Annotated in this window: 97 protein-coding genes, 2 rRNA genes, 4 pseudogenes and 6 riboswitches (1 of these 109 running past the window's edge); of the genes and pseudogenes, 30 read left to right on the top strand and 73 right to left on the bottom strand. The window is 35.8% G+C overall.

Annotated features, from left to right (window positions below; genetic code table 11):
* Both ACYFX0_RS22235 and ACYFX0_RS22230 read right to left on the bottom strand, forming a co-directional pair.
* Nucleotides 1-2,944, bottom strand: partial view of a non-ribosomal peptide synthetase family protein gene (locus tag ACYFX0_RS22235; protein ID WP_460271957.1) — the 5' portion only. 638 nt of this gene lie to the left of the window's left edge; 2,944 of the gene's 3,582 nt are visible here — the first part of the coding sequence; the start codon lies at nt 2,942-2,944; the stop codon falls past the left edge of the window.
* Between the two features lie 135 nt (nt 2,945-3,079).
* Nucleotides 3,080-4,822, bottom strand: coding sequence for a methyl-accepting chemotaxis protein (locus ACYFX0_RS22230; RefSeq protein WP_000761081.1), 1,743 nt, complete (start codon nt 4,820-4,822; stop codon nt 3,080-3,082).
* A gap of 134 nt (nt 4,823-4,956) precedes the next feature.
* A riboswitch (cyclic di-GMP riboswitch) is annotated at nt 4,957-5,041 on the bottom strand.
* Between the two features lie 281 nt (nt 5,042-5,322).
* Here ACYFX0_RS22230 and ACYFX0_RS22225 point away from each other — a divergent pair.
* The gene (locus tag ACYFX0_RS22225; protein ID WP_000498704.1) at nt 5,323-6,636 is read left to right on the top strand and encodes an anaerobic C4-dicarboxylate transporter family protein; all 1,314 of its coding nucleotides are present in this window, start codon (nt 5,323-5,325) and stop codon (nt 6,634-6,636) included.
* A 116-nt stretch (nt 6,637-6,752) separates the two neighbouring features.
* Here ACYFX0_RS22225 and thiE read toward each other — a convergent pair whose 3' ends face one another.
* Both thiE and thiM read right to left on the bottom strand, forming a co-directional pair.
* Nucleotides 6,753-7,412 (bottom strand): thiamine phosphate synthase, encoded by a 660-nt coding sequence (gene thiE / locus ACYFX0_RS22220; RefSeq protein ID WP_139213321.1) that lies wholly within the window; start codon nt 7,410-7,412, stop codon nt 6,753-6,755.
* Between the two features lie 14 nt (nt 7,413-7,426).
* Nucleotides 7,427-8,236: a hydroxyethylthiazole kinase gene (thiM, locus tag ACYFX0_RS22215; RefSeq protein WP_106082264.1), complete on the bottom strand. Its 810-nt coding sequence runs from the start codon at nt 8,234-8,236 to the stop codon at nt 7,427-7,429.
* A gap of 72 nt (nt 8,237-8,308) precedes the next feature.
* Nucleotides 8,309-8,421: riboswitch (TPP riboswitch) on the bottom strand.
* Nucleotides 8,422-8,630: 209 nt separating this feature from the next.
* Here thiM and topB point away from each other — a divergent pair.
* A complete protein-coding gene (gene topB, locus ACYFX0_RS22210; RefSeq protein WP_106082265.1) occupies nt 8,631-10,820 on the top strand; it encodes a DNA topoisomerase III in 2,190 nt (729 codons plus the stop codon).
* 38 nt (nt 10,821-10,858) lie between these two features.
* Here the strand turns inward: topB and ACYFX0_RS22205 are convergent, their stop codons facing one another.
* The 4 genes from ACYFX0_RS22205 to ACYFX0_RS22190 all read right to left on the bottom strand — a co-directional run bounded on the left by ACYFX0_RS22205 (nt 10,859) and on the right by ACYFX0_RS22190 (nt 18,328).
* Entirely contained in the window at nt 10,859-13,720 is a 2,862-nt protein-coding gene (locus ACYFX0_RS22205; RefSeq protein WP_106082266.1) for a YhgE/Pip domain-containing protein, read from the bottom strand.
* A gap of 304 nt (nt 13,721-14,024) precedes the next feature.
* Nucleotides 14,025-14,816, bottom strand: coding sequence for an endonuclease/exonuclease/phosphatase family protein (locus tag ACYFX0_RS22200; protein ID WP_000771989.1), 792 nt, complete (start codon nt 14,814-14,816; stop codon nt 14,025-14,027).
* Between the two features lie 4 nt (nt 14,817-14,820).
* On the bottom strand, nt 14,821-16,458 hold the full coding sequence (locus tag ACYFX0_RS22195; protein ID WP_000705560.1) for a PTS transporter subunit IIBC: 1,638 nt from the start codon (nt 16,456-16,458) through the stop codon (nt 14,821-14,823).
* Nucleotides 16,459-16,663: 205 nt separating this feature from the next.
* Nucleotides 16,664-18,328 carry a glycoside hydrolase family 13 protein gene (locus ACYFX0_RS22190; protein WP_001044700.1) on the bottom strand — a complete coding sequence of 555 codons (1,665 nt, stop codon included), beginning with the start codon at nt 18,326-18,328 and terminating at the stop codon, nt 16,664-16,666.
* A 243-nt stretch (nt 18,329-18,571) separates the two neighbouring features.
* Between ACYFX0_RS22190 and ACYFX0_RS22185 the strand changes: the two genes are divergently transcribed.
* On the top strand, nt 18,572-19,906 hold the full coding sequence (locus tag ACYFX0_RS22185; protein WP_000814907.1) for an FAD-dependent oxidoreductase: 1,335 nt from the start codon (nt 18,572-18,574) through the stop codon (nt 19,904-19,906).
* A 123-nt stretch (nt 19,907-20,029) separates the two neighbouring features.
* Here ACYFX0_RS22185 and ACYFX0_RS22180 read toward each other — a convergent pair whose 3' ends face one another.
* From ACYFX0_RS22180 to ACYFX0_RS22140, 9 genes and pseudogenes are all read right to left on the bottom strand, one after another.
* The gene (locus ACYFX0_RS22180; protein ID WP_000619192.1) at nt 20,030-20,713 is read right to left on the bottom strand and encodes a hypothetical protein; all 684 of its coding nucleotides are present in this window, start codon (nt 20,711-20,713) and stop codon (nt 20,030-20,032) included.
* Between the two features lie 156 nt (nt 20,714-20,869).
* Nucleotides 20,870-21,559 carry a Crp/Fnr family transcriptional regulator gene (locus ACYFX0_RS22175; protein ID WP_001081906.1) on the bottom strand — a complete coding sequence of 230 codons (690 nt, stop codon included), beginning with the start codon at nt 21,557-21,559 and terminating at the stop codon, nt 20,870-20,872.
* Nucleotides 21,560-21,761: 202 nt separating this feature from the next.
* Nucleotides 21,762-22,724, bottom strand: a complete 963-nt coding sequence (gene arcC, locus ACYFX0_RS22170) for a carbamate kinase (protein ID WP_000113953.1) — start codon at nt 22,722-22,724, stop codon at nt 21,762-21,764.
* Between the two features lie 37 nt (nt 22,725-22,761).
* Nucleotides 22,762-24,177 carry an arginine-ornithine antiporter gene (arcD, locus tag ACYFX0_RS22165; RefSeq protein ID WP_000503413.1) on the bottom strand — a complete coding sequence of 472 codons (1,416 nt, stop codon included), beginning with the start codon at nt 24,175-24,177 and terminating at the stop codon, nt 22,762-22,764.
* Between the two features lie 99 nt (nt 24,178-24,276).
* Complete coding sequence (gene argF / locus ACYFX0_RS22160) at nt 24,277-25,275, bottom strand: ornithine carbamoyltransferase (RefSeq protein WP_000930283.1); 999 nt, start codon at nt 25,273-25,275, stop codon at nt 24,277-24,279.
* Nucleotides 25,276-25,305: 30 nt separating this feature from the next.
* Nucleotides 25,306-26,538, bottom strand: coding sequence for an arginine deiminase (arcA, locus tag ACYFX0_RS22155; protein ID WP_000682331.1), 1,233 nt, complete (start codon nt 26,536-26,538; stop codon nt 25,306-25,308).
* 268 nt (nt 26,539-26,806) lie between these two features.
* Nucleotides 26,807-27,256: an arginine repressor gene (argR, locus tag ACYFX0_RS22150; RefSeq protein WP_000711826.1), complete on the bottom strand. Its 450-nt coding sequence runs from the start codon at nt 27,254-27,256 to the stop codon at nt 26,807-26,809.
* Between the two features lie 146 nt (nt 27,257-27,402).
* A pseudogene (locus ACYFX0_RS22145) lies at nt 27,403-27,975 on the bottom strand (methyl-accepting chemotaxis protein); the annotation flags it as partial.
* 369 nt (nt 27,976-28,344) lie between these two features.
* A pseudogene (locus ACYFX0_RS22140) lies at nt 28,345-28,530 on the bottom strand (HAMP domain-containing protein); the annotation flags it as partial.
* Nucleotides 28,531-28,905: 375 nt separating this feature from the next.
* On the opposite strand from ACYFX0_RS22140, the gene ACYFX0_RS22135 reads away from it, so the two are divergent.
* The 3 genes from ACYFX0_RS22135 (at nt 28,906) to ACYFX0_RS22125 (ending at nt 31,347) form a co-directional block, all read left to right on the top strand.
* Nucleotides 28,906-29,628 (top strand): amino acid ABC transporter ATP-binding protein, encoded by a 723-nt coding sequence (locus ACYFX0_RS22135; protein WP_000616926.1) that lies wholly within the window; start codon nt 28,906-28,908, stop codon nt 29,626-29,628.
* Nucleotides 29,629-29,749: 121 nt separating this feature from the next.
* On the top strand, nt 29,750-30,544 hold the full coding sequence (locus ACYFX0_RS22130) for an ABC transporter substrate-binding protein (RefSeq protein WP_000823756.1): 795 nt from the start codon (nt 29,750-29,752) through the stop codon (nt 30,542-30,544).
* Nucleotides 30,545-30,591: 47 nt separating this feature from the next.
* Entirely contained in the window at nt 30,592-31,347 is a 756-nt protein-coding gene (locus ACYFX0_RS22125) for an amino acid ABC transporter permease (RefSeq protein WP_003255986.1), read from the top strand.
* A 53-nt stretch (nt 31,348-31,400) separates the two neighbouring features.
* Here the strand turns inward: ACYFX0_RS22125 and desB are convergent, their stop codons facing one another.
* Complete coding sequence (gene desB, locus ACYFX0_RS22120; RefSeq protein WP_000661228.1) at nt 31,401-32,486, bottom strand: Delta(10) desaturase DesB; 1,086 nt, start codon at nt 32,484-32,486, stop codon at nt 31,401-31,403.
* 581 nt (nt 32,487-33,067) lie between these two features.
* On the opposite strand from desB, the gene ACYFX0_RS22115 reads away from it, so the two are divergent.
* Together ACYFX0_RS22115 and ACYFX0_RS22110 are read left to right on the top strand one after the other, a co-directional pair.
* Nucleotides 33,068-34,594 (top strand): FAD-dependent oxidoreductase, encoded by a 1,527-nt coding sequence (locus tag ACYFX0_RS22115; RefSeq protein WP_106082267.1) that lies wholly within the window; start codon nt 33,068-33,070, stop codon nt 34,592-34,594.
* A 145-nt stretch (nt 34,595-34,739) separates the two neighbouring features.
* A complete protein-coding gene (locus ACYFX0_RS22110; protein ID WP_106082268.1) occupies nt 34,740-36,041 on the top strand; it encodes an MFS transporter in 1,302 nt (433 codons plus the stop codon).
* A 13-nt stretch (nt 36,042-36,054) separates the two neighbouring features.
* On the opposite strand, the gene ACYFX0_RS22105 is transcribed toward ACYFX0_RS22110, so the two are convergent.
* Together ACYFX0_RS22105 and ACYFX0_RS22100 are read right to left on the bottom strand one after the other, a co-directional pair.
* Nucleotides 36,055-36,837, bottom strand: coding sequence for a nucleotidyltransferase domain-containing protein (locus ACYFX0_RS22105; protein ID WP_001208228.1), 783 nt, complete (start codon nt 36,835-36,837; stop codon nt 36,055-36,057).
* 111 nt (nt 36,838-36,948) lie between these two features.
* On the bottom strand, nt 36,949-38,058 hold the full coding sequence (locus ACYFX0_RS22100) for a PRK06851 family protein (RefSeq protein ID WP_106082269.1): 1,110 nt from the start codon (nt 38,056-38,058) through the stop codon (nt 36,949-36,951).
* Nucleotides 38,059-38,206: 148 nt separating this feature from the next.
* Nucleotides 38,207-38,319, top strand: a riboswitch (SAM riboswitch).
* An 85-nt stretch (nt 38,320-38,404) separates the two neighbouring features.
* On the opposite strand from ACYFX0_RS22100, the gene ACYFX0_RS22095 reads away from it, so the two are divergent.
* On the top strand, nt 38,405-39,037 hold the full coding sequence (locus ACYFX0_RS22095) for a cyclase family protein (RefSeq protein ID WP_000862979.1): 633 nt from the start codon (nt 38,405-38,407) through the stop codon (nt 39,035-39,037).
* A 134-nt stretch (nt 39,038-39,171) separates the two neighbouring features.
* Here the strand turns inward: ACYFX0_RS22095 and ACYFX0_RS22090 are convergent, their stop codons facing one another.
* The 7 genes from ACYFX0_RS22090 to ACYFX0_RS22060 all read right to left on the bottom strand — a co-directional run bounded on the left by ACYFX0_RS22090 (nt 39,172) and on the right by ACYFX0_RS22060 (nt 44,951).
* Nucleotides 39,172-39,552, bottom strand: a complete 381-nt coding sequence (locus tag ACYFX0_RS22090; RefSeq protein ID WP_000424116.1) for a hypothetical protein — start codon at nt 39,550-39,552, stop codon at nt 39,172-39,174.
* A gap of 229 nt (nt 39,553-39,781) precedes the next feature.
* Entirely contained in the window at nt 39,782-41,008 is a 1,227-nt protein-coding gene (locus ACYFX0_RS22085; protein ID WP_001046099.1) for an ATP-binding protein, read from the bottom strand.
* A gap of 137 nt (nt 41,009-41,145) precedes the next feature.
* Complete coding sequence (locus ACYFX0_RS22080; RefSeq protein WP_000434726.1) at nt 41,146-42,411, bottom strand: hypothetical protein; 1,266 nt, start codon at nt 42,409-42,411, stop codon at nt 41,146-41,148.
* 239 nt (nt 42,412-42,650) lie between these two features.
* A complete protein-coding gene (locus ACYFX0_RS22075; protein ID WP_001004281.1) occupies nt 42,651-43,319 on the bottom strand; it encodes an LSm family protein in 669 nt (222 codons plus the stop codon).
* Between the two features lie 162 nt (nt 43,320-43,481).
* Nucleotides 43,482-43,931 (bottom strand): hypothetical protein, encoded by a 450-nt coding sequence (locus ACYFX0_RS22070; RefSeq protein WP_000443833.1) that lies wholly within the window; start codon nt 43,929-43,931, stop codon nt 43,482-43,484.
* Nucleotides 43,932-43,951: 20 nt separating this feature from the next.
* On the bottom strand, nt 43,952-44,476 hold the full coding sequence (locus ACYFX0_RS22065; RefSeq protein WP_000051518.1) for a hypothetical protein: 525 nt from the start codon (nt 44,474-44,476) through the stop codon (nt 43,952-43,954).
* Nucleotides 44,477-44,711: 235 nt separating this feature from the next.
* Nucleotides 44,712-44,951 (bottom strand): helix-turn-helix domain-containing protein, encoded by a 240-nt coding sequence (locus ACYFX0_RS22060; protein ID WP_460271956.1) that lies wholly within the window; start codon nt 44,949-44,951, stop codon nt 44,712-44,714.
* Between the two features lie 186 nt (nt 44,952-45,137).
* Here ACYFX0_RS22060 and ACYFX0_RS22055 point away from each other — a divergent pair, with 186 nt between their 5' ends.
* Nucleotides 45,138-45,506 carry a hypothetical protein gene (locus tag ACYFX0_RS22055; protein WP_000235474.1) on the top strand — a complete coding sequence of 123 codons (369 nt, stop codon included), beginning with the start codon at nt 45,138-45,140 and terminating at the stop codon, nt 45,504-45,506.
* 195 nt (nt 45,507-45,701) lie between these two features.
* Here the strand turns inward: ACYFX0_RS22055 and ACYFX0_RS22050 are convergent, their stop codons facing one another.
* A complete protein-coding gene (locus ACYFX0_RS22050; RefSeq protein WP_001070938.1) occupies nt 45,702-46,751 on the bottom strand; it encodes an NAD(P)/FAD-dependent oxidoreductase in 1,050 nt (349 codons plus the stop codon).
* Nucleotides 46,752-47,082: 331 nt separating this feature from the next.
* Between ACYFX0_RS22050 and ACYFX0_RS22045 the strand changes: the two genes are divergently transcribed.
* From ACYFX0_RS22045 to ACYFX0_RS22035, 3 genes are read left to right on the top strand one after another with little or no spacing between them, the layout of a single operon-like run.
* Nucleotides 47,083-48,000 (top strand): iron-hydroxamate ABC transporter substrate-binding protein, encoded by a 918-nt coding sequence (locus ACYFX0_RS22045; RefSeq protein ID WP_106082270.1) that lies wholly within the window; start codon nt 47,083-47,085, stop codon nt 47,998-48,000.
* Between the two features lie 48 nt (nt 48,001-48,048).
* Nucleotides 48,049-49,089 carry a FecCD family ABC transporter permease gene (locus tag ACYFX0_RS22040; RefSeq protein ID WP_002153558.1) on the top strand — a complete coding sequence of 347 codons (1,041 nt, stop codon included), beginning with the start codon at nt 48,049-48,051 and terminating at the stop codon, nt 49,087-49,089.
* Nucleotides 49,086-50,093, top strand: coding sequence for a FecCD family ABC transporter permease (locus tag ACYFX0_RS22035; protein ID WP_106082271.1), 1,008 nt, complete (start codon nt 49,086-49,088; stop codon nt 50,091-50,093). Before ACYFX0_RS22040 ends, ACYFX0_RS22035 begins: the two co-directional genes overlap by 4 nt.
* Before the next feature lie 44 nt (nt 50,094-50,137).
* Here the strand turns inward: ACYFX0_RS22035 and ACYFX0_RS22030 are convergent, their stop codons facing one another.
* The 3 genes from ACYFX0_RS22030 to mtnK are packed head-to-tail and all read right to left on the bottom strand — an operon-like array spanning nt 50,138 to nt 53,119.
* Nucleotides 50,138-50,779, bottom strand: a complete 642-nt coding sequence (locus ACYFX0_RS22030) for an L-fuculose-phosphate aldolase (RefSeq protein WP_000926560.1) — start codon at nt 50,777-50,779, stop codon at nt 50,138-50,140.
* A gap of 54 nt (nt 50,780-50,833) precedes the next feature.
* Nucleotides 50,834-51,877 (bottom strand): S-methyl-5-thioribose-1-phosphate isomerase, encoded by a 1,044-nt coding sequence (gene mtnA, locus ACYFX0_RS22025; RefSeq protein WP_000392488.1) that lies wholly within the window; start codon nt 51,875-51,877, stop codon nt 50,834-50,836.
* A gap of 12 nt (nt 51,878-51,889) precedes the next feature.
* The gene (gene mtnK / locus ACYFX0_RS22020; protein WP_000033215.1) at nt 51,890-53,119 is read right to left on the bottom strand and encodes an S-methyl-5-thioribose kinase; all 1,230 of its coding nucleotides are present in this window, start codon (nt 53,117-53,119) and stop codon (nt 51,890-51,892) included.
* 591 nt (nt 53,120-53,710) lie between these two features.
* Between mtnK and ahpC the strand changes: the two genes are divergently transcribed.
* Both ahpC and ahpF read left to right on the top strand, forming a co-directional pair.
* Nucleotides 53,711-54,274: an alkyl hydroperoxide reductase subunit C gene (gene ahpC / locus ACYFX0_RS22015; RefSeq protein ID WP_000924420.1), complete on the top strand. Its 564-nt coding sequence runs from the start codon at nt 53,711-53,713 to the stop codon at nt 54,272-54,274.
* A 14-nt stretch (nt 54,275-54,288) separates the two neighbouring features.
* Nucleotides 54,289-55,815 (top strand): alkyl hydroperoxide reductase subunit F, encoded by a 1,527-nt coding sequence (gene ahpF / locus ACYFX0_RS22010; RefSeq protein WP_247727720.1) that lies wholly within the window; start codon nt 54,289-54,291, stop codon nt 55,813-55,815.
* Nucleotides 55,816-55,847: 32 nt separating this feature from the next.
* Here the strand turns inward: ahpF and ACYFX0_RS22005 are convergent, their stop codons facing one another.
* Both ACYFX0_RS22005 and ACYFX0_RS22000 read right to left on the bottom strand, forming a co-directional pair.
* The gene (locus tag ACYFX0_RS22005; protein ID WP_001005634.1) at nt 55,848-56,453 is read right to left on the bottom strand and encodes an SAM-dependent methyltransferase; all 606 of its coding nucleotides are present in this window, start codon (nt 56,451-56,453) and stop codon (nt 55,848-55,850) included.
* 193 nt (nt 56,454-56,646) lie between these two features.
* Nucleotides 56,647-57,762, bottom strand: coding sequence for a M20 peptidase aminoacylase family protein (locus ACYFX0_RS22000; RefSeq protein WP_000853510.1), 1,116 nt, complete (start codon nt 57,760-57,762; stop codon nt 56,647-56,649).
* A 270-nt stretch (nt 57,763-58,032) separates the two neighbouring features.
* Between ACYFX0_RS22000 and nhaC the strand changes: the two genes are divergently transcribed.
* A complete protein-coding gene (gene nhaC, locus ACYFX0_RS21995) occupies nt 58,033-59,454 on the top strand; it encodes a Na+/H+ antiporter NhaC (protein WP_000711513.1) in 1,422 nt (473 codons plus the stop codon).
* Here the strand turns inward: nhaC and ACYFX0_RS21990 are convergent.
* Nucleotides 59,443-60,714, bottom strand: a complete 1,272-nt coding sequence (locus ACYFX0_RS21990) for a transcriptional regulator (RefSeq protein ID WP_074790378.1) — start codon at nt 60,712-60,714, stop codon at nt 59,443-59,445. The two genes, nhaC and ACYFX0_RS21990, sit on opposite strands and share 12 nt — an antisense overlap.
* A gap of 93 nt (nt 60,715-60,807) precedes the next feature.
* Between ACYFX0_RS21990 and ACYFX0_RS21985 the strand changes: the two genes are divergently transcribed.
* Together ACYFX0_RS21985 and ACYFX0_RS21980 are read left to right on the top strand one after the other, a co-directional pair.
* Entirely contained in the window at nt 60,808-61,917 is a 1,110-nt protein-coding gene (locus ACYFX0_RS21985) for a mandelate racemase/muconate lactonizing enzyme family protein (RefSeq protein WP_106082274.1), read from the top strand.
* A gap of 14 nt (nt 61,918-61,931) precedes the next feature.
* Complete coding sequence (locus ACYFX0_RS21980; protein ID WP_106082275.1) at nt 61,932-62,627, top strand: N-acetyltransferase; 696 nt, start codon at nt 61,932-61,934, stop codon at nt 62,625-62,627.
* A 281-nt stretch (nt 62,628-62,908) separates the two neighbouring features.
* Here the strand turns inward: ACYFX0_RS21980 and ACYFX0_RS21975 are convergent, their stop codons facing one another.
* The 4 genes from ACYFX0_RS21975 to rlmD all read right to left on the bottom strand — a co-directional run bounded on the left by ACYFX0_RS21975 (nt 62,909) and on the right by rlmD (nt 67,108).
* The gene (locus ACYFX0_RS21975) at nt 62,909-63,616 is read right to left on the bottom strand and encodes a M48 family metallopeptidase (protein ID WP_000233770.1); all 708 of its coding nucleotides are present in this window, start codon (nt 63,614-63,616) and stop codon (nt 62,909-62,911) included.
* Between the two features lie 95 nt (nt 63,617-63,711).
* On the bottom strand, nt 63,712-64,230 hold the full coding sequence (locus ACYFX0_RS21970; RefSeq protein WP_001251723.1) for a YehS family protein: 519 nt from the start codon (nt 64,228-64,230) through the stop codon (nt 63,712-63,714).
* A gap of 351 nt (nt 64,231-64,581) precedes the next feature.
* Nucleotides 64,582-65,571, bottom strand: coding sequence for a tRNA dihydrouridine synthase (locus ACYFX0_RS21965; protein ID WP_000566714.1), 990 nt, complete (start codon nt 65,569-65,571; stop codon nt 64,582-64,584).
* A 160-nt stretch (nt 65,572-65,731) separates the two neighbouring features.
* Nucleotides 65,732-67,108 (bottom strand): 23S rRNA (uracil(1939)-C(5))-methyltransferase RlmD, encoded by a 1,377-nt coding sequence (gene rlmD / locus ACYFX0_RS21960; protein ID WP_106082276.1) that lies wholly within the window; start codon nt 67,106-67,108, stop codon nt 65,732-65,734.
* Nucleotides 67,109-67,229: 121 nt separating this feature from the next.
* Nucleotides 67,230-67,331: riboswitch (purine riboswitch) on the top strand.
* Between the two features lie 202 nt (nt 67,332-67,533).
* Here rlmD and ACYFX0_RS21955 point away from each other — a divergent pair.
* Nucleotides 67,534-68,730, top strand: coding sequence for a NupC/NupG family nucleoside CNT transporter (locus ACYFX0_RS21955; RefSeq protein WP_001200491.1), 1,197 nt, complete (start codon nt 67,534-67,536; stop codon nt 68,728-68,730).
* Nucleotides 68,731-68,776: 46 nt separating this feature from the next.
* Here the strand turns inward: ACYFX0_RS21955 and ACYFX0_RS21950 are convergent, their stop codons facing one another.
* Nucleotides 68,777-69,484 (bottom strand): hypothetical protein, encoded by a 708-nt coding sequence (locus tag ACYFX0_RS21950; protein ID WP_074790382.1) that lies wholly within the window; start codon nt 69,482-69,484, stop codon nt 68,777-68,779.
* Between the two features lie 537 nt (nt 69,485-70,021).
* Between ACYFX0_RS21950 and ACYFX0_RS21945 the strand changes: the two genes are divergently transcribed.
* A complete protein-coding gene (locus tag ACYFX0_RS21945; protein ID WP_106082277.1) occupies nt 70,022-71,104 on the top strand; it encodes a polysaccharide deacetylase family protein in 1,083 nt (360 codons plus the stop codon).
* A gap of 116 nt (nt 71,105-71,220) precedes the next feature.
* Nucleotides 71,221-72,450, top strand: a complete 1,230-nt coding sequence (locus ACYFX0_RS21940) for an aminopeptidase (RefSeq protein WP_016078573.1) — start codon at nt 71,221-71,223, stop codon at nt 72,448-72,450.
* Nucleotides 72,451-72,493: 43 nt separating this feature from the next.
* Here the strand turns inward: ACYFX0_RS21940 and ACYFX0_RS21935 are convergent, their stop codons facing one another.
* The 11 genes from ACYFX0_RS21935 to ACYFX0_RS21885 all read right to left on the bottom strand — a co-directional run bounded on the left by ACYFX0_RS21935 (nt 72,494) and on the right by ACYFX0_RS21885 (nt 83,871).
* Nucleotides 72,494-72,985, bottom strand: a complete 492-nt coding sequence (locus ACYFX0_RS21935; RefSeq protein ID WP_000915104.1) for a DUF4352 domain-containing protein — start codon at nt 72,983-72,985, stop codon at nt 72,494-72,496.
* 132 nt (nt 72,986-73,117) lie between these two features.
* On the bottom strand, nt 73,118-73,441 hold the full coding sequence (locus tag ACYFX0_RS21930; protein WP_000263262.1) for a DMT family transporter: 324 nt from the start codon (nt 73,439-73,441) through the stop codon (nt 73,118-73,120).
* Between the two features lie 47 nt (nt 73,442-73,488).
* Complete coding sequence (gabD, locus tag ACYFX0_RS21925; RefSeq protein ID WP_000358123.1) at nt 73,489-74,940, bottom strand: NADP-dependent succinate-semialdehyde dehydrogenase; 1,452 nt, start codon at nt 74,938-74,940, stop codon at nt 73,489-73,491.
* The gene (locus ACYFX0_RS21920) at nt 74,933-76,300 is read right to left on the bottom strand and encodes a sigma-54 interaction domain-containing protein (protein ID WP_000225139.1); all 1,368 of its coding nucleotides are present in this window, start codon (nt 76,298-76,300) and stop codon (nt 74,933-74,935) included. The genes gabD and ACYFX0_RS21920 overlap by 8 nt, the downstream gene beginning before the upstream one ends.
* Nucleotides 76,301-76,415: 115 nt before the next feature.
* A complete protein-coding gene (gene gabT / locus ACYFX0_RS21915) occupies nt 76,416-77,780 on the bottom strand; it encodes a 4-aminobutyrate--2-oxoglutarate transaminase (RefSeq protein ID WP_187299011.1) in 1,365 nt (454 codons plus the stop codon).
* Between the two features lie 154 nt (nt 77,781-77,934).
* Nucleotides 77,935-78,681, bottom strand: coding sequence for an HAD family hydrolase (locus tag ACYFX0_RS21910; protein ID WP_000416657.1), 747 nt, complete (start codon nt 78,679-78,681; stop codon nt 77,935-77,937).
* A 140-nt stretch (nt 78,682-78,821) separates the two neighbouring features.
* On the bottom strand, nt 78,822-79,727 hold the full coding sequence (locus ACYFX0_RS21905) for a diacylglycerol kinase (RefSeq protein WP_000977679.1): 906 nt from the start codon (nt 79,725-79,727) through the stop codon (nt 78,822-78,824).
* Nucleotides 79,728-80,287: 560 nt separating this feature from the next.
* Nucleotides 80,288-81,715: an Asp-tRNA(Asn)/Glu-tRNA(Gln) amidotransferase subunit GatB gene (gene gatB / locus ACYFX0_RS21900; protein ID WP_001047684.1), complete on the bottom strand. Its 1,428-nt coding sequence runs from the start codon at nt 81,713-81,715 to the stop codon at nt 80,288-80,290.
* Between the two features lie 14 nt (nt 81,716-81,729).
* Nucleotides 81,730-83,187, bottom strand: a complete 1,458-nt coding sequence (gene gatA / locus ACYFX0_RS21895; protein ID WP_000051441.1) for an Asp-tRNA(Asn)/Glu-tRNA(Gln) amidotransferase subunit GatA — start codon at nt 83,185-83,187, stop codon at nt 81,730-81,732.
* 15 nt (nt 83,188-83,202) lie between these two features.
* Nucleotides 83,203-83,493: an Asp-tRNA(Asn)/Glu-tRNA(Gln) amidotransferase subunit GatC gene (gene gatC, locus ACYFX0_RS21890; RefSeq protein WP_000086999.1), complete on the bottom strand. Its 291-nt coding sequence runs from the start codon at nt 83,491-83,493 to the stop codon at nt 83,203-83,205.
* 141 nt (nt 83,494-83,634) lie between these two features.
* The gene (locus ACYFX0_RS21885) at nt 83,635-83,871 is read right to left on the bottom strand and encodes a YiaA/YiaB family inner membrane protein (protein WP_001254393.1); all 237 of its coding nucleotides are present in this window, start codon (nt 83,869-83,871) and stop codon (nt 83,635-83,637) included.
* 231 nt (nt 83,872-84,102) lie between these two features.
* Between ACYFX0_RS21885 and ACYFX0_RS21880 the strand changes: the two genes are divergently transcribed.
* From ACYFX0_RS21880 to ACYFX0_RS21865, 4 genes are all read left to right on the top strand, one after another.
* Nucleotides 84,103-84,585, top strand: a complete 483-nt coding sequence (locus ACYFX0_RS21880) for a MarR family winged helix-turn-helix transcriptional regulator (RefSeq protein ID WP_000942477.1) — start codon at nt 84,103-84,105, stop codon at nt 84,583-84,585.
* 75 nt (nt 84,586-84,660) lie between these two features.
* Entirely contained in the window at nt 84,661-85,842 is a 1,182-nt protein-coding gene (locus ACYFX0_RS21875; protein ID WP_079997070.1) for an ArsA family ATPase, read from the top strand.
* Nucleotides 85,835-86,026, top strand: coding sequence for a DUF3926 domain-containing protein (locus ACYFX0_RS21870; protein ID WP_000544107.1), 192 nt, complete (start codon nt 85,835-85,837; stop codon nt 86,024-86,026). Before ACYFX0_RS21875 ends, ACYFX0_RS21870 begins: the two co-directional genes overlap by 8 nt.
* A gap of 61 nt (nt 86,027-86,087) precedes the next feature.
* Nucleotides 86,088-86,555, top strand: coding sequence for an HXXEE domain-containing protein (locus ACYFX0_RS21865; protein WP_002083648.1), 468 nt, complete (start codon nt 86,088-86,090; stop codon nt 86,553-86,555).
* A 167-nt stretch (nt 86,556-86,722) separates the two neighbouring features.
* On the opposite strand, the gene ACYFX0_RS21860 is transcribed toward ACYFX0_RS21865, so the two are convergent.
* The 3 genes from ACYFX0_RS21860 to ACYFX0_RS21850 are packed head-to-tail and all read right to left on the bottom strand — an operon-like array spanning nt 86,723 to nt 89,273.
* Nucleotides 86,723-87,577, bottom strand: coding sequence for a MetQ/NlpA family ABC transporter substrate-binding protein (locus ACYFX0_RS21860; protein WP_000721600.1), 855 nt, complete (start codon nt 87,575-87,577; stop codon nt 86,723-86,725).
* Between the two features lie 21 nt (nt 87,578-87,598).
* The gene (locus ACYFX0_RS21855; RefSeq protein ID WP_001261865.1) at nt 87,599-88,264 is read right to left on the bottom strand and encodes a methionine ABC transporter permease; all 666 of its coding nucleotides are present in this window, start codon (nt 88,262-88,264) and stop codon (nt 87,599-87,601) included.
* Nucleotides 88,254-89,273 carry a methionine ABC transporter ATP-binding protein gene (locus ACYFX0_RS21850; protein ID WP_000622967.1) on the bottom strand — a complete coding sequence of 340 codons (1,020 nt, stop codon included), beginning with the start codon at nt 89,271-89,273 and terminating at the stop codon, nt 88,254-88,256. Before ACYFX0_RS21850 ends, ACYFX0_RS21855 begins: the two co-directional genes overlap by 11 nt.
* A gap of 123 nt (nt 89,274-89,396) precedes the next feature.
* Nucleotides 89,397-89,502: riboswitch (SAM riboswitch) on the bottom strand.
* Between the two features lie 243 nt (nt 89,503-89,745).
* On the opposite strand from ACYFX0_RS21850, the pseudogene ACYFX0_RS21845 reads away from it, so the two are divergent.
* A pseudogene (locus ACYFX0_RS21845) lies at nt 89,746-90,311 on the top strand (cysteine hydrolase family protein).
* A 250-nt stretch (nt 90,312-90,561) separates the two neighbouring features.
* On the opposite strand, the gene pruA reads toward ACYFX0_RS21845, so the two are convergent.
* The 6 genes from pruA to pcrB form a co-directional block, all read right to left on the bottom strand.
* Entirely contained in the window at nt 90,562-92,109 is a 1,548-nt protein-coding gene (gene pruA, locus ACYFX0_RS21840; RefSeq protein WP_000259555.1) for an L-glutamate gamma-semialdehyde dehydrogenase, read from the bottom strand.
* 153 nt (nt 92,110-92,262) lie between these two features.
* The gene (locus tag ACYFX0_RS21835) at nt 92,263-93,033 is read right to left on the bottom strand and encodes a TSUP family transporter (RefSeq protein WP_106082279.1); all 771 of its coding nucleotides are present in this window, start codon (nt 93,031-93,033) and stop codon (nt 92,263-92,265) included.
* A 96-nt stretch (nt 93,034-93,129) separates the two neighbouring features.
* The gene (locus tag ACYFX0_RS21830) at nt 93,130-94,323 is read right to left on the bottom strand and encodes a CamS family sex pheromone protein (RefSeq protein ID WP_000717037.1); all 1,194 of its coding nucleotides are present in this window, start codon (nt 94,321-94,323) and stop codon (nt 93,130-93,132) included.
* 16 nt (nt 94,324-94,339) lie between these two features.
* Nucleotides 94,340-96,349 carry an NAD-dependent DNA ligase LigA gene (gene ligA, locus ACYFX0_RS21825; RefSeq protein ID WP_000031434.1) on the bottom strand — a complete coding sequence of 670 codons (2,010 nt, stop codon included), beginning with the start codon at nt 96,347-96,349 and terminating at the stop codon, nt 94,340-94,342.
* 14 nt (nt 96,350-96,363) lie between these two features.
* Complete coding sequence (pcrA, locus tag ACYFX0_RS21820; RefSeq protein ID WP_003309016.1) at nt 96,364-98,613, bottom strand: DNA helicase PcrA; 2,250 nt, start codon at nt 98,611-98,613, stop codon at nt 96,364-96,366.
* 12 nt (nt 98,614-98,625) lie between these two features.
* Nucleotides 98,626-99,315, bottom strand: a complete 690-nt coding sequence (pcrB, locus tag ACYFX0_RS21815) for a heptaprenylglyceryl phosphate synthase (RefSeq protein ID WP_000272085.1) — start codon at nt 99,313-99,315, stop codon at nt 98,626-98,628.
* A gap of 281 nt (nt 99,316-99,596) precedes the next feature.
* Between pcrB and ACYFX0_RS21810 the strand changes: the two genes are divergently transcribed.
* From ACYFX0_RS21810 to ACYFX0_RS21800, 3 genes are all read left to right on the top strand, one after another.
* Entirely contained in the window at nt 99,597-99,974 is a 378-nt protein-coding gene (locus ACYFX0_RS21810) for a YgaP family membrane protein (RefSeq protein WP_000812342.1), read from the top strand.
* A 219-nt stretch (nt 99,975-100,193) separates the two neighbouring features.
* Nucleotides 100,194-101,039, top strand: a complete 846-nt coding sequence (locus ACYFX0_RS21805; RefSeq protein ID WP_000660674.1) for an SPFH domain-containing protein — start codon at nt 100,194-100,196, stop codon at nt 101,037-101,039.
* 15 nt (nt 101,040-101,054) lie between these two features.
* Nucleotides 101,055-101,219 (top strand): type II toxin-antitoxin system antitoxin, encoded by a 165-nt coding sequence (locus ACYFX0_RS21800; protein WP_001085171.1) that lies wholly within the window; start codon nt 101,055-101,057, stop codon nt 101,217-101,219.
* 36 nt (nt 101,220-101,255) lie between these two features.
* Here ACYFX0_RS21800 and purD read toward each other — a convergent pair whose 3' ends face one another.
* From purD to purE, 12 genes are all read right to left on the bottom strand, one after another.
* On the bottom strand, nt 101,256-102,527 hold the full coding sequence (gene purD / locus ACYFX0_RS21795; RefSeq protein ID WP_017762731.1) for a phosphoribosylamine--glycine ligase: 1,272 nt from the start codon (nt 102,525-102,527) through the stop codon (nt 101,256-101,258).
* A gap of 222 nt (nt 102,528-102,749) precedes the next feature.
* A complete protein-coding gene (purH, locus tag ACYFX0_RS21790) occupies nt 102,750-104,285 on the bottom strand; it encodes a bifunctional phosphoribosylaminoimidazolecarboxamide formyltransferase/IMP cyclohydrolase (RefSeq protein ID WP_000745400.1) in 1,536 nt (511 codons plus the stop codon).
* Nucleotides 104,286-104,309: 24 nt separating this feature from the next.
* Nucleotides 104,310-104,897 (bottom strand): phosphoribosylglycinamide formyltransferase, encoded by a 588-nt coding sequence (gene purN, locus ACYFX0_RS21785; RefSeq protein ID WP_106082280.1) that lies wholly within the window; start codon nt 104,895-104,897, stop codon nt 104,310-104,312.
* Nucleotides 104,894-105,934: a phosphoribosylformylglycinamidine cyclo-ligase gene (gene purM, locus ACYFX0_RS21780; RefSeq protein WP_001262424.1), complete on the bottom strand. Its 1,041-nt coding sequence runs from the start codon at nt 105,932-105,934 to the stop codon at nt 104,894-104,896. Before purM ends, purN begins: the two co-directional genes overlap by 4 nt.
* Before the next feature lie 105 nt (nt 105,935-106,039).
* Entirely contained in the window at nt 106,040-107,455 is a 1,416-nt protein-coding gene (gene purF, locus ACYFX0_RS21775) for an amidophosphoribosyltransferase (RefSeq protein WP_000879026.1), read from the bottom strand.
* Nucleotides 107,440-109,659, bottom strand: a complete 2,220-nt coding sequence (gene purL / locus ACYFX0_RS21770) for a phosphoribosylformylglycinamidine synthase II (protein ID WP_000055594.1) — start codon at nt 109,657-109,659, stop codon at nt 107,440-107,442. Before purL ends, purF begins: the two co-directional genes overlap by 16 nt.
* Nucleotides 109,643-110,326: a phosphoribosylformylglycinamidine synthase subunit PurQ gene (gene purQ, locus ACYFX0_RS21765; protein ID WP_000666782.1), complete on the bottom strand. Its 684-nt coding sequence runs from the start codon at nt 110,324-110,326 to the stop codon at nt 109,643-109,645. The genes purL and purQ overlap by 17 nt, the downstream gene beginning before the upstream one ends.
* The gene (purS, locus tag ACYFX0_RS21760) at nt 110,323-110,577 is read right to left on the bottom strand and encodes a phosphoribosylformylglycinamidine synthase subunit PurS (protein WP_000278823.1); all 255 of its coding nucleotides are present in this window, start codon (nt 110,575-110,577) and stop codon (nt 110,323-110,325) included. The genes purQ and purS overlap by 4 nt, the downstream gene beginning before the upstream one ends.
* Nucleotides 110,570-111,289: a phosphoribosylaminoimidazolesuccinocarboxamide synthase gene (gene purC / locus ACYFX0_RS21755; RefSeq protein WP_001170545.1), complete on the bottom strand. Its 720-nt coding sequence runs from the start codon at nt 111,287-111,289 to the stop codon at nt 110,570-110,572. Before purC ends, purS begins: the two co-directional genes overlap by 8 nt.
* A gap of 88 nt (nt 111,290-111,377) precedes the next feature.
* Nucleotides 111,378-112,685 (bottom strand): adenylosuccinate lyase, encoded by a 1,308-nt coding sequence (gene purB / locus ACYFX0_RS21750; protein WP_000625682.1) that lies wholly within the window; start codon nt 112,683-112,685, stop codon nt 111,378-111,380.
* Nucleotides 112,682-113,833: a 5-(carboxyamino)imidazole ribonucleotide synthase gene (gene purK, locus ACYFX0_RS21745; RefSeq protein WP_097980831.1), complete on the bottom strand. Its 1,152-nt coding sequence runs from the start codon at nt 113,831-113,833 to the stop codon at nt 112,682-112,684. The genes purB and purK overlap by 4 nt, the downstream gene beginning before the upstream one ends.
* Entirely contained in the window at nt 113,830-114,315 is a 486-nt protein-coding gene (purE, locus tag ACYFX0_RS21740; RefSeq protein ID WP_000839367.1) for a 5-(carboxyamino)imidazole ribonucleotide mutase, read from the bottom strand. Before purE ends, purK begins: the two co-directional genes overlap by 4 nt.
* Nucleotides 114,316-114,425: 110 nt before the next feature.
* A riboswitch (purine riboswitch) is annotated at nt 114,426-114,527 on the bottom strand.
* 279 nt (nt 114,528-114,806) lie between these two features.
* Between purE and ACYFX0_RS21735 the strand changes: the two are divergent.
* Nucleotides 114,807-114,996 (top strand): annotated as a pseudogene (locus ACYFX0_RS21735) (hypothetical protein).
* A 64-nt stretch (nt 114,997-115,060) separates the two neighbouring features.
* On the opposite strand, the gene rrf reads toward ACYFX0_RS21735, so the two are convergent.
* Nucleotides 115,061-115,176: ribosomal RNA gene (rrf, locus tag ACYFX0_RS21730) — 5S ribosomal RNA — on the bottom strand.
* A gap of 48 nt (nt 115,177-115,224) precedes the next feature.
* A 23S ribosomal RNA gene (locus ACYFX0_RS21725) occupies nt 115,225-115,343 on the bottom strand; the annotation flags it as partial.

The raw sequence follows: 115,343 nt of genomic DNA, 5'->3' as shown, positions 1-115,343 counted from the left end.
AATCACCAGTTTTCATGTATGTATCCCATTGATCTACTGCTAATTCTAACGGGATACCAATCGTAGAAATAAAATGGAATGTAGCATCTTTTTCCACTAATGCTAGCATACGGCTAGTTCCTTGGACATTTATATTTTCAAATTGTTTTACATCTCCAAAATGTCTTACATCTGCACCGCAATGAATTATCGTATCCATCTTAGAACTGATGAACATAAATTCTTCTTCGCTCATCCCAAGATACTCTTCTCCCAGATCACCAGCTACGGCCTGTATACGCTGTAACCATTCTTCACATATATCATTAAAGTAAGCTGTTAATGTATCTATAATTCTTTGCTGCACATCTTTGGTTGGTCTTACTAAACAATAAATAGTAGCAGATGTATCTCTCAGCAATTCATATAATATGTGTGATCCTAAATAACCAGTAGCTCCTGTTAAAAAGACATTTGAAATCTGGGTTTCTTCCAAAACGTTTGCATACGTAATAGTATCCGGTTCGTGAATCACTTTATATTCACGAAATACTTCTTCTTTCTCTACTTTTACTTCTCGCTCAATTCGAGCTAATCCATATATCGTTCTTTCTTTAAAGAAATCTTGAATTGTTAAATGTGAGAAATCTTCTTTTAACAATGTTAAGACTCGTAATACTTTCAATGAATGTCCACCAATTGTAAAGAAATCATCATGCACTCCAACTTTTGAAATTCCTAATACTTCCGCCCAAGCGTTCGCTATTTGTTTTTCTGCTTTATTAGAAGGTGCAACATATTCTTGTAGACGAACCGGTTCATACTTTTCTTCTAACTGAGCTAACTTCTTAACATCAATCTTTTTATTAGGTGTAAGTGGTAATTCATTAATATAAATTAGTTTAGATGGCACCATATAATCTGGTAATTGCTCTTGTAACTGATAAACTAATTCTGGTATTTCTTTTTTATTTAAAGTTGTATAGAACGCGATTAAATATTGGCTACCTTCCTTACTCTTCTTAGCAAAAACAGCATTTTCTTTTATATTATGATTTTGAGAAATTTTACTTTGGATTTCTCCTAGTTCAATACGATGTCCTCTAATTTTTACTTGATCATCTTTCCGATGTAAAAACTCTATATTTCCATCCTCTAGCAACTTAACGATATCACCTGTTTTATATATATTAACTATAGGATTAAAAGGGTTCGGAATAAAAGCTTCAATTGTTTTATTAGGTTTATTAAAATACCCTTTTGCTAATCCTACTGAATCTATATATAATTCACCAGGTACACCAATTGGACAAAGATTCATATTCTCATCCAAAATCATAACTTGATAATTAGAACATGGTTTACCAATGGGAATACTCGCAACATCCTCATTTAACTGACTAGGTATTTTATAAGTTGTCGTCACTACTGTACATTCTGTCGGTCCGTATACATTATGAATTTCAACATCTGTACGTATTCTTTCTCTCCACAATTTAATAACCTCTACAGGCAACATTTCACCGCCAATCGCAATTCTTTTTAGGGAAGCTAGCTTATATATATCTTCTTCTGCTAAATAAGTTGCTATTTGTCGAACAAAAATTGTTGCTAATGCCAAGATCGAAGTTGCTTTCACTTTATAGATTGCATGTGCAAATGCTTCTACAGACAATCGCTCTTCCTCTAATAATACATACAAGTTTCCTCCGCAGAATAAAGAAGCAAATGACTCCCATACAGAAGCATCGAAACTAAAGGAAGGAAATTGGGCAAATACATCCTCTTCTGTCAATTCATATTGCTTTTGCATCCAAGTGTACAGATTAACAACGCCTCTATGTGCTAACATCGTTCCCTTTGGATTCCCTGTTGAACCAGATGTATAAATCATATAAGCTACATCATCACAATGAATAGACAACTTTACATCTATATCTTCACAAGTTTCACTATCATACATTGAAACTGTTTGAACCCCATCACATGTTATAGGCGTCTCTTTCATCAATATAACTTTCGCTTGGCTATCTTGAATAATGTACTGTATTCTACTTTCCGGATAATCTGGATCAATCGGAACATACGCTGCACCAGCTTTTAATATAGCTACCATACTTACTACTGTGTCTATGCTACGTTTCATAAATATTCCAACATAGTCTCCTAATTGGACGCCGTTTTTAATTAACATATGAGCTATTTGATTACTTTTTTTATTTAGCTCCTCATAAGTTAAAGTACCTTCCCTTGAAGATAAAGCTATACGATTTGGAAATTGAGTAACAGTATTATAGAACATATCGACGATGCTTTTCTCAGGATATACTGCTGTCGTATCATTCACTTGACTATAAAGTGCCATCTCGGCCTCTGTAATAACATTAAAATCATTTATATAATTATTATTATTTTGTAATGTATTGATTAAAACACCTTGTATTTGTTGTGCATAACGAGTAATCGTTGTCTCTTTCCAATTAACACTATTAAATATTATTTCTACGCTTTGCATATTTTTACTAAATACAAATTGTAATGTATTCGTGTCTTGTAGCTCATAATATGTTTCACCAATAATAATAGGTGACATTTCATATAATGTATTACCGTTTTGAAACTCTTCTATTTCTTCCTCATTCATTTCTTTAATTTGTTCCAGTTGCTCTTCAATCTGTAAATTCAAACTTTCATAGGAGAGAAAATTAGAAATTTCAATAGTAATCGGAAATAAACTTCCTCTTACATGATAAAGCACGACAATATGTTTTTCTTTAGAAATATGATATAACCACGTTGCAGTCGCTCCTATTAAATCTACAATGTGAGTCAAATTTGGAAATAGTTCAGTTTTTCTTTTTACCCCAAATTCTGTTCCTTGAACATCTTTAGGTATTTTAATACTTCCTTCTACTTTTCCTAAAAATTCTTTTACCATCTCATTATAAGAAATTGCTAATTTCATATTTATGTAAATTCCTCTCTCAAATATAATAAAGGTGTGAAAATTCACACCTTTTTCATCCCTTATTAACGGGCAAATTAGTTCAATTCATAATCAAAGGGGGGATCCCCCTTCGATTAGAATTGATCTTTCTTCTTATTCACTTTTAAACTCACCAATTAGCTCTTGTAATTCCTGAGAAAGCCAACTTAAAGAAGTCGCTAATTCTGCAATATCTTGTACTGATATTTCTTGCTCTTTCATGCTTTCTTCAACATTACTACTGCTGTTGGCATAAGTATTTGCAATATGTGATAATTCATTTACGACTTGAACAATATTCTGGCTATTTTGTAAAATGTCACTCGAATTACCAGAGACAGCTTTTACTTGATCTGTAACAGATTGCGCTGATTTTGAAATTTTTTCAAAGAAATCTCCACTACTTTGAACAAGTGAAATTCCAGTTTCTACTTCTTTTGAACCTTTTTGCATTGAAACTACAGCATCTTCTGTCTCAGCTTGTGTTTCACCAATTAATTTCGCTATATCTTTTGCAGACGCTTCAGTTTGTTCTGCTAATTTTCGTACTTCATCAGCAACAACTGCAAACCCTCTTCCAGCTGCTCCAGCACGTGAAGCCTCAATAGAAGCATTTAAAGCTAATAAATTTGTTTGATTTGAAATACCTGTAATTACAGTTACGATATCACTAATTTCTTTTGACCTTGTTTCTAACGAATAAATGATGGAAGATAAATCCTGTACTGCATTTTGGATTAAACTCATTTGATTAATAATTTGTCCAATCACTTCATTACCTTCAATTGAATGTTGCTCCATACCTTCAGAAGCAACCGCAACTTGTTTTGCAGCCCCAGTTATCTCTTCTACCTTATCTTCCATTCCATGTACAATTCCTAAACATTGTTGTACTGAAGTTTTTTGAGACTGTGCCCCTACTCTTAAACCTTCAATAGAACTTGCAATCTCTTGAACTGCCATACTGTTTTCCTCTGTACTCGCCGACAATTCTTGTGAAGAAGAAGAAACTTGCTCAGCAGTTTGCCTTACTTTATCTATAATCCCTTTAAATTTTTCAATCGTGTTATTGAAATAAACATTAATAATTCCAATATCATCTGGTCTTTCTTTTAATTTAATACTTAAATCACCTTCACCAATTTTACGTAATCCTTCTCGTAAATCTTTTAATGGAGCTAGCGAGTGACGCACGATAAAGAATTGAGTAATAGTCGCAATTGCTAATGAAATAATGATAAAGAGTAAGCCCTGTATCATAAACTTCTCTTTTGTAATAGGAACAATGGAAGCATCTAAGTCAGCCGCAATAATTGCAACAATATTGTTTTCTCCATCTGTAATTGGTTCTAATATTGTCACCCACGAACCTATTTCATCTTCATATACTTCTGTCATTTGGGCCTTTTTCGTATCAATGACCTTATCGTATGCCTTCATCCAATGAGCGGGTTGTTCATAATAATCTCCCGGCTTTATAGGGAATGCATTTGTTAACTCTGTAGTCAAACCAACGAGTTGTAATTCCCGCTTTTCATTCGGTTTTGCTCCTGTAACATACGTTTGTCCAACACTTTTCAATTCTTTTGACACTTCATCTAATTTCTCTGTTAACTTTTCTTTTTTCACTTTTTCGGCTGTAGGATCTTTCGCCATGTCTCTAACTAATTCTACATCCAATTTTTTCAACACTATTTCTCCTGTTTCAATAGACTGTCTTTCAAATAAAGACATCATACTATTTTGAAACATGTTGAAACTTAACGCGCCCATACTTCCAACAAGTGTCAAAATAACTAATACGGTTAATAAGACGTTCTTTTGAAGGAACGATAACTTATGCCAATATTTTTTCATTAATATCCACCTTCCTTAATGATACTAAATAAAAAAACAAAATATATGAATATTTTGTTTAAAGATGTTTCTCAATATGTTCGAGAATAAAAAAAAGCCAATGTAAAAGCATTGGCCAAGACCAACCCTATCCGTCCGGTAACTGGCTAGCATAGCCTTTCGACCTTAGCTCCTGTAGTTTTGCGTCCTCATGTTTCCATCAGTTTGCCTTTCTCGCTGAACGAGTTGAACGATATGGGAGTTCTATGAGAATCATATATTCTCTATCAAAGGTTACAACATATAAATCAAAATGTCTACTTATTTAGAGATATAAATACAAATTTTTAAAGAATTGCTTTTTCGAAATAATTTCAAAAAGTACGTGAATGTTACTTTTTTTGTGTTATATAATAAAAAATGTATAAATAACAAGGATTTCTTCGGGTATTTATTTAATTTTCATTCAAATTAAACTATTCGAATATATCTTAACTAATGAATTTCGGAGGTAGTTTATCATGTTTTGGCTACAATTTCTTACCTTGTTACTCTGTATTTTTATTGGTGCACGCCTAGGCGGAGTTGGTTTAGGAGTAATGGGTGGAGTTGGTATGGCAATACTCGTTTTTGTCTTCCACTTACAACCGACCGCGCCTCCTATCGATGTAATGCTTATGATTTTGGCAGTAATTACAGCCGCTGGTGCTTTGCAAGCTGCTGGAGGAATGGACTATCTTGTTCACCTAGCTGAAAAAGCATTACGAAAAAATCCAAAGCGTATTACTTTTTTTGCTCCAATTGTTACTTATTTATTCACACTATGTGCAGGTACTGGTCACGTTGCCTATTCTGTACTTCCTGTTATTGCAGAAGTCTCTCGTGAATCAGGGATTAGACCGGAACGCCCAATGTCGATTGCCGTAATCGCTTCTCAACAAGCAATTACAGCTAGCCCAATTTCAGCTGCCACAGTTGCTCTTTTAGCAATGTTAGCTGACTATAAAATCACTTTATTAGATATTTTAAAAGTGAGTATTCCTTCTACTTTCATTGCTTGTATGTTAGCAGCATTCGTTGCTAGTAAGATGGGAAAAGAATTAAATGAAGACCCTGAATACTTAAAACGATTAAAAGAAGGAATGATTCCTAAGCTTGAAGAGAAAAAAGAATTTGTAGGTGTAAAGGGCGCAAAATTATCAGTTATCCTTTTCCTTGTAGGAACCTTCCTTGTTGTACTTCTTGGTTCATTTGAAGCACTTCGTCCAGGATGGATAGTTGATGGGAAGTTAGCCCGTCTTTCCATGCCGAACACAATTGAGATGGTTATGTTAACTATCGCGGCTCTTATTATTATTTTCTGTAAACCAAATGTAGAAAGCATTGTGTCTGGTAACGTCTTTAAAGCAGGAGCAACAGCAGTTGTTGCTATTTTCGGTATCGCTTGGATGGGAGATACTTTCTTTAATGGAAACTTAAATATGATTCAAGGATCCATTCAGCATTTAGTAACAAGTGCACCTTGGCTATTTGCCATCGCACTATTCATTCTATCTATTTTACTGTACAGCCAAGCAGCAACAGTACGTGCCTTAATGCCACTTGGACTATCCCTTGGTATTCCACCAGCACTACTGATTGCGATGTTCCCTGCAGTAAACGGATATTTCTTCATTCCAAACTACGGGACAATCGTTGCTGCCATTAACTTTGACCGTACCGGTACAACAGGTATTGGTAAATACGTATTAAATCATAGCTTTATGATTCCAGGCTTAATTGCAACATTTACTTCTATCGGAATTGGAATGCTCTTAATTTCAATTATGTTTTAAAGAAAAAGCACAAACCTTTATTTAAAAAGGTTTGTGCTTTTTTAATCAAACGTTTGTTTAAATTTTTTGGGCAGTCTACTTCTCGATGTAGCACTTAAAATACTACATGTCCTTTTCTACAAACTTCTCTTTACTTCTTCAGCTAATTTTCTCGTACTTTCATATGCAGATTCAGCTAAACTAATTGCTGAAACAACTGAAATACCATCCGCACCCGCTTCTATAACTGCCGCTGTATTTTCAATTGTAATCCCACCAATACCAACGATTGGCACTGTAATTCCTTGTTCTCTAAAATAAGCTAATCCTTTCGTTCCTTGAACCGCTTTCGTATCTTTTTTCGTACTCGTTGGGAAAATAGGTCCAACGCCTAAATAATCTGCTCCGTTTTCGATTGCAAAGCGTGCTTCTTCAATTGTATGAGCAGATACGCCGATAATTTTATCTCCCATTTTTTCACGAACAGATGTAATTCCTTCATCATCTTGTCCTACATGAACACCATCTGCATCTAATTCAATGGCTAATTCTACATCATCATTTACAATGAAAGGAACACTATATTCCTTACAAAGCGTCTGCAATTCTTTTGCAAAGCGCACTCTATCTCCTCCGATTAAAGAACCTTCCCCCTTCTCGCGAAACTGAAAAAGTGTCACTCCACCATCTAACGCTTCTTTCAATACAGCTAAAGGATCCCTCGTGCAGTTATTACTTCCCATAATAAAATACACTTGCAATAGGTTAGACATTTTCTTTGTTTCAATGCGCATCATGTGTTTCATCCCCCTTACTCTAACTCCTCAATCTTCCCATATTTCTCTATATCAGCTGAAGTTGTATTCGCTAATTGATTTAAAAATTCAATTTGGAAACTACCTGGCCCTTTTTCTACTGTTTTAGCAGCTGCCAGTTCCGAAGCTACACCATAAAACGTTAATGCTGCTACAGTTGCCTTTACATAATCTTTTTCAACTGCTACAAATGCTCCTATTACTGAAGTTAGTAAACAACCTGTTCCCGTAACTTTCGTTAAAATAGGGTGACCGTTTCGAATAACAATAGTTCTCTCTCCATCTGTAACAACATCTTCTTTTCCAGTAATAACCGCAACTGTATTTAATTCGTCTGCTGCCTGCCTTGCAATACCTACAACATTGCCATTTCCAGTACCAGCGTCTACCCCTTTAATTTCCCATTTCTCATTAATAACGTTTGCTATTTCAGCCGCATTGCCGCGGATAATTGCTAAATCTATTTCGGCTGGAATATGTCTCGCAACTTCTGTTCGATACGAAGTTGCTCCTGCACCAACTGGATCAAATAGTACTGGCACATTGTTCACATTTGCTGATTTACCAGCAAGTAACATCGCTTCTACTTCCTCAGGACGAAGTGTTCCCATATTTAATACTAACGCTCCAGCAATGCTAGCCATTTCTGCTACTTCTTCTTTTGCATACGCCATTACAGGCGATGCCCCAAGTGCCAACAAACCGTTAGCAGTAAAATTTGTTACAACAACATTTGTAATATTATGAACAAGCGGATTAGATTCTCTCACCAAATCCACTACTTTACTAATTTCTTTCATATTCATCCTTTTCATCTCCTAACTATAATGATGGGAGATACACAAAAAGACACTTTGCGCGTACGCAAAGTGCCTGAACATGTGCTTTTACACTCTCCCTACGCTGGCATTATCCAACAGGTTCAAATGGTCAATGACGGACTAGTAGCCATACTCTCAGTTTGTATCCACAAACTCCCATGTGTTTCTTATTCATCTACTTCAAAGTCTACTCTTATTCTAGTAAAATAACAAGTTCTTTACTTTTCTATTTAATATAGAAGCAACTGATAAAGTGAAACTTTAATCAGTTGGGATTTTGTTCACTCCATTAAAAACAGCTCAAATATGGAGCGAAACTGAATCTCAAGAAGATGTATGCTATATTTAACTTATGGAAATTTGAAAGGATGTTTTTAATATGTCAAAAAGCGTTGTAATCGCTGAAAAACCTTCCGTTGCACGAGATATTGCTCGTGTACTGAAGTGTGATAAAAAAGGAAACGGCTATCTTGAGGGTAATAAATATATTGTAACTTGGGCTTTAGGTCATCTCGTTACATTAGCAGATCCAGAAAGTTATGATATGAAATATAAAAAGTGGAATTTAGAAGATTTACCGATGCTACCTAAGCGTTTGAAATTAACGGTTATTAAACAAACTGGTAAACAGTTTAATGCTGTAAAGAGTCAGCTACTTAGAAAAGATGTAAATGAAATTATTGTAGCAACAGACGCTGGACGTGAAGGGGAATTAGTCGCACGCTGGATTATCGATAAAGTTAAGCTAAATAAACCAATCAAACGTTTATGGATTTCTTCTGTAACCGATAAAGCAATTAAAGATGGTTTTGCAAATTTAAAACCAGGTAAAGCCTATGACAATTTATACGCTTCAGCAGTTGCACGTTCAGAAGCTGACTGGTATATCGGTCTTAATGCAACTCGCGCTTTAACAACTCGCTTTAATGCCCAGTTAAATTGCGGCCGTGTGCAAACTCCTACTGTTGCAATGATCGCTAGTCGTGAGGATGAAATAAAGAACTTCAAAGCACAAACTTACTACGGCATCGAAGCTCAAACAATGGAGAAACTCAAACTTACTTGGCAAGATACAAATGGCAATAGCCGTAGTTTTAATAAAGAAAAAATTGATGGTATTGTAAGAGGTTTAGATAAACAAAATGCTACCGTTGTGGAAATTGATAAGAAACAGAAGAAGTCATTCTCTCCTGGTCTTTATGATTTAACTGAATTGCAACGTGATGCAAATAAAAAGTTCGGTTACTCTGCTAAAGAAACATTAAATATTATGCAGAAATTGTATGAACAGCATAAAGTGCTAACGTACCCTCGTACAGATTCACGCTACATTTCATCTGATATCGTTGGAACACTTCCAGAACGTCTAAAAGCATGTGGTGTTGGAGAATACCGTCCCTTCGCACATAAAGTATTACAAAAGCCTATCAAACCTAACAAATCATTTGTTGATGATAGTAAAGTAAGCGATCATCATGCGATTATTCCAACAGAAGGATACGTTAACTTCTCAGCATTCACAGATAAAGAACGCAAAATTTATGATTTAGTTGTAAAACGTTTCTTAGCTGTTTTATTCCCAGCATTCGAATACGAGCAACTAACATTACGTACCAAAGTTGGTAGTGAAACGTTCATTGCACGCGGAAAAACGATTTTACATGCTGGTTGGAAGGAAGTATACGAAAATCGATTTGAAGACGATGATGTAACTGATGACGTAAAAGAGCAGCTTCTGCCTCACATTGAAAAGGGCGATACATTAACTGTAAAGTTACTTATGCAAACATCAGGCCAAACGAAAGCACCTGCACGCTTTAATGAAGCAACTTTACTTTCAGCAATGGAGAATCCTACAAAATATATGGATACGCAAAATAAACAACTCGCTGATACATTAAAATCGACTGGTGGATTAGGTACTGTAGCAACGCGTGCTGATATTATCGACAAGCTATTCAATTCGTTCTTAATTGAAAAACGTGGCAAAGATATTCATATTACTTCAAAAGGCCGTCAGTTACTTGATTTAGTACCAGAAGAGTTAAAATCCCCTACACTAACTGGTGAATGGGAACAAAAACTTGAGGCTATCGCAAAAGGTAAGCTGAAAAAAGAAGTATTCATTTCTGAAATGAAGAACTATACGAAAGAAATTGTTTCTGAAATTAAATCGAGTGATAAAAAATATAAACATGACAACATTTCAACGAAGTCTTGTCCAGACTGCGGTAAACCAATGCTAGAAGTAAACGGCAAAAAGGGAAAAATGCTCGTATGCCAAGATCGTGAATGTGGTCATCGTAAAAATGTATCTCGTACAACAAACGCTCGCTGTCCGCAATGTAAGAAGAAACTAGAATTACGTGGTGAAGGCGCTGGCCAAATTTTCGCATGTAAATGTGGCTATCGCGAAAAACTTTCTACATTCCAAGAAAGACGTAAAAAAGAATCTGGAAACAAAGCTGATAAGCGCGACGTTCAAAAATATATGAAACAACAGAACAAAGAGGAAGAACCATTAAACAACCCATTTGCGGAAGCATTAAAAAAATTAAAGTTCGATTAAACAAAAAGGTTCCTACCGCTCTCGGTAGGAACCTTTTCTTAATGAATGATTTTACTTCCTTTTGCATTCTCAACAAATTTTTCACTTGATTTGTTAATTGGTGTTTTCAGTAATAACGCAGCAACAATCATAACTACTACGAAAGCACTTAACACAAGTAAATCGCGCGTTACGATATCCCAAAGCATTCCGCCAACTGTTTCACGAATTGCGCTAATTGCGTATGTGAATGGTAAGAACGGATAAATCGCTTGGAAGAACGCTGGTGTCATTTGGATTGGGAATGTTCCGCCCGATCCTGCTACTTGTAGTACAAGTAAAATGATCGCCATCGATTTCCCAACATTTCCGAAAATAGAAACGAGTGAGTATACGATACAAACGAAGACTCCTCCAATAAATAAACTAAATAACACAAACCAGAACTTATCGACTACGTACGTACCGAGTAAGAATATATCTCCCATCGATACGATAAACGCTTGTGAAAGACCTATCGTTAAGAATGTTAATAAACGTCCGAAGTAAATTTCATGGCTCTTATAATTTGCGCCCTCTTCGTGTACTTCTACCGTTAATAATGAAACCATTAATAATGCGCCTACCCATAATGCAAGCACTGTATAGAATGGTGACATCGCTGAACCGTAGTTCGGCATCGCAAATAATTTATTTTCTTTTAAATTTACTGGATTCGCAAAGTAATCACTTTGCTTCTCAACATCGTTTTTCAATAAGCGTATGATGTCTTTTAAATCCTCTTCAGATTCAAAATCACGAATTTTATCTGCTAATTCTTTAATCTTTTTCTCAGTAGCTGGCATTTCAGCTTTAATGTCTGCTAATTTCTTTTTACCATCTACTAAACCTTTTGATGAATCTTCTAGTAATTTTTTAACATCTGGAAGCTTTTTGTCTGCATCGTTTAAAATTTGAGTTGTATTTTTCGACATCTCTTTTGTACGAGCAATTGCTGTATTGAAGTTAGGTACAATCTCTGAATCATACGTCGATAATACATCTGTTAATTGAGCTGATCCGCCCTTCGCAGCATTGTTAATACTTTCAATTACATCTTTTGTAGGTTTCTGTCCATTGTTAAGAAGTGTAATCCCCTTATTCGTTGCATCTACACCTTTTTGCAGACTACTTTTCGCTTTATTTAATTTTGCGATTCCATTATTAAGGTTTTTATCACTATTTACATCCGCTAAAACCTTATTTGTACTTTCTAGAACTGGAATCATATCATCAATTAAACCGATTCCAGATTGGAATTGACCATTTAAGCTTTTCAAGGCTTCCTTCGAACCTTCTAAACCATTAATACCTTTGTTTTGTACATCCTCTAGTGCTTTTTGGACACTAGATTTAGTACTTTCTAGACCATTTTTCGCTTTATCATAATCAGCTTTTGCATTATCGTATATTTCATTCGCATTAGCTTTAGCTTGATCTACTGTGCTAACTGCTTTTTTATAATCTGCTACAAACGTTTCATTATAATCTTTTTCAGCTTGATCAATTAATGCATTTGCTGCATCTAATTTTTGATTTGCTACATCTGTTACATCTTTCTTTACTTCTTGTCCTGTACCGATAACATTTACAATATCTTTAATACCGTTGTTTGCATTTTCCATACCACTTTTCAGCTTAGTTAGGCGATCCACTCGCCCTTGGAAAAAGCTTTTTCCAAAATCAGTCGTCGCTGAGTTTTGAAGTTCAGTAAATACATTAATAAGATACGAAATACCTTCTGTACGAGCTTGCAATTGATTTGATACTGCATTTAAATCTTTCTTTGCTTGTTCTGGATCAAACTGACCATTTTGCAATCCATTTAAAACACTTTTCCCATAAGCTGTTCCTGCACGTGATGAGCTTAAAACATTATTTACTGTTTGATTAATATTTTGCGCTATACTTTTATATCCGTCATTATTCAACTTAGAAAGGTCCGGTCTTGCAGGGAATTCAGGTAATCCATTCATTCCAGAGAAATCAGGAATATTTAAATCCACACCTGGATTCATTAAAAAGTTAGTAAATACAGCTGCACTATCCATAACGCCTTTTGCTACTACTAAATCATTTCTTATCGTTCCTGGAGCGTTTTTTAATGTTTGATCTTGTCTTGCAAAGAACTTATCTAAATTCGCCAATGCTTCCTGCCCATCATTTATTACACTCTCTACAACAGGTAAATCTTTTTGCGCCACTTTCACAATATCTTCTGCTCGAGTCGCATCATCTAACGCCTTATCCATGAGTGTATTCATTTCTGGGAACTGCGCTTCTAACTTAAATACAAGATCTTTTACTTTTTCGATACTTGGTAAGTTTGTTTCTAAATCGATTCCAAGGTCATTGAAAATTTTAAAAATCTCACCGTTTGCTGTTTTAACAAAGTTTTTACTAATTTCTTCTGTAATACCTGATGCACCTTTTGCTGTAATCTTCGGTGCGATCGCGTTTACTTTTTCATTCACATAGTAATCCAGTTCTGGTTTTTTCGGATTTTCATCCAGAACAGTTGCGATTTTTTCAGAGAAGTCTTTTGGAATCGTAATACTTGCATAATAATCCCCACGCTCAACTCCGTAAATTGCTTGTTTTTCATCTACAAATTTCCAGCCAAGATTTTTGTTTTTCTTAAGGGAGTCTACAATCTCTTTCCCGATATTAATATCTTTCCCTCTTAAATTAGAACCTGCATCTTGGTTAGAAACTGCAATGGGAACCTCTTTTGTATTTCCATACGGATCCCAAGAAGCTTTAATGTTAAACCATGCATATAACGATGGTAAAATCATTAATCCTAAAACAATAACAATTGCAGCCCAATGTTTGGCTACATTCCGTAAATCTGTCTTATAAATACGCCAAATCTGTTTCATAGAAGTTATCACCTAATTATATATTTTTCCTTCTTTAGAAAATGATACATGCATTTTGCAATTATATCACTTTCTACATCGTGTATTAACCAAAAACGTACTATTTTTTCCCATTAACTTTCACTTACTTCATTATATAACGAAGTGAGTCAAAGTATGAATACAAAATGACCAAATCGGTTTTACATTCAATAATAACAAATATATATGAAATGTCATAAAAAATACAAGTATTTTCTCTTGGAAATACTTGTATTCCTAAAAAAATCCTCACAGCTTTTATTCTCTGTGAGGATTTCTTCTATTATATATCCAATTGAACCTCTACACCGAAATGATCTGAAATTACATTTCTGTTTGTACCATTAAAAATAACTTTTGAAGAATGAACTTTTTTACTTTGGTTACACAATATTAGATCGATTCGCAAATTATGTTTATTTTCATCCCAACCAGCAATCTCGCCTTGGACAGTCGTTCCTTCATCCTTCTCTATTGCTAATTCATATGTGTCATACAACCCTTTTTGCATCATATACTCATAACCTTCGCCTTCCAAGCGAGCATTGTTATTAAAATCTCCCATTAAGAAGGCGAGCTTATTACTATCTACACGCCCCATCAAACGATCAACTTGACCTTTGAATGACTCTTCTTCATCATTCCACCAACCGAGATGGCAAGAGTAAAACGTTATATCTTTACCATTATAAGCAATTGTTGTACTTACAATTTTACGCGTTTTCCAATACGTTGTATCCTCGTTTTCTGAAATAAAGAACGTATCTTCTTTTATAATATTATGCTTCGTTATAATCGCTAACCCTTCTTCATACACGTCATAACCAATATGAGAGAAATCCCAAGTAATATTGTAATCTTTTACATGTAGCGCTTTTAACTCTTCTAATAGTAAAAGTCCAAAATTATCTTCTTTCTTGTTACCGCATACATTTTCAGCTTGTATGGACTGACTTACTTCTTGCAATGCGATGACATCGTACTCTTCTTCTTGAATTACTTTAGCAAGGTATTGTATCTTTTCTATTTGATTCTCTTCTTGCCAAGAATGACAGTTTAAAGTTAGCAATTTCATATTATTACGCACCTAACATATCTTGAATGTCTGACTTTAATACGTCAGCTTTCGGACCATATACCGCTTGTACACCTTTATCTTTTACAATAAGCCCTAAAGCACCATTTTGTTTCCACTGTGCTTCTGGTGCAACAACATCTAAGTCTTTTACTGTTACACGTAAGCGTGTCATACAAGCATCTACGTCAGCAATATTTTCTTTTCCACCTAATAAATCGATAACTTTTGTTGCTAATGAACCATCTTGTACATTTCCTGTTCCTTCTGATGCCTCATCTTCATTATCAATATAGTTACCTGCACGCCCTGGTGTTGGTAAGTTGAATTTTTTAATTAAGAAATTAAATAGTGTAAAGTTAAGACCGAAGAACACTAATGAAACAATAACAAAGTTGATTAAGTCTCTTGTTAAACCTGCGTTAACCATCATTGGTGTACGAGTAATTAACTCAATAAATCCAAATGCATGAACACGTAAGTTAATTAAATCAGCTAACGCGAATGCAAGTCCTGTTGTAATAGCATATACAACATATAATACTGGAGCAATAAACATGAACATGAATTCAATTGGTTCTGTTACACCTGTTAAGAATACTGCTAATGCTGCTGATAAAAACATTGGTTTATATTTTGCACGCTTTTCTTTATCAACGTTACGGAACATCGCAAATGCAATCCCCATTAACGCTGCTGTTGAGCCGATAACTTGTCCAGCTTTGAAACGAGCTGGTACAACGTTATTTAATAAATCGTTATATGCCTTCGTATCTCCATTTGCCAATAAATTATTTAAATCTGTAATCCATGCAAGCCATAATGGATCTTGTCCTGCTACAACTTGTCCAACTTTTGAACCAGTTAGCATCGTATATGTTCCGCCTAGCTCTGTATAGTTCATCGGAATCGTTAACATATGGTGTAAACCAAATGGTAATAATAAACGCTCTAACGTTCCATATACAAACGGTGCAACAACTGGTGCACTATCTTTTGAAGCTGCAATCCAGCGACCAAATTCATTTAACCCACTTTGGATGAATGGCCATAGAAGTGATAATACAATCGCAGTAACTGTAGACCAAAGAATTACAACGAATGGTACAAATCGTTTTCCATTAAAGAATGCTAATGCCTGTGGCAGTTTATTATAGTTATAATATTTGTTATATAAAGTAGCTCCTAAGAAACCTGTGATGATCCCTACGAACACTCCCATGTTTAATGCAGGTGCACCAAGTACAGAAGTAAAGTAATCTTTTACAATTAAATCTCCCGCTATTACTGAAGAAACTTTCGCTTTTGAATCCGCTAACATTTCAGCGTTTACCCCAAATATAGCTCCTGTAATTCGGTTTGTTAAGACGAATGCTAATAGCGCTGCAAATGCACCACCCGCGCGATCTTTCGCCCAAGATCCCCCAATTGCTACTGCGAATAGGATGTGTAGATTTGTAATGATTGCCCAACCGATGTCTTCCATTACGCGAGCGATTGTATGAACTGCGTTAACATCCCCAGCAGACATACCAATTAACTTACCGATGGAAATCATTAAACCAGCTGCTGGCATTACAGCTACAACAACTAATAACGCTTTCCCGAACTTTTGCCAAAAATCAAAAGACGTAATTTTCATCTGTTCTTCCTCCCCTTTATTTATAACAACATAATGATTTAAATTATAATTTCTGTTCCCTTTATGAAAACGATTCCTTATATTACTTTATTTTTATCTTTACGCAACCGTTTTCATAAATCTATTTTAATAAAAGCGTTTTCACTTTGCAATAGAAATTTATTTTTTTTCATAAAAAAAGATGCTCAAAGAGCATCCTTTTTTATTATGAAATGCGATAAACCCTTGTTTCATAAGGTTTTAAAGCAATTGTTGTTACTTCTTCATGTTCCGCAACTTCATAGTTATTTAAAAGCAAACGTTTGCGTTCTAGTGCAAATGAACCCTCATTATACACAGCTTCCTCTTTTGAGATATTACTAATTACAATGACTTTTTCATCCTGTAACGTACGTGTATATGCATAAATTTGTGGATCGTCTTCTAAAAGTAAATCGTACGTACCATAGTTCAGTACATCGTGCTCTTTTTTCAGGGCAATCATTTTCTTATAGAAATTGAAAATAGACTTTTCTTCATTTTTTTGCTTTTCAACATTAATTTCTTTGTAATTTGGATTCATGCTAAACCAAGGTGTACTTGTTGTGAAACCAGCATTCATCTCATCATTCCACTGCATAGGTGTACGTGAATTATCGCGGCAAGAAGCCCATATAATCTCCATCATATCTTGATGTGGTACGCCCTCTGCAATTTTCTCGCGATATAAATTTTTAATTGCTACATCATCGTAATCTTCAATATTTGGTAACTGAACATTTGTCATACCAATTTCTTGGCCTTGATAAATAAACGGTGTACCGTGCATAAAGAAATACATCGCCCCTAGAGCTGTTGCACTTTCACGCCAATATTGTTTGTCATCTCCCCATGTTGAAACGATACGTGGTTTATCGTGATTCTCAATATATAAAGCGTTCCATCCTTTATTTTCTAATCCTTTTTGCCATTTCGTTAATACTTTTTTCAATCCTACAACATCAAGGTCTTTCTTCTTCTCTGCATCCCATAAACTTAAATGTTCAAACTGGAATACCATATTGAACTTACCTTGCTCTTCTCCAACCCAAAGCTCAGCATCTTCAATCTTAACGCCATTTGCTTCACCAACAGTCATAATATCGTACTTAGAGAATGTATTTTCTTTTAGCTCTTCTAATAAAGGTTGAATACCTTTCACATTCATATGTTTATCAAAAGATGGCACATATTTTAACTCTTTTGGATTTGGCATATCCTTAAAGCCTTCTTCTTTTTTAATATGACTGATTGCATCAACGCGGAAACCATCAATACCTTTATCAAGCCACCAATTAACCGTATCATATAGTACTTCGCGAACTTCTTTATTCTCCCAGTTCAAATCTGGTTGTTTACGTGAGAATAGATGTAAATAATATTGTTCTGTTTCTTCATCATATTCCCATGCCGAACCATTAAAAATACTTTCCCAGTTGTTTGGCTCCGCACCATCTTTACCATCATGCCAAATATACCAATCACGCTTCGGATTATCTTTAGATGAACGTGATTCAATAAACCATGGATGTTCATCACTCGTATGATTAATAACTAAATCAATAATTAGCTTCATATCACGCTTATGAACTTCATCTAGTAAAGCATCAAAGTCTGCCATTGTACCAAACTCATCCATAATATCTTGATAATCACTAATATCATAACCATTATCATCATTAGGCGATTTATACATTGGACAAATCCAAATTACATCTATACCTAAGTCTTTTAAATAATCCAGTTTTGCAATAATACCTTGTAAATCTCCAATACCATCACCATTTGAATCCATAAAGCTTCGTGGATAAATTTGATAAGCAACCGCTTCTTTCCACCATGTCTTATTCATAGTCATTCTCTCCTTTTGCATCCCATCGGAATTTTATGCAAACGTTTTCGTAACACTATCATAACAAAATATGAACAGTTTGCAACTGTTTTCATTGAACTCTATGTAGATTCTTTATTCTTATGCTTTATTTATTTCTCACAAAGGTAAATCTCATTCTTCACCTCTCCTTGTCCACGCGTATTACAGACATTTTTCATATATTAATAAAAAGCTCTGATTATTTTGGAAAGGAGTAAGAAATTGAAGCAAACAAAATTAACAGGTCGTATCGTTGTTCCCACAGATCCTGACTACAATGTAGCCCGAATGAATTTAAATTTAAGTATTCCAAAACTCCCTTGTATTATTGTTTTTTGTCAAAATAACAAGGATATCTGTAACGCCTTAAAATGGGCACGTGAACGTCATATACCATTTCGGTTAAGAAGTGGACGTCATAGCTATGAAAATTTTTCTCTTTTAAATAGAGGACTTATTATTGATGTGAGTGAAATGCATCGCATTACTGTTAATACAGAGAAATTAACAGCAACAATTGAGGCTGGTGCAAATCTTGGCACTGTTTATAAAGAACTTTGGAATTACGGTGTTACAATTCCTGCTGGTACAAGTGCAAGCGTTGGAATTGTTGGATTAGCACTTGGCGGTGGTATTGGTATGCTTTCACGCTTATTTGGATTAACATGTGATCAATTAATGGAAGTGGAAATGGTACAAGCGTGTGGAAAATTTGGTGCAAAACCCATTCGTGCAAATGAACAAGAAAACTCTAACCTTTTTTGGGCATGCCGTGGTGGCGGTGGTGGAAACTTCGGAATTATCACTTCCTTAACTTTTCGAGTCCACCCCGTAAAAAATGTATCAATTTTCTCAATTACATGGGAATGGGAAGACTTTATTGCTGCATTTCAAGCGTGGCAAAACTGGGCACCTTATATAGATGAACGTCTCACTTCATCGATCGAATTATTCGCCAAGCAACGAAATAAAATCGAAGCACAAGGCGAGTTTGTCGGTTCTCCCTCTGAACTCCATTCCCTATTATCCCCTCTTCTTGAAACTGGCAGCCCCTCTCTCTTTATAGAAGAAGTTCCTTATATAAAGGCTGTCGAATTTTTTAATGGCGGTAACATCCCTGAAAATTTCAAGCGCTCTGGTTCCTATGTCTATAAACCTATTCCCCTTAAAGGCATTCAACTCATGCAATACTTTCTTTCTCATGCCCCAAATAAAGATGCTAGTATTTGGCATCAATCGCTCATAGGTGCTGTTGAAAATATTTCGCCGAATGAAACGGCTTATTTTCATCGTAAAGCAATTATTGCCCAAGAATACATTACCTCTTGGAAATGCGATGATGAAGAAAATCGAAATATACGCTGGGTTAAAGATTTACGAGAAAGCTTAGATCCTTATACACTAGGTGACTATGTGAACTGGCCCGATATCGACATTAAAAATTGGCAAACTAGTTATTATGGCTCTAACTTTCACAGATTGCGTAAAGTAAAAACTATGTATGATCCTTGTGATGTTTTTCATTTCCAACAAAGTATTCCTCCTTTTCATACGTGAAAAAGAGGATAACATAAAAAAATCATCCAATATACCGTTACCTCACAGTATGTTGGATGATTCAAGTTGATTTTCTATATCGTTTCAAATTCTTGCTCCTACTCATAAACTTTTACTTACAGATTAATTGTATTTCGTATCATTTTCATGCAATGAATGTAATTTAATATTTGGTACTTTATCTTTTTCCATACCTCTATTATAAGAAACAGGAACTTGAAATTCGAATTGCTTTGTCTCATGTTTTTGTAAATAGACTGGTTTCGGTACTGGATAGCTTTTTGAATTCTCGTTTGCATTATCATATAAAACAACTTTTAATGCTTGTGAATGATTACGATAATTTTTTAAAGTAACAATGCACTTCGGTTGGATATTATCTCCATTTTTCTCCATTCTACACTGGCTATCTTCTTTTTTATATTCTATTGCTTCTACCCCTGTTTTTCCTGCATAGTACCATGTTTTATTCAATGTCTGGAGGATTGTATTTAAAATAAACGGCATCATTACAATCAAAATACTAATGCCTACTACTTTTATCTTATTCATTTTTCTAAATGTACTAGACTCCTTTTTTCCTAGCCATTTTAAAAATAATATAAATGCAATTACATGTAGTATGAAAGAAACAATCAATATATTTGAGACTTTATAATCCATATAAACATACGTATGTATCGGAACCTTATAGACATTGAATAGTTTTTCCCCAATTAATTCATTATCATTTGGAATTTTTAATAATAACAAAACCCCTATACTGTAACAAATAGCTACTAATCGATCATACTCAATACGAATCATTCTTTCTCCCCTTCACTTTGTTTTTTATTATCGATTTTAGCTATTATTACCATACTATACAATCTTTTTATAGAGGATAACGTAAAAAAGTTCCTTATAAATATATAAAGAACCTTATTAATATACATTATGAATTAAAAAATCAATATACAATTTTCACATTGAGATTTCTTCAAAATATGTTGGATTGTGTATTGTAATTTTTTTATCTAAAATTGTAACAATGCTATCATTTTTTAATTGTTTTAATACGCTGCTAACTGTCTCTCGAGATGTTCCAGATATTTTGGATATTTCAATTGTTGTAAGTGGACATGAAATTACAATCTTTTCCCCACTCTGTTCTCCTAAATCCTGCATTAAATAATTTAACGTTTGGATAACACGATCTTGTGCATTAGGAATTGTAATATTTTGCACTCGATTTTCATTCAATTTTAATATAGATGATAATTGCTGAACAACGTACATCAATTGCGTTCTGCTGGATTTTACCATATCTTCAAAGATTACCGTTGGAATATAATATACCTCCACATCCGTCATTGCTTCTGCTGTATAGTTATATCCTCTGTCTGTAAACATACCACCATAAGGAAAAATAGAATACCGCTTTACATAGTCATCGTATAATAAGTTCCCATTTTGATTAACCCGCTCTAACTTTACAAAACCATCTAACATGAAGTAAATTCTTTCCCTTGAATCCCCTTCTAAAAATAAAAATTGACCTTTTTTATAAGTTCGCCAATAAACAAACTCTGTTAAGCCTTTCAATTTTTTTTCTGTTAAATGAGCAAATAATTCGAACTGCTTTAAGTCTTTCACTACGTTCCGTCTATTCATAAAATTCCCTCTCTCTTGCTGTATGTTGGAGCGAAAAATCAAGAAAGCGTATTCAATTTGAATTTTATCATAATTAACTTATATATTCAGATTTCATCATGAAAACTTTATGAACAATGAGTACAAAAAATATTAATAAATAAAAAGAATGAAGTTATTAACCTCATTCTTTTTTTTACTACTAAGTAGCGTACATAATAATTTAAACATACATGCATACATTCTGTTTTGAAATAATAGTACCAGCTTTTTCTTCTAGTGCTTCATATACTTTTTCTAAAGACGTAATAATTGTTTTTCTTTTTGGATTTGTATTAACAAAATTAATAGCAGCTTCAATTTTTGGAAGCATGCTTCCCGCAGCAAATTGTTGTTCTTCAATATATTCTTCTAATTGATTCACTGTGACATGCTCTAATTTTTTTTGATTCGGTTGATTATAATTTACATACACATGATCAACTGCAGTTAAAATAACGAGCGTATCGGCATCTACTAATTCTGCTAATTTCTGCGCAGCGAAATCTTTATCGATAACCGCTTCAGTTCCTTTTAACCCTTCTTCGGAATCAATTACTGGAATTCCACCCCCGCCAACAGCTATCACTATGTTTCCATCTTCCACCAAAGAATTAATCACTTTATGTTCATGAATACTTACAGGCTTCGGTGATGGAACAACACGTCTCCATCCTCTACCAGCATCTTCTTTAAACACTGCTTTTGTTTCATCCATTAATCTTCTGGCCTCTTCTTCTGTATAAAAAGGACCAATTGGTTTAGTTGGATTTTTAAATGCCTCATCTTTTTTGTCCACAACAACGCGCGTTATAACCGTTGCTACATCTTTTTGTATATTCCGTTTTTTTAATGCCTTTTCAATCGCATTTTCCATCCAATATCCAATCATCCCTTGGCTCATTGCCCCACAAGTATCTAATGGCATTGCAGGTGTCTTTTCCGTTTCTGCAGCTTTTTGCTGTAATAAAATATTCCCCACTTGTGGGCCATTTCCATGCGCAATTACTATATCCACATCATTTTCCATTATTTTCACAAGTTGTTCCGCCGTTTTTTCCAACGCTTCTTGCTGCGCTCCCGCAGTAGCTTCTCCAGACTGTATCGCATTTCCCCCTAGTGCAACTACAATTTTTCTTCGTGCCATATTTCAGCCCTCCAGTTCATTTCGCTTTCACAGCGCTTTATAAAGTAATACTGCCTGTAATTAATCCATAAATCGCAAAGAATGCTAAAGCACCAATTGCTACGGATGATGCTAATTCCACTCGAGTAAATATTTGCTTCGAACTCTTTTGCTTTTGAACATTGTAAAAAATAAAAATACCTGGCGCATATAAAGTCATTGTTAATAATAAATACTCTAAACCAGCTGCATAAACTAACCACACACCATAAATACTTGCTATCAAACCAATTATTATATTTTTATTTCGATCTACTTCTTCAGATTTTAAGCTATGCTTCAGTTGATAAAATGCTGAAAAAGCATATGGAATTAAAATGGCTGAAGATGCTAAAGAGAATGCAAAGTTATACGCCTGATCAGAAACGACGAATGTTAACAAGAATATTTGAATTAAACCATTTGTTATCCATAATGAATTTACTGGAGCCTTATTTTTATTTTCTTTTGCGAACCATTTTGGAAATACTCCATCTTTAGCCGCTAAATATGGAATTTCAGAAGCGAGCAAAGTCCAACCTAACCAAGCACCTAATACAGAGATGACCAAACCTAAATTTATAAAGATAGCACCCCATTTTCCAACAACACTTTCAAATAAATAAGCCATAGCTGGATTTTTCAAACCAGCAATATCTGCTTGCTGCATAAGTCCAAGAGACAATAATGTGATTAAAATGTAAATGATGAGTGTACCAATTAAGCCAATAACCGTTGCTTTCCCTACATCACTTCTATTTTTTGCTCGACTGGATAAAACAACCGCCCCTTCTACCCCAATAAATACCCATAGAGTTACAAGCATTGTACTTTTAACTTGGCTGCCAACTGCTCCCCATGAAAAAGAACCAGTTTGCCCCCAAAATCCATCTAAGAATGTATCAATATGAAACGCGAAGATTCCTATGACAATAAATACAAATACAGGTACTAATTTTGCGATTGTAGTTACTAAATTCACAAGTGCTGCTGATTGAACTCCACGTAAAATTAACATGTGAACACACCACAATAATACGCTTGCACCAATAATGGATTCTACATTTTGACCGCCTTCAAAGATCGGGAAGAAATATCCTAATGAAGAAAATAATAATGTACCGTAAGCTACATTCCCAAGCCAAGCAGATAGCCAGTATCCCCACGCACTATTAAATCCCATAAAATTACCAAATCCTGCTTTTGCATAGCTAAAAATACCACCATCTAAATCTGGCCGTTTTACAGTTAGATTTTGAAAAGATAATCCAAGTGCAATCATCCCAATTCCTGTTATAACCCAACCAATAATAATGGCCCCCGCACCAGCACCTTTTGCCATATCACTCGCTAAATTAAATGCTCCACCGCCAATCATAGACCCAACTACAAGAGCCGTTAGTGTAAACAACCCTAATTTCTTATCTTCACCCATTCCACTCACCTCTCTTTAATTGCAATAACAATACAAAAGCAACAGTGAATGATAGTGTCTAAAGGAGGAGAAAGAAGAAAGGAAGACTCCCTTTCTTCTTTACTCCATGTTTCCTAAAGTAGCTGCCATAACCGCTTTAATTGTATGCATTCTATTTTCAGCTTGATCAAATACTTTTGAATGTTTACTGCGGAATACTTCGTCAGTTACCTCCATTTCTTTCAACCCATATTTCTCGTAAACTTCTTCGCCATACATCGTTTCAACATCATGAAATGCAGGTAAACAATGTAAGAAAATCACGTTTTCATTCCCTGTTTCTTTAATCATTTTCATATTTACTTGATAAGGTCTCAATAACTCGACACGTTCAGCAAATTTTTCTTCTTCCCCCATAGACACCCATACATCTGTATAAATTACATCTGCATTCGCAACAGCTTCTTCCACATTACTTGTTATCATTACCTGTTCATTATATTTTTTTGCTAAATCAATTACTTCTTGTGCAGGCCATAAAGATTCTGGTGTGCAAATACGTACATCCATTCCAACGATTGCTCCACCAACTAGTAAGCTATTAGCAACATTATTTCGTCCATCTCCAACGTAAACGAGCTTCACATTTTTCAACTTCCCTACATGTTCTCTAATTGTTAATAAATCTGCTAGTGTTTGTGTTGGATGCCACATGTCTGTTAATCCATTCCAAACTGGCACACCAGAATTTTGTGCTAAAGATTCTACAGTCTCATGATTAAATCCACGAAACTCAATTCCGTCAAACATACGCCCTAACACTTTTGCTGTATCCTCTACGGATTCTTTTTTCCCAAGCTGAATATCACCTTTCCCTAAATATTCAGGATTCGCCCCTAAGTCTGTACATGCTACTGTAAATGCACAGCGCGTACGAGTGGAGGTTTTTTCAAATAAGAGCGCTACATTCTTATCTTCTAAATAATGATGCGGGATACCATTTTTCTTTTTCTCTTTTAATTCTGCTGCCAAATCTAGAAAATATAACAATTCTTCTTGTGTAAAATCTTTTTCTGCTAGAAAGCTTCTTCCTTTTAAATTTGGTCTAGTCATTAACATACTTCATCCCTACTTTCTCCGTTATTTATACTAAATATCTTTACGAACAATTGGCATACTCATGCAACGTGGACCCCCACGACCACGAGATAATTCCGAACTTAGCACTTCAATTACTTCTATACCGTGCTCCCGTAATAACGTATTGGATACATAGTTGCGATCATATGTAACAACTACACCTGGTGCGATTGCTAATGTGTTCGAGCCATCATTCCATTGTTCACGAGCAGAAGCAATTACATCTCCTCCTCCACATGGAATAAGAACTAATTCACTTAAGCCTAATACCTCTTTTAATGCTTCCATTAAAGAAGTACGATGTGTAATTTTAAGAGTTTCCTCATCTGATCCTTTTTCTAAAATATAAATATTCATATTCCCTTTTGGCCCTTGAATGGCTGGATGAATTGTAAACTTGTCATAATCAACCATTGTAAATACTGTATCTAAATGCATAAATGCCCGGCATTTTGGAATTTCTATTGCTAACACTTTCTTAATTTTATTTTGTCGGCTAAAGAGATTTTTAGCTAAACGTTCAATTGCTTTAGCTGAAGTACGAGCAGACACTCCAATCGCAATTGTTTCTTCATTTAAAATTAGCTCGTCGCCACCTTCAATTGGAAATTTATAATCACGATCTAACCAGATTGGTACATTATGTTTTGCAAATCTTGGGTGATATTTAATGATGTACTCCATGAATAATGATTCACGTCTACGCGCTGGTTCTCTCATCTTATTTATCGTTAAGCCATCGCCCACGCTAGCTGCTGGATCACGAGTAAAATATAAATTAGGCATTGGATCTAAGTAAAACGGATAATGATCTTCCATTAATTCATATAAATGTGTCTTCTTACTTGTTTCAATTTCGTTTTTCCGTACACCGCCCATAATTTTTTGAATTAATTCTTCATTTGAAAAGGAAAGTAAATATTCTTTTAAAGTTTGATGTGCAACATTTACGTCAGCCTGTCCTTCTTTTAAAATACGATCAACAAATTCTTCTCGAAGTTTTTTATCTACTAACGCCTCAGCGGCTAGTTTTTCTAAATAAAGAACTTCAACACCCCGATTGCGTAACGTTTGTGCAAAATAATCATGCTCTTTTTGAATAATTGGTAAGTATGGAATATCATCAAATAATAATTGCTGCAAATAATCTGGCGTCAAGTTTTCCACTTCTTTACCCGGTCGTTTTAATAAAACCGTTTGTAATTCCCCAATTTCTGAAGTAACATGTATCGGATGTTTCATTTGTTGTACCTCCTTTTAAATATGTTTGATGTCTTACAAGTACATAATAAATGCTCTGCACTTTCATCTTTGTGAAAGCATCCACATTATCATTGTGAAATATTAAACAAGTTATTTTTTTAAAATCATACGAATTTGTATTTTTATAACAAACTCTCTCGCTTTTTCAATAAAAAACACATATATTACGCATATATGTTGAATATTCAACTTCCGTATTTAAACAAAAATCCTGTTTTTAATTTTATTAAAAACAGGATTTTTACATCTAAATAATTAAATTTAATCTTTCTTCTATAATCTCCCTATCTGATTTCGACTGTGAAATTATAAGGCATGTATCATTTCCACATATACATCCTATTTTTTCTTTCCAATCTAACTCATCAAATAAAACACCAATAACATGTGCATTACCAGGTAATGTTTTAATAACCATTAATTGATCTACACAATCAATTTTCACAACAACTTCTCGTAATTTTTTCTTTAACTTTATATCAGTTTGTAAATGCTCTTCTGAGAAAACTTTATATATCATTAATCCTTCTTGAGAAGGTACCTTCGTTAAGTTTAACTCACGAATATCGCGAGAAACCGTAGCTTGTGTTACTAATACATCTTTTTTTGCTAACAATTCTACTAATCTTTCTTGCTTATCTATTTCATACTCCTTTACAAATTGTTTAATTAACCGTTGTCTTTTTTCTTTTTTCATAAAAGACACCCCTTTTAATATTATAGCTCGCTATAATTTTCATCCGAAAGGGAGAGAAAAGAATGTTGCGGAAACGTTCATAGTTTAACTGTAAATATTAAATCAAACTAAATAAAAAAGAGAAGAACAGCATTCTGTTCTTCCTTTTACATTGAAAATCGTTCAATTGTTTGTTTCAAATCAGTTGCTTGCTTCTCTAAATCTTTTAATAATTGATCGATTACTACCATATTTTTAGACTGTTGTAGCGTCACACGCGCCACTTCTTGCGAACCAGCTGACGTTTCTTCAGCAATTGCTGCTACAGCTTTTGTTTGTGCTCCTGTTTGATGAATGTGGCTCACTTGTTCATTCATATAACTACTAATTTGCTGAGTTGCATCGGCTACTTCCATAACACTTGATGACATTTCTTTTAAAATTAATTCCGTAGCTTCCCCACGTTTCGCCTCTTCTTTAGCTATTTTCACTTGTTCTGTCATTTTCATTGCAACTTGTTGTACTTCATCTTGCATATTCCGTAATAACTGAGATATGTTTCTTGCAGAATGATCACTTTCATCAGCAAGTTTACGTACTTCTTCCGCAACAACCGCAAAACCTCTTCCATGCTCTCCTGCGCGAGCTGCCTCAATAGAAGCATTTAGTGCTAATAAATTCGTTTGGCTAGCAATCGCACTCACAACAGACACAATATGTTCTACTTGTTTCATTCGTTCTTCTAACTTCTGTACATTTTGCATTGAATCTTCATTTTCTTTTGCCAATGTTTGAATACCTTGAATTAAAGACGTAAAGACACGAGTACTATGCCCTAAAGCTTGAACCATTTCTGAAGACAACGTATCAGACTGCTTCGCTTTTTCTTCTACTTCACTTGCAATAGACGTCGTTGTATCAACAGCAGAAACAATTGCTTGAATTGATGCTGCTGATTGCTCAGCGCCTGAAGAAATCTCTGCAAGAGTCTCAGATACACCTTGCGCTTGTCTCGTTGCTTCTCCTGTTTGTTTTCTAATCTGCTGTACTTGATTGTTTGTATAAGAAAATGTTGTATCAATATTTTTTACCATGCCCCTTAAGTTTCCTAACATCATATTAAATGCAACACTTAAAGATTTAATTTCATCATCTGTCTTCGGTAATGGAACATCTTCACGAATATCACCCTCAGCTGCTTTTCTTGCCGCTTCCTCTAACTTGCGAAGTGGTTTAATTAAAAATACGGCTGCTCCATATGCTAAAATTCCAGACCATACTACCCCTAATAACATAACGATAATATTATATACAGTTTGACTTACATAACTTTGAAAATAATCGTATATCACGTAAATAAAAAATATACTTGTTGAATATGTAATAAAAGCTAAAACTGTAGTGAATAGCATAAGTTGTGTACGTAATCCAAAAGAAAATGTTTTTCTTTCTTTTTCCATCTTCCCTTTCCCCCTTTTTATAAGCAATATAAATACTACCTATATATTATTATCCATATTTTCATTATAGAAGGATATAGAGATTTTAAAAATCATTATTTCTTTGAATATCAAATTGCACGAAAAAAATAAAGGATTCTGACAATTTATGACTAATAACAGAAATACGGGGCAACATTTGTAAAATATATTTTTAACTGGGGGTTTTGTATGATTCAAGTTCGAAATCTAGTAAAATCATTCGGTTCACTTGATGTGTTAAAAGGAATTGATTTAGAAGTAAAAGAAAAAGAAGTTGTTGTTTTAATTGGTGCCAGTGGTTCTGGTAAAAGTACATTACTTCGCTGTCTTAACTTTTTAGAAATGTACGATGAAGGCGAAATTCACTTACAAGGTGAGCGAATTGATCCAAAGCATTCAAATTTAAATAAAGTCCGTGAAAATGTCGGTATGGTTTTTCAGCACTTTAACCTCTTTCCTCATATGACCTCACTAGAAAACATCATAGAAGCACCTATTCATGTAAAAAAATTAGAGAAAGCAAATGCACAGGATATTGGAAATCAACTTCTCCAAAAAGTCGGCCTTCAAGATAAAGCGGATGTAACTCCTCATCTTCTTTCAGGTGGTCAAAAACAGCGCATTGCCATTGCACGAGCTCTTGCAATGAGCCCTAAGATTATGCTATTTGATGAGCCTACCTCAGCTTTAGACCCTGAACTTGTTGGAGAAGTATTGCAAGTTATGAAAGAACTTGCTGAAGAAGGGATGACAATGGTTATTGTTACTCATGAAATGAATTTCGCAAAAGATGTAGCTGATCGCGTCATCTTTATGGACGATGGAAAGATTGTAGAAGATGCTCCGCCAGCACAATTCTTTTCAGCTCCATCACATGAACGAGCAAAACAATTTTTACGTAACGTTTTATAATGTAACTTCTGTTTCAAACGAAAAGGAATACATTCATACGGTGCACAACTAATCATCCAAATAAAATATTTCAATAACATACTGAAAAACATCCGTATGATCAATATATAGGAGGGGTTTTATGAAAAGAAAACTATTAACCATTGTTGCGAGCATTACACTATGTACATCTTTCATACTAGGAGCTTGTAGCAAAGAAAGTTCTACTACTTCATCAAATGGTGAAAAAGAATTTCGCTATGCGATGAGTGGATTATACAAACCTTTTAACTATAAAGAAAATGACGGCAAACTTGTCGGTTTTGATGTAGAAATCGGTGAAGCTCTTGCTAAAAAGATGAACATGAAGGCTACGCCAGTTACAAACCCATGGGAAACGCTAATTCAAGGTCTTCAAGCGAAGAAATATGATGTAATACTGGGTAGTATGGCAATTACAGAGGAGCGCTTAAAAGCTGTTAGTTTCTCAAATCCGTACTATCGCTCTGGCGCCCAAATTTTTGTAGCTAAAAAGAATACCGCTATCTCTTCTCCAGAAGATTTAAAAGGTAAGAAAATTGGTGTTGTAAAAGCTAGTACCTTTAAAAATCTTGTTGCAAAATATACAGATCAAATCACAGAATATGACAGTGATATTACTGCTCTTATGGATTTAGAGCCTGGGCGTGTTGACGCAGTAATTACGGATCAAATGGTTGGTCTACGTATGATAAAAGAAGGAAAATCGAATATAAAAGAAGCCGGAAAACCATTAAATCTTGATGAAATGGGAATTGCTATTCGCAAAGATAATAAAGAAATGGTTGAGAAAGTAAATAAAGCGTTAGATGAAATCATTAAAGATGGTACGTATGATAAGATCAGTAAAAAATGGTTCGGACGTAATATTCTTGGTGAAGAGGAAAAAACGAAGTAAGTAAGTTAGCCATTCAAAAGATTCATAAACAGTGCCCCACTGATTAAGTGTTCATTTTATGTGGGGCATTTCATTCTCTACTAAAATCTATACAATATGAGGTGAAACGCATGTTTGAAATTTTTATCTCTTCCTATCCCACACTCTTAAAAGCTACTATTGTCACATTACAATTAACATTAACTTCCCTAGTACTCGGTTCATTAATTGGATTATTATTCGCTTTCTTTCGAATCTCTAACAATAAAGTTTTAAATAGTATCGCTCATGTCTACATTGCTATTATTCGTGGTACACCTTTAATTGTTCAAATTGCCATTCTCTATTTTGGAATTACATCTGTTGTTGTTTTCACCCCTTTTTGGGCAGGAGCAATCGCTTTAGCAATTCATAACGGTGCATATATTACGGAAATTTTCCGTGGATCTATTCAATCCGTTGACCGAGGACAATTAGAAGCAGCTCGCTCTTTAGGCATGCCTTATCCTTTAGCTATGCGACGAATTATATTACCACAAGCATTTCGTCTGTCTCTTCCTCCTCTAGGAAACCAATTTATTATCGGATTAAAAGATTCTTCACTTGTTGCTTATGTAGGAATGTCCGAATTATGGGGATCGGGTTTATCAATTGCAGCAGGTAACTTCCAACAATTAGATACTTACATAATCGTTGGTGCATACTATCTCGTACTTGTTCTTCTATTTACTTATTTTGTTAATCTTTTAGAAAAACGATTACAACGAAAAGAAACTAACTCCTTCCAAGTCAATAAAAAGAACAAAAAGGAAGTTTCTTTATAAGAAAAAGCAAGCCTGAGATGGCTTGCTTTTTCACTGCAAAAATATATTAATTTTTACTGATTTATTTTTTTAATACTCTCTTTTTCTTCTATATGTTCCTCACGATATGAAATATTATGAGGGTCTAAGCCATTTCCTAAAGAACCGTAGAAATGCTCTCTATGCGGATCAACTAATTCACTTCCGTGATAATACACACGTGGTGTATTCCAAAGTGCTGCCAATGCTTTTGTCATCGGCATTTCGTGATAACGTTCCGGCCACATTTCTTTAATCTTCTCTTTTACTAACGGATAGTATTTAGAGCTCATAGCAGGGAACAGATGATGTTCTGTATGATATGAGAAATTGAAATGCAAAACGTCTACCCAGCGCGGCACTGTTACTGATAAGCAGTTTGCTAACGGATCATTTACTGGAACAATTGGATTTAAGCGGTGATTTGTTGCGATATATGCCATTACAATAAAGTTAGCAATTAACAACGGAATGACATATGCAAATAACCATTTTCCAGGTCCCATAATAAACAATAAACTAATCCAAACTGTCCAAGGCAAAAGAAGTTGAAGCCATACAGATTTTTGATTGGATGACTTGAACTCTTTTATAAAATGAAAGAACATTCGAGTCGAATGCAATGTAAATTGAATTGTTAGTGACAGAAAACTAAAGAATGAACGTACATGTAGAGGCATACGATATACCCAACTCAAAAACTTACTCTTCTTAAGTTTCTCAAGTGTCGGCCATGCATCCGGATCATTCTCTTCATGCTGTGTATGAACATGATGCGTTGCATTATGCCACTTTCTCCAAAGCTTTGGCCCTGTTGATAATGGCATAAATGCAATCGCTCCTAAGAAGTCACGAAGCCATGCCTTTCTTACAACAGTTCCATGTAAAATTTCATGCCCTAAAAATCCTAGTGAAGCAAAACATAATCCAAGAACAATCGCAATTCCTAGATTCGCCCACACATTCAATTCAAATACACCAATCGATATTAATCCCGACAATGCCACAAGCAAATAAGCCAATCCACCAAATAAACGAGTAGGCACTGGTTTAAATGCTTTTTTCGGCAAATGTGGTGATACACGTGCTGCATACCACCCAAATGTATGAAGCTCCTTCATCCTTTTGCCCCTTTCTTATGCCGCGCCTTGCGCAACTTACATATATCAATTCTTGCTTCCAGATTGATTTTACTAAATGATCCAAAAAGCATCTATTATAAGGAAAATATACTCACTCTATCGTCACTTATTTTTCGCTTTTATTATCAATGAAAAACATTTCTCTTTTTACTCTCTATCAACCTTTCCACATGATGAATCATAACAATAGAATTTCTATATTGTCAACAACTTTTATGACCTAGTAATAAAAGTTGGTTATATTTTTATAATCATACTTTATTTCACTAAAGAAAATGTATAGATTACATAAGGATTTACCCACTATCTATAGACATTTTCTTAAACGCCATAGACCCTATCTCATTCAATAAATCTCTATGTAATCAACAAACAGAATCACTTGAATTTAGTTTTATATAAATCCTACTTCTTCATAATGCCCCACCTAATTAATTATATTAAAATAATTTATAACCTCTTTTAATAAAAATAGACTTCTTCTAAAACAACACACATGAATTTCATATAATATGGAAATATTAAAAGGAAAATTGTTCTAAAATCAGGAGGTTTCAGCAATGACAAGTGATACATTTCCACAACTGCCGCTATCTTATTGGATTGAATCTACTCAGTTTCCTACTTTCCCTCGTTTATCCGAAAATATAAAGGCGAAAGTTGCTATTATCGGTGCTGGTATTACAGGTATTACTACTGCCTATTTACTTGCAAAAGAAGGCATCGATGTTGTTTTAATTGATTCTGGTCGTATTTTAAACGGGACGACTGGGCATACAACAGCGAAAGTAACAGCACAACATGATCTTATTTATGATGAATTAATAAATCACTTCGGTGTAGAAAAGGCCGGGCTTTACTATGAATCAAATAATCAGGCTCTACAATTCATAAACGAAACTGTTCAAACATATAAAATCGACTGTAATTTCTCAAATGAAGATTCATATTTATATACAACTACTGATAACGGATTAAGAAATTTATCGAAAGAATATGAAGCTTATCAAAAATTAAATATACCTTGTGATTATGTTCAATCTCTATCGATTCCTATTCCAGTACAATCTGCACTTGTCATGAAAAATCAAGCACAATTCCATCCCCTTCTTTATTTAAAAACACTTTTAGAAAAGTTTGTGGAGATGGGTGGAAAGGTCTACGAACAAACAACAGCTATGGATGTGGAAAAGGGAGATTATCCACAAATAATTACAAAAGAGGGCCATCATATCACTTGTGAATATGTTGTCTCTTGTTCACATTTTCCTTTTTATGATGCGAATAGCTTTTTCTTTACGCGAATGTATGCAGAACGCTCTTATGCTCTTGCAATAAAAGCAAAAATGGATTATCCAGGTGGCATGTATTTAAGTATTGATGATCCAAAGCGCTCCTTACGCTATATAACAAAAAATGGAGAGAAATTAATTTTAATTGGCGGAGAAAGTCATAAAACAGGACAAGGAATAAATACGATGCTTCATTATGAAGCACTCTATTCTTTTGCTGAAGCAACTTTTGGAATAGACGAAGTTCCTTATAGATGGTCAGCACAAGATTTAATCACTCTAGATAAGCTTCCTTATATCGGACATATTAACGAAAGAAATCCAAATATATTTGTTGCAACTGGATATCGCAAATGGGGAATGACAACTGGAACTGCTGCCGCTCAGCTACTGAAGGACTCCATCCTAAAAGTCCACAGTCCCTATAAAGAACTGTATGCACCATCACGCTTCCATGCAAATCCAGATATAAAAACGTTCCTCTCCCAGAACATTGATGTTGCGAAACATTTAATTGAAGGAAAGATCGAAACCGCATTACGTAAGCCAGAAGATCTCGAAGTTGGTGAAGGATCTGTCGTACATGTTAACGGTAAACGAGCAGGTGCTTATAAGGACAAAGAAGGAAAATTACATATCGTCGATACAACTTGTACACATCTCGGCTGTGAAGTTGAATGGAATAATGGTGATTGTACCTGGGATTGTCCTTGCCATGGTTCTCGTTTTTCAATTGAAGGAGACGTTCTTGAAGGTCCAGCAGATCAACCGTTAAAACGAGTTGATAATGAGTGAACAAATAAAGAAGTTCAACATAATTACTGTTGAACTTCTTTATTTGTTATAAAACCTTTTCAGATAAATTTCGACACAGGGAGGAAAATATTAACATTAAATAAAATAATATATTCATCTACAAATTAAAAAGGGGGGGAATATTATGCAGCCTTCAGCTCCACCTCATCTAGAATCTACAGAAACTATCTTTTCAAGCTCTATTACAAAACTTGTTGTTTTTATTTGTTGGCTAGCCATTTTAGCTGATGGATATGATTTAGGTATTTACGGTGCCGTTCTACCAAAGCTCCTAGAAGACAAAAGCTGGGCGCTATCACCATCACACGCTGGCACAATTGCAAGCTATGCTTTATTTGGGATGTTTATTGGGGCTATTCTAGTTGGAACGATTACAGATCTAATTGGACGTAAATGGACGCTTATATGCTGTTTAGCACTTTTTTCTATCACAATGGGTTTAGCGGCTATCGCTCCTTCTCCTGAGTTATTTGGATTATCTCGATTTATAGGAGGAATCGGATTAGGCGGTGTTATCCCAACAGCTTCAGCACTTACTGTTGAATATTCACCCAAAAAAAGGCAATCTTTTATTTATGCTCTTATGTTTACTGGCTATCCTTTAGGTATCGTGTTAGGTGCTATTTTGTCCATGCTTATGTTAGAAGATTTCGGATGGAGAATTATGTTTGGTATCGGAATGATTCCACTACTCCTCATTCCTTTCATTATTCGCTATTTACCTGAGTCCATTCAATTTTTATTATCACGTAATCGCCAAGAAGAAGTGAACCAAATTCTTAATCGTTTTCAAATTGAATTTCATGTAAAAGATAAAACTCATCAAGACCCATCTACTATACGAAAGAAAAATGGATTTTTTACTTTATTCTCAAAAGAATACATAAAAGCAACGCTACTTTTTTGGATCACTTATATGATGGGAATGTTTTTAATATATGGTTTAAACACTTGGTTACCACAGATGATGCGCCAGGCAGGATATCCTCTTGGGTCTAGTCTGTCATTTCTACTTATGTTAAATATTACCGCAGCTATCGGCGCATTATTCGCTGGAGCAATTGCTGATCGTATAGGAGCAAAAATTGTTATTAGCATCTCTTATCTTATGGCAGCCATATGTATCGGACTATTAACAATCAAACCATCTGTTACAATCATTTATCTTTTAATTGGCCTTGCTGGTATTGGATCGGTCGGTATTACTCAAATATTAAATGCATATGTAACACAATACTTCCCATCACATATCCGAGCTACCTCCTTAGGCTGGGGATTGGGGCTTGGCCGAGTTGGTGCAATTGCTGGCCCTATTCTCGTCGGTATTATTATGACAATGCAATATGACTTATCATGGAATTTTTACTTATTCTCCTTTGCAGGTCTTATCGCAGCTATATCTGTTTTCTTCATTCCTACAAAATAAAAAGAGCACAAACTTACTTGTGCTCTTTTTCATATGCTTCAAACAGCATGTCTCGAAATAGTGTATTTAAAACCTCAATATCGATCCCTGATCCCTTTTCAATTCCTTTTACATATTGCCCATAGTAATGAATTTGTTCTTCTAAAAATTGATTTAGCACCTTAATTTTCAATCCAACATCTAATTCAGTACCTGCTTTTTTCTTTATTAACAACTTTTCAATTTCATCTAATACACTACGTTCTAATGGTAATTCTGTAATCAATCGATCAAACTCTACAGGAGGTAAAGTTGCTTTCTCTTCTAGCCACTTACAAGCTAAAATGGGACGTAATACGTAAAAGTACTTTTTCAGCTTTACATTCTCACCTTGCAAAAATTCACGATAATTTTTCGACGCCATATGTAAATAGTGATATATCGTTGCTTTTGGATCAAAATTCTTCTCACTCATCTGTTGAAGTAGTTCTGGAAAATTAGAGTTTTTCGAATAAAAAATTGGTGATCGAATCCACTCAAGTAAAGCTGGATTCGACTTCGCGAATAGTTGCAATGCCTTTTTAATATCCCAACCACTTATATCTAAATCATCGCTAATTGGATATTCAATTACATCTCGTTTATCATGAATTGATAAATACCATTCTACTGGATGTATATAAATAAACCTAACATCATAATCGCTATCTTTCGATGGAAACCCCCAAGCACGACTCCCTGATTCCACCGCAAATAAAATTTTCACATCATTCTCTTTTTCAATTCTTTCTAACTCCAACTCGATTTTCTCTCTCATTTCATAACAACTCCATTTTTTGATTATTTCCTTGGAAATTCGACAATACACTATTAATTTTACTACATACTAAAAAAACTGTCAGAAATTACTGACAGCCTAATGAAACGTCTATTGTTGCTTTTCAATTACAGTAGCAGCAATTCGTTCAAACTCTTTTTGAATCTCCTCTTTATATGCATCTACTATTGAAAAATCCATAGCAGCAATATAAATTCGTTCTAATTTATCACGAACCGATTTTGCTTTCGCTAAGAAAGACATCGCCTCATTCATTTTTGCTTTATACTGAATGGAGACATCACGAATTTCCTTCGCATATTTCTCATCCGTCCCTGGCGTAACAATAAGGGCATACATATCAATAATTTCATCACCCTCGCGACTTGGAAAATATTCATGTGGTGCGGTGCTATCAAAAATTGCAAATCCTAATTCTCTTACGATAACCATATCAAGACTATTCGGGTCAAATCCGCAATGATATACTTCAACTTCAAACCCTTTTTCTTCAGCTTCCTTAGCTAACTTTTTGAGCATCGTTGATTTTCCAGAGCCTGGGCGCCCTTTTATAAAATAACGATGTGGTAACCCTTCTGTTAAATTAGGAACAAAATCAACTGCTCCTTTCGGTGTAGCAGCTCCTAAAAAACGATGTTTTACAAGCGATTGTCTCCCGCTTTTATCTGCAAATAATTTCTGGATTAGCTGATCGGTTAGTTCATTTGCTTTATTAAAATCTATATTATCAATATATATCTTCTCCCACTCATCATGTATAACCAATGCCTCTTTAAAATGTGCGTAAGCAGACTGAAAAGCTTTGCTTGCTTCTGAAACAAATCTTTCAATTTCTAACTTCTGCTTTCTTAGTTTATTTGAGTCCCAAGCAATTCCTAAATTTATATATTCTTCAACAACGCCTGGCATTTTTGGCTCAATAACATGCGGCGATGTCCCATCAACAATTCCTACTTTTAATTTTGGGATAATTACACCATCAACCGATTTATTGTCAGAAGAACAATGTAAAAATTCAATATCATATCCTTTTTCAACCCATTCCCGACCTATTGCCTTTATTAAAGAAGATTTTCCCGTTCCTGGGCCACCCTTTAAGATAAATAATCTGTCTAATCCTTTTAAATTCTCTTCGTATAAATTGTGAAATCCCCTAGCTGTATTACCACCAGCATAATAATTCAATACATTTCCTGTCACTGCACTCACTCCTTCGCAGCATTCTATTTACATAAGCTACAATATGCGAGCAGCTTTATTTGGGTGAATACCTATTTTGTATTGCACGAAAAAAGGAAATGAATTACAATTTAACTATCGGAAAATTCCGATTTCAAAATTAAATACTTCTTTATCAAGAGAGGCAGAGGGACCGGCCCTTTGAAGCCCAGCAACCTCAGTTTATACAAACTGAATAGGTGCTAATTCCTGCAAAATGCATTGCATTTTGGAAGATAAAACTCAACTAGCATGTAAAGCTCATCTTTCTTGATACTGAAGGATGAGCTTTTTATTATTTGAAAAATATATATTGGAGGTATGTAAAATGAAAGTAATTGATCTATCGCAAACATTTGAAAATAATATGTCTCAATTTCCTGGAACACCTAAAATACAACTAGAAGCTGTTACAAGTGTTGAAGAATCAGGCTATCAAGTTACAGATTTTCATTCTGTCGTTCACGTTGGCACACATTGTGATGCCCCTGCGCATTTTATTTCAGGCGCAACGACCATCGATCAATTACCGCTGGATCAATTTGTAGGCGAAGCTGTTCTTATAGATGTAACACATATTCAAGAGCGAAAATTACCTAAGGCAGTATTGCATAATACTGACATAAAAGAAGGTGATATTGTTATTTTTCATTCTAATCTATCCACTAAATGGAATACAGAAGCTTATGAGAAAGAAGCATTTTACCTTTCTGAAGAATTAGCTAAAGAACTAGTGCGATTAAAGGTAAAATCTATCGGTTTAGATTTCATTTCTCCTGATGAAGTCACAACAGAAACATCACCGATTCATCACATATTACTAGGGAATAATATTTATTTAATCGAAAACTTAACAAATCTAGATGCTATCGAAACAAAACGTTTCTTTTTCTCAGCCGCACCTTTAAAAATTAAAAATAGTGACGGTGCTTTCGCAAGAGCATTTGCTGTTATATTTTAAACACAACCTATAAAGCGAACCTTTAATCAGTGGGGGGTTTGTTCATCCCACACCTAACTTCTTTGCTTCCGCTGAATTTTGAGGTGGGGGTCTTACTGCCCGGCAAATAGCGGGATTAAAAAAAGCAAAGGCCACTACTGGTCTTTGCTTCTATATTTTCTATTTAAATTAAGAAAGAATTGTTCCACACGGGGACGCACCCAAGCTAAACAATCTATCTCTTTCTTCTTTGTGCAAGCTATCTCTTCTCCATCTACCATTTCAACAAGTTCTAGTTCTAACAGTTGCCTCGTGAATGCTAACATATTCACTTCTTCAGATGGATACTCTTCTTTTAATTTCTCCTCAATTTCTCCCAATAAAAAACCGTCACGCATCATTGCCAATGCATCAATCCAAAGTGGCGGCATTTCATATTTTTCTCCTGTAATTGTATCTTTTACAATATAATTCTTTTGCTCTTTTCGAAATTGAATCGTGTGTAAACATACAGTCGAATTTAATGTTAATTCCATCATACCACCTCTTTCATAATATCTGCATAGAAAAAAGGATGCGCGTGCACCCCTTCTTATCTTTTCATAACACTACTGAACCGTTACATGAGCAATCAATCTCATGTCGATATTTTCCTCCATTATAAACGAAGTATTTTATAAAAAAAACCCTTCTTGAAACATTTTATAAAATGTTTATATTTACACAACAAGAACACTTTTCTGAAAAATCTTTTCTCCCAATACATTAAACGGTCGGCAGAAAAATTTCGACTTTCGTTCCTACTCCTAGACTACTTTGGATCGTGATACTCCCTTGATGTTCCTTAATAATTTTATATGTAATCATTAATCCAAGTCCTGTACCATTCTCCTTTGTTGTGTAAAACGCCTTGCCGATTTTTTCCAACTTTTCATTCTCTATACCAAATCCTTGGTCTTCAACAGAAATACACAAATGTCCTTGCGTTTTTTGATATGCACGGATATGAATTTCTCCACCCTCTGGCATTGATTCTATTCCATTTTTAATGATATTTAATAACACTTGTTTTAATTGCTTATCATCACCGTTTATAGCCGGTAAATTCCCATCTACTTGTAAATGACATTTAACTCTATATTGCGTTGCATAACTTTCCATTAGATGCACAACATATAGAAGGATGTCTCGTATATTACACCTTTCATAATTTGTTGGCTTTGGTTTTCCTAACAACATCAATTCACTAACAAATCCATTAACCCTTTCAATTTCTTGTAACATAATGTCGTAGCTCATCGTATCAGCTGGATTTCTTTCTTTTTGCATTTGCGTAAACCCTTTTAACGCTGTTAACGGATTTCGAATTTCATGGGCAATTGTTGTAGACATAGTTCCAATCACAGCTAAATTTTCCGTCTCTTTCATATTGTTCATCATTTCAACCACTGTTCTTACATAAGATTGAAATCGTTTTAATAAAGAATGTGAAATAATGAAATAGAATACACATAAAACAAGTGGAATTACCACTTTTAAATCTTGTAATAGCAATGTGAAAAATACGTACTTTCCAATTACACTAAAGGAAACTAAATAAAAGTATTTTCTATTCACGAAAACTGGGGCAAATAAAATTAATAACATTTCTACCATACTACCATGTTCAAAAGGTCTATCCGTTCGCAAATAAATCATTAAATTATTAACAAGATTGATAAACATGTACCCAAATAAAAATAAATATTTTACAGAATATACATACCCTCTTTTTTGAAGGTATATAGAAATAGGAAATATTGCTATTACAAATATAGGCACACCTATCCCAAGACTACCTTCTGGCCAACCTACCGCTGTTCCACTAATATTCATAGCAGGATACACAAAATAATATATAGCGTCATATAAAAAGAATATAATATAGAATAATAATATAAATACCTTTAAGGCTCTTCTTTCTTCATAAATCAAGCTCTTGTATTTGTTCATATAAAAACTCCCCTTGATCGATACAAAAAACTTTCATTGTTATCTCCTTAAAGTATAAGTATGAAATTGCTTTCAGGGCAATATTTAACCTTATAATACTAAAAGGAAGGAGATCTCTCCTTCCTTTTGGTAACAAATTACACCCATTTTACCCTGTCATGTAACAATCCATCAGTAAAATTATTATGCCCCATTACAAAATCCTTCATATATAAATTTAAATACTCACCGTACTTACTTTCTGTATTTAATAACAACTCCTCGACGTAATAAGCACCTTGTTCAAATCGATCTAAAAGTAAACTGGACAAGCCCGCATAAATCCCGCACCCTACCTGAAAATACGTTGCATTCGTTTTATATTTACGAAAAACTTGGCTACTATTCATCACATTATACATATATGTCTCACTATTTTCATAAACGAGTAACACACCGACCAAGTCCTCTCCAGCAACCTCTTCTTCCGCTGGATTAAACACTTTACGATTCCAGTTCCATAAATCTTCTACTTGGTCTAAATTCTGTCTAATTATATTTGTTGTATACTCATTAATTCGGTAAAGAAAACCAACTTCCATATTAAAGTTTTTCCCTAAAATTAATACTTCCTCATGTGGCATTAAACAACCATAGAATTCTTTTTCTCCCAACTTCACTTTATACTCTGAAGCATATACATCTTCATAAAAGTAAAGAGGACGATGTTGACTCATATACATCGGATAACTCCAGATTGCTTCATCTAAAAATCGCTCTACTGCCCATGAAGCATAAAGTGTATGTGGCTTTATAAGCGCTGTATCATTCAAAAACGACGTGTCATGTTCTACAATATAACATGCTCTTGGCCTTTCATTTGGTCGTTCCTTCATAAGTTCAACAACCATCCATTGAACAACACCTGGATTCATACCTGAACCTATAATCGCTTTTGTATTTGTAAATTTCTCTTTCTCCTTCTCAAACCTTGTATATCTTTCCGTAAGCTGAAAGCCGATTAAGCTATCGTCCTGATCTACGGCCTCATTTTCCAAGGCTGAATTAATATAACAAATTCCTAGTTCATTACAGCAGCTTAATACTCTAATTGTATCTGCTCCTGAAACATCAATCACAACACTCGTTCTTTTTTCTTTTAAATGTTGTTTAAATTCCACTACATTTTGAAGGTTTATTTCATATAAATATAAGCGACCTTTCAAATTCGAAAACAACTCATCATAATAAGTCCTATCTTTTTGTTTTATATCCACCAAATGAAATTTGGCATTCTTTAATACTTCATAAATTGGATCTTTTTCATTTGCTATCGCTTGATTTAAAATTGCTAAAACTGCTTTTGCTGCTCCACCAGCACTACCAAGCAATGTAATTGATAACGAATTCGGAAACTGCTCCACAAACAAAACCCCTTTAATAAATTAGTTGAGCAGCTCCTCCTCAAAAAATAAATTGAATACATAAAAAGATAGCTCGTACATATTTCTTTATAAAGTAGTGCAAAATTATTTTTAAAAAGATCACACTATAATATATTTATATTCAATTCATTTTTCCCCTCATATCCAAATTAAACTAAATAAATAGGCTCGACCTTTTCTTCTGCATATAAAAGAAAAAGCCAGCCCTTCCAACTAATCTACGGACAATGGACGGATTTTACATGTTGAATATTCACATACATTTTTGCATCACGTGCTTTTGATATTTCAATATGACCTTCATCAATTTTCGCCATTTTTCCAATTTTATTGGACTCCTCACCTAAATCGAACACCATAATTTTCCCTGTCATTTTAATAAGCTGTTCTTCAAACGTTCTAGCTAACGTAATATTTAACGGATTTACGGGGAGTTCATTTTTATTGAGGGCATACGGTACTTGGTTTTCTTTATACGGAATTAACCATTTTAAATGCTTTAAAGATATATATACCGTTTTATAAACCGGACTATAAAAAACAATATAATCGTTCATCACACTTGTAACATAACCATGTATTGGAGCATTTCCTGCTACATAAACTTCTGTAAAAATACCTTTAGAAGTACTTAATACTTTTCTCAAAGAAATTGAAGGGGATTCCCTCTTAATTACAGAATCAACATCTGGTTTTGATATTTCTTCGTCATATGGTCTTAAAAATTTATAGTATTGTACATGATATAAAGATATATATACGTAATCTTGTCCATTGTAAAGAACAACGATATCATTTCCTACATCAATTAATACACCTTTAAATCTTTTTTCACCGATTAATTTAACATATATATTTTCTCCAATACTTTTATTCAACTCATTCATCTATATCCTCCTTCCTATGAATATCAGCTTTCCTATCTTCTGTTTCAAAAAAAATAATCAGGGCAATGTTTTGTCTTAATAGTAAGTAATTCCTTTTCATACTATCGAAATAAGAAATTGTTCTTCTCTTTCCCTCATAATGCCCCTCTTATTTATTAAACATTATTCATCTTCATTCTTTTTACATTTCACTACTTGACTCACACTCTTAATATGATAATTAATGATATAAATGACTTCATCGCAGTTTACTAGTGTAATACATTCTTCATGCACTTCACTTAATAATCCTTCCACACATTCTGGACCGCCACGATTAATCTTTACCCACTTATACTTCAAGTCACGTAATACATCGACAAAAGTATCATCATCAGAGCAGAAACATGAAACATAGGAATCGCCACATTTACTTTCTTTCACTTTCTTAGCTAGACTCTTCACATGTTTCAATTGGTAATATACTAATTCACCAAGAGGAAGTTGTAATGTAAGGTAATCTCTCCCTAACGATACAAGTACCCCCACTCGACTCTCTGGTCCACGAAGATTTACTTTTACAGTCTCACCGACTAAGCATTTAATTTGCTCACAGCATAATATACTTTCCAAATTTGTATCCTCCTTTCTTATTATCTTCCTCTACTTGACTGTCTTTGTGCGCGAGCTCGACCTGAATTATCGCTACTACTTTCCTTACTATTACTATCTTCGCTCTCATCGCTCTCTCCGCATGCTAATGCATTATAGTTAACACTTTTAATATGCTTTATTGCAATTAATATAACTTCTTCTTTTACAATTAATGTAACGAAGTCACAAGAAACATCTTGTAAAATGCCTTCCACTTTCTCTGGACCACCGCGATTAATTTTCACCCAGCAATATTTGAAGCTTAGAAGTAGTGCTTCAAAGTCGTCTGCACATTCGCAATCTTCCCAATCACAATCACTTGATCCACAGTCTTTTGCATTTTTCGTAATACTTTTCAGATGGCTAAGTTGATAGTAATAAAGCTCACCTTTTTCATTCTTCAATACGAAGTAGTCCGGACATACTGATATTATTGTTCCTTTTTGAGATTCTGGACCACCCCTGTTTACTCTCACAAAAGATCCAATTAAGTCTTTCAGAAAATCACAATGAAATAAACTCACGAGAAAACCCCTTCCATTAATTTATAAGCTTTTGCACTGATAGTATATGTATCTGTACAGGTTACGTTCTCTATGTTTGTCCTAGCTAGAAAAAAATATGCTTTTAACATGGTAGACTACTACCTATCAAAAATATAAGAAATTCTGCGTGCCCATTAGGATTTTGATACATTTAAACAAAAAATCCCGTATGAAGATACATTTCTGCATATCTTCATACGGGATTTCCCAAAGTTTAGTCTTCGTCTTTAACATCCATATCTTCTGGAATTGGTTCATTTAATATTTCTTCCACTAACTGCTTATATTTCTCCATTTGTTCTAAATGTGTATTGAATTGTTCTTTATTTACTAAATATTGCTCTCCATCGAATAGCGTACGAATTTTCTTTTGCTGAATTAACTCTTCAATATACGATTTCGGTAAATTCAAATACTCCGCAGTCTCTTCTACTGTTATATACAATGCGTTCATTCCTTTATTATTTTTTCATCTATACTGTATCTTACTTTACTTTATTTTTGTAAACAAATAAAAAAGATTTTGTAAATGCAGTTCAAAAAGCAGGTAGATGCATTCCATATATTGTATAGTATTATATAGTAAGAATTTTTTAAATATAGAATGGTATTACCCATTTACACAAAGGAGAGTTAACATATGGCTACTCGTCACATCATTACAATGTTAGAAAAAACACTACAAGTTGAAACAGAAAACACAATTTCTCATTTGAATGTATCTTTATCTGATCGTTTTCTTTCTCAAAGCACAGCAATACATGAAAACAATTGTTATCATACAATTGGTGAATGGTACAAAAATCATTTCTTATTCCAACAAGATGATTTCCTTTGGGCTAAATATGCTTTCTATGACGCATATTGTGAAGCCATCAAAAAACAAGGCCATCTTACAAAACGCGTCCGTCAAATATTAGAATCATTGGCTCGAAAACATGGAAAACAATATATTGCTTCTATACTAAATATGCCATTTCCTAATGAACGCGCTAAAGGGACAGCGTAATTTAGCCATGTTCTGCGTAAGCAAAACATAGCTAAATTGTTTTCTAGGATGCTTTACCAATAAAATGTTCATATCATATGAACTGATGAAACCGGTGTCATTATAATGATTGAAAATATAGTAAACAGGAAAACCCCCACGTACATCTCTCATCCATTTGAATAGAGAAGTATGTGGGGGTATACTTGTTCCTTATTATTTCATCATCTGTTTAATCAGTTCTCGATTTCTCTTCTTAAATACTTCATTATGAGAAGAAACCATTCCGTACTCACTTGCATCTGGTTGGATAAATTGCTTTGCTTTATTCACAGCATTTCCAGCATCTTGGAATGCACCTGCAATTAAGTGTAGTTTCCCTTCGTGCTTTAAAATATCTCCAGCAGCATATAATCCATCTACTGAAGACTCACTATTTGCATTACCTGCAATATAATAATTATCTATAATCGCAACGTCTAACTCACTATTTTCTAATAATGTAATGTCACGTTCATATCCATGATTAATAATAACTTCATCAATAGGTAAATGAGAAACCTCACCTGTTTCATGATTTGTCAATTCTACATATTCGATCGCTTCATGATTATCACCAGCAATGAGTTTTGTAATCGATGTATTAAAGAAACACTCCGCCGAGCTGTTCAGCAGTTGTTTTACTTGTGCTTCATGACCAGATAATTCTTCTTTTCTATATGTTACATACACTTTTTTCGCAATTGGTTCTAATTCATTTGCCCAATCAACCGCAGAATTTCCTCCGCCGGAAATAATGACCGTCTTACCTTTGAAACGCTTTAAAGATTTCACTGTATAATTTAAATTAGATACTTCAAATCGCTCAGCACCTTCAATTGATAACTTTTGAGGTTTCAATATACCACTTCCAGTTGCGACGATAACTGTTTTTGAAAAATGTTCTTCGCCATTGCTTGCTTTTAACGTAAAAGTGCCATCTTCGTTACGAATAATCGATTCTACTTTTGTATTTAATACCACTTCTGGCTTAAATGTTAGCCCTTGCTGTACAAGTTGTTCAATTAATTTATCACCTGTAACTGGCAGCAGCCCTCCTACATCCCAAATCATCTTCTCTGGATAAACATGTATTTTTCCACCTAACTGTGGTTGAAATTCTATTATTTTCGTTTTCATCTCTCTGAGTCCACTATAAAAAGCTGAATAAAGCCCTGCAGGTCCTCCGCCTATCACAGTTACATCAAACAATTCTTCTTGATTCATTCGTGTCACTCCTCAGCTACTAGTCATTGATTATCATTCTCAATAAAATATAACCTGTTTCCGCAAAATTTACAATCAAAATTACTATTGACAATACACCTATATAAAATTATATTATTTAAAGAATCAATAGTGATAATCATTATCAATTTGTTAATAATTAGCAAATTGAGATTACATCTTCTTTCATTAATATGGTTAATACTATATTATAAAATCTCATATTCAAGATTTTCAATAAATTATTTTGCATTACCACTACTCTTTCAAAAAGATTACAGTTAAACAAATTATTGTATACACATATCATCTATGTTAAAGGAGAAAGACGATGAAAAAGTTATTTATTTCACTAACAGTTCTTTTCGTTCTTGTTATGAGTGCTTGTAGCAATGGCTCTACAGACAAAAAGAACGATGCAAAAGGTAGTAAATCAGAAACAATTACATACCAATCTGAAAATGGTAAAGTAGAAGTTCCTGTAAATCCAAAACGCGTTGTTGTATTATCATCATTCGCTGGTAACGTAATGTCATTAGATGTAAATCTTGTTGGGGTAGATTCATGGTCTAAACAAAACCCACGTTTTGATAGCAAACTTAAAGATGTTGCTGAAGTATCAGATGAAAATGTTGAAAAAATCGCTGAACTAAATCCAGATTTAATCATTGGTTTATCAAATATTAAAAATGTCGATAAGTTAAAGAAAATCGCTCCTACTGTAACATACACTTACGGAAAAGTTGATTACTTAACACAGCATTTAGAAATTGGTAAGTTATTAAACAAAGAAAAAGAAGCAAAAACTTGGGTTGATGACTTCAAGAAACGTGCACAAGAAGCTGGTAAAGAAATTAAAGCAAAAATCGGTGAAGATGCAACAGTTTCTGTTGTAGAAAACTTCAACAAACAGCTTTATGTATACGGCGAGAACTGGGGCCGCGGAACAGAAATCCTGTACCAAGAAATGAAATTAAAAATGCCTGAAAAAGTAAAAGAAAAAGCATTAAAAGAAGGTTACTACGCATTATCTACTGAGGTATTACCGGAATTTGCTGGTGATTACTTAATCGTAAGTAAAAATAAAGAGACTGATAACTCATTCCAAGAGACAGAATCATATAAAAACATCCCAGCAGTAAAAAATAATCGCGTATATGAAGCAAACATGATGGAATTCTATTTCAATGATCCACTTACATTAGATTTCCAACTAGACTTCTTCAAGAAGAACTTTCTTGGTAAATAATACAAACATGAGGAATTCTTAATTTAAGAATTCCTCTTCCTTTATTCTATGAACAGAAAAGATGTGAAACGAATGACAAAAGATCATGAAAATCCACGTTCTATAGCTTTTACATACAAACTAATTTTAAGCTTAATTGCATTCTTTCTTATTTTTATGGTTGCAATGGTATTAGGTGCTGCAGATACTTCGATAAAAGATGTATGGTTAGCACTCACTTCCTCCGCTAAAGGAGACAAAATATCTATTATTCGAGAAATACGTTTACCACGTGAAGTTGCTGCTATTTTTGTAGGAGCTGGATTAGCCGTTTCTGGAGCAATTATGCAAGGATTAACACGAAATCCACTTGCAGATCCTGGTTTATTAGGGCTATCTGGTGGAGCAAATGCTGCGCTTGCACTGACACTTGCTTTCAATCCTTCCATCAGCTATCTTTACTTAACATTAGCTTGCTTTATCGGTGCGGCAATTGGCGCAATCATGGTATTTGGAATTGGTATGGTGAAAAAAGGCGGCCTTTCTCCTCTTCGAATTGTATTAGCGGGCGCTGCAGTTTCCGCATTTCTACTCGCAATTTCAGAAGGAATCGGCATTTATTTTAAAATTTCACAAGATGTATCACTTTGGACTGCTGGGGGTGTAATTGGAACAACTTGGAGCCAATTAAAAATTATTATTCCAGTCATTTCAATTAGTATCTTTATCGCTATCTTACTAGCAAAAAAATTAACAGTTCTTAGTTTCAGTGAGGAAGTGGCTATTGGACTTGGTCAAAAAATTATTGTTATTAAAACTATTTTATTTATCATTATTATCTTACTTGCAGGTGCATCTGTAGCGCTTGTTGGAAATATGGCATTTATCGGTTTAATGGTACCTCACATGGTACGCCCAATTGTCGGTCCAGATTACCGATTTGTTATACCGATGTCAGCAATTGCTGGAGCTTCCTTTATGCTACTTGCAGATACAATCGGACGTACTATTAACGCTCCGTACGAAACACCAGTTGCGGCAATTGTCGCGATTGTAGGGTTACCATTCTTCCTATTCATTGTACGTAAAGGAGGAAAAACATTCTCATGATGCAATCTATTCTAAGAAAACAACGTCTTATTATACTTGCTTTACTAATACTGACCATCACCACCATTGTAGTTGGAATGGGACTTGGTTCAGCATCTTTATCTTATGATCGACTACTCCCAACATTAATGGGACAAGGGACTTTTAAAGAGGAGTTTGTTTTATACTCTTTAAGACTACCTAGAATTGTGATTACATTATTAGCTGGTATGGCTCTCGCTTTATCAGGGGCTATATTCCAAGGAATTACTCGAAATGATTTAGCTGAACCTGGTATTCTCGGGATCAACTCTGGGGCCGGTGTTGCTGTTGCTATTTTCTTTTTATACTTTCCAATAGATGTAGGTTCATTTCTTTACTTACTACCAGTCGTTGGATTTATCGGGGCTTTTCTGACAGCTGTTCTAATTTACGTATTTTCATATAGTAAATCAACTGGGCTTCAGCCAATCCGACTAACATTAACCGGTATTGGTTTTGCATTTGCACTATCTGGAACGATGATTGTCCTTATTTCATCCGCGGATCGTATGAAAGTAGACTTTATTTCAAAATGGATTGCCGGAAATATTTGGGGAGATGACTGGATCTTCGTTTTAGCAATGCTCCCATGGCTAATCGTATTAATTCCGTTCGTTTTCTATAAAGCAAATCGATTAAACATTCTAGCATTAAACGAGCCAGTCGCAATCGGTGTTGGAATTGAAATTGAAAAAGAACGCAGATACTTATTAGTTGCAGCCGTTGCGCTTGCAGCTGCAGCTGTTTCCGTAACAGGAGGAATTAGCTTTATCGGACTAATGGCTCCTCATATCGCGAAATCTTTAGTAGGTCCAAGACATCAAATTTTCATGCCTATTGCCGTTTTAATTGGCGGATGGCTATTGCTATTAGCAGATACAATTGGCCGAAACATCGTTGAACCTAACGGCATCCCAGCAGGTATTGTCGTTGCTTTAATTGGGGCTCCTTACTTTATGTATTTGTTACTTAAAAAAGCGTAAAAAACACCCTCAAGATCTTTTCTTGAGGGTGTTTTTGTTTCATTCTACTGCTGCCCATACCCTTCAAACTTCTTCGCCAAATTCTCCATCTCATCTTCTGGCAAAAGCTTCGGTTCTCCGACGCTTTTCGTTTGATAATAAATTTGAGCACAAAACTCAATCTCTTCTGCAACAGTAAACGCCATTTTTATATTATTTGCACCAGCAATTAAACCGTGATTTGCAAGTAGCACAGCACGACGATCAATCATGCCTTCAAAAGCAGCATCCGCTAATTGCTTCGTACCAAATGTTTCATACGGTGCACAGCGAACATTCGGGCCTGCGAAAGCAATTAAATATGAAACAGCAGGAAGCTCCCATCCTAATGACGCAATCGTCTTCGCATAAGGTGAATGTGTATGCACAAGCGCATTTATATCTTCACGATTTCTATAATAAATAAGATGCATATCTAGTTCGCTTGATGGCTTTCTCTCTCCCTCTACCACTTCACCATCTAAGTTTAATATAACTACATCTTCAGGTTTTGTTTCATAATACTCTAAACCACTTGGGCTAATCGCAACAAGACCTTGTTCGCGATTGAAAATACTAATATTACCCCCAGTCCCCTTTGTTAAACCACTAGAGATCATTTTCTTTCCATACGCTACAATTTCTTCTCTTTCTTTTTGTAATAACATATACATCCCCCTAAGTATGAAGCTTATGATGACTGAATTTTAAAAGCTATTTACTTATTGAAATAGCTTTTTTAAGTTCTCCGTAAACGGTGCTTTTACAATCCCTTTTTCTGTAATAATTGCTGTTACATTCTCATATGGTGTGACATCAAACGCCGGATTATATACTTTACTTTCTTTCGGGGCAGAATATTGTCCGAAGCGATTAATCACTTCAGAAGCATCTCTTTCCTCAATCGGAATTTCTTTTCCTGTCGGTGTTTTTAAGTCGATTGTTGGTGTTGGCGCTGCTACATAAAACGGAATGTTGTAGTATTTAGCTAAAATAGATACGCCTAATGTGCCAATTTTATTTGCTACATCACCGTTTGCTGCCACGCGGTCACATCCAACGATTACAGCATCGATTTTTCCTTGTGACATGACCATAGCTGCCATATTATCTGTAATGACAGTAACATCAATTCCCGCTCGCTGTAGTTCTAATGCTGTTAACGTTGAACCTTGTAACCTAGGACGAGTTTCATCTGAATAGATTTTTAAGTCCCATCCTTTTTCTTTCGCTAAGTACATTGGTGCTGTCGCAGTACCATACTTAGTCGTCGCTAACGCACCAGCATTGCAATGTGTTAATACTCCCATTTCATCATGGAATAATGTTAATGCATGCTCTCCAATTTGACGATTAATTTCTTCATCTTCTCTATGAATCTCTTTTGCCTCTTCTAGTAATCTGTCTTTCAACTGGACGATTGATAAGTGCGCGTTCTCTGTCGCTACCGCTTCCATTCTTTCAAGTGCCCAGAATAAGTTTACTGCTGTTGGCCTTGATGTTGCCAAATATGCACATACCTTTTTGACTTCCTCTATAAAGTCTTCCATCTTACTTTGAATAACTTCCTTTGTTCCTAAATACACACCGTACGCTGCCGAAACACCAATTGCTGGTGCTCCTCGTACTTTCATTACTTGAATGGCATCCCACACACTTTCAGCTGTCTTGAAAGATTCATAGACAACCTCATTCGGTAATAATGTTTGATCTAATAAAACTAAAGCATCATCTTTCCACTGAATGGGTATTAATTGCTCTTCCATCATATTCTCCCCTTACTTCGCGTAGTGCATTGACTGTTCTTTTAACGTTTCTACAAAACGTGTACCCGTTCTATATTGATTCGCTCGTAAAATAAAACTCTTCGCTACTTGAAGACAAATTCGCTCCGCTCTAGCACGTGCTTCCTCATTCTCAATACAAGTAATATCTTTTACTTTAGCTAATCCAACAATACGGCGAATTAATTCCAGACCTGTCACTGCAGCCGTATCCTCTAATACAGATTGTAAATATACTTCGCTAAAGCCTTCTTCCTTCGCCATAATCTCGGTCACATGAATATCCCAAGCATCTAAAAACTTCTTCTTAAATAAATCAATTACCTCTACCATCGTAGTTTGTAACCAATCCATATACGTATCTTTCTCCGCTCCAGGTGGCATCGTTGCATCTGCATTCACCCAAGCAAACATTAAATTCGCCATTACATTCCCAACGTCATATCCCATAGGTCCATAAAAAGCAAACTCAGGATCAATAACCTTTGTAGAATCATCTCTTACAAAAACAGAACCAGTATGTAAATCACCATGAAGTAATGCCTGTGCATTCGTCATAAAAGAGAATTTACGTTTCGCTACTTCCATACGAAGCTCTTTATCACTATAAATATGTTCCCTAATCCATCCCTCATTTAACGGAAATAACTCATTACGCTTATTATGATTGGTAAATGGTTCTGAATATACGAGGTCCTCTGTAATCTCACATAATTCAGGATTTATATAATTCTTCACAAGTTCCTTCTTCTCTTTATGATTCATTACAACATCCGATGTTAATAAAAGTGTATTTACCATAAAAGTAGTTAAATCATCCGCAAGCCTCGGAAATATTTGATGATTTATAAGTGCTGTACGTAATATTGTGTGATCCGATAAATCTTCCATTACGCAACAATTCATCACACTATCAAATAAATACACCTTAGGAACAAGTCCGGGTGCTAACTCATCCTCTAACTGCAAAACATCTGATTCTATACGAATACGGTTTGTCGACAACTTAAACTCATCTGAAATGCGAGCTGTATCCCCAGCTTGCTTTACGATGACTGACATGTTCTCTTTTTCATCCCAAACGCGGAACACATAATTTAAATTGCCATCACCTATTTCTTTACACTGTAACTCCTTTGCATGTTCAAACTTAGACAATTTCTCTTTCACATATGCAATCACATCTTTAGCTTCCATTAAAAAATACTTCGTGAACTTAGACATGGTTTCCCCTCCACACTAATTGTAAGCGTTTTCTAAAAGCTATAAAAAATAATAGGTTGAATTTTTTCATCCTATAAATATGTATTCTTCTTTTTGAAAGATATATCTAGGTTTTATTATATCTTGTTAGCACTTTGAGTCAATGTTTCTAACTATCATCTTAATATACTTCCTAATTATATATTTGAGATGACAAAAATTGTTCAAAAAATTTCCGATTCATTTTATTTTATTTATCACAAAATTCTTTGTAAAATAGAAGTAAGCAGTTCCTTTTCAAAACCAAAACTTCTAAGAAATATTTCCTTCCTAAAAAATTAAACTTACACACTATCTCTAACATACACACTAAACTTTTCAAACACTCATCTAAAATTTATAGACTTAAAATTACCTTTCTATTCCCTGATAGCCTTAATTGAGAATAAATATTAATTAAATTGGAATAAAGTTGGTTTATTCGCTTGACAAAATAACCAATTCTATATGATAATTAATATCGAATTAGAATTATTATAGTTAATTAAAAAATATATTTTATGAGCACACTATTTTTTGATGCTCAAACCAACATTTAGGAGGAATTTTAACATGTTATTAATCGGCACAGAAGTAAAACCGTTTAAAGCTAATGCTTACCATAATGGAGAATTTATCCAAGTTACTGACGAAAGTTTAAAAGGAAAATGGAGTGTAGTTTGTTTCTACCCAGCTGACTTCACATTCGTTTGCCCAACTGAACTTGAAGACTTACAAAACCAATATGCAACTCTAAAAGACTTAGGCGTTGAAGTATACTCTGTATCTACAGACACTCACTTCACTCACAAAGCATGGCATGATAGCTCAGAAACTATCGGCAAAATCGAGTACATCATGATCGGTGACCCAACTCGCACAATCACTACAAACTTCAACGTTTTAATGGAAGAAGAAGGTCTTGCTGCTCGTGGTACATTCATCATCGATCCAGACGGCGTTATCCAATCTATGGAAATCAATGCTGACGGTATCGGCCGTGACGCAAGCATTCTTGTTAACAAAATTAAAGCTGCTCAATACGTACGTAACAACCCAGGTGAAGTTTGCCCAGCTAAATGGCAAGAGGGTTCTGCAACACTTAAACCAAGCCTTGACCTTGTAGGCAAAATCTAAGGAGTTCGATCAAAATGATACTAGATGCAGATATAAAAACACAACTATCCCAATACCTTCAGTTAATGGAGAACGATATTTTACTTAAAGTAAGCGCAGGAGACGATAACGTATCTAAAGATATGTTAGCTCTAGTAGACGATTTAGCTACTATGTCATCTAAGATTACAGTAGAAAAAGTTGAATTAGAGAGAACACCAAGCTTTAGCGTAAACCGCCCTGGTGAAGACACTGGTGTCGTATTCGCTGGTATTCCATTAGGACACGAATTTACATCATTAGTGTTAGCTTTACTACAAGTAAGTGGACGCGCTCCAAAAGTTGAACAAAAATTAATCGATCAAATTAAAAACATTCAAGGCGAATATCATTTTGAATCTTATATCAGCCTAAGTTGTCATAACTGTCCTGATGTTGTACAAGCTCTTAACGTAATGAGCGTTCTTAACTCTAGTATTACACATACTATGATTGATGGCGCTGCATTCAAAGAGGAAGTAGAAAGCAAAGACATCATGGCAGTACCAACTGTTTACCTAAACGGCGAATCTTTCGGAAGCGGTCGTATGACACTTGAAGAAATTTTAGCTAAAATGGGTAACGGTCCAGATGCATCAGAGCTTTCTGATAAAGATCCATACGATGTTCTTGTTGTTGGTGGCGGTCCTGCTGGTGCAAGTGCAGCAATTTACGCAGCACGTAAAGGCATCCGCACTGGTATCGTTGCTGAGCGCTTCGGTGGTCAAGTAATGGATACTATGGGCATTGAGAACTTCATCAGCGTAAAAAAGACTGAAGGTCCTAAGCTAGTAGCAAGTCTTGAAGAGCACGTAAAAGAATACGATATCGATGTAATGAATCTACAACGTGCGAAACGTTTAGAGAAAAAAGAACTTATTGAAGTGGAACTTGAAAACGGCGCTATTCTGAAAAGTAAGAGCGTAATCGTTTCAACAGGTGCTCGCTGGCGTAACGTTGGCGTACCGGGTGAAGCTGAGTTCAAAAATAAAGGTGTAGCATACTGCCCACACTGTGACGGTCCATTATTCACTGGAAAAGACGTAGCAGTTATAGGCGGAGGTAACTCTGGTATTGAAGCAGCTATCGACTTAGCAGGTATTGTTAAGCACGTAACTGTTCTTGAATTCATGCCAGAATTAAAAGCTGATGCTGTATTACAAGAGCGTCTTAACAGCTTACCAAACGTAACTGTTCTGAAAAACGTTCAAACGAAAGAAATTACTGGTACTGATAAAGTAAACGGTATTTCTTACATCGATCGTGAAACTGAAGAAGTTCATCACGTTGAATTACAAGGTGTATTCGTACAAATCGGTCTTGTGCCAAACACAGACTGGTTAGGCGAAACAGTTGAACGCGCTCGCGGTGAAATCGTAACAGACAAGCACGGCGCTACAAACGTACCAGGAGTGTTTGCTGCAGGTGACTGTACAAATAATCCGTACAAACAAATCATCATCTCTATGGGTTCAGGTGCAAACGCAGCTTTAGGTGCATTTGATTACTTAATTCGTAACTAATAAAAAAACAGGTGCCTTAGCACCTGTTTTTTTTACCTTAATGTATAAACTAAAAACCTCTCATTCCCATTCTTCTCATAAGCACCTGGCAATCTAACTTCTTTCTTCAGCTCAAACGCAGTCTGATTTTCTAAGAAGAAAATATAGTCCTCAGAAGGATAATATAAAATAATATCCACTTCTCTCCCCGTTTCTTCTACCGAAAGCAAAATGTTATTTACTACATTCATAAACACTTGTACAGAAAATGGATTAAAAAAATAAAACCTATTATCATGCGGATCAATCTCATATTCCTGCGCTAAACAACATTGGAACTGGATTTTCCCCTTACTGTTTCGTGTCTTTCGTGCATAACGATCTCGATTATCCATCGCTTCTTTATAAAACTCTTCATTCATTTCAATTCCAACTGCTGATGCACCACATTTATGATGCATATAAAAGTTTAATCTTCCTTTTCCGCACCCAAAGTCTACAATTCGGTCGCTACTTCGTATTTCATATTGATTCAGTAACTCATCTAATCCGCTATAGGGCGTCGGTTCATAGCGGTGATAATGCATAGACTTGTTAAACCCCTTTTGCTCACCGACTGTTTTTATATGTAAAACTGCATCGTAATATTGTTCGTTCATTCGTTTTCTCCTATTAAAAAATGGTACTTATTATTATACACCATGTACTGGAGATTCATTTTTAATCAAATTAATAGGTACGTGAAATTATATTAACGATTTTCTTAATATATCTATCGTAACTTCAAATATATCAACGATTTTTCAAATATATCGATTTACCGACAATCCACGACAAAAAAACAGGAGCTCTCTAGCCCCTGTCTTCTAACACTTTCAATACAGTTTGTTTCAATATTTCTACTCCATCCATAATACAACTATGATCAAACCTCATATACGGATGGTGTAATCCAGGTTGTAGGTCTGCTCCTAGTCCAAGCATGACAGCTTTTAAATGTGGTCTTTTCACTGTGTAATAATGGAAATCATCGCTTCCTGTCGTATAGAGAGGTCCCGTACATCTCTCTTCCCCATACACTTCGATAATACCTTTACGCATAAAGCGCTCTGCTTCTTCGGAAACCTCTGCTCCTGGTGCAAGATCCATCCATTCATATGAAGTTTTCGACCCCATCGATGCAGCTGATTCTATTACATGCTCAATCTTTTCCTTTAATTCTTCTAATAGTATATTACTCTCTGCTCTTACATCTAAACTGAAATGACCATTTCCCGGAATGATATTTAAATTATCGCCACCAGCTTGGCATCTCGTCATTTTTACTGAATAGGAACTTTGCGGTGGCAACCAAATATTTTTCAAACCGATATTAATCATGGAAATGACATCAATTGCATTCACACCTTGGTGTGGTCTCGCCCCGTGTGCATCCTCCCCATGAATCATCCCCTCTAAAAATCCAGCTGCTCCATGGCGAATAGATGAGGCTCCTTGTTTCAAAGATAGTTCTTCAATCGGTCTTAGATGGACACCAAATAAGAAATCAGCATCATCTACAGCACCTTTCTCCACCATCTTCAAAGCACCATTACCCTTCTCTTCTGCCGGCTGAAAAATAAACCTAACCGTACCACTTTTCCATCTCATATTTTTCAATTGTAAAATAACTCCCATTACAATGGTCATATGAGCATCATGACCACATGAATGGTTCGCTTTAAATTCTCCATCTACTTCTTGCCAAAGTGCATCCATATCAGCACGAATCGCAATAACTGGATTCCCGCCTCCAATCTCAGCAATTACACCTGGACAATCATCAAATGTTCTATATGAAATTCCTTCTTCTTTTAAAAAGTCAGTAATATACGCTGTCGTTTCATATTCTTTCCAACTTACTTCAGGGTTTTCGTGTAAATGCTGAAAAATCTCCGTTAAGCGCTCTTGTAGTTCTAATGTTTTCAACGTTCCAGTCTCCTTCCCAAATTATAAACCATCAGGTTAATTATACTTATGAAAAACAGATGTTTTTATGAACATATTGAATTTTAAGAAAAAAGTCAATTGTTTATTTTTAAATACGATCGACAACTCACTTCATAACGATAGAACATTCCTTATTTTCTGTTTTTATGTTGACGCTTACATAAACTTTTAGTTATCATAACCTAATAAACGTCTATTTTACGACAATTCTAAAAATACAAACAAACATACGTAACAAGGAGGAACTTTATGAAAAAAGAAATACCTTTTGGAATAGCGATTATCCCTATTATCATTACCGTTGCAGTTATGATGGTTACAATTGTTGTATTAAAACAAAGCCCTCACGTTCCACTTATTATCGGTACAACCGTTGCTTCTATTGTCGCTTGGCGTTACGGTTACAAATGGAATGATCTTGAAGAAGCAATGTATAAAGGGATTCGTCTTGCATTACCCGCTATCGTCATTATTATTCTTGTTGGCTTAACAATTGGTGCTTGGATTGGCGGTGGAATTGTCGCAACGATGATTTATTACGGTTTAAAACTTTTAACTCCATCACTATTTTTAGTTTCCATTACTGTCATTTGTTCTATCGTTGCATTAGCGATTGGTAGCTCTTGGTCTACAATGGGTACAATTGGTGTTGCTGGAATGGGAATTGGCCTAAGTATGGGAATTCCAGCTCCAATGGTTGCTGGTGCCATTATTTCAGGCTCTTATTTTGGCGATAAAATGTCACCGCTTTCAGATACAACTAACTTAGCCGCAGGATTAACAAATACAGATTTATTCGCACACATTCGTCATATGTTATTTACTACAGTTCCCGGTTTAATTATTACTCTTATCGTATACGCGGTCTTAGGAAGAAGCTTCGGCGCTAACAATATTGATGCGAAGAGCATCGATCAAACGTTACAAGTATTGCAACAAAACTTTGTTATCTCACCTTTCCTACTCATTATACCCGTAGCCGTTATGGTATTGGTCGCTAAAAAGGTTCCTGCCATACCAGCCATTCTCGTCGGTATTATTTTAGGATTCTTATCACAAGTCTTTATTCAAGGTGGTTCTGTCTCAGCATCTGTCGGTGCACTCCAAGCTGGATTTGTTATAGACACTGGAAACAAGCTAGTAGACGAACTATTTAACCGCGGTGGCTTAGATTCGATGATGAATACAGTCTCTATGACAATTGTCGCTATGACTTTCGGAGGAGTATTAGAACATACAGGTATTCTTCGCTCAATTGTAAATCAAATTTTAAAGTTAGCGAAATCAGCAAAAGGGCTTATCGCTTCTACTATCGCATCTTGTTTTGCAACAAACCTTACTTGCTCTGAACAATATATTTCAATTGTTGTCCCTTCAAGAATGTACGCAAATGCATACACAGAAAAAGGACTACATTCAAAAAACTTATCCAGAGCATTAGAAGATGGCGGAACATTAACTTCTGTCTTCGTTCCTTGGAATACGTGCGGTGTATTTATTCTCGCTACACTTGGCGTAGGTGCATTTGAATATGCTCCTTATGCTATTTTGAATTTCATCGTACCTATTATCTCAATCATTTATGGTATAACAGGTTTCACAATTGTAAAACTATCAGACATTGAAAAAGCAGAACTGCTAAAGAAACAAAAAGCTCAACTAGAAGCTTAAAAATAGCGGTAAATTCAGTTCATATAGTGCGCGAGGTCGCCCTTGTTGATAGGGCATTTCCTCGCCGCAAATATGAGCATACCCGTAATCAACTAATTTCTTTAACAACCTTTCTGTCGATCTTCGAGTCACTTGTAAGTACTCAGAAAGGTCAGCTGCTGTAAATTTCAATGACGGATGCGATTGACTAAATTGAATAATTTTTGACAAGTTGGCCGGACTAAGCTTCGTTTCCTTCGCTATTTTCATTAGTTCCGGATTATCATTTTTCAAACTTTGTACTCTCTGTTCTTTCGGGAATGGACCAAACAAATCTTTATCACTTGTTAGTATATAAAAACAACGATCTATTGGATTATTCTTTGCAAAACTTTGAGCAATTTTTGCATTTTGCTCCGCTTCTTTCACGGTTTTTCCATAACCAAATCCAATAGCTATCGTTCCTTCTACACTCGCAAACAAGTTATCTATCGCATTTGTTTTAATAATTGATTCGATATCACCACGAGTTGTATACAAAATGCATGTCATTTCATCCACTTGTTTAAATGAACCACGTAGTTCTTTTGAAATGACATCTAGTTTTTCAAGCAAACTCGTTCGTAATTCTAAGGACGAAATAATACAAGTACCAACAGTAGCTGAATAGCTTTTTGCTAACTCAGCTTTTATTTTTGCATCTTTTAGCCCATGTATAATGGATTGTGTTGGATCAATCATACGCTCTGAAGGAACACCCATTTTTTGAAGCTCGTCGTAAACAGCGTGAATACTAGTTAAAGCTAAATGAGCTTCTCCAGATTGATATTTAGCTACATGAAAATCGATAACTCTATTTATTTCATCTTTACTCCACAGCATATTTTCATAATCCAACACTTGCGGACTTTCTCTTATACCGATATCATGGAACACATTTGTAATAAACGAGCGGTCTACTAAATCGATGGAAATGTTATGTGGTTGAATACTTTGATGATACATGATAGAAAGAATGGAAGATGCGACAGTTGTCTCGTCTTGCTGTAAGTATGTACTTGGAATTCGTAATTGTTCTCTTACTTCTTTTGCCATATAATAAGGTAAAGCACCTGAGAAAAAGATGACATCACAAGGCTTTAGACACTTTAATAGTTCAGAAGATTCTGCCGGATGAAGGTAAATATAGGAATCAATTTCTATTCCTTCTAATTTTTGAGCAATAGGAAAAAGGTTCTCCATAAACTCCTTTGAACCGACAACTGCAATTTTTATCATCATTTTCTCTAACTCCTTATCATTAATTAACGACTATTTAACGTCAACTATATCAAATGTATAAAACTATCGTAAACAGGAAGGAGTTTCTATTCAATGAAAATTACAGCTATTCATCTTTACGCAATTCGTTTACCGCTTCGCAGTCCGTTTGTTATTAGTTATGGCTCTTATTCTGATATGCCCTCTATTATCGTCAAAATGGAAACAGATGAAGGTATTATCGGTTACGGTGAAGGCGTTGCTGATGATCACGTCACAGGTGAATCATGGGAAAGTACTTTCCATACTTTAAAACATACGCTAACCCCTGCTCTAATCGGGAAAAATCCAATGAATATCGAAAAAATACACGACATGATGGACAATACAATTTACGGTGTTCCAACAGCGAAAGCCGCAATTGATATTGCTTGTTTTGATATAATGGGCAAAAAACTAAATCAACCTGTATATCAATTAATTGGTGGGCGCTATCATGAAGAATTCCCTGTCACTCACGTTTTAAGTATTGCCGATCCTGAAGATATGGCTGAAGAAGCTGCTTCTATGATTCAAAAAGGTTACCAATCTTTCAAAATGAAAGTTGGTACGAATGTAAAAGAAGATGTGAAACGTATTGAAGCTGTACGAGAACGTGTAGGAAATGACATCGCTATTCGCATTGATGTAAACCAAGGCTGGAAAAATAGCGCGAACACATTAACAGCACTGCGTTCATTAGGACATTTAAACATTGACTGGATTGAACAACCTGTTATCGCGGACGATATTGATGCCATGGCTCATATTCGTTCTAAAACAGATCTCCCGCTTATGATTGATGAAGGACTAAAAAGTTCTCGTGAAATGCGCCAAATTATTAAATTAGAAGCTGCCGATAAAGTGAATATAAAACTAATGAAATGCGGCGGCATATATCCAGCTGTAAAGCTCGCTCATCAAGCTGAAATGGCCGGCATTGAATGCCAAGTGGGATCAATGGTCGAATCCTCTGTTGCCTCTTCCGCAGGATTCCATGTCGCTTTCTCAAAGAAAATCATTACGAGCGTAGAGCTAACAGGACCATTAAAATTCACGAAAGACATTGGAAACTTACATTACGATGTACCATTCATTCGCTTAAACGAAAAGCCGGGACTCGGCATTGAAATAAACGAAGATACACTACAAGAACTAACCGTCTTTCAAGGCGTTGTACGCTAAAGGAGGACTATCATATGACGGTTCTATACGAAGGAACATTAAAACAAAATAACGAATCATTTCACGTTACATTACTATCACTAGAGCACATCGAACAAATTTTATCACTACAAAACATTGTAGTTGAAGCACTAGAAGATAAAAGTCGTTTACAACCACTCTCACAAGAAGAATTTCAATACATTCTAAAAGGAAACGGCATGATGATCGGTGCTTTTATCGAAAACGAACTCATCGCATTTCGCGCTCTACTCGTCCCGCCTATCGATGATGAACATTTAGGGCTTGATATTGGTTTGCCAGAAAATGAACTACACCGCGTCATCTATCAAGAAATCTCAAACGTTCATCCGAACTGCCGAGGAAATGGTATGCAAAAAATATTAGCAAACGTCATCATGGACGAATTGCAAAAAGAAGATAGCAAATATAATTATGTATGCTGCACCGTTGCTCCTTTTAACATCCCGAGTTTGAAGGATAAATTTGCGCAAGGGATGGAGATTGCTGTGTTGAAGGAAAAGTATGGTGGTAGTCTGCGGTATGTTTTTGTGAAGAAATTGCGCGGAGATAATGAAAGAGATTGGACGGATGTTCAAAGTATTCTAATGAGTGATGCTAGTGGACAGCAGGCTTTGCTTTCGGAGGGGTATCGTGGGTATGAGATGGAGAAAACAGCAGATACTTTCATTGTGAAGTTTGGGCGATAATCTATATACTCGAAAAAAGGAGATGTCCCTTGTGGCATCTCCTCTTTTCGATTTGTTGAACAATCCTGTAGTAAATGAAATTATATCAACGATTTTTCGAATATATCTATCATAACTTACAATATATCAACGATTTTTAAAATATATCTATCAAAACTCACAATATATCTATCAAAACTCACAATATATCAACGATTTTTAAAATATATCTATCAAAACTCACAATATATCAACGATTCGACAAGAAATATCGATTTACCGACAAAAATCGATATCCCTTCCTAAACCGTCATCTTCCAACTAGATAAAGCTAACCAGTTCTCCATTTCCTTATAATCAGGCATTATCTTCCCGACAAGACGCCAAAAAGAGCGATCATGATTTAAATGAACCATATGACACATTTCATGAACGACTACATAGTCAATTACTCGCTGTGGTGCCATTGCTAGCTTCCAATTGAATGTTAGTTGTAAATTCGAATCGCAAGTACCCCAAGTACGACTACTATCTGTAATACGAATAGAACGTGGTTTTGTCTTAAAGTTACTTTGATGCACTTTAATGCTCTTCTCTACTAAAGTTTTACACTGCTTATAATAAAATCGTTTTAAAGCTTGCTGTATTTTCTCATCCTTTAGCTCTTTTACATAAATATGTAACTTATCCCCTTCAAAAATCGCATTGTCTTGCTCAATGCTTGCATCTTGGGAAATCTGTATCGAATACGTATTCCCTAAATACAAAAAGCCTTCTCCTTGATCGTAATCCTTTTCCTGTGGTCCACGCGCTCGCTCCGCCATTTCCTTACGAGTTGTCTGAATCCAATTCCACTTTTCCTCTAGCAACTGGACTAAGTATTCAACAGGTGTCCCTTTCGGAGCCTGCACTTCCACATTTCCATACGAATCCACAAAAAGACGCACGGACTTTTTCTTCTTATAAGTTATATGAAAATTAATTGTCTCACCTAAATATGTATGTACCATTTCATCACCTAGCATAGTATTTTTACAAATAAAAAAGAGTAGGATACGAACGTCCTACTCTACCTATTATATCATTTACTGCTTTAACGAACTCATTATCCTCTATACTTTACACCTAATCCCTTAATGAAATTCCTTGCGTATCTATCGCCGCACTCTTTGTAATTTTTATGACCTTTTTTTCTTAATAGAGCGCCTAACTCTCCTTTTGTTACCGTAACGCCTACGCTATCTAATATATCAAGTACATCCTCACTCGTTAAAGATAGTGCGATTTTCATTTTCTTTAGAAGAAGGTTATTGGCACTCTCCTTACTCTGTACAGGTGCAGGCTGCCCTGGTTTCGGATCTTGCTTTCCTCTTTTTAAAGTAATAAATCCATTGAAAAATGCCTCTAACATCATCATATCGCATGTTTTTACGTACTCATCTTCGATTACATCCGCATCTTCAGCTTCATGCTGAGGAGCTCTCTTTATTTTTGTAAGCATATCAACTACGTCTTCTTTCGTTACTTCCATCCCGCCGAGTTTAAAGATTTCCACCATATCTATATCTCTTATATCTAAAGCGTATCGTACTCTTTTTAATATATCGTTGTTGCTCATTGCCATTGGGTTTCCTCCTGAAATGTTGATTATTTATTCAGCAGTTAAAGTTTATCCTATAACGTGCTTTAAATTATCATGTTTAAATCTAACCTTTTAGTTATTGTCCGCTAAATTAATACTTTAACATTTTAAAGATATGTTTTATAGTCTTACCCGAACTTTTCTCTATCATTGTATCTACAGAGCTCTTACGTGTTTTTTATATGCCTTTAAAAAGATTTCTCTCTTAACATTAACTAAAAGAAAAAAACAGTGCTTTGATTTCTCAAATACACTGTTCTTTTCCAGCTCTACGCTTATTTTCAACTCACTCATGTCATACACTACATATGAAATGATTTAACTGCTTAAAAGTTAAACCGTCTCACTATCCTGAGCAACACCAACACTATCCTCAAACTTATCCAACAAAGCACGCACCTCATTGGTCGATTTCGTACTCATCAATTGATTTCTCAATTCCGCAGCTCCTGGGAAGCCCTTCACATAAATTTTGAAGAAGCGGTGAAGTCCTGTGATTGAGCGTGGCAGTACTTCTGCATATTGATCTTGAAGATCAAGTTGTAGTCTTAAAAGATCTAGATGTTCTTTACTGCTATGCTCTCTTGGCTCTTTTTCAAAAGCAAATGGATTTTTGAAGATGCCTCGTCCGATCATTACGCCATCAATGCCGTATTTTTCAGCAAGTTCCAGTCCCATTTTACGATCAAGGATGTCTCCATTGATTGTTATTAACGTATTGGGTGCGATACGGTCACGTAATTTTTTAATTTCCGGAATTAGTTCCCAATGCGCATCTACTTGGCTCATTTCTTCTCTTGTGCGTAAATGAATAGAAAGGTTCGCAATATCTTGTTTGAAAATGTGCGTTAACCAATCTTCCCACTCGCTTAACTCTTTAAAGCCAAGTCTTGTTTTTACGCTGACAGGTAGTCCGCCCGCTTTTGCTGCTTGGATAAGTTCTGCTGCAACGTCTGGACGTAGAATAAGACCACTACCTTTTCCTCTTGATGCTACATTCGGTACAGGGCAGCCCATATTAATATCAATGCCTTTAAATCCTAACTCTGCCATACCAATACTCATTTGACGGAAATATTCAGGATTATCTCCCCAAATATGTGCCACCATTGGCTGTTCATCTTCTGTAAAAATTAAACGACCACGTACACTTTTCATACCTTCTGGATGACAATAGCTATCTGAGTTTGTGAACTCTGTAAAGAATACATCTGGACGACCAGCCTCACTTACTACGTGACGGAAAACAACGTCTGTCACATCTTCCATTGGTGCAAGTACGAAAAATGGTCGTGGTAATTCACGCCAAAAATTATCTATCATTTCAAATTCAAATCCTCTCACTATGAATACAATTTCAAAATCTCAATTTATAATTTGTGAAAATCAGCAATATTTATTTTAACTAAAATCGCTTATGAATGGTATTTTTGTAAACCAAAAAGCAGATGGTATAGATTTTCCTATATCAACTGCTTTCCTATTATACTAACTTAAGCCAAGCCACACACTCCACATGAGTCGTATGCGGGAACATATCAACAGGCTGTACTTCCTGTGTTTTATATCCGCCTTCTTCTAGTACTTTTAAGTCACGTGCTAATGTTGCTGGGTTACACGATACGTATACGACGCGGTTTGGCTTCATGTCGATGATTGTGTTTAGTAATGCTTCGTCACAGCCTTTACGCGGTGGATCTACGACCATTGTGTCGGCAATTACGCCTTCTTTGTACCATTTTGGAATGACTACTTCTGCTTCTCCTACGCCAAATTCAGCGTTTGTCATGTTGTTTAGTGCTGCGTTTCGGTTTGCGTCTTCGATTGCTTCTGGGACGATTTCAACGCCGTACACTTTTTTCGCTTTTTGCGCTAGGAATAACGAGATTGATCCGATTCCGCAATAGGCATCGATTACTGTTTCGTTACCGTTTAATTTTGCGTATTCTAACGTTTTATCGTATAGCACTTTCGTTTGTTCTGGGTTTACTTGATAGAATGAACGTGCTGAAATCGCAAATTTAATGTCACCGATAAAGTCATAAATATATTCTGATCCGTACAGTACTGTCGTTTTATCTCCGAAAATTACATTCGTACGCTTCGTATTTACGTTTTGAACAATCGATTTTACTTCTGGGAATTTCGCTGCAATTTCTTCAATAATTGCTTTTTTGTTTGGTAGTTCTGCTGTACGTGTAATGAAGACAAGCATAATTTCCCCTGTTACTTGTCCGTAACGAGCCATTACGTGACGAAGTGTTCCTTTGTTACGCTCTTCGTTGTACGCAGTGATACCGTGCTTTTCACAAATACGTTTTACTTCTTGAATTAATGTATCGTTTTCTTCTGCCTGAATTAAGCATGATTCCATATTAATGATGTCATGCGTTCCTTGACGATAGAAACCAGCTACAAGCCCACCTTCACGTTCTCCGATTGGTACTTGTGCTTTATTGCGGTATACCCACGGGTTCTTCATACCAAGTACAGGATGAACAGGAACATCGCCTAGTCCTCCGATGCGCTGCATAACGTCACGTACTTGCTTTTCTTTCGCCTGTAATTGTCCTTCATAAGTTAAGTGCTGAAGCTGACAACCGCCGCACTGGTTATATACCGGGCACTCTGCATCTTTACGATATGGACTTTCTGTATGAAGCTTCATTAAACGACCAAATGCAAAGTTTTTCTTCACTTTAATAATTTTAATTTGCGCTTCTTCACCTGGTAATCCGTTTTTAACGAAAATAGGATAGCCCTTTACTTTCGCAACACCGGAACCATCATGTGTTAAATCTTCAAATACTACATCTATAAACTCGTTTTTCTCAACTGGTGGCGTCATTTTAGTACTCATTTTCCGACCTCTCTTTTTCATAACACTGCGTTACATTTTATCATACTTATATGGTCTTTTTCTATTGGAAGAAAAAAAGCTATTGACGATACTTCTCTGTTAATGTTACGCTACTACTAATTTAATACGGACGATGTTACCTCATATATACTTGATAATATGGATCGAGAGTTTCTACCCGGCAACCTTAAATTGCTGGACTATGGGGAAAACTAATGAATATTAGCCTATGCGTAAAAAAGGACTCATATTGATTAGCTTTCTCTCATAGATGAAAGTGAATCCATATGGTTCTTTTTTTATTTTTATTTTTCTAAAAGGTCAGACATCTTACGTATGACATAAAACCTCGTTCTTTTATTTTTAGTAATATAACGAACGTTTTATGTACAAACTTTATACGAACTTCTGAAAGGGGCAACTACATGCAATATGTAATGAGCATTATCGGTATTCTTGCCGTGTTAGGTTTATGTTTTGCTTTGTCAAACAACAAAAGTAAAATCAACTTCCGTGCAATTGCAATTATGATTGGTTTCCAAATTTTAATCGGTTGGTTTATGTTTGCTACAAAGATTGGTCAACAAATCATTATTTTCATTAGTAAAGTTTTCAACAAACTAATTAAACTTGGTACGACAGGTGTCGATTTTCTCTTTAATGGAATTCACAGAGATTTTGTCTTTTTCTTAAACGTATTATTAATTATCGTATTTTTCTCAGCACTACTTTCAATCTTTAGTTATTTAGGTGTTTTACCATTCATCGTTCGTGTTGTCGGCGGTGCAATTTCAAAAATTACTGGTTTGCCACGCGTTGAGTCATTCCACGCAGTAAACTCTGTATTCTTCGGTTCAAGTGAAGCGTTAATCGTCATTAAAAACGATTTACAGCATTTCAATAAAAATCGTATGTTTATCATTTGTTGTTCTGCGATGAGCTCCGTTTCTGCTTCTGTTACAGCATCATACGTAATGATGTTAGATGCAAAATACGTACTAGCAGCTCTTCCGCTAAACTTATTCTCAAGCTTAATCGTTTGTTCGTTATTAACACCAGTTGATACGAAAAAAGAAGATGAAGTGATTCAAAAATTTGATAGAACTCTATTCGGAGACAGCTTTATCGGCGCAATGATTAACGGTGCGCTTGATGGTTTAAAAGTAGCTGGTATCGTTGCCGCATTAATGATCGCCTTTATCGGTGTGATGGAAGTTGTAAACTACGTAATTAGTGCAGCTTCAGGCGCAATGGGACATGCTGTTACTTTACAACAAATCTTCGGTTACGTACTTTCTCCATTCGCATTCTTAATGGGTATTCCAACTCAAGATATTATCCCAGCTGGTGGTATTATGGGTACGAAGATTGTTTTAAACGAGTTTGTAGCAATCCTTGATTTAAAAGACACAGCTACAACATTAGCTCCACGTACAGTTGGAATCGTTACAGTATTCTTAATTAGCTTCGCAAGTATTAGCCAAATTGGTGCAATCGTTGGTACAATCCGTGCCCTTTCTGAAAAACAAGGAAGCGTTGTTTCTAAATTTGGTTGGAAAATGCTATTTGCATCAACACTTGCTTCTATTTTATCTGCAACAATCGCTGGATTGTTTATTTAATAAAAAATCACCTTACTTTAACGAGTAAGGTGATTTTTTTGATTCTTTATGAAATCGAACGGAATTCGACTACTTCCTCGTTACTAATAAGTTTTCCTTCGTGTATGCCTTTTACTGAAATAACCATAACAGATTTATCTTCTCCTTCAAGCTTTCCTAAAGAGAATAAATAGATTAAATTTTCTTTTTGTAACATCCATTGTTTTCCATTTACTCGACCTAATATTCTTTTTTCTGAAGATGGCTTTATTTCTCCAACATACTGACATTCTCCAAAAGAAGTTTTTATTATATTCTTCTCTGTATCAATTACTAGATGCTGGAATAGTTCTAGGTTTCTACTTGAAACAATTTCAATTTCATGGTTACTTTTTTGCTTAAATTGAAGTTTTCCATCACTTGTATTAGATAAACTACTATTCTCAACGGCGTTTCTAAAAAAGTTATATTCTTCTTCTGTAATACCAAAGTTAGGATGATACGGCTTCACCTGTTTATCTATATGCCCTGATATATAGTTTGTGTACCACTCTTTATCATTCTTTACATGATCACTCATCTTTTTAGTAATAATCTCTACTTTTTTACGTGTATCACGATCCATCTCTAGTGTCATAATATCCGCCGTCACTTCCGCATTCATAAGATGCGATGGAATATACTCTTCCACACTATTTGCTTTACTCACTTCACTTTGACAACCAACTATAAATAGCGATATGAAAAAGATATATATTATTTTTTTATATTTCATTTCTATTCTCCACTCCATACATTATCCTTACTTAGTTTTATAGCGGTTTTTATTATAGTATAAAATCTTTATATTTTAATAGAATCCATACCCGTATGCAAAATTGCATATTAATAAGTCTTCTTCTTACTTTAAAATTAGCTTAAATCACTTTCCAAATTATACAAATAACAAGTTTAAAATGTTATAATTTTCAAAAAGCCATTGGAGGATATTATGAAAGCCCACGCAATTTTCGATTTCTTACATTTACTAGTCTTAACCCTAAAAAGCTATTATGTATGGGGAATGCCTATCTATGTCTTTATTATTCCTCTTATCTTTGTAGTCGGTTATATTATTATTAATTCTAATAAGAAACAAAAAAATACATCTATTCAAAGTCACTAATCTATTACCTTAATAGCCTCCTAAAAATCATATTCCCCTCATTTTCTTCAAATGATATGATGAACAAGGGTATATCCCCACCACTCTTATAGCGGTGGGGATTTTAATGTCAATATGCAACATACTACACAATAGAAGGTGATTTTCATGAGAAAATACGCAGCAATTGCTTTATGTACGTCTGCCATTCTAGCAGGCTGCAATACTAGCAATGTAAGCCAAGAACCTAAAAAAGAGAAAAAGGTTCAAGAAGTAGCTAAACAAAAAGAGACTGTACAAGAACAAGGTAAAATTTCTTATACTCCCATCACATACGAATCTACAGACACTACTATTCATATGACAGACATAAAAGATTCTTTAAATGAAGTACAATATAAAATTTGGCGCACAGCTGATGGCAAGGAAAGTGCTAAATCTTTTTCTTCTAAAGAAAAAGAGAAACAATTCACACTTCCTTTTGATATAAAGGAATTTGAAGGAAAACGCGGTGAGTTCCAAATTGAAGCAACAGGAATGAAAGAAGATGGGAAAACAATCTCGCTTACGAAATCTACTATTACTTTCGAACAAAAGGTTCCTGTTCTTATGTATCACGCAATTGATGATTATCATGGTCAAGGTATTAAAGACTTATTCGTATCACCAGCTAACTTTGAAGCACAAATGAAACATTTAAAGGACAATGGTTATACGCTGTTAACGTTTGAACGCTGGGGCGATATAAATAAAGTAAATAAGCCGATTTTTGTTACATTTGATGACGGTATGAAAAATAATATGAATGCATTTCGCGTTTTACAAAAGCTAAAAGATGATACTTTCAAACCGGCAGCAACAGAATATATGATTGTTGATAACGTTGATGTAGAAGGAGCATTGTCTACTTCTGAAATAAAAGAAATGATTGATTCCGGCATTTTCTCCGTGCAATCTCATACTGCAACACATGCAGACTTGCCGAAAATTACAAACTATGAGGAAGAGTTAAAAGGTTCAAAAGAAAAGCTAGAAAAAATAACAGGTAAGCCTGTTATCGCGATTGCTTATCCATTCGGTCATGTAGATGATAAGGTTGTTGCAGAAACGAAGAAGTATTATCAATTTGCGACGACGACAAAGCCTGGGCAATTCATTACGAAGGGTGAACCTGATGAATTGTTAAAGATGAAGCGCGTTCGTATACACCATACAACGACTGTAGAGCAGTTTGCTTCTTCAATTAAGTAAATGTAAGAGCTCAATACATTTTGAGCTCTCTTTTTACTTTATATTTATATATATTTTTAGAATTTTCTTGTATTATATATAGTAAGAAATCTTTCAAATTAAAGGAGATTATACATATGTCATTTGAACAAACGTTAGAGAAATATGCTGCTCTTGCAGTTAATGTTGGTGTTAATATTCAACCTGGACAAACTTTATCAATTAGTGCACCTCTTGAAGCTGTACAATTTGTACGCCTCGTTACAGAGAAAGCATATAAATCTGGTGCAAAACACGTATATGTGGATTGGAATGATGAGACGTTAACACGCTTAAAGTTCGATCTAGCTCCTGAAGAAGCTTTCTCTGAATTCCCTTCTTGGAAAGCACATGCTCGTGAGGAATTAGCAAAAGAAGGCGCTGCATTTATGTCTATCTATGCAGAAAACCCTGATTTATTAAAAGGTGTAGAAGCAACACGTATCGCAACAGCTCATAAAGTAGCTGGAGAAGCGATGAAAGTATACCGTGATTACGTACAAGCCGATAAAGTAAGCTGGTGTGTAATTTCTGTTCCTACGAAAGAATGGGCTGCGAAAGTATTCCCTGACATAGCGCCAGAAGAACAAGAAGCAAAGTTATGGGATGCTATTTTCAAAGCTACTCGTGCTGATTTAGAAAATCCTGTAGAAGCATGGAAAGAACATGATGAAACATTACATACAAAAGTGGATTACTTAAACGAAAAGCATTATAAAGCTCTTCACTATACAGGTCCTGGAACAGATTTAACAATCGAACTTCCAGAAAAACATGTATGGGCTGGTGCTGGTAGCTTAAATGAAAAGAACGTACCATTTATGGCTAATATTCCAACTGAAGAAGTATTTACAATGCCACTTAAAACAGGTGTAAACGGCCAAGTTTCTAGTACAAAACCGTTAGTATTTGCAGGTAATATTATCGATAATTTCACGTTAACATTTGAAAACGGACGTATCGTAGACTATAAAGCTGAAGCTGGTGAAGAAGCTTTAAAACATTTAGTAGAAACAGATGAAGGTTCTCACTTCTTAGGGGAAGTAGCTTTAGTACCTCATGACTCACCAATTTCAAACACAAATGTTTTATTCTACAATACACTATTTGACGAAAATGCATCTTGCCACCTTGCGATTGGAAATGCTTACGCATTTAACTTAGTTGGCGGAAAAACAATGTCTAAAGAAGAACTTGCTGAAAACGGCGCAAACGCTAGTATTACACACAACGACTTCATGATTGGATCAGCTGAGCTTGATATTGACGGTATTACTGCTGATGGCAGACATGAGCCTATCTTCCGTAAAGGTAACTGGGCGTTTTAAATTAATTACCATAAAAAACACATTGGATAATCCAATGTGTTTTTTATTTATTTGGTTTCAATTCAAATTTTATCGTTCTATTTTCACGCGTAAACTCCGGTCTATACGTAGCGATATACGTATTTTCTTTCGCTACGTCAAATAGCATGATATCTTGAATTTTTTCATCTGGTGCTAACTTTTTACTAATAAAGCTATCAGGGTTATTATATTCTTTAAATCTTGTACCTTTCTTATCGGTAATCTCAAATTCATAAAATGCAAAAGGTATTTCCTTTTTACTATTATTTTCTACTTTGAAAATAATCCCCAAAATCTCTTCTTTCTTTTTATCCTCATCATAATCCGGATATCCTAATTTAACTGAATCGATAGTTACTTGCAAACCATCTACGTCTACTGTCTCCCCTATTTTATACACTTTATCTTGAACATCTTCTTGTTTACTTTCATTACTATCTTTAGTCTCAGTGCAAGCACTTAAACTAAAAGCTATGCCAAAAATTAAAACAATTTGACTCACCTTTTTTAACATACTCTTTCCTCCACATAAGACAATATTTCATATGTATCATAACAAAACGCTTTACTCTTTCTTGTCATATTTTGTCGTATTAATTGCTAACTGCACAAATAGAAAAAAGCTATCTTCTACAAAAGATAGCTTTCAGGATGCCGATGAAACCTTAAGACCAATGACACCCAAAACAATAAAAAGAATACAAAATGCTTGGAATAAGCTAATGTGCTCTTTAAAAAAATACACACTAATGATTGTAATAAGTAATGTTCCAACGCCAGACCAAATAGCATAAGCAATACTTAAATGAATCTTCTTCACAACGATGGCGAACACGCTGAAACAAATTCCATAAAATACGAAAATCAATACACTTGGAACGAGCTTTGTTAAACCATTTGATAGTTTCATCGCAATTGTTCCAGCCACTTCAAAAATAATTGTAACAAGTAATAATAGCCAATATACCATACTAGAATCTCCTTCTCTGTTACCTTATAGAGATTCTAGTATACTACTTATAGTCCTAATGAAATATATTTAATTTCTAAATATTCCTCGATGCCGAAATGGCCTCCTTCACGGCCGATACCACTTTCTTTAAAGCCACCGAATGGTGCTTGTGCAACTGATGGAAGACCGTCATTTAGACCAATAATACCGTACTCTAGCGCTTCACTAATTTGGAATGCTTGGCTAATGTCTTTCGTGAAAATATACGCAGCTAAACCGTATGGTGTATTATTTGCACGTTCGATTACTTCATCAACTTTTTTAAATTTCGCAACTGGTGCCACTGGCCCAAATGTTTCTTCGTTCATACAAAGCATCGTATCATTTGCCAACCCAATTACAGTCGGTTGAATGAAATGTCCCTCTAACTCTGCGACCTTTTGACCACCATATAAAACTGTTCCACCTTTTTGAATAGCATCTTCAATATGTTCTTGTACTTTTGAAACTGCATTCTCATCAATAAGTGGTCCGACAGTCGTTCCGTCACCGAAACCGTCTCCTACTTTCAACTGCCCTACTGCCTTTTGGAACTTCTCTACAAATACTTCGTATACTTCTTCTTGAACGAATACTCGGTTTGTACATATACACGTTTGTCCTGCGTTACGGAATTTCGAACCAATCACCGCTTCTACTGCTTTATCTAAATCTGCATCATTCATTACGATAAACGGAGCGTGACCACCTAACTCAAGTGAAACTTTTTTCATCGTTTGCGCCGCACTAGCCATTAACTCTTTTCCGATTTCCGTTGACCCTGTAAAGGACACTTTTCGCACACGACCATCTTCCATCCACGTATCAGCAATTGCTTTTGCACTACCTGTTACGATATTAATTACACCCTTTGGAATATCCGCTTCATGTGCTAATTCAGCTAATTTTAATGCAGTTAGTGGTGTTTGACTTGCAGGTTTTACAACTGCTGTACAGCCTGCTGCAAGCGCTGGGGCTACCTTTCTCGTAATCATAGCAGCTGGAAAGTTCCATGGTGTAATAGCTGCCATAACGCCAACTGGTTGCTTCATAACTAAAATGCGCTTATTCGGATGAGAAGCAGGAATCATTTCACCATATACACGTTTCCCCTCTTCTGCATACCATTCAACAAAGCTATTTGCATAATTTACTTCACCAAGCGCTTCTGCAAACGGCTTTCCTTGTTCCTTCGTCATAATCGCTGCGATCTCTTCCTTATTTTCATCAATAAGTGTGAACCACTTTTTTAACTTCGCTGCACGATCCGCTGCCGTTAACTTAGACCACGTTTTAAAAGCTTCATGTGCAGCATCAACAGCTTGCTTTGCCTCTGTTACTCCGCCTTTTGGTACAGTTGCAAATATTTCCTTCGTCGCAGGATTATTTACTTCAATTTGTTCTTGTAGTGTAATCCACTCACCATTTATATACATCGCCTTTTTATCTATACTTACGAAAGTCGCCTTTTTATCCAATGTTTTCTTCCCCCTCTATGAACTTCTTAATTTTCCTAGTAGCAGCAGATTGACTAATTTGCAAAAACTCAGCCACTTTATAACTTGATCCATACGTTTTATACGCTTTAAGAATAATATTTCTCTCTACCTCTTCCAGCATTTTATAAAGGCTTTGCCCCGATTGTTCAACTGCAGCCTCTTGCATAGAGAGTGGCAAATCCTCTACCGTTACAACATCATCGACAGTAATAACAATTCTCTCAATTACATTCTCTATTTCTCTATTGTTTCCTTCCCACGGATATCCAACAAACATTTGTAATGTACCCGGTGCTAGTTTCACATCACGTCCGTACTTTTTATTAAAGTGCTGCAAGTAATGATAAATAAGCGGTAAAATATCTTCTGTTCTTTCCCTAAGCGGGGGAATTGCAATTGGAATGACATTCAGACGATAGTATAAATCTTTCCGAAATGTTCCTTGTTTCACCATCTCGCTTAAATCTCTATTTGTTGCCGCGACAATTCGAACATCCACTTTTTTTAATTCTCTTCCGCCTATAGGACGAAATGTTTTTTCTTGCAATACTTGCAAAAGCTTCGCTTGAATTTCAATCGGCATTTCACCGATTTCATCTAAAAAAAGAGTTCCTTTATGCGCGGATTCTAATAGTCCCTTTTTCCCTTCACGATTTGCACCTGTAAAAGATCCACCTGAATATCCAAAAAGCTCCGATTCAATTAAATTAGTTGGCAATGCCGCACAATTAATTTCATAGAAACTTTCATTCTTCCGATGACTCACCTCATGTAAATGGCGTACTAATCGACTTTTTCCTACTCCAGTCTCGCCTAAAACGAGAACAGTACTATCCACTACAGATACTTTTTTGATTGTATCGACTATTTTTTGCATAGCTAGACTTTTAAAAATAAGTCCTTCATGCTCATATGTTTCTCTTAATTCTTTTTTATATGTTTTTAGCTGATTATCCATTTCCTCTACCTTTTGACGTAATTGATAGAGTTCAGTAAGGTCGCGAGAATAACTAATCACTCTTCTTAAATTTCCCTCATCATCAAAAACAGGCCTTGTACGAACGTGTAAATACTCTCCTGATTTTGTAGTTTGAACGAGTTCAATTGGCCTCTTTTTTTCAATCACTTCTAATGTCGCTGATGGATAAAAGATTCCATCCTTTTGTAGTTCTTTTACATGCTTACCCACTAACTCTTCGGCAGCTAGTTGGTAGTGCCTTTCACATGTACTATTTACACGCACAACGATCCCTTGCTCATCTGTAACAAAAATTTCGTCAAACGCATATTCAAATACATCTTTTAAATCCATTAACACTCGTTCCTTTTCTGCAACCATCCTAGCCACCCCTAACTTCAAATCCATCGATCCACTTCACTACCTTTATTATAAAGTGAATTTTCTGCATTTAATATAGAGTCAGCTAGAATGTTTGCTATTTATACTTCAGTTTTTAAACGCGAGCGATGTTTGTTTGCTCATAACAAGCTTGCAACGATTCTTCAATTATTGTTAATCCTTCTTCAAGTTGCTCATCTGTAATAATTAAAGGCATTAACACACGTATAACATTTCCATACGTTCCTGCTGATAATAAAAGTAACCCACGCTTATTTGCTTCTGCACATAGATTAGCCGTTAACGTTTTGTCAGGTGCTTTCGTCTTACGATCTTGAACGACCTCAAATGCACACATTGCGCCTAACCCACGCACATCACCGATGCAATGATATTTATTTTTCATCTCTTCGAATCGGTTCATTACGACTTTTCCTAATTCTATCGCTCTATCATTTAGTTTCTCATTTTCTATTACATCGAGAACAGCTAATGCAGCCGCACATCCTAATGGACTTCCTGCATACGTTCCACCAAGTTCACCTGGTGCAGATTCATTCATAATTTCTTTACGTCCAATGACACCACTTATCGGTACACCAGCCCCTAATGATTTAGACACTGTAATTAAATCTGGAACGACATCATAGTGATCAATTGCAAAATATTTTCCTGTACGACTAAAGCCTGTTTGTATTTCATCCGCTACAAATAAGATGCCGTTCTCTGAACAAATGCGGCGTACTTCTTGAACAAATTTCTTACTTGGGACGATAAATCCACCTTCCCCTTGAACAGGTTCCATTACAAAAGCTGCAATTGTTTCTGGTGCTACTTCCGATATGAAGAAGTTCTTAAACTCTTCAATAATAAAATCATCATACTGCTCTTCCGTTAATCCCTCTGGGCGACGGTATTCGTATGGAAATGGCGCTTTATATACTTCTGGAGCAAAGGGACCAAACCCAAATTTATATGGCTTCACTTTACTTGTCATCGTCATTGTCATTAATGTACGCCCGTGGAAACCTTTAGAAAATGCGATAATACCAGGTCTCTTCGTATATTTACGAGCGATTTTCACCGCGTTCTCAACTGCTTCTGCACCACTATTTAAAAATAGGACTTGCTTATCGAAACTTCCTGGTGCCAATGCCGCAAGCTTTTCCGCTAATTCAATATATGGCTCATACATCATGACATTAAATCCAGTATGAATGTATTGATCGACTTGTTTATGGAGCGCTTCTTTAACCGTTGGATGACAATGTCCTACGTTAATTGTCCCGATTGCTCCTGCAAAATCAATGTACTGATTGCCATCAACATCCGTTACAAGAGCACCATTTGCAGATTGTACAAACGTTGGGATGCCGTTACTTACTCCTTTTGGTACTATATTTTGACGGCGTTCCAATAAAGATGCCGCTTTCGGTCCTGGAATTTGTTCATTTACTTTAGCAAATTTTTTTGTGTTCATTGCGTACCCCATCCTTTTCTTTACATTGTTTTCTCTTCTTATTGCAAAATGTATGCCAACTTTCCTTTCTAGCATTTATCCTATATTCTTTGTATCCAGGCATAAAAAATAAGTCTATAAAGACTCATTAAGAGTCTTTATAGACTTATTTTCCTTACACATTAGACTTTTCTTTCTCCCAGAAAAACTCACCCGATTGAGAAATAAACTCTCCAACAGAATCTAACACTAAATCAGCAAGTGGTTCTAATGTTGGACGGTCTCCCGTACCAGATAGCACCCCAATTGCATAGCAATCACCACCATTTTTAGCTAAATGTAAATCAGTTGGCGTATCTCCAACAACCGCAACCTCACATGATTCTAAATTAAATTTCTCACAAAACACTTCTATAATCTTTTTATCTGGTTTTTGCGCAAGGAATGTATCCGAGGCTATAATATAATCAAAAAAGTTCTCCAACTTATATTGTTTTAAAAATAATTCTGTTGGTGCGAAATCATCCGCCGTGACAACCCCTAATATAAATCCTTTATCTTTTAATGCCTGTAACACTTTCGGTAAATCTGCTGTCATTTTCATATGCGAACGATGCTCATACATAAGGGAAAATAACTTCTCACTTACCCAATGATGCATCTCTTCTTCTCTAGCAGACTCAATATAATTACAAAGCCCCTTCGCTACATCAAGGCTTGTTCCAGCAGCTATTGCACTCCTCGGATTAACAAATGCTCCCTCTACACCAATCTCTTCTAATAAGGTCTGCCCTATTGTACTTGGTAAATGATATAAACTTATACATTCAGCTACAAGTTCTTCAGCTACTTTTATCCAAATTGAATGAAAATCCATTAATGTCCCATCTTTATCAAATAGTATTGCTTTTACCTTCTCCATAGCATCCTACCTCTCGTTTCTTATCTCCTCCAGTGTATCAATAAAATATGGATGTAAAATAAAAGAATTGTAAAAATACCATAAAAATCAAACTAACTCCCAATTTACAATTCATTTTAACAAAGTAAAAAAGGATGCCTTTACAAGGCATCCTCTTGATGTTCAGGAACAAATAGTTCTAAACAATGATATATATTTTCGAATTCCATCGGTGCATCTCCACCATACTCACCATCTAAATTAATCATTAGTTTATCTGGTGAATGTACTTTAATTCGGTTCGCTTGTGTATATAACACTTTTGGATTATTAATATGTTCACCACGTTGTGCTTGTGTTGCTGCTTTAATTAAATCAGCGATAGAACCTTTTTTCAGTACTAATAGGTCAAATAACCCATCGTTAATAGATGCATACGGTGCTACCTTTTCAAATCCACCTACTGAACGAGTATTCGTAATTAAAAACATCGTAATTTCTTCTTGTAGTAACTTTCCATCATACTCAATTTCAACATATGTCGGATGCAATGATGGTAACATCTCGATACCTTTTAGGTAATAAGCAAGTTGTCCTAATACTGTCTTTAACTTACTCGGTACTTCGTATGTTAATTCTGTAATACGACCGCCACCAGCGATGTTAATAAAATATGTATCGTTCGCTCTACCGAGGTCTAATGGCACTGTTTTTCCTTCGCAAATAATATCTGCTGCCTCTTCAATAGAACGAGGTACACCAATCGCACGTGCAAAGTCATTTGTCGTTCCAACTGGAATAATTCCAAATTTCGGGCGGAATTCATGTCCAACTAAACCGTTTACTACTTCATTTAATGTACCGTCGCCACCAGCGGCAATAACAACATCAAACTTACGATCCGCAGCTTGCCTCGCCGCCACAGTAGCGTCTCCAGGACCCGTTGTCGCATGACAAGATGTCTCATAGCCAGCTTGTTCTAATTTTTGTAATACTTCTGGTAAGCTCTTCTTAAATAGCTCACGCCCAGAAGTAGGATTATAAATAATTCTTGCTCGCTTCATCATTTATTAGCACAGGAAATTTCTTTATGCATCGAAAAAGAACATACCGAACTTCTATTCAGTATTCCCATGCCTACCTCCTCTCATCTTGCTATCCTTCTTTTATCCCGCTCAAACAGGCAGTAAGAACCCGATTCGTGTAGTCCATCAAAAGTAAATATTCATTTCAATGGTTTTGTTTTATTTGACCAAAAAATTTATCCCGCTATTTGTGGGCAGTAAATGCCCGATTGGTGTGGGCTAATAATCAGCTTTGGATGAACCTCCCACTGATTAAAGTTTCACTTTATTTCTATCCATTCTTCCATAAAAATTTACATATAACGAATAATAACTATCTATTATTTCATGAGATGAAAAAAACCTCTATGTTTAGATTTATCATTATTCCCACCTTTTTGCAACTATCATACCATAGTTGCTATACAAACATTTTTCCACTTTTGACAGTTAATCAAACGTTTGTTTAAACGATTTTGTCTCATTTAAACAAACGTTTGATTAACCTAGAAAAACACCCATGTACGGGTGTTTTTCTGCTTAATCTTTAAAAGTCACTACTATTATCGCTTATTAATCTCTTCAAGTAAGATTTTGTTAACAAGCGGTGGATTTGCTTGTCCTTTTGTAGCTTTCATAATTTGACCAACTAAGAACCCAATTGCACGGTCTTTACCGTTTTTAAAGTCTTCGATAGATTGCCCATTATTATCAAGAATTTCTGTTACAACTTTACGAAGTGTACCCTCGTCAGAAATTTGAACAAGACCTTTCGCTTTAACGATTTCTTCTGGGTCTCCACCTTTTTCGATTAATTCATTAAATACTTTCTTCGCAATTTTAGAAGAAATTGTACCTTTTTCAATTAATTGAACCATTTTAGATAAACCAGCAGGCGTTAATGCAACGTCTTTTAATTCTTTTTGTTGTTTGTTTAAGTATGCAAGTACTTCACCCATTAACCAGTTCGATGTTAATTTCGCATCAGCACCGTCTGCAACAGTCGCTTCAAAGAAATCAGACATTTCTTTCGTTAATGTTAATACGTGTGCATCATAAGCTGGTAAGCCAATTTCTGCAACGTAGCGAGCTTTACGCGCATCTGGAAGTTCTGGAATAGAAGCTCGAACTGCTTCTTTCCACTCATCGTCGATGTAAAGTTCAACTAAGTCTGGCTCAGGGAAGTAACGGTAATCGTCAGATCCTTCTTTCACACGCATTAAGATTGTTTTCTTCGTTGCTTCATCATAACGACGTGTTTCTTGTTGGATGATACCACCAGATAACAGTTCTTTTTCTTGGCGCACTTGCTCGTGCTCAAGACCTTTTTGTACGTAAGTGAATGAGTTTAAGTTTTTCAGTTCCGCTTTTGTACCAAACTTCTCTTGTCCAACTGGACGAAGAGAAATGTTCGCATCACAACGCAGAGAACCTTCTTCCATCTTACAATCAGATACACCAGTATATTGAATGATTGATTTTAACTTCTCTAAGTATGCATATGCTTCTTCTGGCGTACGCATATCTGGCTCAGATACGATCTCGATTAAAGGCATACCTTGACGGTTGTAGTCTACTAATGAACCATCAGCTGTATGCGTTGATTTACCAGCATCTTCTTCTAAATGAAGACGTGTAATACCGATACGTTTCTTTTTACCGTCTACTTCGATTTCAATCCAACCATTTTCACCAATTGGCTTATCAAATTGAGAAATTTGGTAAGCTTTCGGATTATCTGGATAGAAATAGTTTTTACGGTCGAACTTCGTTTCCGTTGCGATCTCACAGTTTAATGCCATTGCAGCTTTCATTGCAAAGTTAACTGCTTCTTTATTTAAAGTAGGAAGTACCCCTGGGTATCCTAAGTCAATTACACTTGTTTGTGTATTTGGCTCCGCTCCGAATTCTGTTGGACTCGCAGAGAAAATTTTCGAATTTGTTTTTAACTCAACGTGAACCTCTAAACCAATAATTGTTTCTAAATTCATCTATGCTCGCCTCCTTACAGACTTGCTTTTTTTGTATGATAGTCTGTTGCTTGCTCAAACGCATGTGCAACGCGGTAAATTGTCGCTTCATCGAAGTGTTTACCAATGATTTGTAGACCAAGTGGCATGTTGTTAGCACCGAATCCACATGGAACTGAAATCGCTGGAACACCCGCTAAGTTTACTGGGATTGTTAAAATGTCATTTGCATACATTGTCATTGGGTCGTCAACTTTTTCTCCAACTTTAAATGCCGGAGTTGGTGTTGTTGGTCCAATAATAACATCATAGTTAGCAAATACATTTTCAAAGTCATTTTTAATTAATGTACGTACTTGTTGTGCTTTTTTGTAATATGCATCATAGTAACCAGAGCTAAGGGCAAATGTACCAAGCATAATACGACGTTTAACTTCATCACCGAAACCTTCACTACGTGTGTTTTTGTAAAGATCTAATAAGTTATTTACATTATCAGAACGAACACCGTAACGCACGCCATCAAAGCGTGAAAGGTTAGCAGATGCTTCAGAAGAAGATAATAAGTAATACGTTGCTAGAGCGTATTTAGAGTGCGGAAGAGATACTTCCTCCCAAGTTGCGCCCATACCTTCTAATACTTTTAAAGCAGCTAGTACTGACTCACGAGCTTCTTCGCCAACACCTTCGCCTAAGTATTCTTTCGGTACAGCAATGCGTAAACCTTTAACATCGCCTGTTAAACCAGCTAAATAGTTTCCAACTTCAACATTTGCAGAAGTTGCATCCATGCGGTCAATACCTGAAATAGCTTGTAATAAGTATGCATTGTCTTCTACTGTACGTGTAATCGGTCCGATTTGGTCAAGTGAAGATGCGAATGCTACTAATCCGTAACGAGATACGCGTCCGTAAGTTGGTTTTAAACCTACAACACCGCAATATGCAGCCGGCTGACGGATAGAACCACCCGTATCAGAACCTAGAGAGAATAGTACTTCTCCCGCTGCTACAGCTGCTGCAGAACCACCACTAGATCCGCCCGGAACGTAATCTAAGTTCCATGGGTTTTTCGTAGCGTAGAATCCTGAGTTTTCATTTGAAGAACCCATTGCAAACTCGTCCATGTTTAATTTACCGATTGTAATCGTGTCAGCAGCTTTTAGCTTTTGCACAACTGTCGCATCATAAATTGGATCGAAGTTTGCTAACATTTTACTCGCACAAGTTGTACGAAGGCCGTTAGTTACAATGTTATCTTTTACACCAATTGGCATACCGAATAATAAACCATTATCTTCAGCGCCGATTTTTGCATCTAATTCTTTCGCTTTTGCGCGTGCATTTTCTTCATCTAATGTAAGAAAAGCTTTTACGTTATCTTCAACATCCGCAATACGTTTGTAAGATTCTTCTACTAAATCCGTAACGGAAATTTCTTTGTTGTTTAATTTCTTATGTAACTCTGATACTGAATGATCAAATAATGACATCGAAATTCCCCTCCTCTATTCTAATACTGCTGGAACACGGATTTGATTATCTTTGTGATCCGGTGCATTTTTTAATACTTCTTCGACTGGTAAACCTTTTTCTGGTACATCTTCACGCATAACATTTTTCATAGTTAATACATGAGTTGTTGGTTTTACATCTGTTGTATCTAATTCATTTAACTGTTCTGCAAATGTAACAATTGCATCTAGTTGTTTTTGAAATTTTTCAGCTTCTTGATCAGTAATTGCAAGACGTGCTAAATGTGCTACGTGCTTTACATTCTCAACGGAAATTCTTGACACGGCTAGGCCACCTCCATAATATATCGTTCAATCTACAATACTATTGATGATACCAAATTTTCAGTACTTCAAGCAAGTCAACACACGGCACTTACGCCATTTTTACATAAAAAAAGAAAGGCAAATGCCTTTCTTTACAATTTACTCTTTATCTAACGGTTTATTTTTCGGAAATCTCTCGTTATCTTCTTCATTATCACGAATTGTTTTTTGTAACACAAAACAAGACATCGTTAAAAATAGTGTTCCAATTAAATAGTATCCTTTTACACTAAGCGTTTCATCTAACGTATAAATCCCAATTAGCATACCTGAAAGCGCGCAAACAAATGAAGTCCATGCTAAAAATGTGAACGCTTGCGTATTACGTCTTCTCATCGTTCTCCCCCTCGTTAGCTGTATACCCATTATAGATAAGTATATTTACCATGATGGATTTTTATGTAAATTCTAGTTTTATATTTATAAATCTATCATAAAAGAATACTATTTTAAAGATAGTTTTCTTTTTAATCTGAAAAATCAATCAAAAACATTGACAATTATTTCTATTCTACATAAAATAAAAATAAATATTACGAACCTCGAAATATATGGGAGTGGAATTAATTGTTGCAATATGAACATTTTTTAGACTTACTGCTAGATAACGCCAAGAAACTTTTCTATCCTGAAGAATGGGTAAGCCTAGATTTAACACTTTCTAAAACAGAAGTATTTTGTTTACTTTGGATGGAGCGAAATACAGATATTACAATGACAAAAATTGCTGACCTTCTTGATATACCGATGAGTACAACGACAGGTGTTGTAAATCGCCTCGTAAAAAAGGGATATATTGAAAGGTACCGTGATGAAAACGACCGACGCATTGTATTAATTCGTTTAACAGAAAACGGCGTAATGCTCGTCCAAGAAGTAAAACAAAATGCAGCCCATTACTTTAACCTAGTGACAGAAGCATTATCAGAAGAAGAAAAAGCATTCTTACTACAAATCTTCCAAAAGATCATGAATCACATCGCTACGTCACAGCAAAAAACAGAAGAAAAGGTTTCTACACCTAAAATGAAAAACATTCCGATTGAATAAAACCCTAGTTGGGTTTTTATTCAATATTTTATTTCGATACTCGTAATATTCGACACTCGAAACAAAGGGGATAGAATAATGAGAATTATTTTGTATACAGGTAAAGGCGGCGTAGGAAAAACTAGCATTTCAGCAGCAACAGCGCTTCAAAGCGCAAAACAAGGATTAAAAACATTAGTAATGAGTACAGATCCTGCTCATAGTTTAGGAGATTCATTTGGTATAAAGCTATCTTCTGAGCCATTAGAAATTCGTGAAAATTTGTGGGCACAAGAAATTAATACGATTTATGAGATGGAAAAAGGCTGGGGGAAATTACAGAAATATATTACGCTACTCTTCACTTCCAAAGCAGCTGATGATATTACAACAGAAGAGTTAACGATGTTTCCTGGTATGGAAGATTTAATTAGCTTACTTCGCGTACTCGATTATTATAAACAAAACACATATGATGTTATTATCATTGATTGTGCTCCAACAGGAGAAACATTAGCAATGCTCAGCTTTCCAGACATGCTCAGCTGGTGGATGGAAAAACTCTTTCCTATTAAAAGAAAAGTTTTAAAAGTTGTTCGCCCTGTAGCTCAACCACTTCTTGGTGTTCCTCTTCCAACCGATGATATTATGGACGAATTAACGAATACACTTGAACAGCTCGGAGAAATGAGAGATATTTTATCAAACCGAGAAATAACAAGTATCCGCATCGTTGTAAATCCCGAAAAAATGGTCATTAAAGAAGCTCAGCGTAGCTTTACTTATTTAAATTTATACGATTATAACGTAGATGCCATTATGATTAACCGCGTCATCCCTAACACTGTCACCGATCCTTATTTTCAAGCATGGAAAGATACTCAAAAAAAATATAAAACATTAATTCAAGATAGTTTTCAGCCGCTTCCTATTTACGAAGCTCCAATGTTTGAACAAGAAGTTGTTGGTTTACCTATGTTAGAGCGTGTAGGAGATGCTTTATTTAAAACTGATCATTGTCCTACTGAAGTGAAATTTAACGGCCGCACACAATATGTAAAAAAAGATGGCGATGATTATATTTTCATTCTTTCTATTCCCTTCTCAAATAAAAGTGAACTTTCATTAAATCAAAAAGGTGATGAACTTATTATTCGAGCCGGTTCTGTTAAACGGAACATCACGTTACCCAAAACATTAACACACCTTTCTATTCAAGGAGCAAAATTTGAAGAAGATGTACTAAATATTCGCTTTGGAGGTGTAGTACATGCATGAGGAATTACTACGAAGGGTAATTCGTACAAAAGTAAAAGTCGGGATGCATATATTAGAAGAGCTACCTAATCCAATCCAGCAATCAGCTAAGCAAATATTAAATATTTTACAAGAGGAACTAGCTGCTTATCCGAAAGAACGAGAGCATCATGATGTTAATTTAAAAAATATCATAATTGAATAACTATCTCTGTATAGAGGGCCTTTTTTAGGCTTTCTATACTTTATTGGAGTGATGTAAGTTGATGAAAAAGCATTCCACTACTATACTCTGGATCATTCCCTTATTATTTTTCATTCATAACCTTGAAGAAGCTTTCCAAATGCCACAATATCTTGCTAATCAATTTTCAATCCGTATTATAACTAGCCAACAATTCTTCATTGCCATTTCCGTATTAACAATCTTTGTATTACTTATCGTCTTTCTATATCAACTTAACTTCTTGTCTTCTATATGCTGGATTATTTTTATACAAGGGGCCATCTTCTTTAACTCTGTTCAACATATTATTTTGTTTTTCATTTATCGCTCCTATAACCCCGGCGTAATATCAGCATTTTTCATTACTCTCTTTTCTATTTTCTTTTTTTTATCAAAAAAACACTTAATTCATCAAAAGCAATTCGTAATTACACTCCTTTTCAGCTTATTTTCTTATCCCATTATAATTTGGATTACCTTACTGTTCGCTATCTACTTTCATTCATAAAAAAAGACCAGGAAAACTCCTGGTCCATTACTCTACTTAACAAACATTGGATTCTACGTTATACAAAATTGGAAGGTACAGAATTAGGGTTCGTTTGTTAAGTAGATTATATGTTGAACGAACTAACAGCGGAGGGGTTCCTTCTGTTAGTCCATTAAACCCAATCATTATTTTACGATTTTTTCAAGCTCCTCAAGTGAAAGGTCAACTGAAATTGAACCATCATTTGTTTCTTTCTTAATTGCATCTGTTACTTCTTTTGAATGATATAATTCAATTACTTTTTTCAGTGTTGGATCATCTTTATCTTTCGTACGAGCTGCGAAAATATTAATATAAGGCTTCGCATTTTCATTCTTTGGATCTTCTAAGAAAATAGGATCCTTCGCTGGATCTAATCCAGCTTGACCAGCAACACCGTTATTAATAACTGAAGCTGCTACATCTTTTAATACACGAGGTGTTTGCTGTGCGATAACCGGCGTGATTTTTAATTTCTTCGGATTTTCAGCAATGCCGCTTGGATCTCCAAATAAGCCAAAATCTTTTTTAAGCTTTAATAATCCAGCTGCATCAAGAAGTTTTAATGCACGTGCTTGGTTCGTTGGATCGTTTGGAATTGCAATTTCTGAACCATCTGGGATTTCATTTGCTTTCTTATATTTTTCAGAGTATAAACCCATTGGTGCAATTTGCGTTGTACCAACAGCTGTAATATCTAACTTATGCTCTTTTTTAAATTGCTCTAAGAAAGCAATATGCTGGAATGAGTTTAATTCAATATCTCCATCAGCTAACGCTTTATTTGGCGTTGTGTAATCAGAGAACTCAATCAGTTTAACTTTAATCCCTTCTTTTTCAGCTTTTTTCTTCAAAATTTCCCAAGCGTCTCCATCCGTTCCAGTTACACCGACGCGAACTACTTTTTCTTTCGCTCCTGCACCCGTGTCTCCACTTGAGCAGCCGCTTAATGCTGAGACTCCTACAATCGCTGATAATGCAAATGCTAAAATTTTCTTCATTTTCTTTTCCTCTCTTCCTTTTTATGATCTGCGTAACAAGACTTTCGCAAAGTAGTTTCCTAAATTTTGAGCTATCTGTACGAGAATGATAAGTAACACGACCGTTACGAACATAACCGATGTATCAAAACGTTGATAACCATATGTCATTGCCAAGTCACCAAGACCGCCACCACCGACAAGCCCAGCAACTGCAGAAAATTCAATTAAACCAACTGTCATAAACGTGACACCTAAGATTAATGGTGCTAACGCTTCTGGTACAAGGATTTCAAAAACGATTCTAATTGGCGAGGCGCCCATTGCTTGCGCTGCTTCAATTACTCCTTTCGGAACGGAAACAAGATTTGTTTCAACCATTCTAGCAATACCAATTGATGCGACTAACGTCATCGGGAAAATTGCCGCTGCTGTTCCAATCGTCGTTCCAATAACGCTTCTTGTTAGTGGGCTTAAAGCTACTAAAAAGATAATGAATGGTACCGGACGAATTGTATTAATTATGATGTTAAGAATAGAAAAGACCCATTTATTTTCTAAAAAGTTTCCTTTTCTCGTTACATATAAAAGTAAACCTAGAGGTATACCCAGAATTGTAGCGAATATAAGTGTTACAATTACCATTAAGAGGGTATCTCCCGTCGCATCTAGTATGCGCGGCCAAAATATACTCCAATCAACTCGCATGAGCTTCTACCTCCTTCAGCTGCACTTGCAGTCTTAGATGTTGTAATGCTTTTTGAATTTCCCTCTGCTCACCTTGCAATTCTACAAGCAGATTTCCAAATAGCACATTTTGAAGTTCAATAATATTTCCGTACAGTACATTTACATCAACGTTATAGTTTTTTGCGATATATGATAGTACCGGCTGTCCTGTCTCCTCACCAGTAAATGTTAGACGATAAATTTGACCACCATTTTGAATTTTCGCTAGAACACTTTCTGGTAAATGATCATTAATAACAGAACGTACAAAGTTTTGAGTCGTCTTTGTTTTTGGTTGCGTGAAAACATCAAACAGTTTTCCTTCTTCAATAACTTTTCCCTTCTCCATTACAGCTACACGGTGACAAATTTCTTTCACAACATGCATTTCATGTGTAATAAGAAGAATTGTTAAATTGTATTCTCGATTTACTTTCTTTAATAAGTTTAGAATTTCTGTCGTCGTTTCTGGATCTAAGGCTGATGTTGCCTCATCACATATAAGAATATCTGGCGATGTCGCAAGTGCTCTAGCAATACCAACACGCTGCTTTTGTCCCCCTGATAGCTGTTCTGGATAATAGTTTGCTTTATCTTCTAACCCTACAAACCTCAGCAGTTCATTCACTCGTTCCTTTATCTCGTTCTTTGGCAATTTCGCTAACTTTAATGGATAAGCAATATTCCCAAACACTGTTCTTGAATTAAATAAATTAAAGCTTTGAAAAATCATTCCGATTCTTTGTCTTAGTTTGCGTAATTCTTTCGTCGATAATGATGTAATATCTTTATCATCTATTGAAATCGTTCCTGCCGTTGGTCTCTCTAACATATTTACTAAGCGTAATAATGTACTCTTTCCAGCTCCACTAAAACCGATAATGCCAAAAATTTCGCCTTTCTCAACTGATAATGTTACATCCTCCACCGCATGAACAGATTGCCCAGCTGATTCATACACTTTACTTACATTGTTAAAAGAAATCATTTTTCCCCCTCCTATATGCTGTAAAAACTTGAAGCAGAGCTTTCGAGGTAAAATAAAAAGTGCCCTCCTTCTTATCAACCATAAAGATAAGAAGGAGAGCACTTATATGTACTCGTTCACATCTTCTCATCTTCCAAGCCTTTATATGGCTTGCTGGAGTTAGCACGGTATTAAAAAACCCGTTGCTGAGGTATCGTAGGGCCAGTCCCTCCACCTCTCTGGATAAGAATGTATCGATTTAATTGTCGTTTAATTAATTCTCATTATAGAACTCAGAATAATAAGAGTCAATACATTTTTTAGAAAAATATTAATTATTCCTTTATTAAAATTTTCAGATGAATATTCATCTGAAAAATAGTAACTTTCAAGGTTATTTAAAATTCCTCTTCCTCATATTTTTAAACAGGAGAATCCTCTCTACAAATTGAATAAATTTATTTGAATATGAAACTCGGAGGAAGATAAATATATGAAAACAGCTCTTTTACTCGTCGATATTCAAAACGATTATTTTCCAAATGGAAAGATGGAATTGCGTAATCCAGTAGAAGCAAGCGAATATACTAATCAGTTATTACAACACTTTAGAAAAAACAGCGAACCTATTTTTCATATCCAACACGTAGCTATAAAAGATGACGCTACTTTTTTCCTACCTAATACAGAAGGTGTACATATTCATGAAAGCGTACGTCCACTTAGAGAAGAAACAGTTATAGTCAAACATTATCCAAATAGCTTCCGAGAAACTAATCTTCTAGAGCAATTAAAACGTTTAAATATTGAACATGTCGTTGTATGCGGGATGATGACTCATATGTGTATCGATGCAACAGTAAGGGCTGCATTCGATTTTGGCTTTCAATGTACCGTTATACATGACGCTTGTGCTACAAAAGACCTTTCTTTTAAGAACGCTACTATACCAGCTGTTTATATTCACAATACAGTTTTAGCTAGTTTAAATGGCGTATATGCAAATGTAATAAGCACGCAAGAATTTTTAGCTACATAAAAAAACACTCCTTTCAGTGAGCAAAACTGAAAGGAGTGTTCCTTGTCGAACCATAGATTTTCTTTCAAATTGTATTATACAGGAAATTCTCAAAATGAATACTAAAAAATATGACTAATAAGTCAACTTTTCTCATCATTTTATTTCTGTTCACATGTTTATCACGCTATTAATAGGTTTTAGCTCATTCCCTTCGAACGATGGTAATATATAGGATTTCAATTTTAAAAGGAGCTCTTCACATTCTGTGAAGAGCTCCTCTACTATTTCTTATAAAGTTTCAGAAGTAGTTTTTGCTTGCATGTGAAGTGCTAAGTAATCAGGTCCACCAGCTTTAGAGTCTGTACCAGACATGTTAAAGCCACCGAATGGTTGGTAACCTACGATTGCACCAGTACATCCACGGTTGAAGTATAAGTTACCAACGTGGAAGTCTTCGCGTGCTTTTTCAATATGGTCACGGTTGTTAGTAATAACAGCACCTGTTAAACCGTATTCCGTATTGTTTGCAATTGCAAGTGCATGATCGAAGTCTTTCGCTTTACAGAATGCTACTACTGGTCCGAAGATTTCTTCTTTCATTAAGCGAGCATCTTCTGCAACGTCAGCAACGATTGTTGGTTGGATGAACCAGCCTTTAGAATCGTCTCCTTCGCCACCTGCTAAGATTCTACCTTCTTCTTTACCAATTGCAACATAGCTCATTACTTTATCAAATGCAGCTTGGTCATTAACAGGACCCATGTTTGTACCTAATACAGCTGGGTTAGCAACTGTTAATTCTTTTGTTAATTCAACAGCACGATTTAATACGTGATCGTATACATCTTCATGGATTACTGCACGAGAACATGCAGAACATTTTTGTCCTGAGAATCCGAATGCTGATGCAACGATAGACTTAGCTGCTAATTCAAGATCTGCTTCTTTATCAACAACGATTGTATCTTTACCGCCCATTTCAGCGATAACACGTTTTAACCAAATTTGTCCTGGGTTTACTTTCGCTGCACGCTCATAGATACGGATACCTACATCACGAGATCCAGTGAAGCTTACGAAACGTGTACGAGGGTGATCTACTAAGTAGTCACCAACTTCAGAACCATTACCTGGAACGAAGTTTACTACACCAGCTGGTAAGCCAGCTTCTTCTAATACTTCCATAAATTTCGCTGCTACTACAGGAGTTGTACTAGCTGGTTTTAGTAATACTGTGTTACCAGAAACTAAAGCAGCTGTTGTCATACCTGCCATAATTGCGAATGGGAAGTTCCAAGGAGAAATGATAACACCTACTCCTAATGGAATGTAAGAGAAACGATTATATTCAATTGGACGGCTTTCTACTGGAATACCGTCTTTTAATTTTAACATTTGACGACCATAATATTCCATAAAGTCGATTGCTTCTGCTGTATCAGCATCTGCCTCATTCCATGGCTTACCTGCTTCTTTTACAAGAATAGCAGAGAATTCATGTTTTCTGCGACGAACGATTGCTGCAGCACGGAATAAAATGTCTGCACGCATTTCTGGCTTTGATTTTCTCCAAGTTTGGAATGTTTCATCCGCTACTTGCATTGCTTTTTCAGCTAACTCACGGCTTGCTTTTGAAACACGACCAACAAGTTCCTCTTTATTTGCAGGGTTTACAGAAACAATTTTGTCTTCTGTAGTGATTTTTTCTCCCCCAATAATTAATGGATAGTCTTGTCCAAGATAAGATTCTACTTTCTTTAAACCTTCTTCAAACGCTAATTTGTTAGCCTCCACTGAAAAATCTGTAAATGGCTCATGTTTGTATGCTACTACCATTTTTTTTAGCCTCCCCTTAGAAAAACGTTTACATTTTACAACATTATTCTACACGATAATTTAGATTTATTCAAATATTCCTAGACTTATATTTTAAAAATTAATAAATTTTTAAAATATAATAAAAAAAGAGATTCATACATGCGTATGAATCTACAAAATATGAGTATATTCCAAAACATTTTTCCCGATCAATAATATAGTAACTAATAAAAATAAAGTTCTTACATATCCAACACCTTTTTGAACCGCAAACTTCGATCCAAAATAAGCACCTAAGATCATTGATAATCCCATGATAATACCGTATTCAAAATGAATTATGTCTAAAAATAAAAAAGTAATTAAAGATACAATATTACTAACAAAGTTCAAAAGTTTTCCAGATGCTGCCGCTTGAATAAAATCCAAGCCAATTAATAAAAATGCAAAAATTAAAAACGACCCTGTCCCTGGTCCAAAAAATCCATCATAAAATCCTATCATTAAAATAGCAAAGAAAAATATTAATGTTTTTCTTTGCGTCATCTTCTTATAGGTAGACACACTTCCCCAATTCTTTTTTGCAATAATATAAATAGCAATAAATACCAACATTACAAGTACTAATGGGCGTAAAATATCCGATGGAATAAATTTTACTACTAAAGCGCCTGCAACAGCTCCAACAATAGTTAACGGGATTAACTTTCCTACAATTTTAAAATCAACTTTTCCTGATCGAATGAAATACATCGCACTCGTAAACGTCCCCATCGTTGCCGCTAATTTATTCGTTGCAATTGCCGAAGCTGGCGATAAGCCAACAAACATAAGCGCCGGAAGCGAAATTAACCCTCCTCCTCCAACAACCGAATCAATAAAAGCTGCAAAAAAACCGAATGCAATTAATAAAATAATGACTTGAAAACTTAATTCTTCCATGAGCTTTACCCCTTACCCCTATTATTTACAACATTTTAAATTATAACAAAATTACATAAGAAAAAAAGCTGTTCCTTAGAGGAACAGCCTTCATATTTAATCTAAAATTTTCACAAGTGGTTCATCTTGTTTTGCTTCACGTATAATAATGGCTTCTGGGCGTTCTACAGATTTAATTGTTACTTGTACTTTCATATAATTCGGGAAGTATTCCATAACAAGCCCTGCCACATATTGTGTAAAACCAACTATTTCAGCTTTTCCATTAAATTGGACAGGAATATCAAGCTTCATTTCTCTTAATTCATCATCTCTATACATACCCGTACCAATAACAGCTGTATAGTCGCCTTGGAAATAATCGCTTAGTTTTGCCTTAAAGTTGGATACTCTTGCAAGATCTTCACGTTTATTATCTGTTTTCGCTTGCTCTGATGGGAACAAATAATATTTTTCATTAATTTGTTTCCAATCTTCAACCGTTTCACTACCTTTTTCAACATTTGCATAAGAAACAAAATTACCTGGCACAAGTGACGCCTTCGGAGCCTGACGATAAATTGCAAATGTTATCGGAAGGTTTTTTGTTTCAGGATCTTTTTGATGCATAAACTTCAAGACTTCTTGCGCCATTTTTTTCCCTTCAGCTAACATTTTTTCATTCGAGATTGTAGCTTCACGCGGGTAACCATGTTCTTCATTATAATAATGCACTGAATTCATTGCTAATCCAACTACAATGCCGCTACGCTCATCTTTGTCGCCGTTTTTCACATAATAATCATGCTCTAAAATATTGGAAATATATATTGGATTTTTTTTGTTTTTTTCTTCTAGTATTTCGGATCCTTCACCTAAAGCTGGATTTAATCCTATGTTTGGAAATTTAACTGCATCTTTTTTTAATGTATCTTCTAGTTCTTTCTGTTCAGCATTTGTACGCTTTCTTTTAACAAGCATTTGTACATATTGAGCCTCTAGAGTATCTCCGCCTTTAAAGAAATGATCTTTCGTACTAAATGATTCCTTCGCAATACGCATTAATCCTGTTTCAAATTCATCTATATCAAGACGATTATTTACTCCTTGCACGACTAAACCACGTGCCTTTCCACCATAAAATGGAATAGTCGTCTTATAATATTCATCCGACATAGCGTATTTTGGGACAACTGATTGTTCTTTTGCTTTCCCCGATTTCTCAGACACTTTTTCATCTTTGTCGGCACCTGCACTACACCCACTTACAAGTAGGCCAAGGCTTAATACCGCTAATGCTATTTTTTTCATGGTAAGTTTGCACCTCTTACTTATTTAGCTCTTGTAAGAACCTCTCTTCATTCCAAACCTCAACATTATGTTTCTCCGCTTGTGCTAATTTCGAACCAGCCGATTCACCTGCAACAACCAAATCTGTACTCTTACTAACACTTCCTGTTACTTTTCCACCTAATGCCTCAATCTTCTTCTTCGCTTCACTTCGTCCCATAACTTCTAGCTTACCTGTTAAAACAACCGTTTTTCCTGCGAAGTAAGATTCAACATTTTGTAAATCTGCAATTTTTATACCTTTGTATGTCATATTCACGCCATACTCTTTAAACTGCTGTAATAACTCTAATACATCTTCATTATCAAAATATGTCACAACAGATTGAGCCATTTTTTCGCCAATTTCATTAATTGCTTTTAGTTCTTCTTCTGTTGCTTTTACAAGCTCATCCATCGTTTCAAAGTGCTCTGCAAATGTACGTGCTGCTTTCGCTCCAACGTGTCGAATTCCAAGACCAAATAATAATCGCTCTAACGAGTTTTCTTTAGAATTTTCAATTGCTTGTATTAAGTTTGTTGCTGATTTTTCACCAAAACGTTCTAACTGTAATAACTGCTCTTTCGTTAATGCATATAAATCAGCAAATGTACGAATATAATCTGCATCAAAAAGTTGTGTAATGACACGTTCTCCAAGCCCATCAATATTCATTGCATTTCTTGAAACGAAATGAATTAATCCTTCGCGAATTTGAGCTGGACAAGTTGGATTTATACATCGAAGTGCTACTTCTTCTTCTAAACGAACAAGTTCACTCTCACATGCTGGGCAATGCGTTGGCATGCGGTATTCTTCTTCTTCACCAGTACGCTTATCAAAAATAACGTTCACAACTTCAGGAATAATATCTCCAGCCTTCTTCACAACAACGTAGTCACCAATTCGAATGTCTTTTTCACGAATTAAATCTTCGTTATGTAAAGAAGCACGACGAACGATCGTACCAGCAACTCTCACTGGCTCTAGCTCTGCAGTCGGTGTTACAACCCCTGTTCGGCCAACACTTAATTCAATGCCTGTTAATCTCGTTACAACTTCTTCAGCCGGGAATTTATAAGCAATCGCCCATCTTGGACTCTTCGCTGTAGTTCCTAGACTTTCTTGAAGAGCAACATCATCTACTTTTATAACGATTCCATCAATCTCATAATCAAGATGCGGACGTTTTTCTTGCCATTCTTCTACATAAGCTATAACCTCTTCGATTGTTTCACATGTACGGCGATTTGGATTTGTCTTAAATCCGAGTTCACCTAGGAAATCAAGCGATTCACTGTGCGATGGAATTGTTTTTTCTTCTACATTCGCAAGACCGTACACAAACATAGATAAGTTACGCTTCGCTGCAATTTTCGGATCAAGTTGACGTATTGAGCCTGCTGCCGCATTACGCGGATTCGCAAATACATCTTCTCCATTTTGCTCTTTTTCTTCATTTAGTTTAACAAATGAACGCTTCGGCATATAAGCTTCGCCTCGTGCTTCTAACGTTACTTCTTCATTTAAACGAAGTGGGATAGCTTTAATCGTTTTTAAATTTTGAGTAATATCTTCACCCGTTACACCATCACCACGTGTCGCCCCTTGAATGAAGCGTCCTTTTTCATAATGAAGCGAAACGGCAAGCCCGTCAATTTTTAATTCACATATATATCTTACATTCGCATCATCAATTCCTTGACGTACTCTTCTGTCGAAATCACGTAAATCTCCTTCGTTAAATGCATTTCCTAAACTTAACATTGGTGACTTATGTGTTACTTTTTCGAATATATCAAGAATAGTTCCCCCAACGCGAACGGAGGGAGAATCCTCACTCATAAACTCTGGGTTCTCTGCTTCTAATTTTATAAGCTCCTGCATATTACGGTCATATTCCGCATCAGAAACAGAAGGATTGTCTAATACGTGATATTGATAATTAAATGTATTTAACAAATCACGCAGTTCTTCTATACGTTTTTTTGCTATCTCTTTTGACATATCCTCATTCCTTTCTATTGTTTCGTCACAGGTGCAAATTTTGCTAACAAACGTTTAACACCAATCGGGCTTGGGAAGGCAATATCTAATTCTTTTGCATCACCTTCACCTTTTACACTTACAACTGTACCGATTCCCCATTTTTGGTGGGAAGCTTTATCGCCTACTGCCCAGCCAATTTGCTCACCGCCTGTCGTCTTAGCTGCAGGACGCGCGAAAGCTGAACGAGAGCGTGTTGTGGTTGTCGTTGTCATTTTACTGCTACTTGCTGTTCTGCCTTTTGCACCAAACGAATTTTCACGCTTCGGCGCTGTTTCATTTAATGATTCCACTAGTTCTGTCGGGATTTCTGTAATGAAGCGAGACGCAGCGTTCATACTTGTTCTACCAAATAAAGTACGCATTTGCGCATTAGATAAATATAGCTCTTCTTCTGCACGAGTAATACCTACATAAGCAAGACGACGCTCTTCTTGCATTTCATCCTCTTCCATAAGAGAACGAGTATGAGGGAATATCCCTTCCTCTAAACCAACAATAAAGACAACCGGGAACTCTAATCCTTTCGCTGAGTGCATCGTCATTAAGATAACTTCTTCACCAGCAGTTGGGTCTTCATCTACACGATCAATATCAGCAACAAGTGCTAAATCTGTTAAGAATGCAACAAGACTCTTATCTTCGCTTTGAGATTCAAATGTTTGCGTAACAGATAAGAACTCGTCTAAGTTTTCTAAACGACCTTCCGCTTCTAAAGAACGCTCATTTTTCAACATATCGCGATAGCCTGTTTTTTCAATAACTTCTTCTACTAATTCTGTAACAGATAAATACTCTTGCATATTTACCCAGTTGTGTAATAAACTTGCGAATTCTTTTACTGCCTTTGTAATTTTTGCACTTACTCCAACATGCTCAATCTCATCAAATACAGCAGTTAATGAAATTCCGTTTTGCACACCATAATTAATAATTTTATCAATAGAAGTCGCACCAATACCACGCTTTGGCATGTTAATAATACGTGCAAAACTAATTTCATCATCTGGATTACCGATTAAACGTAAGTACGCCAAAATATCTTTAATCTCTTTACGGTCGTAGAACTTCGTACCCCCGACAATTTTGTACGGGATGTTAGATTTAAGGAAAATCTCCTCGACCATACGAGACTGAGCATTCGTACGATATAGTACTGCAAAATCAGTGTATTTTCGTTTCCCCATTTGAAGATCGTCACGAATTTTTTTCGCAACAAAATATGCTTCGTCCTTTTCAGTTGCAGCACGATAATACGAAATTTTGCTCCCAACTTGATTGTCCGTCCATAATTTCTTCGGTTTACGATTCGTATTTTTTTCAATAACAGCATTCGCTGCATTTAAAATATTTTGTGACGAACGATAGTTTTGTTCTAACAAAATTACTTGTGCATTCTCATAATCTTTTTCGAATGACAAAATGTTAGAAATATCTGCACCACGCCAGCGATAAATAGACTGGTCAGAGTCACCTACAACGCAAAGATTTTTAAAACGCGCTGCCAAATGTTTAACAAGAAGATATTGCGCTTTATTCGTATCTTGATACTCATCAACGTGAATATATTGGAACTTACGCTGATAAAACTCCAATACTTCTGGAACACGTTCAAATAGCTGAATCGTCGTCATAATTAAATCATCAAAGTCTAATGAATTATTTTTCAAAAGACGTTTTTGATACTCTGTGTATACATCGCTCGTTAATTTTTCATATGGATCAGCCATTGTAATTTTTTTTGCATATTTATCCGCAGATAACAGTTCATTTTTCGCATTACTAATACCCGCTAAAATAGAGCGCGGCTCAAATTTCTTCGGATCAATATTGCGCTCTTTCATAATTTTTTTGACTACCGTTAACTGATCACCTGAATCTAAGATTGTAAAGTTACGATTAATGCCAATACGATCGATATCACGTCGTAAAATACGTACACACATAGAGTGGAACGTCGAAATCCAAATATCTTCTGCTTCTGGTCCCACAAGTGTATCAATACGCTCGCGCATTTCACGAGCTGCTTTATTTGTGAAGGTAATAGCTAATACATTCCATGGTGCTACACCTTTTTCACCAAGCAAATACGCAATACGGTGTGTTAACACACGTGTTTTACCACTACCTGCACCTGCCATTAATAGAAGTGGTCCATTCGTTGTTTGTACCGCTTTTTGTTGCTGTGGATTTAAACCGTTTAATAACTTATCTGTCATACTCATATACGCCTGCACCTACTCTCCTTTTACTGCTTTAACTGTTTTTAACGCCGATTTTATATCATCATAAATAATATTTCCAACAACTACTGTATCAGCATATTGTGCCATTTCTTTCGCCTGTTCTGCATTAGAAATACCGCCGCCATAGTATAACTGAGCTTGTTTCAATTCTGCTTTTACATTTTTAACAAGTTCAACTTCTCCATACGTACCGCTATATTCTAAATAAAATATCGGTAAATGTAATAACTTGTCTGCTAAACGAGCATATGCAATAACGTCATCTTCTGTTAAATCACATTTCGCATCTGTAAGCTGGGCTACTTTCGCTTCTGGATTTAAAACACAATACCCTTCCATAAAAATTTCGTCCCAGTCCATAATATCCCCAAATTCTTTCAATGCCTCATGATGAACACCTGTTACCCATTCTACTTTTCGGCTATTTAACACACTTGGGATGTAATAAAAATCAAATCCTGGTGTAATTGCTTCTACATCAGAGACCTCTAATACACAAGGAACAGCATATCTACGAATGCTAACTAGCATGTGTAATACGTTATCAATTGTAACCCCATCACTTCCGCCTACAATAACCGCATCAGTTCCAGACTCACAAATCATTTCTAAATGTTCATCGCTTAACTCCTTATTTGGATCAAGCTTAAATACATGTTTCCATCCGGAAATATCGTACATGAAAACACCCTTCCTTTTCTCTAGTTATATCTATAGTTCTGTTTAAAATAACAGTTAGTTTTCATCTTGTTTTTTAAATATTTTTCAAAAAGAATGATTTAATTTCATCTTCTTTTTATGCATTCTTTCATTATAACAAAAAAAGCTACTGACACACACGCCCATTCCAACATCTTTTTCAACGTCAAATGTTGGATTACATATCCCCAAAATCACACGGGATACTAATAAGAGAAGTAGTATTCACTATTTCAATTTTCATAAAAAGGAGTGTTTTTCTAATGAAGCAAAACATCGGGACAATAAACGCTCTAATTCGAATTACACTTGGGCTTGTCCTCTTCGGATGTAGTGCAACTAAACTTGTACGCAAGCCATGGTGCACTTGGTCTAACATTTTTCTATGGATTGGTGCAATGAAAGTTGCAGAGGGAATTGTTCGCTTCTGCCCTATTGTTGAAGCGTGGAAGTTTGGAAAATACATGAATATGGGTGCATTTAAAATGCCTAGCATGAATTTTACTGAAAAAGGACATGCTAAAGAAGAAGTGAATCAAACTTCCTCTCATGACAAGCCAAAGTCAAAAGGAAGTTATGACGCTTCTGACAAAGAGATTGAGTCAGCGATTGAAGAAATAATCCTGGCAAAACCGCTTTGAATCATTTGTCACGATGCAAGATGCTCTCAAAGGGACTTAGCTGCTGCAGTGGGCGGTTAAGTCTTCTTTATTTTACCATAAAAACAGAACGTATATTCCCTTTTTAAGCTTAAAATGTATATAAAAGATATCAATCAATAAAATTCAGAAAATTAGGTGCATACCTCTTGCTTAAAATGATATAAAAGTGATATCATTTTTATATCAGGAGGCGATCATATGAAAGAAAAACAAGTATTTTATGTAAATGGTTTTCTCGGTATTATTGGAATTTTGATTTTAGCGGCTATCGGTGTATTTTTCCTTGCACAAGAAATTTTTATAGGAGCAGCACTAACTATTGTATTAGCCGCAATTCTCGCTACGGGTATCGGGATTGTTCAACCAAATCAAGCGAAAGTTATTACGTTCTTTGGTAATTATTTAGGAACAATTCGTCAAAACGGTTTATTTTTAACGATTCCGTTCGCATTCCGTCAAACTGTATCTTTACGTGTTGAAAACTTTAATAGTAAGAAATTAAAAGTAAACGATGTTGAGGGAAATCCGATTGAAATTGCAGCTGTTATCGTATATAAAGTAGTTGATTCTGCAAAAGCAATGTTCGGTGTTGAACATTACGATCGATTTGTAGAAATTCAAAGCGAAACGGCAATCCGCCACGTCGCAACAAAATATCCATATGACAATTTCCAAGATGAAACTTGCATTACGTTACGCGGAAATACTGAAGAAATCTCTGAAGAATTAAAACGTGAGTTAGAGGCACGTCTTGAAATTGCTGGTGTAGAAGTATTGGAAACTCGTTTAACGCATTTAGCTTACGCAACAGAAATTGCCCATGCAATGCTACAACGTCAACAAGCAAAAGCAGTATTAGCTGCTAGAAAAGAAATTGTTGAAGGTGCTGTGAAGATGGCCAAAGATTCAATCCATATGTTAGATGAAGAAGGCGTACTGGAACTCGATGACGAGCGTAAAGCAAATATGGTAAACAACTTATTAGTTGCCATCGTTTCAGATAAAGGTGCGCAACCGGTTATTAATACAGGAAGCCTATACTAAGGGCTATAAGTAATTATGGCTAAAAAGAAAAGCTTTCCATTACGTATTGATCCTGAATTACACGCAGTCATCGAAAAATGGGCAAATGATGAGTTTCGTAGCGTCAATGCACACATCGAGTATTTACTTCGAGAAATGGCAAAGCAAAAAGGGAAATTAAAAAAAGATAAAGATGCATAAAAAATCCCGCTGATTCCTCAGCGGGATTTTTACATATTAACTTCTCGTCATCTTATGCTCAATTGCACGATATCCTATATCACTTCGATAAAATAGACCATCACTCTCAATTTTACCGATTTCTTTATATACTTTATCTTTTGCTTCTTGTAAACTATTCGCCTTGCAAGCAACAAATAGTACACGGCCACCGTTTGTTACAAAATCACCATGCTTCATCGCTGTGCCTGAATGGAAAACAATCGCATCTTGCAGTGCATCTAATCCTTTAATAATGTCACCTTTTTTATATGCTTCTGGATATCCTTTCGAAGCAAGTACAACACCAATTACTGCTTCCTCTGACCATTGTAACGTTAGCTCACTTTCATCTAATACAGCGTTACATACATCAACTAAATCGTTTTCTAAGCGAGGTAATACTACTTCTGTTTCAGGATCACCAAAGCGTGCATTAAATTCAATTACCTTTGGACCATCATTTGTTAAAATAAGACCTGCGTATAAAATGCCTGTAAACGAACGGTTTTCTGTAATCATCGCTTTAGCAGTTGGATGTAATACCGTTTTTATCGCCTCTTGAACTGCTGATTCTGGAATTTGTGGCACTGGAGAATACGCACCCATTCCGCCCGTATTTGGACCTTTATCACCATCAAAAGCTCTTTTATGATCTTGGGCGATTACCATTGGATGTACAGTTGTTCCATTCACGAATGCCATTAATGAAAATTCTTGTCCATCTAAAAACTCTTCAATAACGACCTTCTTACTTGCCGCGCCGAATTTCACATCTTGCAGCATTTCTTTCACAGCTTGTAATGCCTCTTCAAGTGTCATTGCTACTGTCACGCCTTTACCAGCAGCTAGGCCGTCAGCTTTAATAACGATTGGTGCACCAACTTTTTGAATGTACTGTACTGCTTCTTCATAATCTGTAAAAGTTTCATACGCCGCAGTTGGAATATCATATTTTTTCATTAATTCTTTCGTAAAAGCTTTACTACCTTCAATAACAGCAGCCGCTTTATTCGGACCAAATACGCGAAGTCCCTCTTCGTTAAATCGATCAACAATTCCATTCATAAGTGGAATTTCTGGTCCAACGAAAGTTAATTCAACCTTATTCTCTTTAGCAAATAAAACTAATGCATCAAAATCATTTTCATCAATATCAACTGGTGTTGCAACATCGCGCATACCTTCATTACCTGGTGCTACATACACCTTTTCTACTTTTTCAGATTGTGCAAACTTCCAAGCTAAAGCATGCTCACGCCCACCGCGGCCAATTACTAAAACATTCATATTTCATCCCCCAATAACTAAATAAGTACAAACTAGAAGCTATGCTCCTAGTTTGCTTTCTCATATCAATAAAAGTTTAAAAGGAGGATCGAGAGAACCGAGCTGGTCTAGGCGCATTTGCCAGGAGGACACGGAGTGTAGCTTTCCTACATGAGTACCGCACTGGCATTGCAACGACGACTTGCGAAGGTTATCTCGACCGGACCTTTTAAACATCCTCTATTAGTGTTTGAAATGACGTACGCCAGTGAACACCATAGCAATCCCATACGTATCCGCCACTTTAATAGAATCTTCATCACGGATTGATCCGCCCGGTTGAATGATTGCTGTAATTCCTGCTTTTGCTGCTTCTTCTAATGTATCTGGCATTGGGAAGAAAGCATCAGATGCAAGTGCGCTACCTTGTGCTTTTTCACCAGCTTGTGTAATTGCGATTTTTGCAGAACCTACACGGTTCATCTGCCCTGCACCGACACCAATTGTCATATCATCTTTCGCTAAAACAATTGCATTTGATTTCACATGCTTTACAACTTTCCAAGCTAGTTTTAAATCTTTCCATTCTTGCTCTGAAGGTTCACGTTTCGTTGGAATTGAAATTGTACTTTCATCTAATGATAACGTATCTTCCTCTTGAACGAGAAGCCCACCTTGTACAGAAGTTAGTTTTTTGCTTGCACTTGTCGCTTTTTCAATATTTACAGTTAGTAGACGTAAGTTTTTCTTACTTTGCAATACTTCTAAAGCTTCTTTTGAGAAAGAAGGTGCAATAATGATTTCTAAGAAAATTTCGTGTAACTTTTCTGCTGTAGCTTTATCAATTTCACGATTTGCTGCAATAATACCGCCGAAGATTGATACTGGATCTGCTTCATAAGCACGAGTATATGCTTCGTGAATATCAGTTCCTACTCCAACACCACATGGATTCATATGTTTTACTGCTACTACTGCTGGTTCTGTAAATTCTTTTACGATGCTGAGCGCTGCGTCTGCATCATTAATATTGTTATACGATAATTCTTTACCGTGTAATTGTTCTGCGTATGCAACAGAAGAAGTTGCTGCGAATGGCGCTTTATAGAAAGTTGCCTTTTGATGTGGGTTCTCGCCATAACGTAAGTCTTGCTTTTTCTCGAATGTCACAGTTAATGTTTCTGGACTTTCTTCACCCATTTGCTCTGTTAAATAGTTAGAAATTAGCGCATCATATGCTGCTGTATGACGGAATACTTTCGCTGCTAGTTTACGTTTCGTTTCATCCATTACTTCGCCGTTCTCTTTTAGTTCTGCTAATACAACATCATAATCTACTGGATCTACAATTACAGATACGAATTGATGATTTTTCGCAGCAGAGCGAATCATTGTCGGGCCACCGATATCAATATTTTCAATTGCATCAGCAAATGTTACATCAGGCTTAGCGATTGTTTCTTTAAATGGGTATAAGTTAACAACAACAAAGTCAATTGGCTGAATACCTAATTCATTCATTTGTGTTACGTGTGTTTCATTATCACGAACTGCTAATAGACCACCATGAATATTTGGATGTAATGTTTTCACACGGCCATCCATAATTTCAGGGAAACCAGTTACTTCAGAAATACCAATTACTTGTAAGCCGTTTGCTTCTAGTAACTTTTTCGTACCACCTGTTGAAATAACTTCAATCCCTTGTTCTAGTAATCCTTTAACAAATTCTACTACTCCTGTTTTATCTGAAACACTTACTAATGCACGCTTTTTCATTTATCTTTCACCCCTGGTTGTATGTTAGTTAACAGTTGATTCTTTCACAGACTGAACAATTTGATTCACTGTATTTACGTATAATTTATGTTCAACTTGTTGAATTTTATTTTGTAAGCTTTCTCTCGTATCCCCTTCAGAAACAACTACTGCTTCTTGCGCAATAATTGGCCCTGTATCCATACCTGCATCTACATAATGAATCGTTACTCCAGTTACTTTCACACCTGCTTCTAATGCTTGACCGACAGCATCTTTACCCGGAAAGCTCGGTAGTAATGATGGATGAATATTAATAATCTTCCCGCCGTATGCTTCTAGTAACGTCGGCCCAATTAAACGCATATATCCAGCTAAAATAACATAGTCAATTTCATATTCTTCTAGCTTCTTTAATATCTCTTTTTCAAACGCTTCTTTTGACTCATATGCTTTCGCTGAAAAAGCAAAACACGGAATATGATGATAATGTGCCCGACCAACAGCGCGTGCTTCTGGTTTATCACATACTAATAAACTAATTTCTCCATCCAATCTTTTTTCTTCTACCGCATTAACGAGAGATTGAAAGTTAGATCCGCTTCCAGAAGCAAAAACCGCTAATCTACTCATAGTGCTGTGCCCCCATTAAAAGTAACACCAGCTCCTTGTATAGTACGTCCAATAATACGAGCCGTTTCTCCTTGTTCTTCAAGAAGACGAACAACATCTTTTGCATCTTCTTCCTTTACTGCCACTACCATACCAATACCCATGTTAAAAATATTGAACATGTCTTTCTCTTCCAGGTTTCCAACTTCTTGAAGTAAACTAAAGATCGGCTGAATTTTCCAAGATCCTAGTTCAATCTCAGCACCGATTCCTTCTGGCAACATGCGTGGAATATTTTCAATAAATCCGCCACCTGTAATATGCGCCATACCGTATACTTCATGTTTCTTCAATAGTTCTAAAATAGGTTTGACATAAATTTTCGTTGGTTTTAATAATTCTTCACCAAGAGGTAGCTCTAAGCGACCATAAATACGCTCTAAAGATAGTTCTCCATCTTCTAGTAACACTTTTCGTACTAAAGAGTAACCATTGCTATGAATACCGCTAGATGCTAAGCCAATTAACACGTGACCAGCTTCAATTTTTTCACCTGTTATAATTTTCTTCTTATCAACAATCCCAACTGTAAAACCAGCTAAATCATATTCTTCCGTAGAATACATTCCTGGCATTTCAGCTGTTTCTCCACCGATTAATGCACAACCAGCTTGGCGACAGCCCTCTGATATACCTTTGACGATGTTTTCAATTTTACTAGGTTCAGCTTTACCACAAGCAATATAATCAAGGAAGAAAAGCGGCTCTGCTCCTTGGACAACAATATCATTTACACACATTGCTACTGCATCAATACCAATTGTGTCATGTTTATCTGCCATAAAAGCGAGCATCAATTTCGTTCCCACGCCATCTGTTCCAGATACTAATACAGGTTCTTCTAATGCAAATTTTGATAGATCAAACATACCTCCAAAACCGCCTAAACCGCCTAGTACTTCTTTTCTCATAGTTGTTTGTACGTGTTTTTTCATGCGAGATACCGCTTCATATCCAGCTTCAATATCTACTCCTGCTTGCTTATATGCATTCGCCATCGTTATTTACACCTCGTCTTTTAATTTCTCCCCATCCAGGGCGGGCTATTTTAAGAAAGGAGCTAGCTTCTACATCAAAAGAAGTAGAAGCTTTTTTCACTTTTCTTATTTCATACTTTCTAAAAGCTCTTGCTCATAATCATAAAGAGCTGTTGGATAGTCCCCATTAAAATAAGCCATACATAGACCGCCATATTTCCCTTCATATGGACGCCCAATTGCATCTACTAATCCATCTTCGCTTAAAAATGTTAAAGAATCTGCTCCGATCATTTCACGGATTTCTTCTACTGTATTATTTGCTGCAATTAATTCTTTTCTCGTTTGAATATCAATGCCATAAAAACATGGATACTTAAGAGGTGGTGAAGCGATTCTTACGTGAACTTCTGTCGCTCCAGCTTCACGAAGCATACGAACAATTCGTTTACTTGTCGTTCCTCTTACGATAGAATCGTCAATCATAACAACTCGTTTCCCTTCCACTACACCTCTTACTGCTGAAAGCTTCATCTTAACCCCTTGCTCACGCAGTTCTTGAGAAGGCTGAATAAAAGTACGTCCAACGTAACGATTTTTAATTAATCCTAATTCATACGGAATGCCTGTTGCCTCCGCATAGCCAATCGCTGCTGAAATACTAGAGTCTGGTACACCAGTAACAACATCCGCTTCAATAGGAGCTTCCGCTGCTAAACGTTTTCCCATATTTTTACGCGCTGCATGAACGTTAACACCAGCAATATTAGAATCTGGTCGTGCAAAGTAAATGTATTCCATACTACAAATCGCATGTTCTACATCGTTTGTAAAACGATCTACGTGAATTCCTTCATCATTAATGATAAGTAATTCACCAGGTTCTACATCGCGAATGTATGTTGCACCTACTACATCAAAAGCACATGTTTCAGATGCTACAACGTAAGCATCCCCCATCTTTCCAATTGAAAGCGGACGGAATCCATTTGGATCTAACGCAACGATCATTTCATTTCCAGTTAGTAAAAGATACGCAAACGCACCTTTCACTTTATTCAGAGCCTCTTTTACACTTTCAATTAAAGAGTCTTTCGTACTACGTTTAATAAGATGTAAAAGTACTTCTGTGTCTGAACTTGTTTGAAAAATACTTCCCTCTGCCTCTAATTCACGGCGAAGCATTTTTGCATTAATTAAATTCCCGTTATGAGCTAGCGCCATACTATGATCAGAAAAACGGAACAACAATGGTTGAACGTTAGCAACTTCACTTCCACCAGCTGTTGCATATCGTACATGTCCGATTGCTGATTTTCCATTTAATCCTTCTAGCTCGCCTCTTGAAAACACTTCTGATATTAAACCTAACCCCTTGTGACCGACAATTTTCTCACCATTATTTACGACAATGCCTGCGCCTTCTTGTCCACGGTGCTGTAAACTGTGCAATCCGTAGTATGAAACTTGTGCTGCATTTTCATGCCCCCAAATTCCGAAAACGCCACATTCTTCGTTTAACCCCTTTATTTCAGCAAGCATGGGATTGCCCCTTTCCAAGCCTTTCTCATTTCATCTACATTTGCTGTAAGTAATACTTCATTTTCTTCATTATGAATTGTTACTTCATTTGTACTTGTTACTTCTCCAACTTGGATTGCTTCTACCGCTTTCTCAAACGCCTCTTTATTTTCACGTTTTACAGTAATCACGAAGCGAGACTGTGATTCAGCGAATAATGCTGCTGTTGCTTCTCCATCTAATTTCACAGTAGCACCTAAGCCTTTAGCACCAATTGCACTTTCTGAAATCGCAACTGCTAAACCACCCTCAGCAACATCATGTGCAGATTGAACAAGACCAGCTTGAATTGCTTCTAATACTTGTTTTTGGCGTTTTAATTCTACATCTAAATCGATACTTGGTGATTGCCCGAAGATTTTACCGTGAATCATTTTCTGTAATTCACTTCCGCCAAACTCAGCTTTCGTCTCACCGATTACATAAACTAAATCGCCAGCTTGCTTAAACTCTTGTGTTGTTACATGTTTTAAGTCATGTACAAGTCCGACCATCCCAACAGTTGGTGTTGGATATACAGCTTCGCCACTACGCTCGTTATACATCGATACGTTTCCGCCGATAACTGGTGTTTGTAATGTGCGACAAGCTTCACTCATACCGTCTACTGATTTCTCAATCTGCCAGAAAATCTCTGGTTTTTCTGGGTTACCGAAGTTTAAGCAATCTGTAATTGCAAGTGGCTCCCCGCCAGAACATACGATATTTCGCGCTGCCTCTGCTACTGCAATTTTACCGCCCATTTCTGGATCTAGATAAATGTAGCGAGAGTTACAATCTGTCGTCATTGCTAATCCTTTTTCTGTACCGCGTACACGTACAACTGCAGCATCTGAACCTGGTGTCACAACTGTACTTGTGCGAACTTGGTAATCGTATTGATCGTATACCCACTCTTTACTTGCAATTGTTGGTTGCTGTAATAGAGCGAATAACGCTTCTTTATAATTTTCTACTTTTGGCGTTTCCATTTTCATTGCTTGGAATTCAGCAAAGTATGCTGCTTCTTTTGATGGCTTATGATAAATTGGTGCTTCTTCTGCTAAAGCATCTGCTGGAACTTCAGCTACCTTTTCACCTTTATGGAATAAACGAAGCATTTTATCTTCTGTTACTTTCCCCATCGTAACTGCTGCAAGACCATACTTCTCAAATAAATCTACTATTTCTTGTTCTCTACCTTTTTTCACAACAATTAACATACGCTCTTGTGATTCAGATAGCATCATTTCATATGGTGTCATTCCTGTTTCACGCTGTGGTACATCATCTAAGTACATTTCAATACCCATTCCTGCTTTACTTGCCATTTCTGCAGAAGATGATGTTAAACCAGCCGCACCCATATCTTGAATTCCAACAAGTGCATCAGATTGAATTAATTCTAAACACGCTTCAATAAGAAGTTTCTCCATAAATGGATCCCCTACTTGAACCGCTGGACGTTTCGCTTCTGAACTTTCAGATAGTTCTTCCGACGCGAATGTTGCACCGTGAATACCGTCACGACCAGTCGATGCCCCTACGTACATTACTGTGTTACCAGCACCGTGCGCTTGCCCTTTTTTAATGTCTTCATGATTAATCAAACCTACGCACATTGCATTTACAAGTGGATTTCCTTCATAACATGGATCAAATTGTACCTCGCCGCCAACAGTCGGAATACCGATGCAGTTACCGTATCCTGCAATTCCTGCTACTACTTCTTCGAATAAATATTTCACACGTGGTGACTGTAATTCACCGAAACGAAGTGAGTTTAATAGAGCTACCGGACGTGCTCCCATAGAGAATACGTCACGAATAATACCACCAACACCTGTTGCAGCTCCTTGATATGGTTCAATAGCTGAAGGATGGTTATGACTTTCCATTTTAAATACAACTGCTTGATTATCACCTATATCTACAATCCCAGCACCTTCTCCAGGTCCTTGCAGAACACGCTCACCTGTCGTTGGAAACTTACGAAGAACTGGTTTTGAATTTTTATAACTACAATGTTCAGACCACATTACAGAGAATAATCCTGTTTCTGTATAATTTGGCAGACGACCTAAAATCCTTTCAACCATGGCAAACTCTTCGTCTGTTAGCCCCATTTCCGCATATATACGCTCTTCTTTAATTTGTGTTGGATTTGGTTCAAGCATTAACGACATATGTTTCCCTCCACTGTTTTAAGATAGATTGAAAGACTTTTAACCCTTCAGCACCGCCAAGTAATTCATCTACAGCACGCTCTGGATGTGGCATCATACCAAGTACATTTCCTTTTTCGTTTACAATACCAGCAATATCTGAAACGCTACCGTTAGGATTTTCTACGTAACGGAATGCGATTTGATTATTCTCTTCTAATTGTTTAAGAGTCTCTTCGTCACAATAGTAATTCCCCTCACCATGAGCGATTGGAATATTGATTATTTCATTTTTTTCATATTGTGATGTAAACATCGTTTCATTATTTTCAACACGCAACTGAACAGTGCGACACATAAATTTTAAGTTTTCGTTTCTCATTAACGCTCCTGGTAGTAATCCTGATTCAACAAGAATCTGGAATCCATTACATACACCTAAAATCGGCTTTCCTTGCTCAGCAGCTTTTTGCACTGCTTTCATTGCATTAGCAAAGCGAGAAATAGCACCGCAGCGTAAGTAGTCACCATAAGAAAATCCACCTGGTAGTAGAATTGCATCATATTCATCTAAATTCTCTGTATCGTGCCAAACGTAATCTACTTCTTCGCCAAGCTCATCTTTAATTGCATGGAACATATCGACATCACAGTTCGAACCCGGAAATACTATTACGGCAAATTTCACTGTGCGACAACCTCCTCAACTTCATAACGGAAGTCTTCCATTACAACGTTCGCTAATAGTTTTTCACACATTTCTTTTACCTTGCTATCTAAATCAGATACAGATTTATCAATTGTTAGTTCCATGTACTTTCCGATTCGAACGTCTTGTACTTCTGTAAATGAAAGACTATGAAGTGCTCCTTTTACTGCTGTTCCTTGTGGATCTAATACGCTTTCTCTTAATGTTACATATACCTTAACTTTATACATGTGAAATTCCCCCTAAACGTTTTAAAATCTCTTCATAAGCTTCTGTTAAATTTCCAAGATCACGACGGAATACGTCTTTATCAAACTTTTCATTGCTCGTTTCATCCCATAAACGGCAAGTATCTGGTGAAATTTCATCCGCTAAAATGATTTCTCCTTCTTCCGTTACACCAAACTCTAATTTGAAATCTACTAATCTTACACGACAGCTTGCGAAATGATCAATCAACACTTGATTGATTTGTAGAGCCATATCTCGTAATACACTTACTTGCTCTGGCGATGCAACGTTTAATACACGAATATGATCTTCCGTTACAAGCGGATCTCCTAAATCATCATCTTTGAAGTAAAATTCTACGATTGGTTCTGCAAGTACAGTTCCCTCTTCCATTCCTAATCGTTTTGAAAGACTTCCTGCAATTACATTTCTTGTGACAACTTCTAAAGGAATAATACTCACTTTTTTAACAAGTTGTTCTGTTTCAGATAACTTCTCAACAAAATGTGTTTTAATTCCCACTTCTTGTAACTTTCTGAACAATAAAGTTGTAATTTCATTGTTCAAACGACCTTTTCCTGTAATCGTCTCTTTTTTCTCCCCATTGAAAGCAGTCGCACTATCTTTGTACTCTACCCAAACCATATCTGCTGATTCTGTACGATAAATTCTTTTTGCCTTACCTTCATACAGCAATTCTAGCTTTTGCATTTCGCAAGCCCCCTGTAGTTTGAAAAATGTGAATAATGTTTTTATAAATAATGGCACAGAATGACTCTATTCTGTGCCATATGAAATTTTACGCTTCGTTTAATCCAAGGCGTTCAAAGATTGTATCAACGTGTTGCATGTGATGCTCATAGTTGAAGCATTCATTAATTTCTTCTTGTGTTAACTTGCTTGTAATACGCTCATCAGCTTCTACAAGCTCTTTAAATTGTACTTGTGTTTCCCAAGCTTCCATCGCTTTAGGCTGTACGATATCATAAGCTTCTTCACGTACCATACCTTTGTCGATTAGTGTAAGCATTACGCGCTGAGAATAAATTAAGCCGTATGTTCTTGTCATATTGCGTTTCATATTCTCTGGGTATACAGTTAAGTTTTTAACGATATTACCAAAGCGATTTAACATGTAATTTAACGCGATTGTAGCATCTGGTAAAATTACGCGTTCTGCTGAAGAGTGAGAAATATCACGCTCATGCCATAATGGAACATTCTCATAAGCTGTCATCATATAACCGCGGATAACACGAGCTAAACCAGTCATATTTTCAGATCCAATTGGATTACGCTTATGCGGCATTGCAGAAGAACCTTTTTGACCTTTTGCGAAAGCTTCTTCAACTTCACGTGTTTCACTCTTTTGTAAACCACGAATCTCAACTGCCATCTTTTCGATAGATGTTGCGATTAGTGCAAGTGTTGACATGTAATGAGCATGGCGATCACGTTGCAATGTTTGTGTTGAAATTGGTGCTGCTTCTAATCCTAAGTTTTCACAAACATACTTTTCTACGAATGGATCGATATTTGCATATGTACCAACCGCACCAGATAATTTACCAACGCGAACTGTATCAGCTGCTTGCTTGAAACGCTCTACGTTACGTTTCATTTCTTCATACCAAAGACCAAGTTTTAAACCAAATGTTGTTGGTTCTGCATGAACACCGTGTGTTCTTCCCATCATGATTGTGTATTTATGCTCTTTCGCTTTGTTAGCTAAAATGCTTACAAAGTTCTCTAAGTCTTTTAATATGATTTCATTCGCTTGTTTTAAGATGTAAGATAATGCTGTATCTACTACGTCTGTAGATGTTAAACCGTAATGAACCCATTTACGTTCTTCGCCTAGTGCTGGCGTTTCTGATACAGCACGAGTGAATGCAACTACATCATGACGTGTTTCTTTTTCAATTTCATAAATACGATCAATATCAAATGATGCATGTTCACGAATTTTTTTAACATCTTCTTTTGGAATATCGCCAAGCTCAGCCCATGCTTCACAAGCTAAAATCTCAACTTCTAACCACGCTTTAAATTTGTTCTCTTCCGTCCAAATCGCACCCATTTCAGGGCGTGTATAACGACTAATCATCTTTTTCCCTCCAACAGTTGTTCTTGATGGTCCCAAATATGCAAACTCTTCGCTTTTTCTAGAGCAACTTCAATATTATCATTTAAAATATTAACATGCCCCATTTTTCGCTGTGCTTTTGCTTCTTCTTTTCCATATAAGTGTAAATAGCACCCGGTTAATCTATTCACTTGTCTTAGGACCCCTTCTATATGTTCGCCTAAAATGTTTACCATGACAACTGGTTTTAACAAATTTGTTTCTCCTAGAGGTAAATTGCAGATTGCTCGAATATGTTGACCAAATTGGCTCGTTTCACATGCATCCTGTGTATAGTGTCCTGAATTGTGAGGTCTTGGTGCTAATTCATTAATGTAAATCTCACCATTATCTGTAGCAAACATCTCTACCGCTAGTGTTCCCACAAGTTCTAATTCATCCGCAAGTACCTTTGCATACGCAATTGCTTTTTGAGAAAGCTCTTCTGTAATGCGAGCTGGAACGATAGATTCATGCAAAATGTTATTTACATGGATATTTTCCGCTACCGGAAATACTTTCGTTTCACCACTTACACTACGAATCACAATAACGGATACTTCTTTTTCAAAAGGCACCCATTTCTCTAAAATACACTCTGCTTTATCCACAAGATTTCTTGCTGTCTCAACATCAGCCTCACTTCTTAAAACAACTTGCCCTTTCCCATCATATCCACCTGTCGTCGTTTTTAAGACGGAAGGGAATGATAACTCAGTAATTGCTTCTGTAAGCTGATCTTGATTTTGAACTAATCTATACGTTGCTACTGGTAACCCAGCCTTCTCAATTGCATTCTTTTCTGTAAAACGATTTTGCGTTTTATTTAACAACTGACTACCTTGTGGCAAGTAAGCATGTTTTTCAAGCCATTGTAAACATCTATAATCAATATTCTCAAATTCATATGTGACAACATCACTTATCTCTGCTAAATACTGAATTGCCTTTAAATCGTCATACGGTGCAACAATTTCAATATCAGCAACTTGTGCACATGGTGATTGCTTTATAGGATCTAAAACAGCAATTTTATATCCCATCTCCTTGGCTGCCAATGCCATCATTCTTCCTAGCTGGCCGCCTCCAATAATGCCGATCGTTTTTCCAGGTAAAATGATTCTCGTCATACTAGCTCACTACCTTCACGCACATCTTTTTCAATCGCTTCTCGTCTCAATTCTAATGCATCATGTATATCATCATGGAATGATCCAAGTATTTGTGCAGCAAGTAATCCAGCATTTGTTGAACCGGCTTTACCAATTGCAACAGTTGCAACTGGAACGCCTCCTGGCATTTGGACGATGGATAATAATGAATCTAGGCCGTTTAATGCTTTTGATTGAACTGGAACTCCGATTACAGGAAGATTTGTCTTCGCTGCAACCATTCCTGGTAAATGTGCTGCTCCACCAGCTCCAGCAATAATAACTTTCAATCCACGTTCACGAGCCGTCTCTGCATATTCAAACATATAATCCGGAGTCCGATGAGCGGATACAACTTTTTTCTCATACGGTATATTTAATTCATCTAAAATGTCACAAGCATATTTCATTGTTTCCCAGTCTGACGTACTTCCCATTATGACTCCAACTAGTGATTTCATATTAGAATCCCCCCGATTCAAATAAAAAAAGCCTGAAATAGAACAGTTTCTCTTTTACTATGAGAGAAAGCGCTCTACTCAGGCATACGTATCCCTTGTGAATAGAAAAATACCGAGTGACTTTCCCTCATAGTCTAACGAATAACGGTCGTTAGGTAGAGACTTGCAGGCCATATCCCCGCGATTATATGAGGTCTTATATTATTGTTTCTATGGCTATATTAACAATATTTCATAAACGATGTCAATAAATAATCGAATGTTTTTTTATTAGTAGTCAATAACGTTCGTGTTTTAGTTATATTCAAAAGAAGAATTGCAACTATATGCAAGAAGAAAAGGGAATTAGAATATATATTTCTAGAGATCTATTTACTTATAATCGTTTATATAGTACTTCAGTATGTTTTAAATCAAAATATGTACACTCTTGTATTCTACACATCAATAGAACTTTTATTATAACGATTTAATTTCTAAGGAGGATAAACGTGAAAGAAAGAACTATACTATTATCCTATTTATTTTTTCTATCGCAGTAATTTTAAAATATATACTTATGATAGAAATAATGTGTCCTATTTTAAGTATTACTTTAGCGGCATTCGAAAAATCAGGAAAACCAAAAATCATTGCTATTATTTTAAACTTTTTTCGTCTTTAGCGTTATTAAATTTATGAATTATAACATTCGGTAAATAAAAATAAACACAAAAAAACCTAAGTCGAAACGACTTAGGTTTTTGCTTGGCGACGTCCTACTCTCACAGGGACAAGGTCCCAACTACCATCGGCGCTAGAGAGCTTAACTTCCGTGTTCGGTATGGGAACGGGTGTGACCTCTCTGCCATCATCACCAAACTATGAAGGCATATTCCTTCAAAACTAGATAACATTGCTACATATTATATGGTTAAGTCCTCGATCTATTAGTATTCGTCAGCTCCACATGTCACCATGCTTCCACCTCGAACCTATCAACCTGATCATCTTTCAGGGATCTTACTAGCTTACGCTATGGGAAATCT

This window comes from Bacillus sp. NEAU-Y102, assembly GCF_054788175.1.
This window is presented reverse-complemented; position numbering and strand designations above follow the sequence as displayed.

Bases quoted from the DNA above. Each gene is read 5' to 3' on its own strand.
- ACYFX0_RS22135 (WP_000616926.1), top strand. From the start codon at position 28,906: ATGATTCAAGTTCGAAATCTAGTAAAATCATTCGGTTCACTTGATGTG.
- ACYFX0_RS22175 (WP_001081906.1), bottom strand. From the start codon at position 21,559: ATGAATAGACGGAACGTAGTGAAAGACTTAAAGCAGTTCGAATTATTT.
- ACYFX0_RS21800 (WP_001085171.1), top strand. From the start codon at position 101,055: ATGGCTAAAAAGAAAAGCTTTCCATTACGTATTGATCCTGAATTACAC.
- argR (WP_000711826.1), bottom strand. From the start codon at position 27,256: ATGAAAAAAGAAAAAAGACAACGGTTAATTAAACAATTTGTAAAGGAG.
- purC (WP_001170545.1), bottom strand. From the start codon at position 111,289: ATGCAAAAGCTAGAATTGCTGTATGAAGGTAAGGCAAAAAGAATTTAT.
- mtnA (WP_000392488.1), bottom strand. From the start codon at position 51,877: ATGGAAGAGCAATTAATACCCATTCAGTGGAAAGATGATGCTTTAGTT.
- ACYFX0_RS22180 (WP_000619192.1), bottom strand. From the start codon at position 20,713: ATGATTCGTATTGAGTATGATCGATTAGTAGCTATTTGTTACAGTATA.
- ACYFX0_RS22055 (WP_000235474.1), top strand. From the start codon at position 45,138: ATGGCTACTCGTCACATCATTACAATGTTAGAAAAAACACTACAAGTT.
- pcrA (WP_003309016.1), bottom strand. From the start codon at position 98,613: ATGAGTATGACAGATAAGTTATTAAACGGTTTAAATCCACAGCAACAA.
- ACYFX0_RS21990 (WP_074790378.1), bottom strand. From the start codon at position 60,714: ATGATGATAAAAATTGCAGTTGTCGGTTCAAAGGAGTTTATGGAGAAC.
- pcrB (WP_000272085.1), bottom strand. From the start codon at position 99,315: ATGTACGATATTTCCGGATGGAAACATGTATTTAAGCTTGATCCAAAT.
- ACYFX0_RS21860 (WP_000721600.1), bottom strand. From the start codon at position 87,577: ATGAAGAAAATTTTAGCATTTGCATTATCAGCGATTGTAGGAGTCTCA.
- ACYFX0_RS22200 (WP_000771989.1), bottom strand. From the start codon at position 14,816: ATGAAATTGCTAACTTTAAACTGTCATTCTTGGCAAGAAGAGAATCAA.
- ACYFX0_RS22060 (WP_460271956.1), bottom strand. From the start codon at position 44,951: ATGAACGCATTGTATATAACAGTAGAAGAGACTGCGGAGTATTTGAAT.
- ACYFX0_RS21945 (WP_106082277.1), top strand. From the start codon at position 70,022: ATGAGAAAATACGCAGCAATTGCTTTATGTACGTCTGCCATTCTAGCA.
- ACYFX0_RS22035 (WP_106082271.1), top strand. From the start codon at position 49,086: ATGATGCAATCTATTCTAAGAAAACAACGTCTTATTATACTTGCTTTA.
- ACYFX0_RS22105 (WP_001208228.1), bottom strand. From the start codon at position 36,837: ATGAGAGAGAAAATCGAGTTGGAGTTAGAAAGAATTGAAAAAGAGAAT.
- ACYFX0_RS21830 (WP_000717037.1), bottom strand. From the start codon at position 94,323: ATGAAAAAAATAGCATTAGCGGTATTAAGCCTTGGCCTACTTGTAAGT.
- ACYFX0_RS21805 (WP_000660674.1), top strand. From the start codon at position 100,194: ATGAAAGAAAAACAAGTATTTTATGTAAATGGTTTTCTCGGTATTATT.
- ACYFX0_RS21850 (WP_000622967.1), bottom strand. From the start codon at position 89,273: ATGATTTCTTTTAACAATGTAAGTAAAGTGTATGAATCAGCTGGGCAA.
- gatA (WP_000051441.1), bottom strand. From the start codon at position 83,187: ATGTCATTATTTGATCATTCAGTATCAGAGTTACATAAGAAATTAAAC.
- ACYFX0_RS21870 (WP_000544107.1), top strand. From the start codon at position 85,835: ATGCATGAGGAATTACTACGAAGGGTAATTCGTACAAAAGTAAAAGTC.
- ACYFX0_RS21930 (WP_000263262.1), bottom strand. From the start codon at position 73,441: ATGGTATATTGGCTATTATTACTTGTTACAATTATTTTTGAAGTGGCT.
- ligA (WP_000031434.1), bottom strand. From the start codon at position 96,349: ATGTCAAAAGAGATAGCAAAAAAACGTATAGAAGAACTGCGTGATTTG.
- purD (WP_017762731.1), bottom strand. From the start codon at position 102,527: ATGAATGTTTTAGTAATTGGCCGCGGTGGGCGTGAGCATGCTTTAGCT.
- ACYFX0_RS22230 (WP_000761081.1), bottom strand. From the start codon at position 4,822: ATGAAAAAATATTGGCATAAGTTATCGTTCCTTCAAAAGAACGTCTTA.
- ACYFX0_RS21855 (WP_001261865.1), bottom strand. From the start codon at position 88,264: ATGCGAGTTGATTGGAGTATATTTTGGCCGCGCATACTAGATGCGACG.
- ACYFX0_RS22115 (WP_106082267.1), top strand. From the start codon at position 33,068: ATGACAAGTGATACATTTCCACAACTGCCGCTATCTTATTGGATTGAA.
- ACYFX0_RS22005 (WP_001005634.1), bottom strand. From the start codon at position 56,453: ATGAACGAACAATATTACGATGCAGTTTTACATATAAAAACAGTCGGT.
- ACYFX0_RS22190 (WP_001044700.1), bottom strand. From the start codon at position 18,328: ATGAATAAGACATGGTGGAAAGAAGCGGTTGCTTATCAAATTTATCCA.
- ACYFX0_RS22030 (WP_000926560.1), bottom strand. From the start codon at position 50,779: ATGTTATTACAAAAAGAAAGAGAAGAAATTGTAGCGTATGGAAAGAAA.
- ACYFX0_RS21910 (WP_000416657.1), bottom strand. From the start codon at position 78,681: ATGGAGAAGGTAAAAGCAATACTATTTGATAAAGATGGGACATTAATG.
- desB (WP_000661228.1), bottom strand. From the start codon at position 32,486: ATGAAGGAGCTTCATACATTTGGGTGGTATGCAGCACGTGTATCACCA.
- rlmD (WP_106082276.1), bottom strand. From the start codon at position 67,108: ATGAGTACTAAAATGACGCCACCAGTTGAGAAAAACGAGTTTATAGAT.
- purH (WP_000745400.1), bottom strand. From the start codon at position 104,285: ATGAAAAAGCGTGCATTAGTAAGTGTTTCAGATAAAACAGGAGTAGTA.
- ACYFX0_RS21835 (WP_106082279.1), bottom strand. From the start codon at position 93,033: ATGGAAGAATTAAGTTTTCAAGTCATTATTTTATTAATTGCATTCGGT.
- ACYFX0_RS21940 (WP_016078573.1), top strand. From the start codon at position 71,221: ATGTCATTTGAACAAACGTTAGAGAAATATGCTGCTCTTGCAGTTAAT.
- ACYFX0_RS22090 (WP_000424116.1), bottom strand. From the start codon at position 39,552: ATGGAATTAACATTAAATTCGACTGTATGTTTACACACGATTCAATTT.
- pruA (WP_000259555.1), bottom strand. From the start codon at position 92,109: ATGGTAGTAGCATACAAACATGAGCCATTTACAGATTTTTCAGTGGAG.
- ACYFX0_RS22225 (WP_000498704.1), top strand. From the start codon at position 5,323: ATGTTTTGGCTACAATTTCTTACCTTGTTACTCTGTATTTTTATTGGT.
- ACYFX0_RS21865 (WP_002083648.1), top strand. From the start codon at position 86,088: ATGAAAAAGCATTCCACTACTATACTCTGGATCATTCCCTTATTATTT.
- ACYFX0_RS22050 (WP_001070938.1), bottom strand. From the start codon at position 46,751: ATGAATCAAGAAGAATTGTTTGATGTAACTGTGATAGGCGGAGGACCT.
- ACYFX0_RS21950 (WP_074790382.1), bottom strand. From the start codon at position 69,484: ATGAAATATAAAAAAATAATATATATCTTTTTCATATCGCTATTTATA.
- topB (WP_106082265.1), top strand. From the start codon at position 8,631: ATGTCAAAAAGCGTTGTAATCGCTGAAAAACCTTCCGTTGCACGAGAT.
- purF (WP_000879026.1), bottom strand. From the start codon at position 107,455: ATGCTTGCTGAAATAAAGGGGTTAAACGAAGAATGTGGCGTTTTCGGA.
- ACYFX0_RS22205 (WP_106082266.1), bottom strand. From the start codon at position 13,720: ATGAAACAGATTTGGCGTATTTATAAGACAGATTTACGGAATGTAGCC.
- ACYFX0_RS21980 (WP_106082275.1), top strand. From the start codon at position 61,932: ATGACGGTTCTATACGAAGGAACATTAAAACAAAATAACGAATCATTT.
- thiM (WP_106082264.1), bottom strand. From the start codon at position 8,236: ATGAATATGAAAGAAATTAGTAAAGTAGTGGATTTGGTGAGAGAATCT.
- ahpC (WP_000924420.1), top strand. From the start codon at position 53,711: ATGTTATTAATCGGCACAGAAGTAAAACCGTTTAAAGCTAATGCTTAC.
- ACYFX0_RS22130 (WP_000823756.1), top strand. From the start codon at position 29,750: ATGAAAAGAAAACTATTAACCATTGTTGCGAGCATTACACTATGTACA.
- ACYFX0_RS22095 (WP_000862979.1), top strand. From the start codon at position 38,405: ATGAAAGTAATTGATCTATCGCAAACATTTGAAAATAATATGTCTCAA.
- mtnK (WP_000033215.1), bottom strand. From the start codon at position 53,119: ATGTCTAAGTTCACGAAGTATTTTTTAATGGAAGCTAAAGATGTGATT.
- arcC (WP_000113953.1), bottom strand. From the start codon at position 22,724: ATGGCACGAAGAAAAATTGTAGTTGCACTAGGGGGAAATGCGATACAG.
- ACYFX0_RS21810 (WP_000812342.1), top strand. From the start codon at position 99,597: ATGAAGCAAAACATCGGGACAATAAACGCTCTAATTCGAATTACACTT.
- gatB (WP_001047684.1), bottom strand. From the start codon at position 81,715: ATGAATTTAGAAACAATTATTGGTTTAGAGGTTCACGTTGAGTTAAAA.
- ACYFX0_RS22085 (WP_001046099.1), bottom strand. From the start codon at position 41,008: ATGAACAAATACAAGAGCTTGATTTATGAAGAAAGAAGAGCCTTAAAG.
- ACYFX0_RS21985 (WP_106082274.1), top strand. From the start codon at position 60,808: ATGAAAATTACAGCTATTCATCTTTACGCAATTCGTTTACCGCTTCGC.
- purE (WP_000839367.1), bottom strand. From the start codon at position 114,315: ATGAAATCACTAGTTGGAGTCATAATGGGAAGTACGTCAGACTGGGAA.
- purM (WP_001262424.1), bottom strand. From the start codon at position 105,934: ATGGCGAATGCATATAAGCAAGCAGGAGTAGATATTGAAGCTGGATAT.
- ACYFX0_RS22045 (WP_106082270.1), top strand. From the start codon at position 47,083: ATGAAAAAGTTATTTATTTCACTAACAGTTCTTTTCGTTCTTGTTATG.
- ACYFX0_RS21920 (WP_000225139.1), bottom strand. From the start codon at position 76,300: ATGGTTGCAGAAAAGGAACGAGTGTTAATGGATTTAAAAGATGTATTT.
- ACYFX0_RS21955 (WP_001200491.1), top strand. From the start codon at position 67,534: ATGCAATATGTAATGAGCATTATCGGTATTCTTGCCGTGTTAGGTTTA.
- purL (WP_000055594.1), bottom strand. From the start codon at position 109,659: ATGTCGTTAATGCTTGAACCAAATCCAACACAAATTAAAGAAGAGCGT.
- purN (WP_106082280.1), bottom strand. From the start codon at position 104,897: ATGAGTAGATTAGCGGTTTTTGCTTCTGGAAGCGGATCTAACTTTCAA.
- ACYFX0_RS21965 (WP_000566714.1), bottom strand. From the start codon at position 65,571: ATGATAGATAATTTTTGGCGTGAATTACCACGACCATTTTTCGTACTT.
- ACYFX0_RS22040 (WP_002153558.1), top strand. From the start codon at position 48,049: ATGAACAGAAAAGATGTGAAACGAATGACAAAAGATCATGAAAATCCA.
- ACYFX0_RS22110 (WP_106082268.1), top strand. From the start codon at position 34,740: ATGCAGCCTTCAGCTCCACCTCATCTAGAATCTACAGAAACTATCTTT.
- argF (WP_000930283.1), bottom strand. From the start codon at position 25,275: ATGTTAATGACTAGACCAAATTTAAAAGGAAGAAGCTTTCTAGCAGAA.
- purS (WP_000278823.1), bottom strand. From the start codon at position 110,577: ATGTATAAAGTTAAGGTATATGTAACATTAAGAGAAAGCGTATTAGAT.
- ACYFX0_RS21885 (WP_001254393.1), bottom strand. From the start codon at position 83,871: ATGAGAAGACGTAATACGCAAGCGTTCACATTTTTAGCATGGACTTCA.
- ACYFX0_RS21935 (WP_000915104.1), bottom strand. From the start codon at position 72,985: ATGTTAAAAAAGGTGAGTCAAATTGTTTTAATTTTTGGCATAGCTTTT.
- purK (WP_097980831.1), bottom strand. From the start codon at position 113,833: ATGACGAGAATCATTTTACCTGGAAAAACGATCGGCATTATTGGAGGC.
- thiE (WP_139213321.1), bottom strand. From the start codon at position 7,412: ATGATGCGCATTGAAACAAAGAAAATGTCTAACCTATTGCAAGTGTAT.
- ACYFX0_RS21975 (WP_000233770.1), bottom strand. From the start codon at position 63,616: ATGGTACATACATATTTAGGTGAGACAATTAATTTTCATATAACTTAT.
- ACYFX0_RS21970 (WP_001251723.1), bottom strand. From the start codon at position 64,230: ATGGCAATGAGCAACAACGATATATTAAAAAGAGTACGATACGCTTTA.
- ACYFX0_RS22195 (WP_000705560.1), bottom strand. From the start codon at position 16,458: ATGAAAATTACGTCTTTTGATTTTTGGCAAAAGTTCGGGAAAGCGTTA.
- arcD (WP_000503413.1), bottom strand. From the start codon at position 24,177: ATGGGTGAAGATAAGAAATTAGGGTTGTTTACACTAACGGCTCTTGTA.
- nhaC (WP_000711513.1), top strand. From the start codon at position 58,033: ATGAAAAAAGAAATACCTTTTGGAATAGCGATTATCCCTATTATCATT.
- ahpF (WP_247727720.1), top strand. From the start codon at position 54,289: ATGATACTAGATGCAGATATAAAAACACAACTATCCCAATACCTTCAG.
- ACYFX0_RS21905 (WP_000977679.1), bottom strand. From the start codon at position 79,727: ATGATGAAGCGAGCAAGAATTATTTATAATCCTACTTCTGGGCGTGAG.
- ACYFX0_RS22075 (WP_001004281.1), bottom strand. From the start codon at position 43,319: ATGAATGAGTTGAATAAAAGTATTGGAGAAAATATATATGTTAAATTA.
- purB (WP_000625682.1), bottom strand. From the start codon at position 112,685: ATGATTAGTCGTTATACACGCCCTGAAATGGGTGCGATTTGGACGGAA.
- arcA (WP_000682331.1), bottom strand. From the start codon at position 26,538: ATGAAACATCCGATACATGTTACTTCAGAAATTGGGGAATTACAAACG.
- gabT (WP_187299011.1), bottom strand. From the start codon at position 77,780: ATGAACACAAAAAAATTTGCTAAAGTAAATGAACAAATTCCAGGACCG.